The 115,343-nt window shown below is 42.7% G+C and carries 97 protein-coding genes and 4 tRNA genes (1 of these 101 running past the window's edge); 46 read left to right on the top strand and 55 right to left on the bottom strand.

What is annotated here, in order from left to right; all coding sequences use genetic code 11:
• The 3 genes in view from AACT23_RS01150 to rlmM are tightly spaced (each overlapping or abutting the next) and all read left to right on the top strand, a layout consistent with a single transcriptional unit that may run on beyond the window.
• Nucleotides 1–193, top strand: the final stretch of a protein-coding gene (locus tag AACT23_RS01150; protein ID WP_026027676.1) for a transcriptional regulator GcvA. It extends 719 nt beyond the left edge of the window; only the last 193 of its 912 coding nucleotides appear in the window; its start codon lies off the left edge, out of view; the stop codon is at nucleotides 191–193.
• Nucleotides 183–581: a DUF423 domain-containing protein gene (locus tag AACT23_RS01145; protein WP_013857395.1), complete on the top strand. Its 399-nt coding sequence runs from the start codon at nucleotides 183–185 to the stop codon at nucleotides 579–581. Before AACT23_RS01150 ends, AACT23_RS01145 begins: the two co-directional genes overlap by 11 nt.
• A complete protein-coding gene (gene rlmM, locus AACT23_RS01140) occupies nucleotides 578–1,669 on the top strand; it encodes a 23S rRNA (cytidine(2498)-2'-O)-methyltransferase RlmM (RefSeq protein WP_017045575.1) in 1,092 nt (363 codons plus the stop codon). Before AACT23_RS01145 ends, rlmM begins: the two co-directional genes overlap by 4 nt.
• Nucleotides 1,670–1,713: 44 nt before the next feature.
• On the opposite strand, the gene xni is transcribed toward rlmM, so the two are convergent.
• The 5 genes from xni to queF form a co-directional block, all read right to left on the bottom strand.
• The gene (gene xni / locus AACT23_RS01135; RefSeq protein ID WP_094127354.1) at nucleotides 1,714–2,499 is read right to left on the bottom strand and encodes a flap endonuclease Xni; all 786 of its coding nucleotides are present in this window, start codon (nucleotides 2,497–2,499) and stop codon (nucleotides 1,714–1,716) included.
• Nucleotides 2,500–2,617: 118 nt separating this feature from the next.
• Nucleotides 2,618–3,985, bottom strand: a complete 1,368-nt coding sequence (ppnN, locus tag AACT23_RS01130) for a nucleotide 5'-monophosphate nucleosidase PpnN (protein ID WP_019282950.1) — start codon at nucleotides 3,983–3,985, stop codon at nucleotides 2,618–2,620.
• Nucleotides 3,986–4,286: 301 nt separating this feature from the next.
• A complete protein-coding gene (locus AACT23_RS01125) occupies nucleotides 4,287–5,843 on the bottom strand; it encodes a GGDEF domain-containing protein (RefSeq protein WP_094127352.1) in 1,557 nt (518 codons plus the stop codon).
• Between the two features lie 109 nt (nucleotides 5,844–5,952).
• Nucleotides 5,953–8,220 carry a tetratricopeptide repeat protein gene (locus AACT23_RS01120; RefSeq protein WP_094127350.1) on the bottom strand — a complete coding sequence of 756 codons (2,268 nt, stop codon included), beginning with the start codon at nucleotides 8,218–8,220 and terminating at the stop codon, nucleotides 5,953–5,955.
• 14 nt (nucleotides 8,221–8,234) lie between these two features.
• Nucleotides 8,235–9,080: an NADPH-dependent 7-cyano-7-deazaguanine reductase QueF gene (gene queF / locus AACT23_RS01115; protein WP_017045570.1), complete on the bottom strand. Its 846-nt coding sequence runs from the start codon at nucleotides 9,078–9,080 to the stop codon at nucleotides 8,235–8,237.
• A gap of 98 nt (nucleotides 9,081–9,178) precedes the next feature.
• Here queF and syd point away from each other — a divergent pair, with 98 nt between their 5' ends.
• Both syd and AACT23_RS01105 read left to right on the top strand, forming a co-directional pair.
• Nucleotides 9,179–9,724, top strand: a complete 546-nt coding sequence (gene syd, locus AACT23_RS01110; protein ID WP_176428630.1) for a SecY-interacting protein — start codon at nucleotides 9,179–9,181, stop codon at nucleotides 9,722–9,724.
• A gap of 2 nt (nucleotides 9,725–9,726) precedes the next feature.
• A complete protein-coding gene (locus AACT23_RS01105; protein ID WP_088732010.1) occupies nucleotides 9,727–10,503 on the top strand; it encodes a Zn-ribbon-containing protein in 777 nt (258 codons plus the stop codon).
• Nucleotides 10,504–10,597: 94 nt separating this feature from the next.
• Here AACT23_RS01105 and AACT23_RS01100 read toward each other — a convergent pair whose 3' ends face one another.
• The 3 genes from AACT23_RS01100 to metN are packed head-to-tail and all read right to left on the bottom strand — an operon-like array spanning nucleotide 10,598 to nucleotide 13,158.
• Complete coding sequence (locus tag AACT23_RS01100) at nucleotides 10,598–11,407, bottom strand: MetQ/NlpA family lipoprotein (RefSeq protein ID WP_013857385.1); 810 nt, start codon at nucleotides 11,405–11,407, stop codon at nucleotides 10,598–10,600.
• Nucleotides 11,408–11,456: 49 nt separating this feature from the next.
• A complete protein-coding gene (locus tag AACT23_RS01095; RefSeq protein WP_017044205.1) occupies nucleotides 11,457–12,134 on the bottom strand; it encodes a methionine ABC transporter permease in 678 nt (225 codons plus the stop codon).
• Nucleotides 12,124–13,158: a methionine ABC transporter ATP-binding protein MetN gene (gene metN / locus AACT23_RS01090; protein ID WP_013857383.1), complete on the bottom strand. Its 1,035-nt coding sequence runs from the start codon at nucleotides 13,156–13,158 to the stop codon at nucleotides 12,124–12,126. The genes AACT23_RS01095 and metN overlap by 11 nt, the downstream gene beginning before the upstream one ends.
• A 197-nt stretch (nucleotides 13,159–13,355) precedes the next feature.
• Between metN and gmhB the strand changes: the two genes are divergently transcribed.
• The 9 genes from gmhB to AACT23_RS01045 all read left to right on the top strand — a co-directional run bounded on the left by gmhB (nucleotide 13,356) and on the right by AACT23_RS01045 (nucleotide 22,334).
• Nucleotides 13,356–13,907 (top strand): D-glycero-beta-D-manno-heptose 1,7-bisphosphate 7-phosphatase, encoded by a 552-nt coding sequence (gmhB, locus tag AACT23_RS01085; protein ID WP_013857382.1) that lies wholly within the window; start codon nucleotides 13,356–13,358, stop codon nucleotides 13,905–13,907.
• A 27-nt stretch (nucleotides 13,908–13,934) separates the two neighbouring features.
• Nucleotides 13,935–14,276 carry an MliC family protein gene (locus AACT23_RS01080; protein WP_094127346.1) on the top strand — a complete coding sequence of 114 codons (342 nt, stop codon included), beginning with the start codon at nucleotides 13,935–13,937 and terminating at the stop codon, nucleotides 14,274–14,276.
• A 55-nt stretch (nucleotides 14,277–14,331) separates the two neighbouring features.
• A complete protein-coding gene (gene treR / locus AACT23_RS01075; RefSeq protein ID WP_013857380.1) occupies nucleotides 14,332–15,279 on the top strand; it encodes a trehalose operon repressor TreR in 948 nt (315 codons plus the stop codon).
• A 167-nt stretch (nucleotides 15,280–15,446) separates the two neighbouring features.
• The gene (treB, locus tag AACT23_RS01070) at nucleotides 15,447–16,871 is read left to right on the top strand and encodes a PTS trehalose transporter subunit IIBC (RefSeq protein WP_094127344.1); all 1,425 of its coding nucleotides are present in this window, start codon (nucleotides 15,447–15,449) and stop codon (nucleotides 16,869–16,871) included.
• Between the two features lie 61 nt (nucleotides 16,872–16,932).
• On the top strand, nucleotides 16,933–18,624 hold the full coding sequence (gene treC / locus AACT23_RS01065; RefSeq protein WP_094127342.1) for an alpha,alpha-phosphotrehalase: 1,692 nt from the start codon (nucleotides 16,933–16,935) through the stop codon (nucleotides 18,622–18,624).
• 259 nt (nucleotides 18,625–18,883) lie between these two features.
• Nucleotides 18,884–19,606, top strand: coding sequence for a winged helix-turn-helix domain-containing protein (locus tag AACT23_RS01060; protein ID WP_017045565.1), 723 nt, complete (start codon nucleotides 18,884–18,886; stop codon nucleotides 19,604–19,606).
• Entirely contained in the window at nucleotides 19,597–21,231 is a 1,635-nt protein-coding gene (locus AACT23_RS01055; protein WP_094127340.1) for an ATP-binding protein, read from the top strand. The genes AACT23_RS01060 and AACT23_RS01055 overlap by 10 nt, the downstream gene beginning before the upstream one ends.
• A gap of 76 nt (nucleotides 21,232–21,307) precedes the next feature.
• A complete protein-coding gene (locus AACT23_RS01050; protein WP_047688867.1) occupies nucleotides 21,308–21,544 on the top strand; it encodes a hypothetical protein in 237 nt (78 codons plus the stop codon).
• Nucleotides 21,545–21,566: 22 nt separating this feature from the next.
• On the top strand, nucleotides 21,567–22,334 hold the full coding sequence (locus AACT23_RS01045) for a PKD domain-containing protein (RefSeq protein WP_094127338.1): 768 nt from the start codon (nucleotides 21,567–21,569) through the stop codon (nucleotides 22,332–22,334).
• A 99-nt stretch (nucleotides 22,335–22,433) separates the two neighbouring features.
• Here the strand turns inward: AACT23_RS01045 and AACT23_RS01040 are convergent.
• The 4 genes from AACT23_RS01040 to AACT23_RS01025 all read right to left on the bottom strand — a co-directional run bounded on the left by AACT23_RS01040 (nucleotide 22,434) and on the right by AACT23_RS01025 (nucleotide 23,010).
• Nucleotides 22,434–22,518, bottom strand: a tRNA-Tyr gene (locus AACT23_RS01040).
• Nucleotides 22,519–22,597: 79 nt separating this feature from the next.
• Nucleotides 22,598–22,682 (bottom strand) — tRNA-Tyr (locus tag AACT23_RS01035).
• A 79-nt stretch (nucleotides 22,683–22,761) separates the two neighbouring features.
• Nucleotides 22,762–22,846: transfer RNA gene (locus tag AACT23_RS01030), tRNA-Tyr, on the bottom strand.
• Between the two features lie 79 nt (nucleotides 22,847–22,925).
• A tRNA-Tyr gene (locus AACT23_RS01025) sits at nucleotides 22,926–23,010 on the bottom strand.
• 482 nt (nucleotides 23,011–23,492) lie between these two features.
• On the opposite strand from AACT23_RS01025, the gene AACT23_RS01020 reads away from it, so the two are divergent.
• From AACT23_RS01020 to AACT23_RS00945, 16 genes are all read left to right on the top strand, one after another.
• On the top strand, nucleotides 23,493–24,545 hold the full coding sequence (locus AACT23_RS01020; RefSeq protein ID WP_094127336.1) for an efflux RND transporter periplasmic adaptor subunit: 1,053 nt from the start codon (nucleotides 23,493–23,495) through the stop codon (nucleotides 24,543–24,545).
• Nucleotides 24,545–27,655, top strand: a complete 3,111-nt coding sequence (gene vexH / locus AACT23_RS01015; protein ID WP_094127334.1) for a vibriobactin export RND transporter permease subunit VexH — start codon at nucleotides 24,545–24,547, stop codon at nucleotides 27,653–27,655. The genes AACT23_RS01020 and vexH overlap by 1 nt, the downstream gene beginning before the upstream one ends.
• A 305-nt stretch (nucleotides 27,656–27,960) precedes the next feature.
• Nucleotides 27,961–28,488 carry a low molecular weight protein-tyrosine-phosphatase gene (locus AACT23_RS01010; RefSeq protein WP_013857370.1) on the top strand — a complete coding sequence of 176 codons (528 nt, stop codon included), beginning with the start codon at nucleotides 27,961–27,963 and terminating at the stop codon, nucleotides 28,486–28,488.
• A 299-nt stretch (nucleotides 28,489–28,787) separates the two neighbouring features.
• Nucleotides 28,788–29,906 (top strand): non-hydrolyzing UDP-N-acetylglucosamine 2-epimerase, encoded by a 1,119-nt coding sequence (wecB, locus tag AACT23_RS01005; protein ID WP_094127332.1) that lies wholly within the window; start codon nucleotides 28,788–28,790, stop codon nucleotides 29,904–29,906.
• 17 nt (nucleotides 29,907–29,923) lie between these two features.
• Nucleotides 29,924–31,162, top strand: coding sequence for a UDP-N-acetyl-D-mannosamine dehydrogenase VpsB (gene vpsB, locus AACT23_RS01000; protein ID WP_064624711.1), 1,239 nt, complete (start codon nucleotides 29,924–29,926; stop codon nucleotides 31,160–31,162).
• Nucleotides 31,163–31,173: 11 nt separating this feature from the next.
• Entirely contained in the window at nucleotides 31,174–32,505 is a 1,332-nt protein-coding gene (locus AACT23_RS00995; RefSeq protein WP_013857366.1) for a UDP-glucose dehydrogenase family protein, read from the top strand.
• A gap of 45 nt (nucleotides 32,506–32,550) precedes the next feature.
• The gene (locus AACT23_RS00990; RefSeq protein WP_013857365.1) at nucleotides 32,551–33,471 is read left to right on the top strand and encodes a glycosyltransferase family 2 protein; all 921 of its coding nucleotides are present in this window, start codon (nucleotides 32,551–32,553) and stop codon (nucleotides 33,469–33,471) included.
• Entirely contained in the window at nucleotides 33,461–34,690 is a 1,230-nt protein-coding gene (locus AACT23_RS00985; RefSeq protein ID WP_094127330.1) for a lipopolysaccharide biosynthesis protein, read from the top strand. Before AACT23_RS00990 ends, AACT23_RS00985 begins: the two co-directional genes overlap by 11 nt.
• On the top strand, nucleotides 34,680–35,879 hold the full coding sequence (locus tag AACT23_RS00980) for an O-antigen ligase family protein (protein ID WP_019280860.1): 1,200 nt from the start codon (nucleotides 34,680–34,682) through the stop codon (nucleotides 35,877–35,879). The genes AACT23_RS00985 and AACT23_RS00980 overlap by 11 nt, the downstream gene beginning before the upstream one ends.
• On the top strand, nucleotides 35,872–37,023 hold the full coding sequence (locus AACT23_RS00975) for a glycosyltransferase family 4 protein (protein ID WP_088728707.1): 1,152 nt from the start codon (nucleotides 35,872–35,874) through the stop codon (nucleotides 37,021–37,023). The genes AACT23_RS00980 and AACT23_RS00975 overlap by 8 nt, the downstream gene beginning before the upstream one ends.
• The gene (locus AACT23_RS00970; protein ID WP_094127328.1) at nucleotides 37,016–38,338 is read left to right on the top strand and encodes a phenylacetate--CoA ligase family protein; all 1,323 of its coding nucleotides are present in this window, start codon (nucleotides 37,016–37,018) and stop codon (nucleotides 38,336–38,338) included. Before AACT23_RS00975 ends, AACT23_RS00970 begins: the two co-directional genes overlap by 8 nt.
• 1 nt (nucleotide 38,339) lies before the next feature.
• On the top strand, nucleotides 38,340–39,833 hold the full coding sequence (locus AACT23_RS00965; RefSeq protein WP_019280861.1) for a hypothetical protein: 1,494 nt from the start codon (nucleotides 38,340–38,342) through the stop codon (nucleotides 39,831–39,833).
• A complete protein-coding gene (locus AACT23_RS00960) occupies nucleotides 39,833–40,285 on the top strand; it encodes a serine O-acetyltransferase (RefSeq protein WP_094127326.1) in 453 nt (150 codons plus the stop codon). Before AACT23_RS00965 ends, AACT23_RS00960 begins: the two co-directional genes overlap by 1 nt.
• A complete protein-coding gene (locus AACT23_RS00955) occupies nucleotides 40,282–41,454 on the top strand; it encodes a hypothetical protein (protein ID WP_064624729.1) in 1,173 nt (390 codons plus the stop codon). Before AACT23_RS00960 ends, AACT23_RS00955 begins: the two co-directional genes overlap by 4 nt.
• Nucleotides 41,455–41,491: 37 nt before the next feature.
• Nucleotides 41,492–42,220, top strand: coding sequence for a WecB/TagA/CpsF family glycosyltransferase (locus AACT23_RS00950; protein ID WP_013857356.1), 729 nt, complete (start codon nucleotides 41,492–41,494; stop codon nucleotides 42,218–42,220).
• A gap of 336 nt (nucleotides 42,221–42,556) precedes the next feature.
• A complete protein-coding gene (locus AACT23_RS00945) occupies nucleotides 42,557–45,427 on the top strand; it encodes a beta-prism lectin domain-containing protein (protein ID WP_094127324.1) in 2,871 nt (956 codons plus the stop codon).
• Nucleotides 45,428–45,578: 151 nt separating this feature from the next.
• On the opposite strand, the gene AACT23_RS00940 is transcribed toward AACT23_RS00945, so the two are convergent.
• The 8 genes from AACT23_RS00940 to AACT23_RS00905 form a co-directional block, all read right to left on the bottom strand.
• Nucleotides 45,579–46,895, bottom strand: coding sequence for an O-antigen ligase family protein (locus tag AACT23_RS00940; RefSeq protein WP_094127322.1), 1,317 nt, complete (start codon nucleotides 46,893–46,895; stop codon nucleotides 45,579–45,581).
• 71 nt (nucleotides 46,896–46,966) lie between these two features.
• On the bottom strand, nucleotides 46,967–47,581 hold the full coding sequence (locus tag AACT23_RS00935) for a hypothetical protein (protein WP_013857353.1): 615 nt from the start codon (nucleotides 47,579–47,581) through the stop codon (nucleotides 46,967–46,969).
• Nucleotides 47,582–48,132: 551 nt separating this feature from the next.
• Nucleotides 48,133–48,834: a VpsP family polysaccharide biosynthesis protein gene (locus tag AACT23_RS00930; RefSeq protein ID WP_088728713.1), complete on the bottom strand. Its 702-nt coding sequence runs from the start codon at nucleotides 48,832–48,834 to the stop codon at nucleotides 48,133–48,135.
• A gap of 2 nt (nucleotides 48,835–48,836) precedes the next feature.
• Nucleotides 48,837–51,041, bottom strand: coding sequence for an exopolysaccharide regulatory tyrosine autokinase VpsO (vpsO, locus tag AACT23_RS00925; RefSeq protein WP_088721035.1), 2,205 nt, complete (start codon nucleotides 51,039–51,041; stop codon nucleotides 48,837–48,839).
• A 13-nt stretch (nucleotides 51,042–51,054) separates the two neighbouring features.
• Nucleotides 51,055–51,573: an exopolysaccharide export protein VpsN gene (vpsN, locus tag AACT23_RS00920; RefSeq protein ID WP_088732057.1), complete on the bottom strand. Its 519-nt coding sequence runs from the start codon at nucleotides 51,571–51,573 to the stop codon at nucleotides 51,055–51,057.
• Nucleotides 51,574–51,579: 6 nt separating this feature from the next.
• Nucleotides 51,580–52,770: an outer membrane beta-barrel protein gene (locus AACT23_RS00915; RefSeq protein WP_013857349.1), complete on the bottom strand. Its 1,191-nt coding sequence runs from the start codon at nucleotides 52,768–52,770 to the stop codon at nucleotides 51,580–51,582.
• 20 nt (nucleotides 52,771–52,790) lie between these two features.
• The gene (gene vpsL, locus AACT23_RS00910; RefSeq protein ID WP_094127320.1) at nucleotides 52,791–54,185 is read right to left on the bottom strand and encodes an exopolysaccharide biosynthesis glycosyltransferase VpsL; all 1,395 of its coding nucleotides are present in this window, start codon (nucleotides 54,183–54,185) and stop codon (nucleotides 52,791–52,793) included.
• A 373-nt stretch (nucleotides 54,186–54,558) separates the two neighbouring features.
• Nucleotides 54,559–55,158, bottom strand: coding sequence for a YitT family protein (locus tag AACT23_RS00905; protein ID WP_013857347.1), 600 nt, complete (start codon nucleotides 55,156–55,158; stop codon nucleotides 54,559–54,561).
• A gap of 346 nt (nucleotides 55,159–55,504) precedes the next feature.
• Here AACT23_RS00905 and glyA point away from each other — a divergent pair, with 346 nt between their 5' ends.
• Nucleotides 55,505–56,755, top strand: a complete 1,251-nt coding sequence (gene glyA, locus AACT23_RS00900) for a serine hydroxymethyltransferase (RefSeq protein ID WP_013857345.1) — start codon at nucleotides 55,505–55,507, stop codon at nucleotides 56,753–56,755.
• Nucleotides 56,756–56,875: 120 nt separating this feature from the next.
• Here the strand turns inward: glyA and AACT23_RS00895 are convergent, their stop codons facing one another.
• The 13 genes from AACT23_RS00895 to leuS form a co-directional block, all read right to left on the bottom strand.
• Complete coding sequence (locus tag AACT23_RS00895; protein WP_013857344.1) at nucleotides 56,876–57,202, bottom strand: hypothetical protein; 327 nt, start codon at nucleotides 57,200–57,202, stop codon at nucleotides 56,876–56,878.
• Nucleotides 57,203–57,348: 146 nt separating this feature from the next.
• Nucleotides 57,349–58,317: a lipoyl synthase gene (lipA, locus tag AACT23_RS00890; protein WP_013857343.1), complete on the bottom strand. Its 969-nt coding sequence runs from the start codon at nucleotides 58,315–58,317 to the stop codon at nucleotides 57,349–57,351.
• 5 nt (nucleotides 58,318–58,322) lie between these two features.
• Complete coding sequence (gene lipB / locus AACT23_RS00885; protein WP_094127318.1) at nucleotides 58,323–58,976, bottom strand: lipoyl(octanoyl) transferase LipB; 654 nt, start codon at nucleotides 58,974–58,976, stop codon at nucleotides 58,323–58,325.
• A gap of 213 nt (nucleotides 58,977–59,189) precedes the next feature.
• Complete coding sequence (gene ybeD, locus AACT23_RS00880; protein ID WP_010317329.1) at nucleotides 59,190–59,468, bottom strand: DUF493 family protein YbeD; 279 nt, start codon at nucleotides 59,466–59,468, stop codon at nucleotides 59,190–59,192.
• A 119-nt stretch (nucleotides 59,469–59,587) separates the two neighbouring features.
• Nucleotides 59,588–60,766: a serine hydrolase gene (locus tag AACT23_RS00875; protein WP_094127316.1), complete on the bottom strand. Its 1,179-nt coding sequence runs from the start codon at nucleotides 60,764–60,766 to the stop codon at nucleotides 59,588–59,590.
• Nucleotides 60,767–60,858: 92 nt separating this feature from the next.
• Nucleotides 60,859–61,641, bottom strand: coding sequence for a septal ring lytic transglycosylase RlpA family protein (locus AACT23_RS00870; protein WP_094127314.1), 783 nt, complete (start codon nucleotides 61,639–61,641; stop codon nucleotides 60,859–60,861).
• Between the two features lie 2 nt (nucleotides 61,642–61,643).
• Nucleotides 61,644–62,765 (bottom strand): rod shape-determining protein RodA, encoded by a 1,122-nt coding sequence (rodA, locus tag AACT23_RS00865; RefSeq protein WP_094127312.1) that lies wholly within the window; start codon nucleotides 62,763–62,765, stop codon nucleotides 61,644–61,646.
• Nucleotides 62,765–64,645 (bottom strand): penicillin-binding protein 2, encoded by a 1,881-nt coding sequence (gene mrdA, locus AACT23_RS00860; RefSeq protein WP_013857337.1) that lies wholly within the window; start codon nucleotides 64,643–64,645, stop codon nucleotides 62,765–62,767. The genes rodA and mrdA overlap by 1 nt, the downstream gene beginning before the upstream one ends.
• Before the next feature lie 6 nt (nucleotides 64,646–64,651).
• The gene (gene rlmH, locus AACT23_RS00855) at nucleotides 64,652–65,122 is read right to left on the bottom strand and encodes a 23S rRNA (pseudouridine(1915)-N(3))-methyltransferase RlmH (protein ID WP_013857336.1); all 471 of its coding nucleotides are present in this window, start codon (nucleotides 65,120–65,122) and stop codon (nucleotides 64,652–64,654) included.
• A gap of 3 nt (nucleotides 65,123–65,125) precedes the next feature.
• A complete protein-coding gene (gene rsfS / locus AACT23_RS00850; protein ID WP_094123708.1) occupies nucleotides 65,126–65,443 on the bottom strand; it encodes a ribosome silencing factor in 318 nt (105 codons plus the stop codon).
• A gap of 62 nt (nucleotides 65,444–65,505) precedes the next feature.
• A complete protein-coding gene (holA, locus tag AACT23_RS00845) occupies nucleotides 65,506–66,531 on the bottom strand; it encodes a DNA polymerase III subunit delta (RefSeq protein ID WP_013857334.1) in 1,026 nt (341 codons plus the stop codon).
• Nucleotides 66,532–66,540: 9 nt separating this feature from the next.
• The gene (locus AACT23_RS00840; RefSeq protein ID WP_064624756.1) at nucleotides 66,541–67,167 is read right to left on the bottom strand and encodes an LPS-assembly lipoprotein LptE; all 627 of its coding nucleotides are present in this window, start codon (nucleotides 67,165–67,167) and stop codon (nucleotides 66,541–66,543) included.
• Nucleotides 67,168–67,303: 136 nt separating this feature from the next.
• Nucleotides 67,304–69,877, bottom strand: coding sequence for a leucine--tRNA ligase (gene leuS / locus AACT23_RS00835; RefSeq protein WP_094127310.1), 2,574 nt, complete (start codon nucleotides 69,875–69,877; stop codon nucleotides 67,304–67,306).
• A gap of 122 nt (nucleotides 69,878–69,999) precedes the next feature.
• On the opposite strand from leuS, the gene AACT23_RS00830 reads away from it, so the two are divergent.
• Complete coding sequence (locus tag AACT23_RS00830) at nucleotides 70,000–70,470, top strand: zinc ribbon-containing protein (protein WP_176428629.1); 471 nt, start codon at nucleotides 70,000–70,002, stop codon at nucleotides 70,468–70,470.
• Nucleotides 70,471–70,521: 51 nt separating this feature from the next.
• Here the strand turns inward: AACT23_RS00830 and lnt are convergent, their stop codons facing one another.
• The 5 genes from lnt to miaB all read right to left on the bottom strand — a co-directional run bounded on the left by lnt (nucleotide 70,522) and on the right by miaB (nucleotide 76,096).
• Complete coding sequence (gene lnt, locus AACT23_RS00825) at nucleotides 70,522–72,042, bottom strand: apolipoprotein N-acyltransferase (RefSeq protein WP_094127306.1); 1,521 nt, start codon at nucleotides 72,040–72,042, stop codon at nucleotides 70,522–70,524.
• Between the two features lie 33 nt (nucleotides 72,043–72,075).
• Entirely contained in the window at nucleotides 72,076–72,951 is an 876-nt protein-coding gene (gene corC / locus AACT23_RS00820; RefSeq protein ID WP_010317353.1) for a CNNM family magnesium/cobalt transport protein CorC, read from the bottom strand.
• Between the two features lie 85 nt (nucleotides 72,952–73,036).
• Entirely contained in the window at nucleotides 73,037–73,501 is a 465-nt protein-coding gene (gene ybeY / locus AACT23_RS00815; RefSeq protein WP_094127304.1) for an rRNA maturation RNase YbeY, read from the bottom strand.
• On the bottom strand, nucleotides 73,501–74,601 hold the full coding sequence (locus AACT23_RS00810) for a PhoH family protein (RefSeq protein ID WP_094127302.1): 1,101 nt from the start codon (nucleotides 74,599–74,601) through the stop codon (nucleotides 73,501–73,503). The genes ybeY and AACT23_RS00810 overlap by 1 nt, the downstream gene beginning before the upstream one ends.
• 70 nt (nucleotides 74,602–74,671) lie before the next feature.
• Nucleotides 74,672–76,096, bottom strand: coding sequence for a tRNA (N6-isopentenyl adenosine(37)-C2)-methylthiotransferase MiaB (gene miaB / locus AACT23_RS00805; RefSeq protein WP_017048014.1), 1,425 nt, complete (start codon nucleotides 76,094–76,096; stop codon nucleotides 74,672–74,674).
• 257 nt (nucleotides 76,097–76,353) lie between these two features.
• Here miaB and AACT23_RS00800 point away from each other — a divergent pair, with 257 nt between their 5' ends.
• A complete protein-coding gene (locus AACT23_RS00800) occupies nucleotides 76,354–77,505 on the top strand; it encodes a 2-octaprenyl-3-methyl-6-methoxy-1,4-benzoquinol hydroxylase (protein WP_013857326.1) in 1,152 nt (383 codons plus the stop codon).
• A 79-nt stretch (nucleotides 77,506–77,584) separates the two neighbouring features.
• On the opposite strand, the gene crr is transcribed toward AACT23_RS00800, so the two are convergent.
• The 5 genes from crr to cysZ all read right to left on the bottom strand — a co-directional run bounded on the left by crr (nucleotide 77,585) and on the right by cysZ (nucleotide 82,498).
• Nucleotides 77,585–78,094, bottom strand: a complete 510-nt coding sequence (gene crr / locus AACT23_RS00795) for a PTS glucose transporter subunit IIA (RefSeq protein ID WP_010317358.1) — start codon at nucleotides 78,092–78,094, stop codon at nucleotides 77,585–77,587.
• A 106-nt stretch (nucleotides 78,095–78,200) separates the two neighbouring features.
• A complete protein-coding gene (ptsI, locus tag AACT23_RS00790) occupies nucleotides 78,201–79,925 on the bottom strand; it encodes a phosphoenolpyruvate-protein phosphotransferase PtsI (RefSeq protein WP_013857325.1) in 1,725 nt (574 codons plus the stop codon).
• 138 nt (nucleotides 79,926–80,063) lie between these two features.
• Entirely contained in the window at nucleotides 80,064–80,321 is a 258-nt protein-coding gene (locus AACT23_RS00785; protein WP_026027491.1) for an HPr family phosphocarrier protein, read from the bottom strand.
• Between the two features lie 298 nt (nucleotides 80,322–80,619).
• Nucleotides 80,620–81,588, bottom strand: coding sequence for a cysteine synthase A (gene cysK / locus AACT23_RS00780; RefSeq protein ID WP_013857323.1), 969 nt, complete (start codon nucleotides 81,586–81,588; stop codon nucleotides 80,620–80,622).
• 157 nt (nucleotides 81,589–81,745) lie between these two features.
• Entirely contained in the window at nucleotides 81,746–82,498 is a 753-nt protein-coding gene (cysZ, locus tag AACT23_RS00775) for a sulfate transporter CysZ (RefSeq protein ID WP_013857322.1), read from the bottom strand.
• 230 nt (nucleotides 82,499–82,728) lie between these two features.
• On the opposite strand from cysZ, the gene zipA reads away from it, so the two are divergent.
• The 5 genes from zipA (at nucleotide 82,729) to cueR (ending at nucleotide 88,639) form a co-directional block, all read left to right on the top strand.
• Nucleotides 82,729–83,553, top strand: coding sequence for a cell division protein ZipA (gene zipA, locus AACT23_RS00770; RefSeq protein ID WP_094127300.1), 825 nt, complete (start codon nucleotides 82,729–82,731; stop codon nucleotides 83,551–83,553).
• 60 nt (nucleotides 83,554–83,613) lie between these two features.
• On the top strand, nucleotides 83,614–85,629 hold the full coding sequence (ligA, locus tag AACT23_RS00765; RefSeq protein WP_094127298.1) for an NAD-dependent DNA ligase LigA: 2,016 nt from the start codon (nucleotides 83,614–83,616) through the stop codon (nucleotides 85,627–85,629).
• A 505-nt stretch (nucleotides 85,630–86,134) separates the two neighbouring features.
• A complete protein-coding gene (locus AACT23_RS00760) occupies nucleotides 86,135–87,247 on the top strand; it encodes a porin (protein WP_013857319.1) in 1,113 nt (370 codons plus the stop codon).
• Between the two features lie 62 nt (nucleotides 87,248–87,309).
• A complete protein-coding gene (locus tag AACT23_RS00755) occupies nucleotides 87,310–88,107 on the top strand; it encodes a YccT family protein (RefSeq protein WP_013857318.1) in 798 nt (265 codons plus the stop codon).
• Between the two features lie 112 nt (nucleotides 88,108–88,219).
• Nucleotides 88,220–88,639 (top strand): Cu(I)-responsive transcriptional regulator, encoded by a 420-nt coding sequence (gene cueR, locus AACT23_RS00750; protein ID WP_019280864.1) that lies wholly within the window; start codon nucleotides 88,220–88,222, stop codon nucleotides 88,637–88,639.
• A gap of 121 nt (nucleotides 88,640–88,760) precedes the next feature.
• Here cueR and AACT23_RS00745 read toward each other — a convergent pair whose 3' ends face one another.
• The 4 genes from AACT23_RS00745 to AACT23_RS00730 all read right to left on the bottom strand — a co-directional run bounded on the left by AACT23_RS00745 (nucleotide 88,761) and on the right by AACT23_RS00730 (nucleotide 92,657).
• Nucleotides 88,761–89,228: an NfeD family protein gene (locus AACT23_RS00745; RefSeq protein ID WP_013857315.1), complete on the bottom strand. Its 468-nt coding sequence runs from the start codon at nucleotides 89,226–89,228 to the stop codon at nucleotides 88,761–88,763.
• A 7-nt stretch (nucleotides 89,229–89,235) separates the two neighbouring features.
• Nucleotides 89,236–90,159, bottom strand: coding sequence for an SPFH domain-containing protein (locus AACT23_RS00740; protein WP_013857314.1), 924 nt, complete (start codon nucleotides 90,157–90,159; stop codon nucleotides 89,236–89,238).
• A gap of 308 nt (nucleotides 90,160–90,467) precedes the next feature.
• Complete coding sequence (locus tag AACT23_RS00735; RefSeq protein WP_013857313.1) at nucleotides 90,468–91,322, bottom strand: thioredoxin family protein; 855 nt, start codon at nucleotides 91,320–91,322, stop codon at nucleotides 90,468–90,470.
• Nucleotides 91,323–91,742: 420 nt separating this feature from the next.
• On the bottom strand, nucleotides 91,743–92,657 hold the full coding sequence (locus tag AACT23_RS00730; protein WP_013857312.1) for a TIGR01777 family oxidoreductase: 915 nt from the start codon (nucleotides 92,655–92,657) through the stop codon (nucleotides 91,743–91,745).
• A 228-nt stretch (nucleotides 92,658–92,885) separates the two neighbouring features.
• On the opposite strand from AACT23_RS00730, the gene yfcE reads away from it, so the two are divergent.
• Nucleotides 92,886–93,443: a phosphodiesterase gene (gene yfcE, locus AACT23_RS00725; protein WP_029189749.1), complete on the top strand. Its 558-nt coding sequence runs from the start codon at nucleotides 92,886–92,888 to the stop codon at nucleotides 93,441–93,443.
• Between the two features lie 17 nt (nucleotides 93,444–93,460).
• On the opposite strand, the gene AACT23_RS00720 is transcribed toward yfcE, so the two are convergent.
• The 3 genes from AACT23_RS00720 to AACT23_RS00710 all read right to left on the bottom strand — a co-directional run bounded on the left by AACT23_RS00720 (nucleotide 93,461) and on the right by AACT23_RS00710 (nucleotide 95,216).
• Entirely contained in the window at nucleotides 93,461–93,739 is a 279-nt protein-coding gene (locus AACT23_RS00720; protein WP_017045494.1) for a SelT/SelW/SelH family protein, read from the bottom strand.
• Nucleotides 93,740–93,823: 84 nt separating this feature from the next.
• The gene (locus AACT23_RS00715) at nucleotides 93,824–94,339 is read right to left on the bottom strand and encodes a regulatory protein ToxS (RefSeq protein WP_026027495.1); all 516 of its coding nucleotides are present in this window, start codon (nucleotides 94,337–94,339) and stop codon (nucleotides 93,824–93,826) included.
• Between the two features lie 10 nt (nucleotides 94,340–94,349).
• Nucleotides 94,350–95,216: a winged helix-turn-helix domain-containing protein gene (locus AACT23_RS00710; protein WP_013857308.1), complete on the bottom strand. Its 867-nt coding sequence runs from the start codon at nucleotides 95,214–95,216 to the stop codon at nucleotides 94,350–94,352.
• A gap of 258 nt (nucleotides 95,217–95,474) precedes the next feature.
• Between AACT23_RS00710 and htpG the strand changes: the two genes are divergently transcribed.
• From htpG to hemH, 3 genes are all read left to right on the top strand, one after another.
• Nucleotides 95,475–97,382 carry a molecular chaperone HtpG gene (htpG, locus tag AACT23_RS00705; RefSeq protein WP_013857307.1) on the top strand — a complete coding sequence of 636 codons (1,908 nt, stop codon included), beginning with the start codon at nucleotides 95,475–95,477 and terminating at the stop codon, nucleotides 97,380–97,382.
• A gap of 318 nt (nucleotides 97,383–97,700) precedes the next feature.
• A complete protein-coding gene (adk, locus tag AACT23_RS00700; RefSeq protein ID WP_013857306.1) occupies nucleotides 97,701–98,345 on the top strand; it encodes an adenylate kinase in 645 nt (214 codons plus the stop codon).
• Nucleotides 98,346–98,460: 115 nt separating this feature from the next.
• A complete protein-coding gene (gene hemH, locus AACT23_RS00695; RefSeq protein WP_019280865.1) occupies nucleotides 98,461–99,426 on the top strand; it encodes a ferrochelatase in 966 nt (321 codons plus the stop codon).
• Between the two features lie 91 nt (nucleotides 99,427–99,517).
• On the opposite strand, the gene AACT23_RS00690 is transcribed toward hemH, so the two are convergent.
• Nucleotides 99,518–100,906: a peptide MFS transporter gene (locus tag AACT23_RS00690; protein WP_094127296.1), complete on the bottom strand. Its 1,389-nt coding sequence runs from the start codon at nucleotides 100,904–100,906 to the stop codon at nucleotides 99,518–99,520.
• A gap of 307 nt (nucleotides 100,907–101,213) precedes the next feature.
• On the opposite strand from AACT23_RS00690, the gene rfaH reads away from it, so the two are divergent.
• On the top strand, nucleotides 101,214–101,714 hold the full coding sequence (gene rfaH, locus AACT23_RS00685; RefSeq protein ID WP_013857303.1) for a transcription/translation regulatory transformer protein RfaH: 501 nt from the start codon (nucleotides 101,214–101,216) through the stop codon (nucleotides 101,712–101,714).
• 81 nt (nucleotides 101,715–101,795) lie between these two features.
• Here the strand turns inward: rfaH and asnB are convergent, their stop codons facing one another.
• From asnB to nagA, 4 genes are all read right to left on the bottom strand, one after another.
• A complete protein-coding gene (gene asnB, locus AACT23_RS00680) occupies nucleotides 101,796–103,460 on the bottom strand; it encodes an asparagine synthase B (RefSeq protein ID WP_017045499.1) in 1,665 nt (554 codons plus the stop codon).
• Nucleotides 103,461–103,732: 272 nt separating this feature from the next.
• Nucleotides 103,733–105,319 carry a cation:proton antiporter family protein gene (locus AACT23_RS00675; RefSeq protein WP_017045500.1) on the bottom strand — a complete coding sequence of 529 codons (1,587 nt, stop codon included), beginning with the start codon at nucleotides 105,317–105,319 and terminating at the stop codon, nucleotides 103,733–103,735.
• A gap of 99 nt (nucleotides 105,320–105,418) precedes the next feature.
• A complete protein-coding gene (gene nagC / locus AACT23_RS00670) occupies nucleotides 105,419–106,633 on the bottom strand; it encodes a DNA-binding transcriptional regulator NagC (RefSeq protein ID WP_026028126.1) in 1,215 nt (404 codons plus the stop codon).
• Nucleotides 106,634–106,635: 2 nt separating this feature from the next.
• A complete protein-coding gene (gene nagA, locus AACT23_RS00665; RefSeq protein WP_026028127.1) occupies nucleotides 106,636–107,772 on the bottom strand; it encodes an N-acetylglucosamine-6-phosphate deacetylase in 1,137 nt (378 codons plus the stop codon).
• A 489-nt stretch (nucleotides 107,773–108,261) separates the two neighbouring features.
• Here nagA and nagE point away from each other — a divergent pair, with 489 nt between their 5' ends.
• The 3 genes from nagE to AACT23_RS00650 form a co-directional block, all read left to right on the top strand.
• On the top strand, nucleotides 108,262–109,749 hold the full coding sequence (nagE, locus tag AACT23_RS00660) for an N-acetylglucosamine-specific PTS transporter subunit IIBC (RefSeq protein WP_013857296.1): 1,488 nt from the start codon (nucleotides 108,262–108,264) through the stop codon (nucleotides 109,747–109,749).
• Between the two features lie 328 nt (nucleotides 109,750–110,077).
• The gene (glnS, locus tag AACT23_RS00655; protein ID WP_017048027.1) at nucleotides 110,078–111,748 is read left to right on the top strand and encodes a glutamine--tRNA ligase; all 1,671 of its coding nucleotides are present in this window, start codon (nucleotides 110,078–110,080) and stop codon (nucleotides 111,746–111,748) included.
• Nucleotides 111,749–111,974: 226 nt separating this feature from the next.
• The coding region (locus tag AACT23_RS00650; RefSeq protein WP_094127294.1) for a FimV/HubP family polar landmark protein at nucleotides 111,975–115,343 on the top strand (3,369 nt) is incomplete at its 3' end.

Genomic DNA, 115,343 nt, shown 5'->3' with positions numbered 1-115,343 from the left:
TAACGTGTTAGCTCAGCCAGAGCTGGAAGCGGGTCGCTTGATTGCGCCTTTTGACGAAGTGTTGATGACTAAAAATGCTTTCTATGTGGTCTGTCACGAGAAGCAGGCCGATATGGGGCGTATCGCCACTTTCCGTGATTGGATGCTCAAAAAAGCCAGAAGGGAACAAGAGGTATTGTTAGATGAAGAGTAAGTTATTGCTCACTATCGCGGCTTTTATGGCGGGCGTTGGTGTCGCTCTAGGAGCTTTTGCGGCGCACGGCCTAAAAGCGTATTTAACCCCTTACTTGCTTTCGGTGTTTGAAACGGGAGTGCAGTACCAATCGATTCACGCTTTAGCCATATTAGCGTGTGGTATTTTGCTGCGTTGTCGTTTGGGATCGAAAGCACAAAAATATTTTTTCATTGCGGCAATTTGCTTTATCATCGGCGTCCTTTGTTTTAGCGGCAGTCTTTACGCTTTAGCACTCACGGGCATCAAGTGGTTTGGCCCGATCACGCCATTTGGTGGCGTGTTCTTTATGCTAGGGTGGGGAGTGTTTGGCTATGCAGCACTTAATATTCAAGAGGTGGACCAGTGAAACACGTAATGCTCTATTGTCGTGCAGGCTTTGAAAAAGAGTGTGCCGGAGAGATCCAAGATAAAGCGACTAAGCTAGAGGTTTTTGGTTTTCCTCGTTTGAAAAACAATACGGGTTACGTTTTGTTTGAGTGCTATCAGGCCGGTGATGCTGATAAGCTGATTAAAGAGATCGATTTCCAATCGCTTATTTTTGCTCGTCAGATGTTTGCGGTAGCGGCGGAATTTAGCGATTTACCTAAAGATGATCGTATTTCGCCTATCTTATCTGAACTCGCCGAACTTGAGGGTTTTCCGCGTTGTGGTGACATTCGCATTGAAACGCCAGATACCAATGAAGCGAAAGAGTTGCTCAAATTTTGTCGTAAGTTTACCGTGCCATTGCGTCAAGCGTTACGTGGCAAGGGGATTCTGTCTAACAAAGAGTCGGCGAAGAGACCTGTGCTACATGTCTGCTTTATTCAACCCGGACACTGCTTCGTTGGGTATTCGTACACCAACAATAACTCGCCTTTTTTCATGGGTATTCCTCGTTTGAAATTCCCAGCCGATGCGCCAAGTCGTTCCACTCTGAAGTTGGAAGAGGCTTTCCATGTGTTTATTCCTCGTGAAGAGTGGGACGAACGTTTGGCTCCGGGAATGTGGGCGGTAGACTTGGGTGCATGCCCGGGGGGCTGGACTTACCAACTGGTGAAGCGTTCGATGTTTGTTCATGCTATCGACAACGGTCTAATGGCTGAAAGTTTGATGGACACAGGACAAGTGAAACACCATGCCGAGGATGGTTTTAAATTTGAGCCGCCACGCAAGAACGTGACTTGGATTGTGTGTGACATGATTGAAAAGCCAGCTCGTGTTGCGCATTTAATGGGGCAGTGGATCCTCAAGGGTTGGGCGAAAGAAGCCATCTTTAACTTAAAGCTGCCAATGAAAGGGCGCTATGATGAAGTTTTACAAGATATTGAAAATCTGAAAGTTTTTCTGATTAAAAATGATGTAAAGTTCCGCATGCAGGCAAAGCATTTGTATCATGATCGTGAAGAGATCACAGTGCATGTCCAATGCTTGTCGAACATCTCTCCGCACTAATGCTCCAATAGGTTAATTTAACGCTCCTTTCTAGGAGCGTTTTGCTATTCTGGATGGGATACTTGCGCTGAAAAGCGAATGTCTTGCAAATTAAAACCGAGCTCTATATCGGTCTTTAGTGTGGCAATGTGTTTGCAGACTCGCGCCATATCGATCTGCTCATCAAATTTTTTACGGTATTTCTTAGCCAAATCAGCACTGGTGTAGGCCGCTTCTATGTCGGGAAATTGCGTTAATATCTCTTTTGCTGCTTTTGGACCAATGCCGGCAATGCCGGGAACTTGGCTTGAACTGATGCCCGTTAATCCCCAAAAATCGGTTAATTGGCTCGGCTTTACACCAAATTCCTGTTCAATAAAGGGTTGATCTAACCAACGATGTTGAAAGTAGTCACGAATTTGTAAAGTGGGGGAGAGCAGTTGGCAGTAGCCTTTATCGGTTGAAATGATCGTTACTTTTTCACCGTGGCTTGCCACTTTCGTGGCTAAGGTGGCCACCAAATCATCGGCTTCATCACCTTCCGAGAGCAGTGAATCAATCCCTAATTCCCACCATGCTTGCTGAATGGCGTCTAAGCCAAGTTGCAGTGCTTCTGGCATCGGCTTCCGGTTCTGCTTATAAGTCGGTAGAAGTTGTGCTCTCCAGCCCCGGTCTTGTAAGTGATGATCAAACACGGCGATGATGTGGGTCGGTTGAGCTTCATTGATGATACGGTGCAAGGTGCGCGAGGTTGTCTCTATGGTTCTTGCCATATCGTTAGGATCGGGTTGTGCGGAGTGCACCCGACGGATCAAATTCAAAGCATCAATGATGACAAGGTGTAAAGACATAACGACCAAAAAATAAGGGCTTAATAAGCCCTTATTGTAATGATCTCACTTAATATTGCCACTCATCCCCGGCATAAGTTATTTTTGCCTTTAATGGTTAATGGTTAATGGTTAATGGTTAATGGTTATTGGTTGCAATTTTATAGCAAGGTTCATAAGCACTGCCGCCGGGCAACTTCATTCGGTGTTGTGCAACGAAGTCTTTTAGCAATAGATCCATTTTTTTCATCAATTGGGCATCGCCATCAATGATGAATGGGCCGTGACGTTCAATTTCTCGAATGCCTTCCGCTTTCACATTACCAGCGACAATGCCAGAGAAGGCGCGACGCAAGTTAGCAGCGAGTACTTCTGGTTTTTGGTTTAGGTGTAAATCCAAGTTGGCCATACTGTCGTGAGTCGGTTCAAAAGGCAGTTGGAACTCAGGCTCGATTTTGAGGGACCAGTTGAAACTATAAGCATCACCACTATCTTTACGATGCTGACGAACCAGCGGCATCGCTTGACTCATGATACGCGCCGCTTTTTCTGGATCATCAATGACGATTTGATAATGCTGGCGTGCTTTTTCACCTAATGTTTCGGCAATGAATGTGTCGATTGAACGGAAGTAGGCTTCGCTCTCTTTTGGACCAGTCAGTACAATTGGCATTGGTTGGCTTGCGTTATCTGGGTGCATCATGATACCCAAAATGTACAGCAGTTCTTCCGCTGTTCCTGCTCCACCGGGGAAAATAATGATGCCGTGCGCCATTCGCACAAAAGCTTCTAGGCGTTTTTCAATATCCGGCATAATCACCAATTCGTTCACAATCGGATTCGGTGGCTCGGCGGCAATGATCGATGGTTCGGTTAAGCCAAGATAGCGTTGTGCGGTATAGCGCTGTTTAGCGTGTCCAATAGCGGCTCCTTTCATTGGCCCTTCCATAGCGCCTGGTCCGCAGCCTGTACAAATGTTCAGTTCACGCAAGCCCAGTTCATGGCCCACTTCCCGCGTATATTGGTACTCAGTAGGGTTGATAGAGTGTCCACCCCAACAAACCACTAAGTTAGGTTCAAGACCGGGAACCAAGGCACCGGCATTACGCAAAATACCAAACACTAAGTTGGTGATGTGAATGGCATTGGTGAGATTTAGGCGCTGATTATCCGCCAGATGCATGTTGACATAAACGATATCGCGCAGGACCGAAAACAGATGTTCTTGAATTCCTTTAATGATCTGCCCATCAACAAAGGCATGTTCTGGTGGATTCGTCAGCTCTAGCTTGATACCGCGTTCACGGCGCATGACAGTGACATCAAAAGATTTATATTTTTCAAGAAGTTCTTTTGAGTTATCCGTATGGCTACCAGAGTTAAGTACCGCCAAAGTGCAGTTACGATACAGTTGATATAGATCGCTCGACGCGGTCTTTTTTAGACGCTCAACTTCAAGTTGAGAAAGCAGATCCATGCTGCCTGTAGGGCTGATATGAGTAATCATACTGGCCTCCTTAGTTGAGAAGTAAGGAAAATGTCCACGCTACGACTAAAGTTGGTTTTTATATATACCCGCTTAGTATGGAGTATAGGTCATGGTTCGTTTAGTGGCGGATGTGCGATAGGACGATATAACTGATTGAAATTACAGTATCAATCTAGTTCTTTTCTCGATTGTTAGGAAATGTTTATGCAAGCAGAGTGTGATGTTCAGCACGCTTTAGTTTGGTTTTGTTCAAATAGCGACCAGTTAAGGCCGCGATTTGAATGGGTTTCTTTTGTCTACATCCGATCTGGACTTGTGTTTATTTCCAAACTACTTGGTTAGGACCGAAACTCTTGGCTTCTAGTAACGAGCGGCGTAAACGTTCAAGTACTTCCTCTGGCGTATCGGAGTCTTTAAAACAGGTACTCGCGGCTGAAAGTGTAATCGTAATACTCTTGTCTCTGAACTTGAAAGGGAGCCTCGATACATGACGTTGAATGTTTTTTACCACCTTGAAACAGTGATTATCTTCTTGATCGGGAAGTAAAATAATAAATTCTTCACCAGAGAAACGTGCCACGGTATCCGTATCGGATGCTTCTTTGGATATGGTGCGGGCAATAATTTTAAGGGCTTTATCACCTGCCGTATAGCCAAAGCTATCGTTGATAGTTTTGAACTTATCAATATCAAAGATTACGATTCGGAAAGTGTGTTGAGCTCTTATCCAGCGCCGATATTCCAGCTCAAGGTGGTCATTAAAGGCCGTGCGATTATAGACTTTTGTCAGTGGATCAAGCAGCAAGCGCTGAGACTGATCTTCCAATCGACGGCGATAATCTTGAGTGAGCTCAAACAGAGCTTCCATTTGATTTTTGCCATAATTTAAGCGTTCAATTAGTGCCTGCTCGCGTTGCTCTGCATGACTTAAGCGTTCAGAAAGTGACGCCATTTCGCATAATATAGGTGAAACGGAGAGCTTAAGATCGTCAATCGCCACAGAATCTTTGATTAGAGTTTGGCTTTGGGTAATCAAAGCGGCGAGTTCAGCATTCATCTCTTGGCGATGTTCAAAGTAACTCTGGCTTTGGTCTGCGTTGTGAGTGCTACTTTTAATGTGTTTTGTGAGTGATGAGTTGACCTGTTCTAAAAACTTCTCAGATGTTTTGCGCTCACTGTTGGTGCCATCAATCACCAGTTTTAGAATCTCTAACGTCAACTCTAAGAGCGTTGATGTCGATACGCCAATCAACAGCTTGGCACGAATATCTACCAGTAGTTCCCCTGATTCACCTTCAAAATCCAATTCAGTGATCAGGTGTTGCAGTTCATCGGATAGCTTGGTCAATAGCTCTCTATCCGCGACATGCAGCTCGCTGATGGCCGTATTCGGGTTCGCTGTTATTATTTTGATTGCACGTTCATAAATCCCAAGCAGTTGAATCGCTTGTTCGGCTTTAGGCTGAGCTTCTGAAAAACTGAGCAGATCACGCAAATCACGCTTAAGTTTGGCGGGTAGGCCAGCAACGCGAAGTAATGTTTCCCCACAATGTTTGATTTGAGAGTCCAAATGAGAGTTTTCTTTTTCCATAACCAAAGTTTGTTGCTTCAACATGCGATCCAATACGGCTAAGCGAGGTATGAGCGTGCTTACGTCTTTTTGTTGCTCTAGAGCTTCACGAAGATCTGATAAATTAATATTTAGCTGATGATCATTGCCCTGACACGCCAAGCTTAATGATGCGACGATCCGTTTTAGGACAGTATGTTCTCGTTTAAATTTGAACGAAGTGTCCCTGTGTGTCAAACGAACCTGTTCCAACTGAGTTTTCAGCTGCTGTAACTGTGTTTGAATATCCTGTTCGAGAGCGCCCATGTACAACTAAACTAAACTGCGAGGATCGTTATGATCCTATTAATTGATTTATCGATAATAACAAATTAATTGCCCACGTCACTGCTTTAACACATTGAATGCCGAGTAATTACCCATCTTTTAGGAGTTTTTTGATGCTCTCCTCATTCTTATAAGAAGAATGCACTTTTATCAACCCTTGATTGATGGCGTGCTTGCATGATTTGCGAATATTGTTGGAGGCAAAACTAGCGGCTGGAGCGTTATCGATCGCTTTTAAGTAGACCCAATGGCTTGCTCCTTCTCTCATACTTAGCTCACGAGCCGTGTTGGTTGCCATCAGCAGAATATCGAGCAGCTCTTTATCATTAATCGCCATATAAGCTCTTGGCAAAAACGGGTAGTCGGCGATGCCCATCCGTATTGTACGGTTTAAGCGACGTTCAGGTTGAAATTCATCTATCCATTGCTGAATTTGATCGAATGCGATTTCAGGCGGTGTATTGCGATCGGCATTCGGTTCGATATAGAGCAGATTGGAATCTGAAAAGTGATAAATCCGATTCGGTTCTTTGATTTTCGATTTTAAAAACTGACCAAATTGATGCTCCAATTCTAAGCCAGCTGAATAGCCATGTTCTAAGTACATGTTGCGCAGAAAGGGAATATCAATCATCACAAAGCGGAGGCGATCACTCAGTGGCTCGTGGATGAGTTCACCAATATACCACGGCTCAAAATGACGGCTGCTTTTTTGCATCGCTGAAGGAAGCTTAGCATTGAGCATGCGCAAGTTACGCAAGCGAGAGCGAGAATGGGTAAAGAGCGTGCTGTTGAGTTCATCGATTTCTTCATTTTGCAACTGGATAAGGTAGCCTCTACGCAGTAGCAGTAAAAATAAAATGATGGAGATGATAAACAGAATAAAGGCGATCTTTTTGAATTTATTATACTCTTCTTGAGTTTTGAGCAGCGCTTTTTCTTGCCCAACCAGATGTAGGGTTTGTTCTACAAACTCTTTTTGCTGACGAAAAGCATCTTCACTGATTTGGTTGAGTTTTTCTTGGCGTATTTGCGATAGTGCATTGCTGCGTTTTATATTCTCTAAGGCCTGTGCGTACTGACTGTTTTGCTCATAACCCAAGGCCAGTAACCGATAGGCATGCTCTTCAATCTCTTCATCTTGCATCGTTTTAGCAACGCTTAAGGCGTGTTGAGCGTTGCTGATGACCACATCGGCTTGCTTTTGGTGAAAGGCTAATCCTGAATGCAGTAAGTAAGCCTGTGCCTTTAAACGAGGATAATCTTTCAGCTCAAGCAAGTCTTCAGCGCGAGTGAGATATTGGTCAGTTAGTGGGTAGTTATAGAGATTAAGGTAGGTCGCCGCTAAGCTAATACGCACTTCAATGACTTTTTCCAGATCATTGCGGCTCGTTTCGTGATCGATCACGTTGAAGTAGTGAACGAGCGCTAGATTGTATTTACCTTGCTGGTAATAGACATCGCCCATACGTTGCAATACATCAGCTAAGGCTGTCGACTTGTTATAGCCGTCATAAAAATCGGCGGCTTGAGACAAATGCTCTAAAGCCTTATCGAGCACTTTTCTTTCAAAAAAAAGCTGAGCCAGTAAGGTATTAGTTTTAGCGAGTAGGGCGCTTGAGTTGTTTTCAATCGCGCCCCAATAGGCAACTAGCAACTCAGATAAAGCACGATTGTAAAAGCCATGAGTGAGAAAATGTTGACCAATAACAATCTGATATTCAATCACGGTTTTCGGTGAGGAGATCGAATCAATGTAAGGCTTTAGGTCAGCAAAAAGCTTATTGGCCAGTTCGATATCATTGGCTTTTGAGGCAATTTCTGCTTTGAGCAGGGTAATTTTATAATCGAGACCTTTTGCCACTTGATCCGCATTTTTGATGGCATCATATTGAATGCTGATCGCGCGTAGCGCCTGCCGAGCGGCGCTTGCATCATTATTATTGAGCCAAATTAGACGAGTTTTGAGTATTTGTACATCCGTGGCTAAATAAGGCAATTGATAGTGTTGCGTGAGCTCTTCAGCAAGTTTTAACGCGGCCAGTGCGGCATCCATGTTGTGCAACTGGAACTCTGCTTTGGCTAAAATCTTTAACGCATCAACGCTGCTGCCCGGTGTTCGAATCCGACTGTCGCTTTCATCGCGCGCCATCACTGATGATGATTTTTCTGATTTTTCGGCCAACTTGCGCTGAGTTAGATACTCAGTGGCTAGGGTTTTGGCTTGATTCGGTGAGATATCAATCAACCCATTGGCTTCATTTAACATTGGCGACGAGTAGATAGTGGCTTGTGAAGCCAATGAAAACAGAGCCAGAGTTAAACTGAGCAAAAGTGTCCAGCGCACGTTGATCATCCTAATGCTAATCCTTATTGACGGGCCATACGTTGGTTATGTGTTGGCCGTTCTTGTTCGGTTGAGCGAAATGGGTTGATATCCAAACCGCCGCGGCGAGTGTATCGAGCGTATACCGTTAACTGTGTCGGTTGGCAGTATTGCATAATGTCGGTGAAGATGCGCTCTACACACTGTTCGTGGAACTCATTATGTTCACGAAATGAGACGAGATAACGTAACAGTGCTTCTCGATCAATTTGTTGACCTTGATAATGAATTTCGACGCTGCCCCAGTCGGGTTGATTGGTGATTAAACAGTTCGATTTCAGTAAATGGCTGTGCAGTGTTTCATTGACTTGCTCACCACGCGCGGCACTTTTCAGTAAGCTGGCATCAAATTGGTAACTTTCAATCTCAATATCTTGTCCATCAATGCATTCACCCTGCATAGTTACAATCGCTTGGCCAGTGTAATCGGTCACCGGGTTGAGAGTGACACTGACTGGCGCGCCGGCACAGGCCGATAAATCGTTGGTTAAGCGCTGCGTTACTTCATCCCAACTGGCTACTTTGCTTTGGTTATAGCTATTGAGGTAGAGCTTAAAGGATTTAGATTCAATCAAACTAGCACTTGTCGCAGGGATAGAAACCTCGCCAATTGCCACTTGTGGTAACCCTTTTTCATTGAGCCAAGAGAGCTCGTACAAAGTCCAAATGTCACAGCCTTTAAACGGTAAGCTATCCCCCAAATGCAGATCATCACGGTTTAAGCTACGAGGGACAGGTTGCAGTAAGCTTGGATCGTATTGTTTGGCGTAGTCGGTTTTTTTACCAAGGGTTAACCCTGCCAGCGCTTTGGCATCGGAATATTTGCTCATACTTTCACGTCAATTCGATTAGAATAAGCAGAATTTTACGCAATCCTAGGGTTGCTGTCATCACACAAGGCAGCGACTCATCAATTTTGGAGCACTTCATGGCACAAACTGCCGAGCAAGCCTTACTTTCATTTACTCAACGTTATCTTGACGCTTACCAAACAAAGCATGGCGAGTCTCCTCGTAATGATGAGTTGGCTGAGTTGGATTCCCCTTGCGCAGTGATGAACGACCAAGACAGTGTGCTGTGGAAGCCCGTCGTCAGATCGGTTGCAGCTGATTTTTCTAACGTAGAATCAGCGATTGAATTGACTCTACATTCTGATATTAAAGCCTTTTATGGCGTACAGTTTTGTGCGGACATGCCCGCTAAATGGCAAGGCAACGAGCTCGCTCTATTGCAAGTGTGGAGTGAGGATGATTTTGTTCGTTTGCAGGAAAATATCCTCGGTCATTTGGTGACTCAGCGCCGACTAAAACTCAAACCAACCGTGTTTATTGGTGCAACCGATGCGGAGATGGATGTAATTTCGATCTGTAACCTTTCTGGCCATGTGTTATTAGAACGTTTAGGTACCGATAAACGCGACGTGCTGGCCGAAAGTGTGGCCGAGTTTTTCGCTAATTTAGAACCTGTGGTGTAACGATGTACGTGGTTGAATTGCAGTTTGAGTGTTTTGATAACACGACTATTTCGGCGGTAGATAAAGCGATTAATGGCCTAATGGATGCTTTACGCTATAACGGTCAAGTGCTTGGGCGTGAATTCCCCATCGTGATGGGAGAGGGCGAGTTCTTTGTGCGGGTGGTTTGCCCAGAGCAAGAAAGCTTACACCCTAAGTATCATTCTGATTTTGTTAGGATGTGCCTGAATCGCTTGACGGAGGCTAGCTTGCTGGCTCCGAAAGCCCGTTTGTTGGGGCGCGATCTTAATTCCGAGCAAGCCGCTGATGATGTTTTGCCTAGCTGGCAGATACTTTACACCACTTATGTACACACTTGTTCTCCGCTGCGCAGTGGTGACACATTGCTGCCGATCCCTTTATATCGTAATTCTGCGACCTTAAATGGCGATCATAAAGCAGTGATCAAATGGCAAACCGAGTGGCAGGCGTGTGATGAACTTCAGATGGCGGGTGGTTGCCGAGCAGAACACGCTGCATTGCACGAGATTTGCGATGTGGACAGTGTGCTGTTTATTAGAGGATGGGATTTACGAGGACGAATTGAGTTTTTGACCCACATCCCTACTTATTACTACCAGTATCGAGTTGGCGGCCAGAGCCTAGCGGACGAACAAGCCAGAAAATGCCCGAAATGTGGGGGAGAGTGGCTACTCAATGAACCGCTGCACGACATTTTCCATTTTAAGTGCGACCCGTGCCGTATTGTGTCCAATATGTCTTGGGATCATATTAAGTAAGCAGGTGCGTGTTGTTGATACGAAAAAGCCGATACATCGCGTATCGGCTTTTCTGTTTTTATAGGCTTTTTTGCACAGGTAATAGGTTTATTAATTACCAGCCTTTTACTGCACCACCGTCAAAAATTTTCGAAGCGGCTTGGTACACTTCTTCTGTTTGGTAGGCTTTAACAAAGTTAGTCACGTTTTCAGCATTCAGATTTTCTGCACGAGAAACAATGATATTGACATAAGGTGACTCTTTATCTTCAACGAACACACCATCTTTTTCAGGCGTTAGATTGATTGAGCTGGCGTAGGTCGTGTTGATGATCGAGAGCGTAACGTCGTCAAGTGAACGAGGCAGTTGCGCGGCATCTAACTCAACAATAGTGATGTTTTTTGGGTTGGCGACCACATCACGTACCGTTGCCAGTAGGCCTGCTCCGTCACGTAGAGTAATAAGGCCTTGCTGTTCTAGCAGCAGTAAAGAGCGACCAAGGTTGGTTGGATCGTTAGGTACCGCAATACGAGAGCCATCTTGAATCTCATCAACCGATTTCACTTGTTTTGAATAGCCAGCAATCGGGTAAACAAAGGTGTTACCTGCAATCGCTAATTTGTAACCGCGGTCAGCAATCTGTTGATCAAGGTATGGCTTGTGTTGGAATGCATTGATATCAATCGAACCATCATCCAGTGCCGCATTAGGGGTAACATAGTCGGTAAACGTCACGAGTTCTACATCTAGGTTGTATTTTTCTTTTGCAATTTTTGCTGCAACTTCAGCAACTTGTGCTTCAGCACCGGCAATGACACCCACTTTGATTTTATTGTTGTCGACCGCTTTTTCACCACAGCCTGCCAGCACGAGTGCTGAAGCGCTAACGGCTAGGGTAAGTAGAGCTTTAAGGCTAAATTTCATGATTAACTCCTTGTTATAAAACGAATCTGTGTTTTAACTTTATTGTGATTTAACGGTGGTCGACACGGCGGACAAACTTATCGCCAATCGATTGAATAATTTGTACTAAGACAATCAACATCACCACGGTGACCGTCATGATGCCTAAGTCGTAGCGATGAAAGCCGTAACGAATAGCGACATCGCCCAAGCCACCGCCGCCAACGGTTCCGGCCATGGCAGAGTAACTTACTAGAGTGACCATAGTGATGGTGACTGAGTTGACAATCGTTGGTAGCGCTTCAGGAAGCAACACTTTACGAATAATTTGGATCGGCGTAGCCCCCATTGACTGCGCAGCTTCGACCAAACCAGTGGGCACTTCCAGCAATGCACTTTCAATTAAACGAGCGACAAATGGAATTGCGCCAATCGTCAGCGGAACAATAGCCGCAGTGGTACCAATAAACGTACCGACAAGCAGTTTTGTCACCGGAATAATGGCCACCATGAGCACCAAAAATGGCACAGAGCGACCAATGTTGACGATGGCACCAAGAATGCGGTTCAGCTGAGTGTTTTCGAGAAGGCCGCCTTTTTTGGTGGTATGTAAAATAACCCCCAGTGGAATACCAACCACGAAACCGACGATGCCCGCGACAGCGACCATGTAGAGTGTTTGCCAGGTTGCCATCAGTAGAAGATCGCCATTCAGGTTTAACCAAGCGGTGATGGTGTTAAAGGACATAACCAAGTACCTCTACTTTTACGTTGTTTTCGCGAAGAAATTCAAGAGCGGCCGTATCGTCCGACTCATTACCAAACAGTTCAGCGACCATCATGCCGAATTTAACGCCACCAGCGTAATCAAGGTCAGAACTTAATATACTGACATCAATATTAAATTTACGGGCAATTTGTGTCATCAAGGGAGCATCAACCGTTGCGCCTGTAAACTCTAATCGCACCAGCGGGTAGCTACCTTTTACGCGAGTGGCTTGCAGGCGAGCTTGGTAATCTTCCGGAATTGATAAATCGAGCGTTGAGCGAATAAATTGATGAGCCAAGGCGGTTTTAGGGTGAGCAAAAATCTCGCCAACTGTGCCTTTTTCAACCAGTTCACCGTCGCCAATAATGGCCACTTCGTGGCAAATACTTTTTACCACATCCATTTCGTGAGTAATTAGCAAAATGGTGATATTGAGTGTGCGGTTGATCTCTTTCAATAGCTCTAAAATCGATTGAGTCGTTGCAGGATCAAGCGCACTGGTGGCTTCGTCACACAGCAATACTTTGGGATCAGAGGCGAGTGCTCGCGCTATTGCAACACGTTGCTTTTGACCACCACTCAGATTTGCAGGATAAGTTTCGCGCTTATCCGTCAGGCCGACCAGTTGCAACAGCTCTGACACTTTCTTTTCAATGCTATTTTTTTCGACACCAGCCAGCTCAAGTGGCAGAGCAACGTTGTCAAATACCGTACGTGATGAAAGCAAATTGAAGTGTTGAAAGATCATGCCAATGTTGCGACGAGCTTGGCTGAGTTCTGATTTGCTCAGTTGAGTTAAATCAACGCCATCAACCACAACCGAACCTGTTGTTGGAGCTTCTAGCATGTTGACACAGCGAATCAGTGTACTTTTCCCTGCACCTGACGAGCCAATTACACCAAAAATAGTGCCTTGCTTAATGTGAAGATTAATCTCTTTCAAAGCATGAATTTCCTTATTGCCTTGATAGAAAACTTTATTTACTTGATTAATTTGAATCATCGGAAAACCTGTGCAGGGATAACAGAATAAAATGTTGAACTCTCTCTCACTTGTTGGACGATGCTATGGCTTAACTTGATTTAAGTCAATAGATATTTTTACGTCTAGACGTCTAAACGCTTTGGTGAATTAGGTAGTGATGAAAAAAATAAAGCGTGTAATAATCATCATATCTGGCGTGATATGAGAGAGTTATTTTGGCTAAACCTGCAGTGTTTTTAGATCGCGATGGCGTGATCAACGTTGATCATGGCTATGTTCATGATGAGCATGATTTTGAGTTTATCGATGGTGTATTTGAAGCTACTAAGAAGTTTCAAGACATGGGGTATTTGCTGGTTTTGGTGACCAACCAATCAGGTATCGCTCGTGGGAAATTTAGTGAAGAGCGCTTTTTATCTTTAACGCAATGGATGGACTGGAATTTTGCCGATCACGGTGTCGAGTTTGATGGTATTTATTACTGCCCGCACCATGCTGAGCACGGTGAAGGTAAGTATAAAGAAGAGTGTGATTGCCGCAAACCCAAGCCTGGTATGTTTATCTCCGCACGGGACTTTCTTGATATCGATATGGAAAAATCCGTGATGATAGGTGATAAAGCTGAAGATATGATGGCTGCACAAGCCGCAGGTGTTGGTACTCGTGTGTTAGTGCGTACCGGTAAACCCGTTACTGAGCAGGGTGAATTACTCGCCACCGTGGTACTTGATAGTATTCGCGATGTCCCTGCTTTTCTTGCACCGTAAAAATTCCCCCCCTTTGTGGAAGGCAATATGAATAAATCATTTCTCTTTGTTGGATTTGTTGGTTTTTTAGCAGCATGCTCACCACATTACGCGAATGATTCGCGCGTTGAAAGTGAGAACCTGTTCCAGCATTATCAATGTCGTTCTGGTGAGCATTTTGATGTTGCGTATATTGAGCAACAGTCAGCCGTTCTCCGTATTGCCGATCGCGAATATACATTAATACAAATTCCAGCCGCCTCTGGCGCAAAGTATGTGATCGACGATAGCGAGCAAACTCAGCCTCAAACCGTGCTTTTACATACGAAAGGCGATGAGGCTTTGCTCGAAGTGGGATCAACGACTTATCAAGGCTGTACCACTCAATAATTCATTTAAGATAAGCGCATGCTATCTTCCATTTTTATTTACGCTATAGGTTCGCATGAGCAGAAAACTGACTATCTTGGATATTGCAAAACTGTCTGGTGTTGGTAAATCGACGGTTTCTCGTGTATTGACGAACGACCCAAAAGTGAAGCCTGAAACACGAGCAAAAGTGGAACGCGTTATCCAAGATTCTGGGTATGTGCCACTGAAATCGGCTCAGTTAATGCGTGGTGGCAGTGAAAAAGTGATTGGCGTGATTATCTCACGCCTTGAGTCACCGTCTGAAAACCGTGCCGTGGGGCGAATGCTACAGGTGTTGTATCAAAATGGGTACGATGTGGTGATTATGGAAAGCCAGTTTGATCGCACTAAAACGAACGAGCACCTTGAGGTTTTACATAAGCGTAATGTGGATGGTGTAATTGTATTTGGTTTTACCGATCTCGATATCACACAACTCAACCTATGGGCATCGCGAGCGGTTGTGATTGCGATGGATGCCGATAAAGTCTCATCGATTAACTATGACAATTATGGTGTTATTCAAGGCGCGCTTGCTCATTTGACTTCGAAAAATCGAGTTCATATTTCCTACATTGGGGTCGATCCTAGCGATAAAACGACAGGTAAATTACGTTTAGATTCGTACTTAGATTGGTGCAAACAAAGTGGATGCACTCCCAATTATCGCACTGGGCGTTTGCATCATGAAAGTGCCTACCAACTGGTTGATGAAGTGCTGAATGATCAGACTCAAGCTATCGTGTGCGCCAGTGACACTCTGGCACTTGGCGTGATTAAACGTCTCCAAGAATTGGGCCGAGATGATATCGCCGTCACTGGTGTAGGTGGTAATGAGCTGCTCTCTTTTCTTTTCCCTAATATTTACAGTATTGATCCTGGCTATGCTCAAGCGGGAGAAAAAGCAGCTAATTTATTGATTTTACAGCTTAATAATGAAATGAACCCTGCACACATCACTCAACAACCGCTAACAAGCTAACTCCTTATTTCTTAAAGTGAATTACAATTAGTCTGTGATCTTATTCAATTAATGGGATTGTTCCCATTTTTACCTTTTATTATTTATGTCAATATTGCACTTGTAGGTGGGAATGTTCCCATTAAAAAGAAAAACAGACAGTATTCCAATATAGGGTGGGCAAAAGTATGGCCAAGATAGCGAAGCAAGACGTGATACGTCTTATCGAGCTGGTAGGTGGTAAAGAGAACATCGCCAGTGTGAGTCACTGTTTGACTCGTTTACGCTTTGTTTTAAATGATACCGACAAGGCGGATAAAAAAGGACTAGAACAGCTGAGCATGGTTAAAGGGTGTTTTACCAATGCTGGGCAGTTTCAAGTTGTGATTGGTACTGAGGTGGACGAAGTTTACGCCATCTTAATCGGGCTTTCAGGCAAAGAAGCCGTTTCTAAAGATGAAGCGAAGAAAGCCGCTCGCCAAAACATGAACTTTTTAGAACGTGGCATTTCGCATCTTGCGGAAATCTTTGTTCCTTTGCTGCCAGCGATCATCACCGGCGGTTTAATCCTCGGTTTTCGTAATGTCATTGGCGACATTCGCATGTTCGATGGAAAAACTTTGGTTGAAATTAGCCAATTTTGGGCCACGGTTCATTCTTTCTTATGGTTAATTGGCGAGGCTATTTTCTTCTTCCTACCGGTTGGTGTTTGTTGGTCAACGGTGAAAAAGTTAGGTGGAACACCGATACTGGGTATTACTTTGGGTGTGACTCTGGTTTCGCCTCAATTAATGAATGCTTATCTGATCGGTAAGCAGATGCCCGAAGTGTGGGATTTTGGCTTGTTTGTGATAGAGAAAGTCGGCTATCAAGCTCAGGTGATTCCTGCGATGTTGGCGGGTGTTGCTCTGGCGTTTATTGAGACAAACTTAAAGCGCATCATCCCTTCTTATCTTTACCTCGTTGTTGTGCCGTTTATCTCTATCATATTGTCCGTTATTTTGGCCCACGCTTTAATTGGTCCATTTGGTCGCGTATTGGGCGATGGCGTCGCATTTGCGGCTAAAGCTGCAATGACTGGTGATTTTGCGGTTATCGGTTCAATGGTGTTCGGTTTCTTGTATGCGCCACTGGTCATTACCGGAATTCACCACACCACCAACGCGGTGGATCTGCAATTGATGCAAGAAATGGGTGGTACGCCAATTTGGCCACTGATTGCACTGTCAAATATTGCTCAAGCGTCTGCGGTCGTCGGTATCATCTTTATCAGTAAAAAACACGGTGAGCGAGACATCTCTGTTCCTGCGGCTATTTCGGCTTATTTGGGTGTGACAGAGCCAGCGATGTATGGTGTCAACTTAAAGTACAAGTTCCCAATGCTAAGCGCCATGATTGGTAGTGCTATTGCAGCCGCAATTTGTGGTAGTGCAGGGGTGATGGCGAATGGCATCGGTGTGGGTGGTTTACCCGGTATTCTTTCGATTCAACCACAATACTGGGGTATTTACGGCATCGCGATGCTGGTGGCGATGGCCGTCCCAATTCTGCTTACTCTGTTTTTATACAAACGAGCTCAAGCTAAAGGCGAGCTAGAGTCAGCAAGTGCATAACCTTTCATTCGAGTGGTGAGTTTTCACCACTCATTTTCATTTTGGTAAGTGAGTTGTCAATATGGTTATAACCAAGAGTGATAGTCAGTGGTGGAAAACTGCGACCATCTATCAGATTTATCCCAAAAGTTTTTGTGATAGCGGCAATAAAGGAACGGGAGATATCAAAGGGATCATCTCTAAACTGGATTACTTGCACCGCTTGGGAATTGATGCCATTTGGCTGACACCCATTTATTCATCTCCGATGGTTGATAACGGTTATGACATTTCGGATTATTACAGTGTCAATCCTCAATTCGGTAGCATGCAAGATTTTGATGAACTGCTGACTCAAGCTCATCAAAGAGGTATCCGTATTATTATGGATATTGTGGTTAACCACACCTCAACCGAGCACGCTTGGTTTCAGTCGGCGTTGGGTGATAAATCAAGCCCGTATCGTGACTATTATATTTGGCAAGACCCGATTAATGGTCAGGCTCCAAATAATTGGCAGTCAAAGTTTGGTGGTAGTGCATGGGCGTTAGATGACGCAACAGGGCAATATTATCTGCACCTATTTGCCAAAGAGCAGGCGGATCTAAATTGGGAAAATCCTCAAGTTCGTGAGGAAGTGAAGCAAGTGATTCGTTTTTGGGCCGAAAAAGGGGTGGATGGTTTTCGTCTTGATGTGATCAATTTAATCTCAAAAGCGCAGGATTTCAGTGATGATCACCAAGGTGATGGACGCCGTTTTTATACCGATGGCCCGCGCGTGCATGAATTTTTACAAGAGATCAGCCAAGCTGTTTTTCAACAATACGGCAGCGTCACTGTGGGGGAAATGTCTTCAACAACGCTTGAACATTGCCAACAATATTCACGCTTGGACGGCAAAGAGCTGTCGATGGTGTTTAACTTCCACCATTTAAAAGTGGATTATCCGAATGGTGATAAATGGACGAAAGCGCCATTTGATTTCTTGCAATTGAAGCAGATTTTCAACCATTGGCAAACGGGTTTAAATGGTAAAGGGTGGGGAGCACTTTTTTGGTGTAACCATGATCAACCTCGTATCGTGAGCCGTTTAGGGGATGATCAACGTTATCGCGTTGAGTCGGCAAAAATGTTGGCCGCATCGATTCATATGATGCAAGGCACGCCTTATGTTTATCAAGGTGAAGAAATTGGCATGACCAATCCCGGCTACACCGCTATTGAACAGTACCGAGATGTGGAAAGTACTAACATTTACGACATCATGGTGAACCAGCAAGGGGTAAGTCATGAAGCGATGATGGCCATTCTTGCACAAAAATCCCGTGACAATTCTCGCACGCCAATGCAATGGAATGCAGAGCGCTTTGCTGGTTTTAGCCAAGGTCAGCCTTGGCTAGACATTGCAGAAAACTATCAAGAATTGAATGCGCAACGGGCGTTAGCTGATGAGCAATCGGTGTTCTATTTCTACCAAGAGTTGATAGCGCTGCGCAAAAAAATCGGTGTAATTACCGATGGTGATTACACCGATTTACTACCCGATCATAAAGAGATTTTTGCCTACCAGCGACGCAACGCGAAACAGGTGCTGATCTGTATCAATAACTATTATGGCGTTGACACCGAATGCGTGCTGCCAAAAGAGTTACCGATTGAGAAAGCAAAATACCTGTTAGGCAACTATACAGATATAAAACCACTCAAAGTTTTGGAACATCAAGTGCTTCGTCCGTATGAAACACGCGTAATTTTGTTCGATTTAGTATCCTGATTGAGTCCTACCCCTATAGATTCAGTCATTTTTCAGCCCCGAATTTTCGGGGCTTTTTTATCGACTCTGTTTATGAGTCACGGCTCAATGGTACTTTCTTCGTGCTCTTATTGATTCAACGCGGTAGGTTCGGCTGTTGATGGTTTGTTTAATATTTTAACAACACCACAACTTTGTTGCTTGGTCACAATTAGTCACACAAAGATGAAACACAATCCGCTATAGTTTGCGTTCTTAGCAAACGGATGTGTGAAACACAATGAACAGTACTCTCTCCCCCTCTTATCGAGTGGTTCTCGTTGAAGACGATTTAGAACTCTCGGAACTGATCAAAGACTTTCTCAACCACTATGAGTTTTGTGTCTCAACGGTTGCGGATGGGATTCAAGCCGTCGATCGGATTTTGGATGAGCAACCTGATTTAGTCATTCTGGATATTATGCTACCAGGGCAAAGTGGTATGGATGTCTGCCGCGCTGTCCGAGATCAATACCACGGTATGATCTTAATGCAAACGGCGTTGGACGACGATATTGATCAGGTGATGGGGCTGGAATTGGGTGCCGATGACTATGTTGTTAAGCAGGTTAAGCCCCGTTTGTTGCTGTCACGTATTCGAGCTTTACTCCGGAGGCAAGCAAGAGGAAGTCAAAGTGACAAATACGAATTGTGCATAGGTAGCTTGTGGATGAATTTGCAACATCGAGCGGTATTGCTTGATCAGCAGCCCATAAAACTCACGACCAGCGAGTTTGAGCTTTTGTATCTACTCGCCCAACATGTCGGCACCATTGTCACGAGAGATGATATCGCTCAGTATGTGCGTGGTTTTGAATATGATGGTTTAGATCGCTCAATTGATCGTCGTATATCACGCTTGCGGCGTGCGCTCGGAGATGATCCTAATGAACCTAAGTTGATAAAAACGGTTCGAGGTAAAGGATATCAGCTCTGCGCTGTATCGGAAGGGAAGTGGTCATGATTCGATCTTTTTGGGTACTCTGGGTAGCTGTGTTTCTGCCGATCTTATTACTCAGTATTCCCACGCAATTTAATCCGATCCCATATCTTAGCCGCAGTATCTCTGAAGAATTTTATAAGCCTGTCTATCAGAGTAACTTTACGTTTCTATCTGAAAAATTACGTCAAGCGCCTCAAGCTGAGTGGACAACGATTATTGACGGCTATGCTAAGCATTTCAGTTACCCACTTCGATTAGAGGCATTAGACAGTTACCACGTCTCCCCAGAAGTTTATCAAGCGTTGCAAAAAGGCGAGATCATTTTTCAAGATGGTGATCCTATGGCACTTTTGCAAAGAGTGTTGAACAGTGACAAAGTGCTCTATTTCGCGATCAATGAACCGAGAGAACCCGCAGCGCTTAACCAGTCCAGAGGTACATTATACCTCGCGGTAGAAGATCTCCGTAGCCAACCTCGTACTCAATGGCAAACCAGTATTGCTGAGCAAAATAGCCGAATACCTTTAGAGTTGAGTCTATTGCAAGAGCAAGATTTGTCACCTATCGAGCGAAGTAAATTGTTGGCTGATGAAGAGCAGATGACCAGTTATATCAATCAACAAGGCAGCATGATCTTATTGGCTGCGGTGGATGAGAATACGTGGTTACGCGTCGAGGACAATATTTCCTACCAAACCCAATTAAAGCTCACCACGGCTATCGGCGGTTTCTTTTTTTTAGCCATTTCTGTGGCCTTAGTTATGTGGATTTATCCTTTATGGCGAGATCTGAAACGTCTGGTAAAAACGGCGAATGAATTTGGCCAAGGAGTATTATCTCGTAGAGCGACGACATCTCGGCTGTCCGTCGTCTCTCAGCTCAGTCATTCTTTCAATAACATGGCAAATAACATCGAAAAGCTGATTGCCAGCCAAAGAACCTTAACCAACGCCGTGGCGCATGATTTACGAACACCGCTCTACCGTTTACGCTTTGCATTTGAAATGCTTGAGGATGAAGATATTGCCTTAAGCCAGAAAGAAAAATACCGCCAAGTGATTCACTCCAGTATTGAAGATCTCGATCATTTGATTAACCAGACACTTGTTTTGTCGCGCTATAACCGCATCACGGATATTCGCCATTTTTCTTATTGCCACTTTGCCGACAATTTGGTTGCAGAAGCGGAGCATTTCCAGCTTGAAAACCCGCAACTCACATTGCGTGTCAGCGTGTTGGATTCGTTGCGACAGCAAACGATATTTGTCGATAATCGAGCTTTATTGCGGGCCGTTAAAAACTTGCTGAGTAATGCCGCGCGATTTGCGCAGCAAGAGATCCATCTCTCGTTGAACGAATCTGATGGGCAACTTTTTTTGGTGGTCGAAGACGATGGCCCCGGTATTGCGCCAGATGATATTGAACGTATTTTTGAGCCCTTTACTCAAGTGAATAATCAAGAGCGTAATAGTGAAAAAGGTCATGGTCTTGGGCTGGCGATTGTTAAACAGATCACTCGTTGGCATCAAGGCAAGGTTAGAGTAAAAGTAAATGGTTCAGCATTAGGGGGCGCATGTTTTGAACTGCAATGGCCGAAACAGATTTCTTTACCTAATGTGACCAAACTGGATACAAATGGTCAATAAACTGCTGACGATTTATTTGTATTGAGAATGCTACCTTGAATGGGTCGGTGAATCAGACCGCTCACAAGGAGTAAGCATGAATACCAAACTATTAGCGCTGTTTTTAAGCGGCGTATTTTTCTCATCCACCAGTGCCACTAAACCGATGGAATGGATCTCAGCCTTCAGCGATGGGGTCCGCTTAAATGACCAGCTCAGCCAAACCAATACGCAATCGAATGTGATGATGGATTACGCGCAACAAGATGCTGCAATGTATTTGGACGGTAGTGAAGTCGCCTTTCTTTCCACCAGTACCAGTTACCTCTTCTAATGCTTAATCACAGGAAAATATTATGTTTAAGTTAAACCAGTTGTTCGTGATCCTGAGTGTGCTCGCACTTATCGTGGGATGTAAAGCCGATGATTTGAAAGATGCGGATAAGCTGACTAAGCCTACGGTTAATGCTGGTGCTGATCAGATGTTAATACTGCCAGTAAATAGTATTACGTTGAGCGGAACGGCGAAATCTGAGTTATCAATATATGAAATTAAAACGAAGTCTTGGCGTCAAGTTTCTGGGCCTCAATCGCTTACCTTGATCAATGCAGATTCTCTGAAAGCAACGGCGTTTTATCCTACGATTGCTGGCACGTATGTTTTTGAATTATCAGTTAAAGACAGTGGTGGAAGAAGCAACAGTGACCAAATGCAGGTGATCATTCAGGCGGCCGCGCAAAGCATGCAGCGAGCCTATATGCAGCAGGTTGATATCGTTGCTTGGCAGTATGCTGATAGGAACCAAGGCATGCTGATCTTTAGTGATTTAGATTCGGTTTCTTTAACCGAATTGGACACTCAATTAGAGCATGCGCTGACCTCACTCAATAGCGCTGCTGAGTTTGAGCTACATTTTGCCGCCAATGCTGGGGGAAATATACAAACGGCTTTGTTGTTATTAAATGCCCTTTCTGCTCAAGGAGTTCCGATTTGTTTAAGTGAAAGTTCATCTTGCCACTCTTTGGAACAAGGGTTTTTATTGCAGACTGAACTGCCAGAGAGTATCAATTGCAGTGATGCACAAAGCTGTGTTACCGCTCTACTTCAGTATATTGAGGGTTAACTAGACTACTTAGTGACGTCAGTTTATAGAGCTATGATGTAAAGAAACGAAAAAGCCAGCTCGAAAGCTGGCTTTTTATCGTTCTCAATCGAGAAAATATGGTGGAGGGGGACGGATTCGAACCATCGAAGGCGGAGCCGGCAGATTTACAGTCTGCTCCCTTTGGCCACTCGGGAACCCCTCCGGGTGTTTTCCTATTCTAAAAATAGGCTTGAATGATGTTTTCCCAACGTATCAATCAAGGTTTCTCTTACGAGAGAATATGGTGGAGGGGGACGGATTCGAACCATCGAAGGCGGAGCCGGCAGATTTACAGTCTGCTCCCTTTGGCCACTCGGGAACCCCTCCGGGTATTTTCCTATTCTAAAAATAGGCTTGAATGATGTTTTCCCAACATATCAGTCAAGGTTTCTCTTACGAGAGAATATGGTGGAGGGGGACGGATTCGAACCATCGAAGGCGGAGCCGGCAGATTTACAGTCTGCTCCCTTTGGCCACTCGGGAACCCCTCCGGGTGTTTTCCTATTCTAAAAATAGGCTTGAATGATGTTTTCCCAACGTATCAATCAAGGTTTCTCTTGCGAGAGAATATGGTGGAGGGGGACGGATTCGAACCATCGAAGGCGGAGCCGGCAGATTTACAGTCTGCTCCCTTTGGCCACTCGGGAACCCCTCCAGAGGGTTTTCATACAATGTGATTTATAGTGTTTATAACGACACTATTGGCTCACAGTATGCTTAAACAACGTTTTCCCAACGCATTGCTCAAGTGCGGAGCGCATGATAGCAAACTCGCTCTCTCTGTAAAGCCTTTTTCTTATGATTTTGAATTGAATGCTGCCTTTTTGGGCAAAGGGGGGAGGAATGGATAGTTTTGCTCTATTTATACCCTTCCCAGTTGAAGCTCCAGCGGTGTTGGCTACGTTCGCTCACCCCAATCACATAGTTTATCTATGCTCATGGGGATGAATTTACTTGCCGCCTACCTGCAACTTCAGGTTGTTTGGGTATAGCCTGTGTGTGACGCCTAAAAAGCTGCCGGAGGAGGCTAAGTTATGACGCACGTACAGATATTTAATAAGATTTACACTCCTTGACGTTCGAGCGTCGTATAAGCAGTTACAATTCAATCAGTCTATTTATTGTTGAATAAAAACTATGAAAAACACGTCTATTCTTTCGTTAATGATGGTTACTTTGCTTACCACACCGTTAAGTGCGTTCGCTGCGCAAGCACCACAAGCCGTTGCGGTGGTCGCAGAGCGTGTGGCAACTCATCAAGTGTCTCAGTCTCTTTCACTGATTGGTAAATTAGAAGCTGAACGAGCAGTGGAGATCTCATCTGAAGTTTCGGGAAAGGTCAGCCATATTGCGATTAAAGCCAATCAAGAGGTCAAGAAAGGTCAGCTCTTAATTCAGCTTAATGATGATAAAGCCAAAGCCGCACTTTCAGAGGCTCAAGCCTATTTGAACGATGAACAGCGTAAGTTGAAAGAGTTTGAACGTTTGGTCAAACGGAACGCCATTACCCAAACGGAAATCGATGCGCAAAAAGCGAGTGTTGATATTGCTCAAGCACGTTTAGATGCAGCAAACGCAAATTTAAACGATCTGCGCATTAGCGCGCCATTTAATGGCACCGTTGGTTTTATTGATTTTAGTTTGGGCAAAATGGTCAGTGCAGGGACGGAATTGCTGACTTTAGATGACCTATCGGTGATGCAACTCGATATCCAAGTGCCAGAGCGTTACCTTTCGTTAATCAGTAAAGGTATGACGGTGACGGCGAAGAGTAATGCTTGGGCAAAAAACGAGTTTACCGGCAAAGTTGTGGGTATTGATTCACGCATTAACCGTGAAACCTTGAATTTGCGTGTCCGTATTCATTTCGATAACCAAGATGGCAAGCTAAAACCCGGGATGTTGCTTTCTACTAAGTTGAATTTCCCAGCGATTGAAGCGCCCATTATCCCCGTTCAAGCACTCGAATATTCAGGCACTAAACGCTATGTCTATGTGATTGATAGCAATAATAAAGTAATACGCACGGAAGTTTGGCTTGGCGCGCGGATCGACAATCAAGTGGTGATTGATAAAGGTTTAGCCATTGGCGATAAGATTGTGGTGCAAGGCATCGTGAATATGAGAAACGGCATTGTCGTTACTGAAGTCAATGTGGATGGTTCACCGATACAAAAGGATGACAAATAATGTGGTTATCCGATGTTTCAGTGAAGCGCCCTGTGGCGGCGGTGGTATTAAGCTTACTGTTGTGCGTTTTTGGTCTAGTGTCATTTTCTAAGCTTTCGGTCCGGGAAATGCCCGATATTGAAAGCCCGGTGGTTTCAATCAGTACTCGCTATGCAGGGGCTTCAGCTACCATCATTGAAAGCCAAATCACTTCTGTATTGGAAGATCAACTGGCGGGCATTAGCGGGATTGATGAAATTGAATCCACCACGCGCAATGGCATGTCACGGATTACCGTTACATTTGAACTGGGTTACGATCTCAATACTGGTGTGAGCGATATCCGCGACGCCGTTGCGAGAGCGCAGCGCTCATTACCGGATGAAGCAGATGATCCAACCGTATTCAAAAATAATGGCTCTGGTGAAGCTTCTTTGTACATTAATCTCAGTTCTTCAGAGATGGATCGAACCCAACTGACCGATTATATCGAACGAGCTTTGATTGACCGTTTTAGTTTAATCTCTGGCGTCAGTTCTGTGGATGTGTCTGGTGGTCTTTATAAGGTGATGTATGTCAAGCTCAAGCCGAATCTGATGGCTGGGCGTGGTGTCACGACTTCTGATATATCAAGTGCATTGCGCAGTGAAAATATTGAAAGCCCGGGCGGGGAAGTGCGTAACGATTCGACAGTAATGTCGGTGCGTACCGACCGAGCGTACAAAACGGCTCAAGATTTTGACTATTTGGTGGTTAAGCGCGCAAGTGACAATTCGCCGATTTACTTAAAAGATGTCGCGGATGTCTTCATCGGCGCTGAGAACGAAAACTCAACCTTCAAAAGCGACGGTGTGGTTAATGTGAGCATGGGCATTGTGCCACAGTCAGATGCTAACCCCTTGGATGTGGCGCAGCGTGTCCATCAAGAAGTCGATAATATTCAGCAGTTTCTACCCAAAGGAACGCGCTTGGCCATTGACTACGACTCGACCGTTTTTATTGATCGCTCAATTTCGGAAGTGTATAGCACACTGTTTATCACGGGTGGTTTAGTGATTTTGGTACTGTACATTTTTATCGGCCAAGTTCGGGCAACGCTAATCCCAGCCGTTACTGTGCCAGTATCATTGATCTCTTCTTTTATTGCCGCTTACTATTTCGGATTCTCCATTAACCTTATCACCTTGATGGCGCTGATTCTTTCCATCGGTTTGGTTGTTGATGACGCGATTGTGGTGGTGGAAAATATATTTCATCACATAGAACAGGGAGAGAAGCCACTGCTGGCGGCTTATAAAGGGACGCGCGAAGTCGGCTTTGCCGTGATTGCCACCACATTGGTATTAGTGATGGTCTTTTTACCGATCTCTTTTATGGACGGCATGGTCGGCCTGTTGTTCACCGAGTTCTCTGTACTTTTGGCCATGTCGGTTCTCTTTTCATCGCTAATAGCGTTAACTTTAACACCCGTTCTCGGTAGTAAGATTTTAAAGGTCAATGTCAAACCAAACCGTTTTAATCGTTTTGTTGATCGTGTTTTTGGCCGTTTAGAAGCGGGTTACAAATCCTCTTTACGTTTTGCTATCAGTTGGAAATGGGCTGCACCGCTCGTCATCCTTGCATGCGTTGGTGGCAGTTATTTTCTGATGCAGAAAGTGCCTTCTCAGCTTACGCCTTCAGAAGATCGCGGCGTTATTTTTGCCTTTGTGCGCGGAGCGGATGCGACCAGTTATAACCGGATGTCGGCCAATATGGATCTTGTTGAGCAGCGGTTAATGCCCTTGGTTGGCAAAGGTTTTCTCAAGTCGTTTAGTATTCAATCGCCTGCGTTCGGTGGGCAAGCGGGTGATCAGACGGGTTTTGTTATCATGATTTTGGATGACTGGAACGAACGAAGCATCACCGCTCAACAAGCATTAGGGCAGGTAAAAAAAGCGCTAACGGGAATTCCCGATGTACGAGTTATGCCCTTTATGCCCGGCTTTCGTGGTGGCTCTAACGAGCCTGTTCAGTTTGTGTTAGGTGGGTCAGACTATCCTGAACTCAAAAAATGGGCTGAATTGTTAAAAACGGAAGCTGAAAATTCCCCCTTTATGGAAGGTGCTGACACCAATTATTCCGAAAAGACACCTGAACTGGTGGTGACGATTGATAGGCAGCGTGCCGCGGAATTGGGGATCAGTGTCGCGGATATTTCAGATACGTTAGAAGTGATGCTCGGCGGGAAGAGTGAAACCAGCTTTGTTGAGCGTGGCGAAGAGTATGATGTTTATCTCCGTGGGGACGAAAATAGCTTCAATAACGCCTCCGATTTAAGCCAGATCTACATGAGAACCGCATCCGGTGAGCTTGTTACACTGGATGCACTTGCGAAAGTGGAAGAAGTGGCATCATCAATCCGCTTGTCTCATTACAATAAGCAAAAGGCGATCACGGTTACTGCAAATTTATCGGCTGGTTACACGTTGGGCGAAGCGCTTGATTTTCTAGATCAAAAAGCCATTGAAACGCTACCTAGTGATATTTCCATTAGTTACTCAGGTGAGTCAAAAGATTTTAAAGAAAACCAATCGAGCGTAGCCATTGTATTTGCGTTAGCGCTGCTTGTCGCTTATTTGGTACTAGCCGCCCAATTTGAAAGTTTTATCAACCCGTTAGTAGTGATGTTGACGGTGCCGATGGGTGTGTTTGGCGGCTTTCTTGGTCTATCAATTATGGGACAAGGTATCAACATCTATAGCCAAATTGGGATGATTATGCTGATCGGTATGGTGACCAAAAATGGCATTTTGATCGTTGAATTTGCCAACCAGCTGCGTGACCGGGGGGTTAAGTTTGAAAAAGCAATTATTGATGCTTCAGCAAGGCGCTTACGGCCAATCATGATGACCGCCTTTACTACTTTAGCTGGTTCCATCCCATTAATTATCTCGACAGGAGCAGGCTATGAAAGCCGAGTTGCGGTGGGTACGGTGATTTTCTTCGGTATGGGTTTTGCCACTTTAGTCACTCTGTTTGTTATCCCTGCTATGTATCGTTTGGTCTCGGCATCAACACGCTCTCCAGGTCATGTTGAAGCTGAACTTAATCAAGAACTGCTGCATGATGTTAAAACCAGAAGTGTTCACTGATTAACGTATCAAGAGCCTGCGCCCTGCAGGCTCTTCTTTGTTCACCGTTCACACCTATTCCATTCACCGTTATCTATGCCCATTAGATGAAATCACATGCGGCCGGCTTATCACATCAAGTTATTTGAACATACAAGCGAGATATCAAATGGTTAATGCCATTTTCGATAATCCATCAAAATAGCCAGTTCATTTTTCCTATTTAAATCTTAGGTATTAATTATAGATAGACTCAATTTTGAGACACCCATTGCAATGCGCCTTGCGATACTCTATCCACCTCTTTAATACAGAGACAAAATGAAGTGAATGCATCAGTAATGGCCATGGAAAATAAAAAACTCTCTATCCTCATCGTATGCATGGGAAATATATGCCGTTCACCGCTTTCTGAAGCTGTTTTGAGCCAAAAAGCGCAACAACATGGAATTAATTTATTTGTTGAAAGCGCTGGTACTGTGAATTATCAAGTGGGCCGAAAACCAGATCCCAAAGCAATATCTGTCGCTGAGCAGCGTGGCTATTCAATGTCAAATTTAAGAGCAAGGCAGGTTTGTTCTGAGGATTTCGAAAAATTTGATCTTATTTTTGCCTTAGATAAAGCCAACTTAGCGGATCTGATTGACATTTGTCCTGCTAAACATAAAGAGAAACTTTCACTGTTTCTATCGCATAGTCACATCGGTGTCACGGAAGTCCCTGATCCTTACAAAGGAAATATTCATATGTTTGAACGGGTTTTGGAACTGATAGAGAGCGGGGCCCAAGGGATCATCGAACATATATCTAAACAATATCAATTAAAGGAAAGTGCAATGAAACTTTGTGTGTAACACATAGAAAGTTTTATATGACTTTTTGATTACCCACCCCAAAAAACAAAGCAACAGTTTGGCAATTAATTTCTACTCATAGTTTGTAGGTAGGTGATTAAATGTGGGTGGTTAATAAGTTTTCTCTTATATACATAAAGCAAAAAAATGTGAAGAAAATGCGCATTCTAGAGGCGACATCTAGTGGCGGTAGCGTATTTAACCGTTGCTATTCACCATTTTTATCTACTTTTTGAAGAAATAGCGTTGAACAGTTTGTTCTTAACAGTCGTTTAGTTTAGCCCAAGGAAATAAATAAAGTGAAAAAAATACTCATTGCGTTTGGTACACGACCTGAAGCAATTAAAATGGCGCCTCTAGTTCATCAGCTTAAACAAGATAACCGCTTCGACACAAAAGTATGCGTCACTGGCCAGCACAGGGAAATGCTTGACCAGGTTTTAGAGTTGTTTGAAGTGGTGCCTGATTTTGATCTTAATATCATGGAACCAGGGCAAACACTGACGACAGTAACGACTAAAATCTTGAACGGTATGGAAACGGTTCTAAAAGACTTTCAACCAAACATTGTCTTAGTTCATGGCGATACCGCTACAACGTTTGCGACTTCACTTGCTTGTTATTATCAGCAAATTGCAGTCGGCCACGTTGAGGCTGGATTACGCACCGGCAATATTTATTCCCCTTGGCCTGAAGAAGCGAACCGCAAGCTTACGGGTGCATTGACTCACTATCATTTCGCACCAACGGCAACATCTCAACAAAATTTATTGGATGAAAATTATTGCCTCGAGAACATCCATATTACTGGGAATACCGTCATTGACGCCTTGTTTATGATCCGTAACAAGATTCACAACGAGCAAGATCTCAATGCTGCGCTGGCACACCAGTTTCCGATGCTTGATAATAATAAAAAACTCATTCTTGTTACAGGCCACCGTCGTGAAAGTTTTGGTGATGGATTTGAGCGTATTTGTGAAGCCTTATCCATCACAGCAAAGCGTCACCCTGACTGTCAAATTCTTTATCCGGTACATCTTAATCCGAATGTTCAAGAGCCCGTCAATCGTCTTTTAAAAGGCATTGAAAACATTTTCTTAGTGGATCCACAACAGTATTTGCCCTTTGTCTATTTGATGGACAGAGCACACATCATTTTAACCGATTCCGGTGGTATTCAAGAAGAGGCACCGTCGCTAGGGAAGCCTGTATTAGTGATGAGAGACACCACCGAACGACCTGAAGCGGTAAGCGCGGGTACGGTCAAACTAGTTGGGACTAACACACAACTGATTTGTGAAGAGTTAGACCGGTTGCTTAGTGATGAGCGCGCTTACCAACTCATGAGTCAAGCACACAATCCATACGGTGATGGCAAAGCCTGTCAACGTATCGCCGACATTCTAGCAAGATAAGATTTAAGGAAAATAAGATGTTTAATAAAGTTTCTGTGATTGGTTTAGGGTATATCGGCCTGCCAACGGCTGCCGTTATTGCTTCGCGTGGTATTGAAGTGATTGGCGTAGATGTCAATCAACACGCTGTCGATACAATCAACAAAGGTGAAATTCACATTGTCGAACCGGATTTAGATATCGTAGTTCGAAGTGCAGTGATGACTGGCAAACTAAAAGCAACTGTGACAGCTGAACCAGCTGATGCTTTCTTAGTGGCGGTACCCACACCATTTAAAGGTGATAATCACGAGCCTGATCTTAGCTATATAGAAGCCGCAGCCAAAGCGATTGCGCCAGTTCTGGAAAAAGGCAACTTGGTAGTGTTGGAAAGTACTTCCCCAGTCGGTGCGACAGAAAAGCTTTCCGCATGGCTAGCAGAGGCTCGTCCTGATTTAACTTTCCCACAGCATAAAGGTGACACGGCTGACATTAAGGTAGCGCATTGCCCAGAGCGAGTTTTACCGGGTTATGTACTACAAGAATTGGTCAGCAATGACCGAGTGATTGGTGGCATGAGTAAATCGTGTAGCGAGAAAGCGATGGCTCTGTATAAAACCTTTGTTAAAGGCGAATGCATCATCAGCAACTCTCGTACGGCGGAGATGGCGAAATTAACAGAAAACTCCTTTCGCGACGTCAATATTGCATTCGCGAACGAACTTTCCCTTATTTGTGAGAAATTAAAAATCAATGTTTGGGAATTAATTAAATTGGCCAACCGCCACCCTCGGGTCAACATATTAAATCCAGGACCAGGTGTTGGCGGGCACTGTATTGCAGTTGATCCTTGGTTTATTGTTAACAGCTGCCCAGAAGAAGCAAAACTGATTGCTGCTGCTCGTCATGTTAATGATGGTAAACCACACTGGGTCGTTGATCAGGTAAAACAAGCCGCAGATCAGTTCAAAAAGCCTGTTATTGCCTGCTTAGGTTTGGCCTTTAAAGCCGATATTGATGATTTACGTGAAAGCCCAGCTTTAGACATCACTTTGCATTTAGCACAAGACAATATTGGACAAATTCTAGCGGTAGAGCCAAATATCCACCAATTACCGGGTAAGTTAACAGAACATGATGTTGAGCTAGTCTCGCTAGAGCGTGCTTTAGAGTTAGCCAATATCGTTGTGGTGCTGGTTGATCACCGAGATTTTAAAGAAGCAGATAAAACGGCGTTTGCCAAGAAAGTAGTGATTGATACTCGTGGTGTTGTATAAAAGGAATTAAGATGAAAGTAACATTTTACGGTATTGGATATGTAGGCTTGGTGCAAGCGGCTGTCCTTGCCGATGCTGGCCATGACATTTGCTGCGTTGATATAGACGAAAGCCGCGTTGAAAATCTTAAAAAGGGCATTATTCCTATTTACGAGCCAGGTTTAACCGCATTGGTTGAGAAAAACTACCAAGAGGGACGCCTTAGCTTTACGACCGATCCCAAAGTTGGCGTGGATTTTGGCGATTTGCAGTTTATTGCGGTTGGCACTCCTCCAGATGAAGATGGCTCTGCGGATTTAAAGTATGTCCTTAAAGTCGCTGAAACGATTGCGACATATATGCAATCACCAAAAATTATTATTGATAAGTCAACCGTGCCAGTAGGCACTGCAGATAAAGTTAGGAATACTATCCAAGCTATACTGGATAATAAAGGGTCTAAATTAACGTTCTCCGTCGTCTCTAATCCAGAGTTTTTAAAAGAAGGTGCTGCGGTTGATGATTGTAAGCGTCCTGACCGAATAGTGATTGGTACAGACTCAAGAGAAGCCGAAGAGTTAATGCGAGAGCTTTATGCTCCTTTTAATAGAAATCATGAAAAAGTTATTGTGATGGATATTAAAAGTGCTGAACTTACTAAATATGCTGCGAATTGTATGCTTGCCACAAAAATTAGTTTCATGAATGAAATGGCAAATATTGCTGAGCGGGTGGGTGCAAACATAGAGCAAGTTCGTCAAGGGATCGGTTCTGATTCCAGAATTGGTTTTCAATTTATTTATCCTGGCTGTGGCTATGGCGGATCGTGTTTTCCTAAAGATGTACAAGCGCTAGTTCGCACTGCCGATGAAATAGGATATGAGTCTCAAATTCTCAAAGCCGTAGAAGCGGTGAATTATGCGCAGAAACATAAACTATTTGAATATATTACAAAAGAGTTTGGCCCTGATCTGTCGGGAAAAACATTCGCCATTTGGGGATTAAGTTTTAAACCAAATACGGATGATATGCGTGAAGCACCGAGTCGAGTATTGATGCAGCAGTTATGGGAGGCAGGAGCAAGAGTACAAGCCTATGACCCAAAATCGATGGAGGAAACTCAGCGCATTTATGGGAGCCGAGAGGATTTAATGCTTATGGGCACAAAAGAAGCTGCACTAACAAACGCCGATGCATTGATTATTTGTACTGAATGGCAAAGCTTTAAAGCTCCAGATTTTGTCAAAATTAAAGAGCAATTAAAACAAGCCGTATTGTTCGATGGCCGAAATCTATTTGATCCGATACGGATGACCAAAAAAGGTTTTGTTTACTATAGTATCGGTAGGAATAAGTTGTCATAAATACAACTTAAAAACCTTCTCGAACAGAGATTTTAGGTCATAGGAATGACAAATAATAAAAAAAAGGTAACGATAGGGATCTGTACCTATCGTCGCCCTGAACAATTAAAGGAATTATTGGTTTCAATATTTGAAGCAAATGATACCAGTGAATTTATCTTAACTATAGCCATAGTTGATAATGATGAAAACCGAAGTGCAAATGAAGTTGCAAGTCTATTTTATAATGAAAATATAAATGTAATTTATCATTGTGAGTTTTCAAGGAATATATCTGATGTGCGTAATAAATGCATTGGAATCGCAAATGATAATGAATCAGACTACATTCTTTTTTTAGATGATGATGAAACTATCTCACCTAATTACTTCATTAGTTTAGCCAAGATGCTTAATCAGTATGATACAGATGTTGTGATTGGTCCTGTGATAACTTGCTATTATCCACAGACATCTCAATGGGTAATTGTTTCTAAACTCTTTGAAAGAGTTAGAAAAAAAACAGGTACTATACTTTCTACTGGTAATACAGGGAATGCTCTTGTATCTATGGCATTAATAGAAAAAGTCGGACTATTCAATAGAGCATTTGGACAGTCTGGAGGAGAGGATTCTGAGTTTTTCTATCGGTGTAAACAACATGGGGCAAAACTGACTTGGTGCGATGAAACTGAAGTCTTCGAATATTTGTCTCTTGATAGAGCTAATTTACAGTATGCTATAAAAAGAGGCAGGAGGGGAGGGCAAACCTTTTCTAAAATAAGAAAAAATCATTATTCTCTAGATAAAAAAGCAATTATAATTACCACTAGATCAATAGTTGGACTATTTGGGGTGTTAGCTTCACTTCCACTTATTGCTTTCACTGGGAAAAGAAAGGGAACTATTTTATTGGTAAATTCCATTGCTAGGCTCGGTCAAATTGAGGGATTGTTTGGCAGAGAGACTAAAATGTATGGTGAGTAAATTAATAAAATTATTTTATCAATTGTGTGGCGTGATTGATGTAGCAACAATAAGTGCGGCTAATTTTTTAATATCTTTTTTTATTATTAGAGAGTTAGGACCTAAAGACTATGCAGTATACATGAATTTTTTTTCAGGATTAATGCTGATCTCTACGCTTCAAAATGCATTTTTCCATACAACCTTATCCGTAAAATATGCAAAAATCTCTGAATATGAAATAAAAATCAGGAAGAGTAATGCACTGTGTGTATTTGCTAATATTATTCATATGGCTCTTATTGTACCTGCATTCTTTTTGGTCAAATATTTTGAATTTGAAAATTCATTGTTTTTTTTGGTGTACTGCTCTTTTTTTCTATATTTAAGTAGAGATTTGTATCGAGTATATAACTATGTATTCGAGCTTCGTGGCACGATAGTGTTGTCTGCTATTGTTTCACTTTTTACTACTATGTTAGGTTTATTGTATTTGTTCTTTAATGAAAGTGATGTGACTCTTAATTATATATATTTAGTGTCTATAATATCGGGTGTTATATCAATAGTAATTATTACTTATAAACTTAAATTTAGGCTACCAACAATAAGTGAAATGAAAGTATCTTATTATGACTTATGGAGTGTAGGCCGTTGGTCTTCTGTTGGTTCGTTAGCGACTTGGGCACAAAATAATAGTTATACCTATTTAGCTACACTCATTATTGGCGTTGAAGCAACAGCGGTTTTAGCTATAGCTCGATTAATTGTTATGCCAATAAATCTAGTAGCTTCTGGTATCTATATGTCTGAAAAGCCTAGATGGGCTAAATTATATAAAAATGACAAAAATACACTTAAAAATGTCAGTGTAAAGATTATATTATCAATGTTTCTATTTATAACTGTTTATTCGATATTGGTATTAAGTAATTTTAACTATATAGAAATGATATTTGAAACTAAAGTTAGATTTGATCTATTATGCTGTTGGCTTTCTGTCTGCATGGTCCAAGTCTTTAAATTTTCAAACAGTAATATATTAAATGTAGCTGAGGAATTTAAATATTTAGCGGTTATGGGTGTTATTGTTTCTACTTTAGGCGTAGCCGCTTCAACAATATTCGGAACATATTATGGAGCCATTGGAATTATTGTTGGATACTTAATAGGTGAGCTTCTTCATTTCTGTTGTTCACAATATAAAATTATAAGTAAAAGGCTATTCTATGCAAATTAGCTATAAGAATTTCATATCTGGTCTGCTATTCGTATTCTTATTAAATTCTGCAGGAGTGTTTTCTCCATCATTGGCTGTTCGTGACAGTGATTTTGTGTCTGAAATTGAAATATCATCTAATATGGTTAATAGACTTATTATGTTGTCTTCATTCATGATTTCTATTGTTTTTTTGTTTAAAAATAATAAGGATTTTTTTAAAATTATTATTATAAAAGCTTGGCCTCTGTGGATATTGGTTCTGTATTCAATTATATCATGCCTTTGGTCTGAAATACCTTTGACTTCATTTACTAGATTATTACAACAAATATTTTTAATCACATTCATTTTGATGGTGATAAGATATTTAGATTTTAATGATATCTTCAATGTGCTAAAGTTTTTTGCTATCGCTATTGTTATTATTGGAGTGTTAAGTATTCCATTCTCTTTTGCTTGGCAAGATATTGGATTTAGAGCGATACATGGACACAAAAATACTGCAGGGTATATTTATGCTCTATCTTTATTGATAGTTATGTATGATATTTTCATTAATAAAAATAAGAATAAATTAAATTTATATTTGTTATTTACTGTTTTTGTTTTGCTTATAATATCAAAATCCAAGACATCGTTAGCGCTAGTGATATCATCTTCAATCTTCATATATATGCTGATTAATTACCAGTGGTTAAAAGCTAAAAATGTCATTTTATCTATATTTTTTACTTCTGGTTTTGTTTTTTTAGCCCTCCTTTTAGTTGATACGAGTATATTGTCTGATTATGGGCTTGATTTTACTGGTAGAGCTATAATATGGGACTTTGTGATATTCGAGATGAATGATTATAAATGGCTAGGTTTTGGTTATCGTTCTTTTTGGGGAGTTGGTGATGCTGGACTTAGCGTGTTATATGGTGGGGATTTTGATTTCTTTATTACAAAGTTAAATCAATCACATAATACTTACTTAGATATTTGGATAATGTTAGGTTATATTGGTGTGCCAATATTTATTGCATTTGTCATTCATTCCATATTTGAAATAACTCGTTCTAATTATTTATTCATAGCAATATTGTTTTTTTTGATCATTCATTCTTTTATGGAAACAGATTTCTTTAGAAGTAATAATTTATTATGGGTGCTTTATGTTCTTATCTATCTTTCTTCAATATGCCATAGGAAAATAATTAATGAATAGAAATGTTTTGTTTTTATCAAAAGATGCAAGTTGGCAAAGATATAGAAATGAAGTTCTCACTAAATTAACGCTTAACTATTACTGTAAAATTGATGTAATAACTGACGGTGAAATTAAAGATTATATAAAGCCATGTGCAAACTTAAACTATATATGCAGCACAGATATATTAAAATGGTCTAAACGTATTAATCTATTGCCTTATGCTTATAAATATATAATCCAATATAAACCGGATGTGATTCTAGCTCTTCCTAATAGTTCAAACCTAACCGAGCTAAGCTTATCTCTATTTTGTAAAATAACAAAAACAAAGCTTGTTTATTGGACGCATGGATACGACCATTGCCGCAGACCAGATAGTGGATTAAATGGTTTTTTAAATAAGATTAGAGTCTCTGTGATAAATAAATGTTTAAAGCAAGCAAATGCCATTATCGTGTTTTCTGAACCAGGGAAAGAATACCTTGTCGATAAAGGAATTGATAAGGAAAAGATATTTGTTGCTCCAAATACGCTTAATACAGAAAAGTTAATCAATAGCTATCTTCCTATAAAAGAAGAAGACATTAATAAATTCAAATCGGACAATAACATAGAAAATAAAACTGTATATCTTTTTTCAGGTCGTTTTAGATCTGGCAAACGGTTAGAAAACTTTATTAATGCTTTGGGAAAAGCAAAGAATAAAGATTCAGTAGCACTGGTTGTTGTCGGTGATGGAGAGATGAGAGAAAGCTGGCAAGAATTATGTAAATGTTTTGGTATACATGCATTGTTTTTAGGTGAGATTTTTGATGAAGATCGGCTTGCAATAATATTTAAAAGTGCTGATTGGTTTGTAATGCCTGGTTATGTAGGATTAGCCATTGTACATGCATTTAGCGCTGGTTTACCACTACTAAGTGAGGACATTTCGTTCCACAGTCCTGAAATAAATTTTTTGAAGCAAAATGTTAATGGAGTATTATTCAAAGAGAAAGATTTAAGTGCTTGGACTGCGTTTATTGAAGAGAAAGGGAATGATTTTCAGCTTAAAAATAGAATGTCTAAAGAGGCGTTAAATACAGTTCATAATGAAGCTAGTATAAATAATCAGATTCTTGCAATGTCTTTAGCCTTAGGTTTAGATAGAAATGTATAAAAGCTCACTTTATAAAAAGTCACCTATTTTTCTGCAAGAACTGATGATTAACATTAAATCGATTATATTTAAATTATTGAGAGAAAATTGGTTGTTTAAAAAAAGAATAAAAGAATTACATAATAACCAATATATCTCTAGAGAGAAATTGCTTGAGCAACAAAGAAGCCTATTAAAGATAACATTAGATCAGGCTAAGGAACACGTTTCCTTTTATAAAAATGTAAAATCATCTAATATTGATGATTTTCCGCTCATTGGTAAGGAAGATATTCGTATCGCTCCCTGTGCATTTCTAAATGATTCTAAAAAATTTTCTTATACTTTTAAGTCTCAGACTGGAGGTACGACAGGTAAGCCACTAAACCTCTATTCCGGATTATCCGCGATTATAGAAGATCATGCTCAAAGTCATCGACAATTGACATGGGCTGGTTATCTTCCAGGTGATAAGCGAGTCTGGTTACGAGCTGATCTTATTGTTCCTCTAGAGCAAAATACCTCACCTTATTGGCGTCACAACAGGATTGATAAAATGTTAATGATGTCTGTATATCATCTGAGCGAGGAAACAGTTCGACAATATTTAGAGCAATTACATAATTATAAACCAAAAATAATTCAAGCTTATCCATCTGCAATATTTCTGTTTGCTAATTTAATTGAGTCATTAGGGTTAGCAGTAAACCTAAAAATTAAAGGGATTGTCCTTTCATCGGAATCTTGTTCTGATAATCAGAAACTAGTAATCGAACGCGTTTTTAATTGTAAGGTTTTTAGTTGGTATGGATTGAGTGAAAGGGTGGCAACGGCAGGTACGTGTAAATACGGTAAGATGCATTTAATTGAAGACTATGGCTATTATGAGTTTTCTGATGATAAATTAATTGCGACGGGATTCCATAACTCTAAAATGCCATTAATTAGGTATAACACAGAAGACATATTCTCTGGTGTTAGTTCCGAATTCAATCAATGTGAATGTGGTCTTCCATTTTTAACAATTAAAAGTATTCAAGGTAGAGAAGGTGAGTTTCTACTGTCAACTTCAGGGCGTAAGGTGCTTATTTTTAACCATATCCCAAAAAATGTGTGTGGTTTGGTTGAGCTTCAGCTTAAGCAAAAAAGAATAGATGAAATAATAGCTTTAGTTGTTGTTGATCGTCGATATGATCAACAATCAGAAAAAATTCTAGAAAAAAATATTAAAACATATTTTGGAGAAGATATGCGTGTTCTTGTTAAGAAAGTTTCATCCATTCCAAGAACAAAAAATGGAAAATTTAGGCAAGCGATTTTAGAGTTGGAACCTTAAAATGTTTAAAAGACAAATTCTTGTAAGTGACGCATCGAATGTTGAAGTTTCTGTCCCCAGTACATTCAGATGTATTGATTTTACTAAGTATTCAATTTATTTTGATAGTCATAATAAAGTATACCAGTACATAGGTAGATTTTTCTCCCTATTAATTGTAGGTGAGATAGTACATCCACAGTTTGATTCATTTGACTTAAGGATTATTGTTAATGAACTTGACAATTCAGATATAAGTTTTCCAATCATCAATAAATCTCTATCGAGGTGCTGTGGAAGATACTATTTATTTTATAGTGATAGTAAAGTTGATATGTTAAGAGCTGATGCAACATCACTTGCGCAAATTAATTTTTCTAGTAGTTACGGTTTGATAGCGACAGACATTAGTCTCTTGCAATATCAAAGTATTAAGCTTACACATAATGAAGAAGCCTATAAATTTTATAAGGAAGTCTTTCCAAAAAAAGGAAATGGTAATGCTTGGATCGGGCATGAAACTATCTTTAATGAGATAGAAAAAGTACTTCCTAACCATGCTTTAAGTATTAGAGATATGAAAGTTGTTCGTTATTGGCCTCAAGTTGAATTTAAGTACCATGATATTAATCAGGTTGTGACAGAAGTTGCAGAAGAACTTAAAGCCATTTTAAAAGCTTTTTCTGAAGTATCACCATTATCAATCGCTGTTACAGCAGGTAATGATTCTAGGGTGATGGCCGCTGCTACAAAAGAAATTAAACATAGATGCTATTACTTTATTGATAAGTTGAAAAATTTAAATGACGATCATCCGGATATTGTCATCGGTAAGAGGATTTGTGATACACTTGGAGTGAAATATACGATCCATACTGATTTTTTAGATGTGGATAAAATACCTGATTCATTTAAAAATGAATATTCCAATTCTGTTTTTTACGCTACTGAAAAACGGCTCCCAGAAGTCTATAACTATTCTATAATCTTGCCTGAACATATCAACGTTTGCGGCGTCGGGGAATTTGGTCGATCTGTATATGGTACACCTAAAGAAAATATCGAAAGTAATTATTTGTGTTTTAAATATCAGTGTGTAAATTCACGCTTCTCCAATTTTCAGACAAATTTATGGTTAGCTGGTTGTAAAGAACATTTATATGCTAGCTCTTATCCCAAGAACTCATTATATTACATTGAACAAAAACTAGGTAACTGGGGGGCAGTTGGTAATTCTGAGTCAGATATAGCATTTGAGGAAGTCAATCCATTTGCTACACACTACATTATTGAACGTATGATTTGCTTGCCATACAAATATACAAAATACTATAACAATATTTTATTTAAAGAAATCATTCACTATCTAGCACCAGAAATTAGTTGTATACCAATAAATCCTCCTAGAAACTTTAAAGGGAAAATTGTTGATTATATAAAATCAGGATTGTTATTTAATATTATTGAACGATATAGGTATATAACGAAGAATATTATTGGGAATAAGGTGGCGTGATGAATTTGATATGTTTTTATCGTATATCTCACTGGGCATACGTGAATCGAATTCCATTGATCCCAAATGTTATAAAAATTATTTCTTTTTTACTATTTAATTCCGTTGTCCCAGCTTCTGTGAAAATAGGGAAAAATTCCCGTTTTATGTATGGAGGGATAGGATGTGTCATTCATAAAAAATCGATTATTGGTAATAATGTTTGCTTAGGCCAGGGTATTACAATAGGAAGAAAGCTAAAAGAGTCATGTCCAGAGATAGGAAATGATGTATATATTGGTGCTGGCGCAAGGATTTTGGGTGACATAAAAGTTGGAAATAATATAATAATTGGAGCAAACGCTGTTGTTATTAATAGCATTCCAGATAACTCAATAGTTGCGGGTTCTCCGGCTAAGGTTGTGAAGATGATTGAACATTCTATTTGGCAAGAATTAGGTGACCTACTTTGATTAGTGTGGAAGATATCGTCTCTTCTTTATTAAGAGATGCAAAAATTAATGATTATGCTGGAAAGGATCCTTTTGATGGGTTAAATAGTAAATTTTTTTATTTTTTTCCTAGAGCCAAAACGGGCTTACTTGGTTTATTTTGGACTCAACTTCATAAGCGCTCTGCCATTAATTTTAGAACAGTATTCTTTGTTCCTGACAAGCGAAATCCTAAAGGGATTGGGTTATTTATTTTAGGCTTATTAGAAAACTATCAGTCAACAAATGAGCAGAGTTACCTAGATGAAGCGGTAGAGTTGGCTAATTGGTTGTTAACACAGCAGAGTGATAGAACTTTGTGGGGGCACAGCTGCTGGGGTTATCATTTTGATTGGAATGCACGCGCATTCTTTGTGCCAAAAGGTAAACCTAATGTAATCACGACTGTCTATGTTGCACAAGCACTTTGGGCGTTGGGGGAGATTATTAATAGTGATAAATATCGTGAGCCAGCAATTGATTCTGCGAATTTTATAGTTAAACATCTCTACACAGAACTAGATGGTGAATGTTTTTTCTCTTACATCCCAGGAGAGACCGCACTAGTATACAACGCCAGTTTATGGGGTGCCGCTTGGGTCGCAAAAATTGCTAGTATTACAGGTAATAGCCAGTATAAGAAATTGTCCTTAGCTGTTGCAAGACAATCAGTTTTAGCTCAAAGTTATGACGGTTCTTGGGTCTATGGTACAAGACACCACCATCAGTTTATCGACTCTTTCCATACGGGGTACAACTTAGAAGCCCTAACTCTATTGGCTGATTCTTTAAGTACGGATGAGTTTAAATCAAGTATTGAACTTGGCTTTAAATTTTATAAAACCCAATTTTTTGAAGCAGATGGTACTGCTAAGTATTACCATAATAACCGCTATCCTCTTGATATGCATAGCGTATCTCAGGCTGTGCTTACTCTGCTTAAAGTTGGTGGTACGGCTGATGACTTAATTATGGCCGATAGAATAATAAGTAATGCTATTGAAATATTATACTTAAAGAATAAGCGGAGATTTGTTTATCAGAAGAATCAATATTATACAAATAAAATTGATTATATTCGCTGGACAAAAGCATGGGTTTATTATTCGTTCTCATATTATCAACGTTATATTTTTTTGAATAAAAATTGAATTGATAATTTTATTACACATGGCGGTCATTAATTAGATGAAACGTATAGAATTTTTGGGATCTCCTATGGATATTGCTACAATGTCCGAGACAGTATCATTCATTGAGAATAAGATAAGCGAAGGTGTTTTTTTACAACATGTTGTAGTTAATGTGGCTAAGCTAGTAAATATGCAGACCGATCCTACGTTATCTGATTCAGTCAAGGGATGCGACTTAATTAATATTGATGGAATGGGAGTCGTTTTTGGTGCTCGATTTATGGGGCATAATGTTCCTGAGCGAGTAGCTGGTGTTGATCTATTTTACAATTTATTAGAAATGAGTGCTGGACGAGACTTCCCAGTGTTTTTACTTGGAGCAACATCTGACGTGGTCACTCAGACTGCGGATAAGGTTAAAAGACTTTATCCAGAATTGATTATTGCTGGTTACCATGACGGATATTTTTGGGATAATGAAGAGTTTGTTGTAAATAAAGTTAAGGAATCGGGAGCTAAGCTTTTATTCGTAGCAATTACTTCACCAAAAAAGGAAAATTTTATTAATAAATGGAAAGATGAACTAGGTGTTAACTTCGTTATGGGAGTCGGTGGGACATTTGATGTTGTTGCTGGCAAAGTAAATCGAGCCCCAGTTTGGATGCAAAATTCTGGTTTGGAATGGTTATACCGTATCATTCAAGAGCCTAGAAGAATGTGGAAGAGATATCTTGTTACTAATAGCAAATTTTTATTTTTATTATTGAAAGAAAAATTTTTATAGGATGAATTTGTATTTGTTTCTATTTTAACTATGGTTGATTTTTGTAAAGTTTTTTACTAGCGCTTTTCTAGTTGTGACTAATAGAGTGGCTAGAGTGGCATTTCTTAAAATGAAATTTTATAAGAGAAATTTGTCTCATATTTGATTCGTCTCATATTTGAGTCTGTATCTCATCGAAGTGTCGTTGTAATAAGATGCACGTCTACTGATAATTATGTCACCTTATCCATGTTCGCAAGGTATCTGCATTATGCTGGCCTTGCTAACCGTACTTTTAGCCTATCGAACGCAGTTTGGTTGGGAAGGTATGCATATTTAGTAGAGGGAAACTTTTTCATGACAATAAAATATTTGGTTTTCGCTGTAGGAATGATCTCATTGGGTGGCTCAATGGTTCAAGCTGCAGATCAGGAAGGTTGCATTATTAGCCGGAAAACCGGAGATAAGTACTGCCTAAATATAGGGCAGCGTTCAGAATATTCGCTACCATCTTGGATTTATAATCATCAAGTTGATGTTTTAGCACCTAGTGGTGTTTCAGTGATGCTCAGTGACTGGGATAATTTATCTTACAATCGCTTGGCAGTTTTTGACCATTATACTGATAACAGTGAGTTAAAAAATGTTAAAGCATTGAACGGGCAGGCTCTAGATTTTTCTCATCCTCGTTCCATGCGTGTCCTTGCATCGGAACTTTATCCTGAAGCTTGTATCGTGAGCCGTGAAAATGGTGAGCGTTTTTGTCTTAAAGAAGGTGAGCGTTCTGGTTATTCGCTCCCTTCCTATATCTATGGACATGCTGTCGATATAGTCGCTCCAGAAGGTCTTGGAGTGATACTTAGTGATTGGGATAATTTGTCCTATAACCGTTTAGCTGTTTTCGGTGGTAATACATCTAATGCACAACTGAAATCAGTGAAAGCTTACAATGGTGAACTCCTTGATTTTTCACACCCTCGTTCTATGCGAGTTGTGTCATTTGATGTACCTTCTGACACCATTAGCACGCAGTTGAAATGGTCATGGCAAGGCGGTGGCTTTAAGCCATTATCGAATCAAGTGATGGCGACTCCAGTTGTTGCTCAACTGAATGATGATAATGGCGATGGTAATATTGATGAAAAAGACATTGCTGACCTTATCGTTGTGACGTTTGAAGGGAGCAAGTATGTTAACGGAGGCCTAGTTCGAGCTTTAAGCGGTGTTGATGGCTCGGAGTTGTGGTCTTATGAGCAAGGTGAAGCCATTGCTGACGCAAGATATTCACCAGCTGTCGCTGATTTAGATGGTGATGGTGTAGTTGAAATCGTTACAACCAATACATCTAGCCCCTATTTAAATATTTTGGATAACAACGGTCATGTAAAGAAACAGATTCTCAAAGCACAAACTGGAGGCCGTTCAGTTGGCTCTATAACCCTCGCAGATCTTGATGGGGACGGTAGTGTCGAGATTCTATCTTCAGATGGCGTTTATAATTACGAGTCAGGTCTTGTATTTAGTCATCCTTGGGCCCCATCTTCTATTAATGTGGATATCGATGGCGATAATTCGCAAGAGGTCTTTTCTGGTGGTGTAATGTACCAAAACAGTGGTGCCGTCAATTGGCAGTATCTAGCCAATGATATGGTGTGGTTTTCATCGCTCGTTAATTTGGATAACGATGAGCGTCCAGAAATTGTGGCTTCGGTCCCGGCAGCTTTCGCAACAGGCGAAAATGCACGATTTGCTGTTTTAGAACACGACGGTACCGTAAAGTGGGAAGTGAATAACAGTACAAATCCAGGTGGTGGCGTACAAGCTGTTTCTAATTTCTTAGGTAAAGCCAAAGTTATCGAAAACAATGAATGGTCAAAAGTCTATGGATATCGTTCTCATACTAATCCATCGACGATTACTATCACATCGGATGCTAAATTATCAGTACGCTCTGGTTTAGCGATTGATGCTGTGGGGAGCTCAGCTCAATCACTTATTGGTGGCCGTGGTGGTAACCTTAGCCAACCAGTCAATATCAAAGACGTCAAATCTGTTGATGTTACTTGGGGTAAGTATTATTGGGGTGGTTATCATGTCGTTGCGCTCGATTTCAGAATGAGTAATAGCAGTATTATTAGGATGGGGTCGAAAAAGTACGCGTATTCTAAGCAGACCGAGAGTTTTAATGTGCCAGCCGATAGCCAAATTAAGAGTATCAAAGTGTGGACTGAGGGGTGGCTAGTTGATGGTTTGCAATTTGAATTGGCTTCTCGTAGTGGCTCTAATGATATTGATGTGAAAGGCATTGTTTACGCTGGATATACTGCTGTGGATATGTACAACAGTAAAGGTGATCGCGTCTGGTCTGCTGCTAACGATGATACTGGCAGTGGTAAAATTGGTGTTTCTGCTTACGATTTTGATGGCGATGGTATTGATGAAGTTATTGTTCAGGATCATGCCAGAGTGCGAATTCTTGATGGACGAACGGGCCAGGAAAGAGCCTCTTTCGCGCATTCGACCTCAACCTTGTGGGAGTACCCGATTGTTGTTGATCTTGCGGGGGATAACAACGCAGAGCTGATTGTTGTTGCGAATGATTTTGATAAAAACTATGTCGTTAACCATGGTGTGTTTGTTTATGAATCTGCGGACAGTGCAAAACCTTGGAAGAATGCAACTCGCATCTGGAACCAGCATGCTTTCCATCTGACGAATGTTACTCAAGATGGTGTAGTGCCTACAAATGCGACACCAAGTTGGTTGAGCCATAATACATACCGTTCGAGTACATTACGTGCAACGGTGGGTGGTGAGTCTCCAATTTTTGGTTACTCAAATACTCAGCAATCACAACGTGTAGTGACGGCGGATAACCAGATGTATCTGCGTTCTGGTTTTGCGATCGATGCGATCGGCACGACGGCCAATAACTTGGTGGGCGGCCCGGTACAAGGTACTAACGGTGGTGTGCTAAGAGCACCGATTGCTCTTGATCAATTGCAATCCGTGGAAGTTACCTCTGGTCTTTATAACTGGGGTGGTTACCACATAGTGGCGATTAAGTTCACGATGAAGGATGGCTCTAGCGTGTTATTGGGTTCAAGCCACTATGCGAGCAACAAAAAAGTTGAAACGTACACTGTGCCGCAAGGTAAACGCATCAAGCAGATCAATGTTTGGACTGGTGGCTGGTTAGTTGAAGGCTTGCAGTTTGTATTCGATTAATTGATATCGTTTTAATTCAATAATTGAAAATCCCTCGAGACAATCGAGGGATTTTTATTAACCAGATATGGAGTAGGAATTGTTTTGGACGTATACCATTCGCGGTGTTGGATACATTCGTTTACCTGCAACTTAAAGTCGTTTTTATATATCAGGAATATTTTGAACGAGTGACCAGACTCGGCATTGAATTTGACCAGTGTCCCATCAATAAACACAGCAAGAAATAAAGTGTTGTTGCGGGAGCTTGAAGTGGGAAATCAACACTCATGTGTATCAACATACCAATAATAGCCATCATGGATGATAAACCGATCCCTTTCATCAATTTATTTCTGCGGTTTTTAAACGCATAAAATGCGCGTTGGGCGGCGACTAAGATCATTACACCCAATATCGAAACCATGGCAAGGCCTGATTCTAAGGCGAATTGGATGTAGTCATTATGGGCATGATCGTAAAACAGTTTTACTTTTCCTTGATTGTAGGAAGGAAAAGTGGAGTAGAAAGTACCAGCCCCAAAGCCAGTCAGAGGCCTTTCTTGTATTGCAACTAGGGAATATCTGACAACATCATCTCTTGATTCACTTTCCAAGCTAGTTTCAATAAGACGTTGTTTGACTTTCTCCAATCCAAACCATTGGCTCACGATGAACGTATCAATGATGAATAAACTGATTATAAGCACATAAACACTTTTGGGTTTCGGTTTGTAAAACAATAGCAACAGCACACAACCTACGGTTAAGGCGATAAAGAAAGCCATATTTCCCATTCTTGAGCGTGTTAAGACTAATGCAATCACCATGATCACGAGCCCTAAACGTACAAAGGCTTTATCAGACAGCAACACGGCTAAAAACTGTTTAGTGATATTTCTAAATCCGGTTTTGTGTGAGCTATCGAGTTTTGCAATTAATAAGCCAAATCCAATGCAGAGATTCAGCATCAAGAAGTTTGCCAGATGATTATGATAGACAAAGCTTCCGGAGGCTCTATTTCCTAGTGGCAGCTTGAAAATTATCGAATGATCTAGGTTGAGTAGCAAAATCACGCCAGCGTAAAAGCCTTGGCAAATTCCACTGCTAACCATGACTACTGCGAGAAGTTTTAATTTTTTAGGTGTATCGATGAGGACAAGAGCAATAAGACAAAACTGGAAATAGTGGAGCGATTTGATTGCAGAGACAAAGACTAAACTAGGATCCTGAGTTATACCAAGTTGTGGAATACTTTGGATGAATGACCAGCAAGTGATAAGTGCGATGGGAATGATGACTAATTTTCCCCTTATCAGACAGTTTTTCCAATGCTCAAAAGAGTAGTTGAATAAACAGGCAATAAGCAGCAATGCAATCCAGATTTCATTGAATGACCATGCTAATGGGCGATTACTACCTAAAGGTATGGGCAGCCAAAATACAAAAATGAGAAATATTGGGAAAATGGATTTTTCTATTAGACGCATACTATTAATATCAATTAAGAAGGGCAGGAATATACCTGCCCTAAACTGGATGAAAGCATCGAATTAAACGATCAGTTTGGTGAAGCGGTACCACCACCACTGCCATTGCCGGTTCCAAGTGTAGTGGTGTTACCTGGCACCGTTGCGACTGGAGGTAAGCCACCAGGTAAAGCCGATGGAGTACCTGCCGCTGTCGGTTCAGTAATGGTCGCTGGGTCAGCGCCACCGGAGATTGCAGCAACAATCACATCAGTTGAGTCCATTAAATCCATTGCAATAACAGCATCAACGATAGCTTGAGCTGACTCTGGTGATTTAGTGACAGCAAGCTGAATGACTTCAGAACGCATCTCTTGAGGTGCATTTTTAACGAGTATTGCAGTCAAAGCTGCGACTTGGTCACTCGATATATGGTCAAATACCGTATTGAAGATATCGAGTGCTAGTTGTGGGTGTAGAGTAGACGCTAGGTCCGCCATTTCTAGTGCCATGCTTGGGCATAGTTTCATTAAAGCTTGCAGAGAAATAATGGCATCGTCTGCTTGTTCTAGGCTGGCTCTTATTGTGTCTGTGGCCACTTTATGGTTTTTATAAAGTGAACAAGTAATTTCTGTTTCGGCATATAACCTTGAACTAGCCAGCAAAGCTGAAATAGCAATCCAAAATATCCATAGTGATTTTTTCATTGGTAAGTCCTAAAAGCCTACGATTTACTGTTGCGATGATTATAAGTGAAGTAGTACATCCAGTGATATCGTACTTCTGTTAATAAGGGTTCGATTCTCATTCTTAAGGCGTTTTTATGCGCGAGGTTGTCTTAGTTTGGAGCATAAGTTTGAAGATTGAAGTCTGCTAGTAACGTAATAGATTATTGAGGCCATTGTTATACCAAGTAAGCTTGCCCCTAAATCGAGCAAAGAGAATGATCGTGAACGCGATAACATTTGTAAACTTTCATCAATTACGCAACAGGTCGAGACGATAACTATGGCGAGAAAGATGCTCTGTATAGGGGGAAGAGTGGCGGAAATTACTCGGATAAAAACCAAGGTAATGAATAGCGCAAGTGTAAAGTGGAGATAAATATCACCGCCGAGTGACTTTTCCAAAAATATCGGTATTTCAGCATGAATATTCAGTGTTTTTGCCAGTGATAGCGAAGCCGTACCAAGAGAAAGCAAGGCTAACATGAACAAGGCGATAGGCCGGTTTATTGAATAATGTTTTATCATCGAGATCACTCTAGCGCTCTCTTGCAGAGATTATTTTTCTCAGTATAACGTTGAGGGTTATAAATAATAGCTGCACAGGTAAATTTTAAGAGACCGTTTGATTTTAGATACTGGTAGGCTTCTCCTCGGCTTTGAGGATGAGCTAATGCTCTTGCGGCGTGATCAATAATGATAGTTCGCTGCGGCGCTGAAAAAATAGACCAATGGTTAAGGCCAATCTGGGAAAGTGTGTTGTTCACTTTGGGTGTAAAAGGCCCATATCTGTCGGCTTGCGCAAAATAGAGATCAATATTTTCCCCTTTCAACTGAGTTTCAATCACCAATAAATCAGCCCATGTATCTGACCAAGTGGGTCTCAATAATGCACTTTCCAAGTAGGCCTTTTTTGCATTGAGCAAGCGGCTCTCTTTATCTACATCATCGCCCAAATAGGCTTCCCACTCATAGACCTTACCCAGTAAATTGTGGTAATGAGGATGGTCTCTGTGGTGTTGTAGGGCCTTTAGTATCATGAGTTTTGTCTCATTCACTTGCTCTAAAGTTACACCATCACTGTGCTTTGTCCAGTAGTCGATATTTCTTTCTGTTGCTAGCGCGTAAATGGACGCCGTCAAAAAATGAAATGCAAAATAGAGAGTAACGAGTGCAGTTAGCCCAATGCTCAAACGCAAAGCATGGGCTAAAAAAGGGTGATTCACGACCTTCATGGTTATTTTTCTGGGCCGTAATAGGATTGATATTGATGATAACCGCTATAATTAGAGGCTTTTTTGGTGTTCAGTTTGTTCAATATGACACCATCAATTCTCGCTCCTTGCTGCGTTAAGCGTCCAACCACATCTCTAGCTACTTTAGTGCGTGTGTGTGGAGCATTGATCACGAGTATGGTCGAGTCCACGTACTGCGACAGCATAAATGCATCACTCACGGCTAAACATGGAGGTGTATCAATCACAATTCTGCTATAGCGTGTCTTTAGCTCTTCGAGTAGTGAGGCAAACTTAGGCGAGGAGATAAGTTCAAGAGGATTGTCTGTCACGACTCCTGCAGCCAAAACATCAAGCCCTGATTCTTCATCGGTATAGAGACACTCTTCTATGGTATGCGTACCTATGAGCAAGTTGCTCATTCCTGGCTGTGAACCAGAGATGCCAAAACGGTGTGCAACCGACGGTTTTCTCAAATCGCAGTCAATCAGCAGTGTTTTTTCCATTTGTGCCAGTGAAAAAGCCAAATTGATACTCGAGGTTGTTTTTCCTTCCTCAGGTAGTGAAGAAGTAACCATTACCACATGATGATCTTTGTTGGTGTTGGCAAGTAAATAACCAGTCCGAACGGTTCTAATCGCTTCTGTTAGCTCTCGGTGTTTCGAATCAAAATAGGTTTTGAGCGTCAGGGGACCTCGAGTTTTAATTGCCGGTATAATACCGAGTAAGCTTAGTGATAACTGTTTTTCGACCTGTTTTACATCGAGGAATGTATCATTTACCGCATCAGCAATGAAAGCAACAACACACGCCAAACCAAACGAAGCGACAAACGCTAACAATACAATCAGTTTACGATTCGGTTTACTTGGGGCGAGGGGCGGATTGGCAAAATCGGTAAAACGAGCAATCGTAGCATTAAAGTCGCTCGATGCACTGGTCTCTTTTTGACGACTTAAAAAGAGATCAAACAGCTCTCGGTTTGTTTGGACTTCGCGCTTTAGCTCTGAATATCGTGCATTTTTTACGGAAAGGCTTTGAAACTCTGATTTGCGTTTCTCAAGTTCCCGGTGTAAAGAACTCTCTGCTTGCTTAGCAGCCTGTAACTCATTGTTGATCCCGTTTAGTAGTTGTTTTAGTTCGGAATTTAAATTGCGTTTAACAGAGGCTAGTTCGGCTTGAGCTGATTTTAGCTTTGGGTGTTTGTCACCATAACGTTTTGATAGTTCCGAGACTTTCTTTTCAGCTTGCACTTCAGCCAATTTGACATCTCGTATCGTCGGGTGGTTAGAGATCTCTGGGATAGATGCAAGGGCAGAGAGGTCACCATCTTGACGGCTGTACGTTTGAGCGACCAAATAAAGAGTCTCAGCTGCAACGCGTCTGTCTCTCGTTTTATTCAATTGAGAGGTCAGTTCTTCAAGTTCTTGAGATGCTAGGCTTTCAACGCCTTGGATATCAACTAGTCCTTCAGATTTTAAAAATGTTTGTAGTTGAGCTTCTGACTTTTTTAGTTGTTCGCGCAAATCACCCATGCGGTTGTTGAGCCAGCTATTCGCCTTCAGTTCAACTTGAAGTTTGTCTTCGATATGACTATCCATAAAGACGTTACCAATCTCATTGGCAATTTGAGCCGATAATTTAGGGTCTTTACTGGTGTAGAAAATATTCACTAGTTGAGTTTTTCTTATTGGGCTAACTTCTAGCCCACGCTTAAACTTAGCCAGAACCAATCGGCTAGTCCGATAGTTTTGGTCTTCCTGTGATATTTCCGCTGGCTCTTTCTTGAACGATTTTAGAACAGGAAACCATTCCAATACATCGAATTTAAACCCAGTTTTTTGATTATTTTCTACAGTAGGGTCAAATTCTGGGTGGCTGGCAAGGTTAAGGCGTTTAATGACTTCCTCTGCGACTCGGTCTGATTTCAAGATCTCTATTTGAGTCAAATAGTATTCTTGGCTTTTGGTATCTAAACCATAGATGTCTTCAATCGAAACAGCTTTTGCTTGCTTTGATTCGATGATCAGTGAGGCGCGAGCGGTATATTGCGAAGGGATTGACAATGCAATCAATACGGCGATGGCGGTAACCATTGTAGAAAAAAGTAGAATACGCCATTTATAGTTGAGAAGAACATGAAAATACTGACGAATATCAATAACTTCATCTGAGTTCAAGTGATTTTTAATTAAAGAGTTTTCCATACAACTAAGTTACCTAAAAAAAGCTTTCTTCTACGGTGAGAATGTCACCAGGCTGAATTTTATGAAGCAATGTTACTTTTACTGGCTTGGCCTCAGGAGCATCACTTGATGATATATAGATCTTAGTTTTAGACGCTCGCTCAGTGAATCCACCCGCAATCGTAATGGCTTTGTTTACGGTTAACCCCGGATGATACGGGTAACTCCCGGATATTTTCACTTGTCCGTTGATAAAATAGGGACGATATTCGACTATGCTGACAAAAACATTGGGATTAACCAGATACCCATCGATTAAACCATTGTGGATAACAGTTTTTACTTCCTCAATCGTTTTTCCTTTCAGTTTAATTCGTCCCAAAAAAGGGTAATCAATGTTACCACTGTCACCCACACGCGTTTCAATAGATAACTCTGGTTCATCATAAACTTGAATCCGAATTTGATCCCCAACGCCTAACTTATAAAAACTCTCATTGGCCAATGTTGACCAGGAAAGACAACTCAATAGAATGACTAAGAAGTACTTCATCGTAAGTTACATCACACCTTCAATAGCAAAGTAATAAACATTTTGATCGTAGCTTAACGAACTGATGCTGGAATCTCTCGATTCAAGTTGGTAGCCGACTTTGAATGTTAGCCAACGACGAAAATCGTAGCTTAATGAAAGTGTTACCTTACTGGTGTCATCGTCGCGAGCAGTGCTGGTGTAATTCTCGCTTAATAGAGAATAATCGACGTTAGAAGAGATGATGTCACTCCAATTGTGTGTCCAATTTGCGTTATACACTTTGGTATCGATTGAATCACCTGTACCGTCAGTATCGGTTGATTTACGATTTGTTTTCAACTGCACTGCAGAGTATGTGCGGATGAGATAAGTGACATCAATATCCCATGAAAAAGAGTCGAAATCTTCCCTAGAAGAGGATTCAAAATCTTTATGTTGCATACCGACCTTGGCATTTCCCTGCAGTTTCCCTGTTGCGTCCCACGAGGTACCAACATATCCCATATAATGGGTGCTGTCTTTGAGAGTTGAGCCTGGGGCTATATCACTATAATGCCTATCATTAACGATAATTTGGAAAACCAACGATGTTTTTGGCAGCGCTTTATAGTATAGAGAGCTGTTGAATCGTAATTCATCCCAATTTTGGTATTGAGTAATATTTTGGTTGTTTTTATAGTCCAAATTGCCCCAGCCAAGGTTGGTTTCTATTCGACCTTTGGCGTCTTCACCACCAAAACCGTAACCGAGGTTGAAGTTATTGGTGTTGTATTCGTTGTACGACAAATTGAGTGTCGTATCGTTATCACCACGCTGTTCATGAGTTAATGCAAGAGCATAGCTGAAGTCAACTCGATGCTTGGAATTGAGCTCCCAGTCACTGGCTAAATCAAAGAAATGGTCAGTGTAGTTATCTTTGCTAGAGCTGAAAAAATCGCCTCTTTGTAGTCGATAACCTACGCGATGTTTCTGGCCACTTGTCGGCTCTATTGCTAAACCGATACCTGGTTCGAACACTGAATATTGGGAATGTTCGAGATCTTGTGACGCTTTTGCTAAGTTGTCGTTATAACCCGTTGATAAGTTTAAAAACGGTACAATAGCAATCCCTGACTCAGTCATGATTGGGTTAGGTTGCGGTTTTGCTTGTACGGCTGATAACGCAAAAAAAGCCAAACCAAAGGACGCGATTCTATTTAAATTAGTTGTTTTCATATGAGTATGCTTTATCCATTCTAGTAAGCATTCTTGCCTACAAATCCTTTAAATACGGTGAGAAATACGATTTTGATGTCGAACCACAACGACCATCTGTGTATATAGTCCAAATCAAATTGGACTCGTTTTTCCATTTTATCTAGCGTATCGGTTTCACCACGCCAGCCATTAATTTGTGCCCAGCCAGTAATTCCTGGTTTTACTTTATGTCTCAGCATGTAGCGGTTAACGATCGTTCGATACTCTTCGTTGTGCGCTACGGCATGAGGGCGAGGGCCGACAATAGACATTCGACCTTGTAGCACATTAATAAACTGTGGTAGCTCATCTAGTGATGTCTTCCGAATAAACGCACCAAAAGGAGTCACTCGGGGATCATTTTTTGTTGCTTGTGTTACTTTGTTCCCATTGTCCATGGCACGCATGCTTCTGAATTTCCATACTTTGATAGACTTTCCATCCAGCCCATAACGCATCTGTTTGAAAATAATAGGGCCGGGCGAGCTGAGTTTCACGCCTACTGCAACTGCAATAAGGACAGGACTGATTAAAATCAAGATAAGACTACTTAAGACTAAATCTTCAAAACGTTTTAGCCACGTACCTAACCCATTGAACGGTGTATCAAAAATACTAAAAGCATTAACATCGCCGATGGTATACCAACGCGAATGCAGTAAATTGAAGGTGAAAAAATCCGGCACAATATAGGTATTCACGGTGCTATCCGAAAAGGCCTCTAGAATCTTGCTGATTCGATGCTGGGCTTGCATTGGTAGTGCTATGTACACACTTTTTACTTCACCGTTTTTGGCAAGTGTTAATGCATCATTAACTTTACCGAGCACTGGAATATCACTTGCGATACGTTCATCACCCCTATCATCGTAAAAGCCAGTCAGTTTAATACCTAACTCAGGGTTATTGATGAGATTTTTCGATAGTTCTAGGCCCTGCGGTGTCATGCCGATAATGACAGCTTTAGTGGTGTGATAACCTTTTTTATGTAGATAGTAAATGACTGTAAATGCGACGAAGCGCCAAAGCAGTAATAAAATAAATGATCCGACAAACCAAAAACCTAAAATTAAACGTGAGAAATCGCTTCCAGTTTTTGTGAAATAACCAACTAAAGTTAAGCAGCCAACAGTTGAAGCCCAACAAAAAGCAGTGTGTAGAGTTAAAACTCTAAGTTTTGTGGTTCGCCAACCGCTGTATATATCAAGGCTTTCAGCAATAAATGAATAAAAAACAACCCCTAAAAGTCCCACAGATATATAAGACATCGTAACGATATGTGAGTGAAACTTTAGTGTAATATACATTGTGATCAGTATTACTAAGCAATCTATCAGGCGGTAGAAAAATTTACCTTGATAGTTAGAAATACGGATCCTTCCTCTTTCACCCATTGTAGAAGCTCCTAACCGCTCAATTATTAAGGTAACGAATAATAATTATTTTTTAGCAGTGCATTCTCATATTAAGCTCCGACGACTTCAACTGATCAGGTGCATCAAAAATAAGACGCGATGTGTGATATATGGAATGGGTGACTGTATTTTGGGTTTTTCAATTTGAGATAGAGTACGGAGAGTCGGATAAGGTGGTGTAATCACTTGCTATTACTGCATTAACTTAATGTGGTCACCTTGTTAGAGGACCTTTATATAAGAGCTAGCTAATGTTTAAATAAAAATAATGGAGGGTATTTACGGTGTAAGAATTAAGGCTAAATTTGGTTGTGTTTTTGTCTCTTCTTAATCTTATGGGTATTGCGACAGCTTAAGGGTAAGTCACGCTATATCGTGTGGGTTTATGATTCATTGCTAACACAAGGTTAAGTGAGACAGCCCCGAGCACAGACAGTGTGGCAATGGAAAACGAAACAAAAAAGGCAGAAGCAGCTAAAATTGAGCAATCTATAACCAACTGACTTTTGCCAACAGGGATCCCAAATTTATCTTGAATAAACAAACACAAGACATTAAAACCACCCAAGCTGGAACGGTGACGAAAGAGAATTAACATGCCAAGACCCATTAATAATCCCCCGGCAATGGCGCAGTAAATTTCATTGACCATTTCCAAAGAAATTACCAAATAAAGATGGTCTGCAAAAATAGAGACTAATGCGCCGGATAGCGCGCTGTTGATGGCAAAGCGATGACCAAATCGTTTCCAAGCCAAAATGTAAAAAGGGGTGTTAGCCAAAAAATAAATGCTACCAAATGAGGCTGGGACTAACTGGCTGATCAGCAATGCTAAACCAGCGGTTCCACCTGTCAGTAAATGAGCGGACTGGAGAAAGAAGACGCCTTGTGCGACCAAAAAGGTTCCCGTTAAAATGGCAACCCAATCTTCTTTACGTGTGTGTGTTCGCATCGATAAATAATTTTAATAGCTAAGAATGGCGAGCATAGTAAAGAAAAAGTAATATTTTCGGTAGATAGAGAGTGAAAATTGAGGTAAACCTATGTAATTGCAGCTTTACAAGGTGTAAAGCAGAATGGTTGACATACTAACTCATCATTATCCAACTTACTGTTTAGCATGAGTTACCTCACTATCCATTATGAAAAAACTGCATGATAATTTCTGTAATTTGTTCTTTATGACCCAGATCAAATTATGTAGAATGTGCGCCATATTACGGTGACGAAAACGTTTGCTTTTGGTCGTTGTGTGGTTTTTTTGAAACTTTCAGTAAAATCTGAGTCAGGAGATACAGATGCTTAAGCGTGATATGAACATCGCAGATTACGATGCGGACCTGTTCGCAGCTATTCAAGAAGAGACTCTTCGTCAGGAAGAACACATTGAACTTATCGCTTCGGAAAACTACACAAGTCCACGTGTAATGGAAGCGCAAGGTTCACAGCTCACCAATAAATACGCTGAAGGTTACCCAGGTAAACGCTATTACGGTGGTTGTGAGTTTGTCGATAAAGTAGAAACACTGGCGATTGAACGTGCGTGTGAACTGTTTGGTGCAGACTATGCGAACGTGCAGCCGCATTCAGGCTCACAAGCAAACAACGCGGTTTATATGGCTTTGCTTAACGCAGGTGATACCGTATTAGGAATGAGCTTGGCACACGGTGGCCATTTGACTCACGGTTCTCCTGTCAACTTTTCTGGTAAGCTGTACAACATCATTCCTTATGGCATTGATGCAAAAGGTCAAATTAACTACGAAGAGATGGAAGCATTAGCGGTTGAGCATCAGCCAAAAATGATCATCGGTGGCTTCTCTGCTTATTCACAAGTTTGCGACTGGAAAAGAATGCGTGAAATTGCTGATAAAGTGGGCGCTTACTTGTTCGTTGATATGGCGCATGTAGCTGGTTTGATTGCGGCGGGTGTTTACCCTAACCCAGTTCCTCATGCCCACGTAGTGACGACCACTACCCACAAAACACTGGCAGGTCCTCGTGGTGGGCTTATTCTTTCGAATGCAGGTGAAGACTTATATAAGAAGCTTAACTCAGCCGTATTCCCTGGTGGTCAAGGTGGTCCTTTAATGCACGTTATCGCAGGTAAAGCGGTTGCGTTCAAAGAAGCTCTAGAACCAGAGTTCAAAGAGTATCAAAAACGCGTAGTCGCCAATGCGAAAGCGATGGTGGCCGAGTTTTTGGCTCGTGGTTACAACATTGTTTCAGGTTCCACAGAAAATCACCTGTTCCTTGTCGATTTGATCGATAAAAATATTACAGGTAAAGATGCTGATGCGGCATTGGGTGCGGCTAACATTACAGTGAACAAAAACTCTGTACCGAATGATCCGCGTAGCCCATTTGTCACCTCTGGCATCCGCGTGGGTTCTCCATCAATTACTCGCCGTGGTTTTACTGAAGCTGATGCGAAAGCACTAGCTGGATGGATGTGTGATATTTTGGACAACATGGGTGATGAATCTGTGATTCAAGCAACGAAGGCAAAAGTGTTAGAAATTTGTAAGCGTTTGCCTGTATACGCGTAGTTTTACGCACAATAAAATAAAAGCTCCTAATATTCAGGAGCTTTTTTATTTGGTCATTATTTATTTTATTGAGCACCAATAAGAAGAGTGGCCTCTCGCTGTTGAATGTGCTCTGCAGAACTATTTTGCAATGCTGAGCAATGTGCCTGACTTACATTGAAAAGAGTAATATTTAGTGCTCTCGTTAAATTTGCCTAAACCTTCACCATCACAATACTCAATATTAATATTGCGCATAGTATCAAGTGTCTTTTCGCTATTTAAGGCAAACTTAGAGCCGTCAGCGCAGACAATACGAACGCGGCCATCATCACTCACAGAGTAAATGTTGACTTCAGTATTACAAAGCTCAAAGGAGGCTTCACGATAGTTATCTTGCTGAGTATTAGACGCACAACCGGCCATTAAAGTGGCTGTAACAAGTGCTAATGTACTGATCGTTTTCATATTAATAAATCCCTAGCTTTGTTATCTATTTTCTATGTCGTTAGCCTATAGAACATAGAATCAATATTCAAGCTTCAATCATTAACCGAGCAGAGTCTCAAAAACCGATGAGTGAACATCGGCTTGATTGAACTTGTTCTGTGTGGTTATTTCACTTCTAGCCCTTTGGCTTGCATATCCGCATGATAGGAGGAACGTACGAACGGACCACAGGCGGCGTGAGTAAATCCAAGCTCTAGTGCGATCTCTTTAAGTTCGTCAAATTCAGACGGTGGAACGTAGCGTTCAACTGGCAGGTGATGGCGACTCGGTGCTAAATATTGGCCAAGAGTAAGCATTGTGACGTCGTGAGCTCGAAGATCTTTCAATACTTCCACGATCTCTTCTTTTGTTTCACCAAGCCCCATCATGATGCCTGATTTGGTAGGGATACTTGGATGTTGTTGCTTGAATTTCTTCAACAGTTCCAGTGACCATTTATAGTTTGCCCCAGGACGCGCCTTACGATATAGGCGTGGCGCGGTTTCTAAGTTGTGGTTAAACACATCCGGTGGGTTATCTTTGAGTAGTTCAAGGGCGATATCCATTCGGCCACGAAAATCCGGTACTAACGTTTCGATACGGATCTCTGGGTTTAATGCTCGAATTTCACGGTTACAGTCGGCAAAATGTTGGGCACCACCATCACGTAGGTCATCACGGTCAACTGAGGTGATAACCACGTATTTCAACTTCATATCCTTAATGGTTTGCGCCAGTTTTTGTGGTTCGTTTGTCTCTGGGGCATTTGGCCGTCCATGAGCAACGTCACAAAATGGGCACCGTCTTGTACAGATGGCGCCTAAAATCATAAAGGTGGCGGTTCCGTGGTTAAAGCATTCTGCTAGGTTAGGGCAAGACGCTTCTTCACACACCGAATGGAGATTATTTTTACGCATTGCCGATTTGATCTCTTGGATGCGTTGGCTATCACTCGGCAGCTTAATTTTCATCCACTCGGGCTTACGCAAAACTTCTTTTTGTTCGGCGGCTGGCATATTTTTTACAGGAATTAATGCCATCTTATCAGCGTCGCGGTATTTAACGCCTTTTTCCATTTGGATCGGTTTGCTCATGCTTTTTACCTTTGAAGAGGTGCTTCTGTGCTGAATTCTACTTGCTCGTAAGCCAATATGTTAACGAGTTCTATTATAAGTTCTTTTTCTACGGTTTGTAGTTCTGTCGGGCCGCCCAGTTCACTGACTTGGGCCATTTCTAAACCCTGATAGCCACAAGGGTTAATGCGTAGGAAAGGGGAGAGATCCATGTTGACGTTTAGCGCTAAACCATGAAACGAACAACCTTTACGGATCCGTAACCCAAGAGAGCAGATTTTTTTCCCTTTGACATAGACACCAGGGGCATCCGGTCTTGCGGCTGAGTCAATACGGTATGCTTGCAAGGTATTGATCACGATCTGTTCAATTTTGGTCACTAACTCTCTTACACCTAATTTTTTGCGGCGCAAATCGATCAAGAAATAAGCCACCAGTTGGCCTGGACCATGGTAGGTAACTTGGCCGCCTCGGTCACTTTGTACCACTGGAATATCGCCAGTATTGAGAAGATGCTCAGCTTTACCTGCTTGGCCTTGGGTAAAAACTGGTTGATGTTCGACAAGCCAAATCTGATCCGGTGTGCTTTCGGTTCTTGTATCGGTAAATTCATGCATAGCTTCCCATACAGGAAGGTATTCTTGGCGCCCCAGACGTTTTACAACAAGCGAATTTAACATCAGCGTGACTCATCTACCGTATAAATAAAGTTTTTGGATTATAAACTTCTTCCAGCGAATGGACTACTAATGAGGACGATAAATTTGTCCTTAGTGTGATGGGGTATATGCTAGCTATATGATTTATATTAAAAAAGCAGCCTAAGCTGCTTTCAAAAAAAATTGAATAAATCAAAAAATGAGAGGCTAGGCATCTCAATCACGGTTTTTGGACTACAGAACCATACGTACGATATCGATCTCGCCTAGCTCTTTGTACAGTATTTCAACTTGTTCGATAGAGGTGGCGGTAATGTTAATCGATAAGGAGTGGTAAGTCCCTTTTGCACTGGGTTTAACTCGTGGGCTGTAATCACCTGGAGCGTGACGTTGGATAACTTCAAGAACCTTCTCTGGAAGTTCGGGCTTTGCGTGGCCCATCACCTTGTAGGTAAATGAACAAGGAAACTCGAGTAAGTCTTTGAGTTTTGCATCAGAGTTGATAGTCAGCATAATGGAAACTCCCGTTGATAATTCGATTAGCGGTGGAGAATACTACAGCGAATGTTGATGGAACTCAATAATCACAAAGCCGCGGTAAGGCGGCTTTGTTTTATCTTCTACAAGGGATATCAGAATAACCCTTTGAAAAGTAATATAATGTAGTCCCAAAGACGGCTAAATATGCTGCCTTCATCAACATTCTCTAATGCCAAAAGAGGGTATTCAGCCACGTCTTTGCCATCAAGCTGGTAGTAAAGCTTACCGACCACATCACCTTGGCTTATTGGCGCTCTGAGCTCTTTTTCAAGAACAAAGCTTGCGCTGAGATCCTTCACTTGACCGCGAGGGAGTGTAACGTAAGTATCTTCATTGACACCAAGCGCCACTTTATCCTTGTCACCCATCCAGATTTTTTCTTCGACGAATGTTTCACCTGCTTTGTGTGGCGCAACGGTTTCGAAGAATCTAAAGCCATAGCTCAGAAGTTTTTTACTTTCTGATTTACGAGCATTTTCATCTTTGGTACCCATAACCACAGCAACGAGGCGCATTTTCCCTTCCGTTGCAGAGCTAACTAAACTGTACCCAGCATTACTCGTATGACCGGTTTTAATACCATCTACGTTCATACTTTTATCCCACAGCAAACCATTTCGGTTGTACTGGGTAATCCCGTTATAGGTATATTTCTGCTCTGAATAAATACGGTACTCGTTTGGTACATCACGAATCAACGCTTGACCTAGTAGCGCCATGTCATATGGAGTTGAATAGAGATTTGGGTTATCTAGACCGTGTACGTTAGCAAAGTGCGTATTGCTCATTTTTAGTGAACTTGCCCACGCATTCATTAGGTCAACAAAAGCGTCTTCTGAGCCAGCAATGTGTTCAGCCATCGCCACGCAAGCGTCATTACCAGACTGAATGATGATACCTTTGTTCAGTTCTTCTACGGTAACGGTGGTGCCGACTTCAATAAACATTTTAGAAGAGTCAGGGAAGTTTTTAGCCCACGCATTTTTACTGACCACCACTTTATCTTGTGGAGAGATATTGCCACGTTTAAGTTCTTGGCCAATCACGTAGCTGGTCATCATTTTCGTCAAACTTGCAGGTGAAAGTTTGGTGTTCATCTCTTTTTCTGCCAGCACTTTACCTGAATGGTAGTCCATCAACACATAGCCTTTAGCGGCAATTTGAGGAGCATCAGGTATCACGATAGGCGCAGAAAATACTGAGCTAGTAAAGGTTGCAGAAAGCGCAATAGAAGACGCTAGAATCGGTTTTAAGAATGTGTGTTTTTTCATGAGGAATGCAAATTATCTTATTAACTGTCCATATCTTAACAGAAACGACCTATCAAACCAGAGCTTGAATCAAGATCACTGGATTTGATAAGTCACTGAGTGACGGGTTGCGCTTTGATGAAGGCGGTCTCGTAACCGAGTAATTTAACTTTTTCTAGCGTTTGTTGAGTCAGGGCATCGTCATTAAATGGCCCTAAAAATACGCGATGACTGCCATTCACACTGTCTACAAAGCTTTCAACCGTCAATGTTTGACTCAATTGTTCGGATAAAGTTCGTATTCTTTGCTCTGATTTTGCAGAGGCAACTTGGATGAGATATTGAACCTTCTTTTTCTGTGGTGACGTCATGATGGGTTTATCGATGGTGATGACTTCGATAGCCACATTCGCAGTCCCGGTTTGAACTACACCTAATTTGTAAGCGGCAGCGTAGCTTAAATCAATAATTCGTCCCTCATGAAAGGGACCGCGATCGTTTACCCGAACGATCGCGGTTTTTTTGTTATCTAAATTCGTTACTTTAACGTAGCTGGGTAACGGCAACGTTTTATGGGCGGCCGTCATCGAATACATGTCGTAGATTTCACCGTTGGATGTCAGATGTCCATGAAACTTTTTTCCATACCACGAGGCTTGGCCTTTCTCTGTAAATCCTTTGGCCTCTTTGACAATGGTGTAGTTTATGCCTCTCAAAGTGTAATTCTTGTTGCCGCCCAAACTATAGGGTTCGTATTGCGGATGTGCATCTTCAATATGCTCAACCGAGAGTGGCGTGTTAGGGGCCACGTCGTCTGTTATTGAATAGCGGCTTGAAGAGCTACAACCGATGAGAAATAGACTCGTTAATATAAAGATAAATAGGGAGTTTCTCATGCTTAGGTTGCCTTAGAAAATGCTTTTCGGTGAGTGTGGATAGACATCAGTATGCCAAAGCCAGCCATGAGAGTGACCATGGATGTGCCACCATAGCTGATGAGAGCCAAGGGAACACCAACCACGGGTAAAATACCACTGACCATACCTATATTTACAAAAACGTACACAAAGAAGCTGAGTACAATACTTCCAGCCATCATTCGGCCGAAAGCCGTTTGTGCGTTGCTCGCGAGGTATAGACCACGTCCGATGATAAAAAGATAAATAGTGAGTAAACACAAGATGCCAATCATGCCCCACTCTTCAGCAATGACGGCAAAAATGAAGTCGGTGTGCCGCTCAGGTAAGAATTCAAGTTGCGACTGTGTGCCGTGTAGCCATCCTTTTCCTGACAACCCTCCAGACCCAATGGCTATTTTACTCTGAATGATATGATAACCTGCACCGAGAGGATCGGATTCCGGATTGAAAAGTGTTCTGACTCGGGTTTTTTGATATTCACGCATCAGAAAGAACCAAAGCACAGGTATGAAGCCACCCAAAGCCACGGCGGCAGAAAAAATGATTCGCCAGCTTATTCCAGATAAGAAAATGACAAAAATGCCGGAGGCTGCAATCAATATTGAAGTGCCAAGATCGGGCTGCTTCGCGATTAGTACGGTAGGGATAAACACCATTAACAGCGAAACGACTAGGGTTTTAAAGGTGGGTGGAAGAGAACGTTTCCCTATGTAGCGAGCGACCATGAGAGGCACTGCGAGTTTAAGCAATTCTGAGGGCTGAAAACGAACAAAGCCTAAATTTAACCAGCGCTGAGCTCCCTTGGACGATTCGCCAAAAAACAGCACGCCGAGCAACAACAGTACGCCACAGAAAAACATAAAGGGTGCAAGAGACTCATAAGTTCTTGGGGAAATTTGAGCAAGAAAGATCATCACACCGAGAGCCAGTACCATGCGCATGGCTTGGCGATCCATCATAGTTAAGCTCTGACCGCTGGCGCTGTACATCACGACCAGCCCAAACCCCATCAATAACAAAATACCCAGCAGTAATGGCAAGTCGATGTGCAAGCGCTCAAAAAGCGCTCGATTTTGTCCTGTTGAAGGATCCAGTTCCATTATTTTTCAGCCTCTTTACCTAGAATGGCGCGGTCAAATATTTTCCTAACAACGGGTCCACCATTGCCAGAACCTCCCCCTGCGTTTTCGAGTACCAGAGTGACAATGAGCTGCGGGTCATCTACAGGCGCAAAGCCTGTGAATAGGGCATGGTCACGGAGGTGTTCGGCTAATTCATCGGCCTTATACACTTGGTTTTCTGCCAAGCCAAACACTTGCGCAGTTCCAGATTTTCCAGCGCTGACATATTTCATATTGGTAAATGAGCGCCGTGCGGTTCCTTTTTTGCCGTGGTTTACAAGACGCATGCCATTGATTGCGATGTCCCAATAGCGTTTCGGCACCCCTTCGATCGGTGGCGAAGTTTCTAATTCTGAAAGCTCTTGCCTGCTAAACTCTTCACCATTTTTGAGCGTCGAACGCAATAAATGCGGCGCAATCACTTTGCCGTGATTAACCAGCACGGAAGTCGCTTTGGCAATTTGCATCGGTGTTGATGTCCAATACCCTTGGCCAATGCCGACCGGAATCGTATCACCTTGATACCAAGGGGTTCGGTGACGTGCCATTTTCCACTCACGCGTTGGCATGTTCGCTTTGCCTTCTTCGTAAATGTCTAAACCTGTATAGTCACCAAAGCCAAATTTCATCATCCAACTAGAGAGACGATCAATACCCAAGTCGTAGGCGATTTGGTAAAAGAAAGTATCGACAGACTCTTCGAGCGCCTTATTAATGTCCACTCGACCATGCCCCCAGCGCAACCAGTCTCGGAAGGGCCGCGTTTTGGAGTTTGGTATCACCCAATAACCAGGATCATTACGTGTTGTTGTTGGGGTTATAACCCCTTCTTGAAGTGCAGCGACGGCAATAAAAGGTTTAATCGTTGAGCCGGGAGGGTAAATACCAAGTGTCGCTCGATTGACTAACGGGCGGTCTGGGTCATTGAGAAGTTCGTTGTAGGCGGCGCTAGAAATACCATGTACGAATGGGTTTGGATCGTAGCTTGGACTTGATGCCATGGTAAGGACACCGTTATCTTTTGGATCGAGCACTACAATTGAACCTCGACGGCCATCCAACAACTTGTGCACATAAAGCTGCAGATCAATGTCCAAGCTTAATACAATGTCTTTCCCTGCCACGGGAGGGACGTATTTTAAGGTGCGAATGATGCGTCCTCGGCTATTGACCTCAACTTCTTGGTAGCCAGCCGTACCGTGCAGCACATCCTCATAAAAGCGTTCAATCCCCAGTTTGCCAATATCACGAGTGGCTTGGTAATTGGCTGAGCGCTCTTCGCGTTCTAGACGTTCCATATCTCGGTCATTGATTCTGGATACATAACCGATAACATGAGTGAGAACTTCACCATAGGGGTAGTAGCGCTTTAAGCTTGCGCTTACTGATACACCGGGAAACTTGTGCTGATTGACCGAAAAAATGGCCACTTCTTCTGGTGTTAACTGTGTCAAAAGCGGCACTGAATTAAACCGGCGTGTCTGACGACGCTCTTTTTCAAAGGTGGCAATTTTTTCTGGTGAGATGGTCAGGTATTGCTGTAAGCGCGTGATCGTATCATCCATATCGCGCACTTGCTCAGGTGTGATCTCTAAGTTGAATACTGGGCGGTTTTCCGCTAGTAGCACACCATTGCGGTCATAAATTAACCCTCGATTAGGCGCAATCGGGACGATTTTGATTCGGTTATCGTTGGATCGCGTTTTGTAATCTTGATATTGGTTAATTTGAATATGGTACAAATTGGTAAGCAGAACGCCCACCAGCATGATGATCGCAATAAAAGAGACAATTGCTCGGTTGCGAAACAGCCGAGCTTCTGATTGGTAGTCACGAATTTGGCTACGCTTACGTAACATGAATAGTTATTCTCGGTGATAAGGGTGATTAGCCGTAATACTCCAAGCGCGGTACAAACTCTCTGCCATGACCACTCGAACCAAAGGGTGAGGAAGTGTCAACGGCGAAAGCGACCAGCTCTGCTCTGCGGCGGCTTTGCATGCAGGAGAAAGCCCTTCAGGGCCACCAATTAAAATTGATACATCACGGGCATCGAGCTTCCAACTTTCAAGTTGTTCCGCTAGTTGTTCGGTATCCCAACGCTTACCTGGAATATCGAGAGTAACAATTCGATTGCTTTTTGGCACGGCCGCGAGCATAGCTTCGCCTTCTTTTTGCAAAATTCTTGCAATATCCGCATTTTTGCCACGTTTGCCCGCTTGTATCTCCACTAATTCAAGCGGCATATCGTGTGGAAAACGTCGGCGGTACTCTTGAAAGCCTTCTTCTACCCATTTCGGCATTTTGGTACCAACGGCAATCAACTGAATTTTCAAAACTTAACTCCAAAGTTTTTCAAGCTGGTACAGATCACGGTGCTCTTCTTGCATAACATGCAACATGCTGCTGCCCATGTCTAGCACGACCCATTCACCTTCACTTTCGCCATCCATACCCAGTGGTTCCATGCCCACTTTTTTGACTTCAGTTGCGACATGTTCGGCAATCGAGGCTACATGTCGTTTTGATGTGCCTGTGCAAATGATCATGTAATCGGTGATGCTAGATTTTCCCTTAACATCTAAGGTTTTGATATCAATGGCTTTCATATCGTCGGCTTTATCGGCAAGAAAGTCTTTCAATTCGTTGTGTAGCAAGCGTCATCTCCTTTTAAAATTGGTCTGGTTACTGACAAAATGGCGCGGAGTATAACACGCCTTCAAGCCAACTTTGATACAACGGACTGTGGCAAGCAAAATTCAACACTGATTTGCTGCAATATTGGCCAAGTTGAGGTTTCATACTGAGTTTTAGTTACTCTTTCGGCTTGGGTGAGTAATGCAATCAGCTGTTTGAGTTTATCTCTCGATAGTCTTTTTAAGCTTGCCGCGTACCAAGGCCGCTTGGATTGCCAAATTCGGTACTTATCAAAGATTGAACCAATCGGCATCTGGGTTAAATCTTGATGCATTTGCAGCAGCAGTAGCAGCTCTTTTTGTAGGCTACGTATCAGAATCACAGGCTCAGTGCCTTCGGTAATGAGCTGGCGTAAAATACGTTGTGACCGATTCGCTTGCCCTTCGAGCAGCGCATCGACCCAGTGAAAGACGGTGAAGTGGTTATGTCGGCTTAATGACTCTTCTAAGCGGATCAGCGTCAGTAAGCCATCTGGATAGAGTAGCGCGAGTTTTTCTAAGCTTTGAGATAGTGCGAACAGATTGCCTTCATGCCATTGCGCCAGCATCTGCACTGCTTCTTGATCAGGTTTTAGCCCCAATGCGCGGCAGCGCATCATGACAAATTGTGGCAGTTTGCTGATATCCGGGGTTAAGCAACTCACCCAACATCCTAGGCTTGAGAGTGTCTTAAACCATTTAGTGCTTTCTTGTGCTTTGGTCAATTTCTCACCGATGATCACAAGTAGTACGTCAGGATGAAGCGATTGACCTAGGGCGACGAGCTCTTTTGCTGTTGCCGCATTTGCACCCGTTTCAGGTAATTCAATTTCAATGATTTTTTTGCTGGAAAATAAACTTAAAGCTTGGCAGCAGTCATAGACTTGATCCCAGTTTAAATGGGCATCGGCACTGAAACGATGGCGTTCTTCAAATCCTTGTTCTAATGCTTTTTTCTCTATCGCCACGCGTGATTCTTGCAGCAATAGCGGTTCGTTGCCAAACAGTAAGTAAAGCCCCATCAAGGGCTTGTTTAAGTGATCGGCCAGCTTGTCAGCAAATATTCTCATTACTCGCCTTTAGTTTGTCGCAGGAGCCGTGAATTGTGACGGTTCACTTTCCACGGTGTTTATCTCATAGGCCTGCTGGTCTGTTCGCTGCTGTTCATTTTCTTGTTGTTCAAGTTGATGTTCATTCGCTGCAATATCGGCTTTTAGACGTGCCATTTGGCGTAAAATTTGAGTTGCGGCTAGTTTGCGCATCTCATCTTCAATCATGTCTCGCTCTACCGATTTAGCGAGAGCAGTTAATGGGTTATCAAGATAGCTACGAGTCACACTGGTTGAAAACGTTTTTATCCCCACTTCAGGTAGGGTGACGCTATAGGAGGCGTTGAACGTCAATTCCAATTCAGCAGCACGAGTATTTTGATAAAGCGAAAGCGTCCGTTCACCAACACTCTCGCTTATTAGATAGATGTTTGGCACCGTCTCTGAGGGGGAAACAATCTCAATGTCACTCATTCGTAATTGATTTTTTACCATACGAGTGAAGGTACTGTATTGGTCGTAGCTGGTGACAGAGACTCGATTGAGCTCTTCAGGAACGGAGTAATCGCCACGAAGATGAAAGCCGCAAGCGGAGAGTAGGCTGCTCATAATAACAATTAACGATAATTTCAGAGAGTAAGACGAAATTTGGCGCATTGGGGTTAAGTTCTCATATATTTAGGTGACTTATCTTAGCGCTCTATAGCTCTGTGGGTAAGAACGCTAAGATAAATCAACAGGGCAGCGAGCTACCCTGTTGATAAACCAGTTATTACGACATTAGGCTGCGATATTAGTTCGCAACGATGTTCAGTAACTTACCTGGTACATAGATAACTTTACGAACGGTTAAGCCATCCGTAAATTTCATGACGTTCTCGTCCGCTAAACCGAGTGCTTCAACCTGATCTTTACTTGCATCAGCGGCTACGGTCAGCTTACCACGAAGTTTTCCGTTAACTTGTAGGACGATCAGTTTTTCATCTTCCACTAGGGCGGATTCGTCGTAGGTCGGCCACACGGTATTATCTACATCACTCTCACCCAGTGCATTCCACAGTTCAAAGCTGATATGAGGAGTGATTGGGTAAAGCATGCTGACAACCGCTTTTAAAGCCTCGTCGAGAATGGCCCGATCTTGCACGGATTCTTGTGACGCTTTAGTGAGTTTATTCATCAACTCCATAATCGCAGCAATGGCGGTATTGAACGTCTGGCGGCGTGCAATATCGTCAGTCACTTTGGCGATGGTTTTATGCACATCACGACGCAGCGCTTTTTGTTCACCAGTCAGAGAGGCGCTATCTACCGCTTCAGCCACACCTTTAGCGCTATGTTCTGCAACCAGTTTCCAGACGCGCTTTAGGAAGCGGTTAGCACCTTCTACACCAGACTCTTGCCATTCAAGCGTCATGTCAGCCGGAGAGGCAAACATCATGAATAGACGAACCGTATCGGCGCCATACTTATCAACCATCTCTTGCGGGTCGATACCGTTGTTTTTCGACTTAGACATTTTGATCATGCCTGAGTGCTCAACGTTGCGGCCTTGGTTGTCTACGGCTTGAGTGATGCGGCCTTTACCGTCGCGTTCCACTTTTACGTCAGTTGGCGCTATCCACTCTTTGGTGCCTTTCTCGTTCGTGTGGTAGAACGCATCTGCCAATACCATGCCTTGGCAAAGTAGTTGTTTGAAAGGTTCATCAGAAGTGACATAGCCAGCATCACGCAATAGCTTATGGAAGAAGCGTGAGTAGAGCAGGTGCATACAAGCATGCTCAATACCACCGATGTATTGGTCTACTGGTAACCAGTAGTTTGCCTTCGCTGGGTCTAAAATATCGTCCGCTTGTGGTGAACAGTAACGAGCGTAATACCAAGACGACTCCATAAACGTATCGAAGGTATCGGTTTCACGTAGTGCAGGCTCGCCATTAAAGGTGGTTTTGGCCCACTCTTTGTCGGCTTTGATTGGGCTAGTTACACCATCCATCACAACATCTTCTGGTAGAATGACGGGCAGTTGATCAATTGGCACTGGGTGAACTTGGCCATCTTCAGTGGTCACCATAGGAATCGGCGCGCCCCAGTAACGTTGGCGAGAAACCCCCCAGTCACGTAGACGGAAATTAACGGTTTTCTTGCCTTTACCTTCAGCCTCCAGCTTGGCTGCAATAGCATCAAATGCTGCTTGGAAGGCTAAACCATCAAATTCGCCAGAACCAAACAGGACTCCTTTTTCAGTGTACGCAGCGCTAGACACATCGACTTCAGAGCCATCTTCTGGTTTGATGACTGGAATGATGTCTAGGCCATATTTGGTGGCGAACTCAAAATCACGTTGGTCATGAGCAGGTACGGCCATCACCGCGCCTGTACCGTAATCCATCAGCACAAAGTTGGCGATATAAATAGGCACTTCACGACCATTTAAAGGATGAATGGCCGTTAAGCCTGTATCCATGCCTTTCTTTTCCATGGTCGCCAGTTCAGCTTCTGCAACTTTAGTGTTCTTACATTCGTCAATAAAAGAAGCTAAAGCAGGGTTATTTTGCGCTGCAATGGTCGCTAATGGATGACCAGCCGCAATGCCCACATAAGTGACACCCATCAAGGTATCAGGGCGAGTGGTATAGACGTCGAGATCTGAATGACCGTTGACACCAAACTTGAGCTCTACGCCTTCTGAGCGACCAATCCAGTTACGCTGCATGGTTTTGACCATTTCAGGCCAACCCTCTAAGTTCTCTAAATCGTCCAACAGTTCTTGTGCGTACGCGGTGATCTTAATAAACCATTGTGGGATCTCTTTTTGTTCTACTGGTGTATCACAACGCCAGCAGCAGCCATCTTCAACTTGCTCGTTAGCGAGAACGGTTTGGTCGTTTGGACACCAGTTAACGGAAGAGGTTTTCTTGTAGACTAAGCCTTTTTGATACAGCTTAGTGAAGAACTCTTGTTCCCAGCGGTAATATTCTGGCGTGCAAGTGGCGAATTCACGGCTCCAATCGTAGCCAAAACCCAGCAGTTTTAACTGGTTTTTCATGTACTGAATGTTTTCGTAGGTCCAAGGCGCTGGTGCCGTTTTGTTTTTTACAGCCGCATTTTCAGCGGGTAGGCCAAATGCGTCCCAACCAATGGGTTGCATGACGTTCTTGCCTTGCAGACGTTGAAAACGAGAGACTACATCACCGATAGTATAGTTACGCACGTGACCCATGTGCAGTCGGCCACTTGGGTATGGGAACATAGAAAGACAGTAGAATTTTTCTTTATTTGGGTCTTCACTTACAACAAAGGTCTTGTTGTCATCCCAGTGCTGTTGAACTTTTTGTTCAATATCTTGCGGGTTATATTGCTCTTGCATCGATGATATCCGGTTATCTTGGAATTTGTGAGTTCGGTTAGAACAGAGTCTAATAGATCGACATAGAATACCTAAAGCAGGGGTACACAACAATAGCCAATCTGGTTTGATGGAGGTGGGTGATGCCAAAACGTAAAACAAGTTACGAAGAGATTGTGGATGACGTGATTGAAACGCTCAAACATAGTCCTGATGAAATGTCCCAAGTTTTGCAGACATCAGGTAAGGTTGTTGATGCTGCCAATAATCTCACCAAAGATGAATTGGCGCTTATTTCTGCCTATGTAAAAGCGGATCTCAAAGAATTCGCGGATAGTTTTGAAGAGAGTAGAAGCAGCACATTTTCATTGATGATTACCAATTCAATTTGGCAGGGGCTTTTTGACATCACCGATAAAACAAAAGTGGAATGGGTGGAATTGTTTCAAGATTTAGAACGACAAGGTTTGTATCAAGCGGGGGAGATGATAGGCCTTGGGATGTTAGTGTGTGACCATTGTGGGCATAAAACCCAGTATAATCATCCAACTGAAATTATGCCTTGTATTCAATGTGGGCAAACGGCTTTTACTCGTCAGCCATTAAAACCTTAAGTGTTGCTGATAGAAAACCTCAAAAAGGCGCTGAAATGCGCCTTCTTGAGGTTAAGAATGAGGTGAGTGAGGTCTTGTCCATCCGACGATCAAACTGAGTAGCACCCAGATGTAGAGCGGCCAAGTGCCGACAGCGTGATACGGCGTCTCTCCTTTGGTCGACGTGATGGTTGCTTTCAATACGGCCGTTTCAAATTGTGGGATCTGCTGCGTTATTTTACCTTTGTGATCCGTCACGGCGGTGACACCATTGTTGGTTGAACGAATGAGCGGTTTACCCAGCTCTAAAGCTCTCATCCGAGCAATCTCCATATGTTGCAATGGGCCATTTGAATGCCCAAACCACGCATCGTTAGAGAGGGTTAAGATAAAATCTGTTTCATCGGTGACATTCGCTCTGACTTGTTCATTGAAGATGATTTCATAGCACAGTGCCGCGGCTAGGTGTCTACCCTTGGCAATCAGATTCGGTTGAATATAGTCACCACGGCTAAATGAAGACATCGGCAAGTTGAAAAAGGGTGCGATGGGCCTGAGCCAATCTTCAAATGGCACAAACTCACCAAATGGCAATAAATGATGCTTATGGTAGCGAGCGTCAGAGTCATAACGGTAGTCGCCATAAGGGTTGGTGCCAAGTACCAGAATGCTGTTGTAAAAAGAGCGCTCTGGGCTTTGGTTGAGCACGCCTGTGACAATCGCACTGTCGTTCATTTTTGCCGCAGAATCTAAGTTACTCAAATAGGAAGGGATCTCGAATTCAAATGCGGGAATCGCTGCCTCTGGCCATACGATAATATCTGCGTCCCAGTTTTCTCGACTGAGATCGGTGTAGGCCATGATGGTTGGCCAGCGCTGATTGGGAAGCCATTTTTCCGCTTGCTTAATATTACCTTGAATCAGTGCGACGCGAGTTTGTGTGCTGGGATCGGGAGTGACCCAATCGAAATTGCGTAGTCCAAACCCCGTCGCCAATATGGTCAGAGGAATGAGCACGAGTATCCAAGAGCGCTTAAGCCACGTCATTGCTAGAGCGCTAGAACAGAGGAGCGTGAAGAAGGTGACCAGCTCAACGCCTCCCAGTGGTGCGAAACTGGCAAGCGGGCTATCAATTTGACTATAACCAAGCCATAACCAAGGAAAGCCGGTCATTACCCAGCCTCGAAGCCAATCGGTAATTAGCCAAAGCGCAGGGGTGGCTAATAAAAAATGGCTGATGGTGTTATGACGGAAAAAACGGTTGAGTAAGCCAGCGAAAAGCCCAGAATAAAGGGCTAAATAACCGACCAGTAATGACATCAGGAACAGGCTGGCAATTTTGGGCATACCACCAAAGGTATCAATACTGACGTGCACCCAACTGATGCCAAAAGCAAAAAAACCTAAGCCCCAGCAGTAACCGATCCACGCTGCTTTTTTAGCTGGTTGCTGATTAATGAGCAACAATAGCAACATGGGGGTGAGTATGGCCAGCGGCCAAAACTGATAAGGAGCAAAAGCGAGTGGGGTTAATGCGCCAACAAAAGCGGCCGCAAGCGGCCGCATTAGGCGATGAAAAAGTGCTTTAATCATCTATCTCATTCTGCTGATGTGAATGGGGTTATGTCACTCTTCTGCTATCACTGGAAGTGATTCAAGATCAGGAATAGTGACTTGCAGTTGAACCACTCGGCGGTTGTCTGCTGCGGTGACTTTAAAGCTGTATTTGTCGATCTCTACAACTTCGCCACGGCTTGGCAGGTGGCCAAAGGCCGTCATCACCAATCCCCCTACGGTATCCACTTCTTCATCGCTGAACTTAGTACCAAAGGTTTCGTTAAACTCTTCGATGGTGGTCAGCGCTTTAACTGCAAAAGTATGTTTGCTGAGCTTACGGATATCCAATTGTTCTTCATCATCGAACTCGTCTTCAATGTCGCCAACGATCTCTTCCAAAATATCTTCAATGGTCACTAAGCCAGACACGCCACCGAATTCATCCACGACGATCGCCATGTGGTAACGCTCCTCTCGGAACTCCTTCAATAAGCGATCAACCCGTTTACTTTCTGGTACCACGACTGCCGGTCGGATCACTTCTAAAATGTTAAAAGGTGCACTGTCTGAACCTAAATATTTGAGTAAGTCCTTCGCTAGTAGAATGCCTTCAACATGGTCTTTATCTTCACTGATCACTGGATAACGTGAGTGCTGAGCATCGGTGATCAGCGCAATTAAGGTATCCAAGTCATCGTTTTTATCGATAGTGACCATCTGTGAGCGTGGGATCATAATATCACGCACGCGCATCTCAGAAATCTCCATCACACCTTCAAGCATATCTCTTGTGTCATGGTCGATAAGGTCATTGATTTCAGAGTCGCGGATCACATCCACAAGCTCTTGGCGATCTCTCGGATCACCTTGAAATAATTGGCCTAGGCGTTCAAAGAAGGACTTTCTACTCGGACCTTCAGAATTCTGGGGGTTATCTTCGTTCATTGTTTCTCTAATTTTCCTCGCTATCAGATGTGTGATAGCACACATATCGTACCGACTTTAGCGGTACTAGCTTCATTGTCTGGAGCTATTCCTTCTCGGCAATATACGGGTCTTCAAAGCCCATTTTTTGCAGAATTTCAGTTTCAAGAGATTCCATCTCTTCGGCTTCATCATCATCGATATGATCATAACCTAGCAGATGTAGACTGCCGTGTACAACCATATGAGCCCAGTGTGCCATCAACGGTTTTTGTTGCTCATCGGCTTCTTGTTCCACCACTTGACGGCAAATGACAAGGTCACCGAGTAGATCCAACTCTATGCCCGGAGGCATCTCAAAAGGGAAGGATAGCACGTTGGTCGGCTTATCTTTTCCTCGATAATCGCGATTGAGCTGTTGACTCTCTTCGGAATCAACAATTCGCACAGTGACTTCCGCTTGTTCCTGAAATGGGGTCAGCGCGTGAGTTAACCAATGGCTGATATCATCAAAAGTAGGTAACCCTTGCTCATTTTTGACCGCTAATTGTAAATCTAGTTCGATACTCATTATTCACCAACGTTTTTTGTTGCGGTTACTGTATTCACTTCAGTATAAACATCCACAGGCTTGACTTCTCGCTCTTCACGACGACGTTGCTCTTGAGCTTTACGCTCTTTTTGGTCCTGAGCTTCCCATTTTTCGTAAGCGTTGACGATACGAGCAACCACTGGATGACGTACGACATCATCAGACAAAAAGAAGTTGAAGCTGATTTCGTCAACTTCATTGAGCACTTCAATGGCGTGGCGAAGACCTGAACGAGCGCCACGCGGCAAATCGATTTGTGTCACATCACCCGTAATAACGGCTCTTGAATTAAACCCAATCCGTGTCAGGAACATTTTCATTTGTTCAACGGTAGTGTTTTGACTTTCATCTAAAATAATAAAAGCATCGTTGAGCGTACGTCCGCGCATGTAAGCGAGTGGCGCAACTTCAATCACATTGCGTTCAATGAGCTTTTCTACTCGCTCAAAGCCAAGCATTTCAAACAACGCGTCATAAAGCGGTCGTAGGTACGGGTCGACTTTTTGGCTTAAATCACCGGGTAGGAAGCCCAATTTTTCACCTGCTTCAACCGCCGGGCGTGTTAACAAAATTCGACGAACTTCTTGGCGCTCTAGCGCATCAACTGCAGCGGCAACGGCTAAGTAGGTTTTACCTGTCCCTGCTGGGCCAATACCAAAGCTGATGTCGTGCGTCACCATGTTAACGAGATACTGAGCTTGGTTAGGCGTACGCGGCTTTATCAGCCCTTTCTTGGTCTTAATGAAGACTTCTTTGCCATGTTGAATACTTGATTCAGACGGCTGCTCAAGGATCCCTGAATCTTTGATGGCTAGATGAATTTGCTCTGGTTCGATATCGGGAATTTGACCACGTATGGGTGAGGTATTAACGTACAAAGATTTGATAATATCCAACGCAGCCGCGGCAGTGTGTGGTTTACCGACTATGGTGAAAAACTGGCTGCGGTGATTAATTTCAACACCAAGACGGCGTTCTAATTGTTTGATGTTGTCATCGAATGGACCGCACAGGCTAGCAAGACGGCGGTTGTCTGAAGGTTCTAGATCTATCTCTAGCGTAACAATTTTATTGCTCAATGTTGCCTCTCAGTTTGCCATGGTACAGTGCCCGATTATGATCGAGCACTGTATGACATTATGCTTAAACCTAAGGTGTAAAAGTGGCTACCCCTAGCTCATTTTCTCGACGTGTTTTCGCCATCATTTGCGTTGGTGAAATCACGGTGCGAAGATCCATCGCTTGTTCAGTGCGAACAAGTTCACCACGCAGTGAGTTGGCAAACACATCGACAATTTTTACATCGACAAATTGGCCAATCAGATCGGCGGAGCCTTCAAAGTTAACGACACGGTTATTTTCGGTACGGGCGCGAAGCTCCATTAGATTTTTCTTAGATGGGCCTTCGACTAATACGCGTTGTTCTGTACCTAACATCAAACGTGAGTAACGCATCGCTTGTGCGTTGATTGTTTGCTGCAGTTCATATAAACGCTCTTTTTTGGCGTCTTCTGATAAATCACATGGGTAATCAGCGGCTGGCGTACCCGGGCGAGGGGAGAAGATAAAGCTGAAGCTCATATCAAAATCAACGTCTTTAATCAGCTTCATTGTATCTTGAAAGTCTTTATCTGTTTCACCGGGGAAACCGACAATAAAGTCAGAACTAATTTGGATCTCTGGGCGCGCCTTACGCAGTTTGCGAATAATGGATTTGTACTCAATCGCGGTGTGTGGGCGCTTCATCATGGTTAAGATTCGGTCTGAACCACTTTGTACCGGAAGATGCAGAAAACTCACCAGTTCAGGTGTGTCTTCATAAACGGCAATAATATCGTCGGTAAATTCGAGTGGGTGGCTGGTGGTGAATCGAATGCGATCAATACCATCAATGGAGGCGACTAAACGTAGCAGATTAGCAAATGAACAGATTTCACCATCGTGCATAGGGCCACGGTATGCGTTAACGTTTTGTCCTAAAAGATTGACTTCGCGTACACCTTGCGCCGCGAGTTGCGCGATTTCATACAACACATCATCCATCGGGCGACTGACTTCTTCACCGCGAGTGTAAGGTACTACGCAGTAAGTGCAGTATTTTGAACACCCTTCCATAATAGAGACGAATGCAGTTGCGCCGTCTGCTTTTGGTTCTGGTAAACGGTCGAATTTTTCAATCTCTGGGAACGAAATGTCCATGACTGGCGCATCGTTGGTTTGCGATTGTTTTATCATTTCTGGCAAGCGGTGTAGGGTTTGCGGGCCAAAAATAACATCGACAAAGGGAGCGCGTTCACGAATGTGATCACCTTCTTGGGTTGCAACACAACCGCCAACGCCAATCACGACGCCTGGTTTTTTATCTTTCAATGTTTTCCAACGACCCAGTTGGTGAAAGACTTTCTCTTGTGCTTTTTCTCGGATCGAACAGGTGTTAAGTAATAATACATCTGCTTCCTCTGGCTCTTCCGTTAGCTCGTAGCCGTTTGCAGCGTTAAGCAGGTCGGCCATTTTTGATGAATCGTATTCGTTCATCTGGCAGCCCCAGGTTTTAATTAGCAGTTTCTTACTCATCTCACTTTCGCTCGTCTTATTGGTCTAAATTGGTTGAACTAATGCTCAAATTGTAGCCGCCATCTCGGCGGTAAGCCGCGTATTGTACTGCTTTAAAAAGTCACTGACTAGTCATCCAATAAAATCTCTCGCATGTTCCGTCATCTCTAGATTTTCACCATAGAAAGTGCAGGGTTTTTGTGTAAAAAAATTCGCAAAAAAGAGCTGAAAACGTACAATGAAAATCGACTCAAAACTCAGACGATTAAGTGTAAACAATGAACAATTTTGACGTGGTGGTGATTGGCGGTGGCATGGTTGGGGCGGCAGTGGCTATAGGCTTTGCTAAGCAAGGTCGCACGGTTGCTATGGTCGAAGGTATAGAGCCTGAAGCATTTACAATAGACCAAGCAATGGATCTGCGCGTTTCTGCCATTTCGCAAACTTCGGTTCAGTTACTTACTGACTTAGGCGCATGGGATGAAATTATGCAAATGCGTGTTTGCCCTTATCGCCGCCTAGAAACCTGGGAGCACCCAGAGTGCCGTACTCGTTTTCATAGCGATGCACTGGGTCTCCCTCAGCTGGGTTATATGGTCGAAAATCGTCTTATTCAGATCGGATTGTGGGGGCAATTTGTGCACTATCCGAATTTGCAGGTTTTTTGTCCTGATAAGCTCAAGCACATTGTGTTTGGCCAACAAAATAGCGTGCTTTTAGAGTCAGGCGCAACTCTTACTGCAACTTGGGTGATTGGTGCGGATGGTGCAAATTCTCTTGTGCGGCAGCTGGCGGGAATTGGTATTACCGCGTGGGATTATCGACACCATTGCATGTTGATCAATGTCGAAACTCATCAACCTCAGCAAGATATTACTTGGCAGCAATTTTTTCCATCCGGCCCGCGCTCGTTTCTTCCTTTGCCGGGTAATCAAGCTTCTTTGGTATGGTATGACTCACCAAAACGAATTCGCCAATTGTGTGCGATGAACAAGCAGCAGTTAAGGGAGCAAGTGTTGGCCTCTTTTCCTGAGGAACTAGGCGATATTAACGTGTTGCAGTGTGGGGCATTTCCCCTCACTCGTCGTCATGCTCAGACGTATGCGAAACGGCAATGTGTTTTGGTTGGCGATTCAGCACACACGATTAACCCTCTGGCTGGGCAAGGGGTGAATTTAGGGTTTAAAGATGTAAAAGCGTTATTAGCTGTGACACAAAATCAAGAAGCTTTAACACAAGCGCAATTACGGAATTATGAAACACGCAGAAGGCCGGATAACTTAGTGATGCAATCAGGAATGGATCTGTTTTATAAAACGTTCAGCAACGAGGTTTTGCCTGCAAAGTTGGTGCGCAACGCGGTATTGAAGTTGGCCGAACATTCAGGCCCAGTGAAGGAAAAACTGTTGCAATACGCGTTAGGTTTGTAGTGCGATTTGAGCTGTTTTTGTAGAAACAAAAAACGCTGCAAATCAGCAGCGTTTTTTACGTAATAAAAATTTTAACGAATTACTTAGTTACACGTAGAACCGGTGTTTCACCAACAACGACGGTGCCAGAAAGCTTGTTCAGCTCTTTGATTTCGTCCATGTTAGAGATAACAACAGGTGTTAGTGTTGATTTTGCTTTCTCTTCAAGAAGCGCTAGGTCGAATTCGATAACAGTATCGCCTGCTTTAACCGCTTGGCCTTCTTGAGCGATACGAGTGAAACCTTCACCTTTTAGCTCAACTGTGTCGATACCAAAGTGAACGAATAACTCAACACCGTCATCAGACTCGATTGAAAACGCATGGTTAGTTTCGAAAATCTTACCGATAGTGCCGTTAACTGGAGCTACCATTTTGTTGCCTGATGGTTTAATCGCAATACCATCACCAACAATTTTCTCAGCGAAAACAACATCTGGCACATCTTCGATATTGACGATTTCACCAGAAAGAGGGGCAATAATTTCAATCGCACCTGCATCTGAGCTGTCGTCAGATACTAGCTTCTTAAGTTTATCAAACAGACCCATTGTGTCATGCTCCTAACGTTTAATTTTATTCTGTCGAATTATAGTATACCAATCGCCAACAATAGACGACCTATTTTTAGTCGTCTATCTCATTGGTATTAGCGAATTATTGCGTTTTCTCTGCGATGAATTTTTCCACACAAGCTTCGATTTCAGCTGCCGTTGGGAAAGAGAGTGCTTCTTCTGCCATCGCTTTAACTTCGGCGAAGTTTGAGTTACGGATCACTTTCTTCACTTTAGGGATAGAGATACCACTCATAGAGAATTCATCGAGTCCCATACCAAGTAGAAGTAGCGTTGCACGTTCATCACCCGCTAACTCGCCACACATACCCGTCCATTTACCTTCAGCGTGTGAAGCATCAATCACTTGCTTGATCACGGTTAAAACTGCTGGAGAAAGTGGGTTATACAGGTGTGAAATCATTTCGTTACCACGGTCAACCGCAAGAGTGTATTGGGTTAAATCATTGGTACCGATAGAGAAAAATGACACTTCTTTTGCCAAGTGGTGCGCAATTGCCGCTGCCGCAGGTGTTTCAACCATAACGCCGATTTCGATATTTTCATCGAACGCTAAGCCTTCAGTGCGAAGTTCTTCTTTGTATTCTTCAATGGCGTTTTTAAGCTCACGAATTTCTTCTACAGAGATGATCATCGGGAACATGATACGCAGTTTACCATGCGCAGACGCACGCAGAATGCCACGAAGCTGATCTCGTAAGATGTCACGACGGTCTAAGCTGATGCGAATCGCGCGCCAGCCCAAAAATGGGTTCATCTCTTTTGGTAGATCCATGTACGGGAGATCTTTATCACCACCGATATCCATGGTACGGATAATCACCGCTTCACCACTCATCGCTTCTGCAACTTCTTTATAAGCTTGGTATTGCTCATCTTCAGTTGGTAGCGCGCTGCGGTCCATGAATAAAAACTCAGTACGATATAAGCCAACGCCTTCACCACCGTTGCGTAAAATACCATCGCAGTCTTTTACTGTGCCGATGTTACCGCATACTTCAACTTGGTGGCCATCGAGTGTGATAGCAGGTAGGTCTTTTAGTTTTGCGAGCTCTTCTTTTTCCGCAGCAAAATCATCACGAATTTTTTTCGCTTCTTCAAGCTGTGCTTCTGAAGGATTAATGATGATTTTGTTGTTCATGGCGTCAAGAATAAGCATGTCGCCATTCTTTACTTTCTTAGTGATGTCGTTAGTACCAACAATCGCTGGAAGCTCAAGTGAACGTGCCATGATTGAAGTATGAGATGTACGACCACCGATATCACAAGCAAAACCCAGCACGTAATCAAGATTGATTTGTGCAGTTTCAGAAGGTGTTAAATCGTAAGCAACAAGAATCACCCGTTCGTTAATATCACTCAGTGAAACGATATTAATGCCGAGTGCATTTTTAACAAAGCGCGTACCGATATCGCGGATGTCTGTCGCGCGTTCTTTGAGATATTCATCATCAAGAGATTCTAGGGCAGCAGCCTGCTCTTCGATCACGGTATAGATCGCGTTGTCTGCATGCATTTTGTCATTTTTGATGAGTGCTAAAATTTCCTCTTCTAGCTCTTCATCTTCAAGCAACATGATGTGGCCTTCAAAGATGGCTTCTTTTTCTTCACCGAATGTTTCAAGTGCTTTTTGTTTGATCACTTCTAGCTGAGCAGAAGATTTGTTACGAGCGTCATAAAAACACTGAACTTCTGCTTCTACTTGGTCATCTGAAATAGAGTGAGTATTTAGGACAATTTCATCTTCTTGAAGTAGCAGTGCTTTACCAAAAGCAATGCCTGGAGATGCTAGGATGCCTGAAATCATAGCGTTACCTTAAATTGGTCAACTGTAAACGGGAGAATGTGGACTATTGCGCTAACGGTAATTAGTAGCTCAAAATGTAGACTATTTCCAACAAAGCCATTTTGTTTTCACAAAATGGCTTTGAAATAGTGGACCGGATTAATGTAGTTGGTCCATGAGAGCAACTAGGTGATCTACCGCTTGCTTAGCTTGAGGGCCTTCAGCAGAAATAGTCACAACGGTACCTTTTACTAGGCCAAGAGTTTGAAGTTTGAATAGGCTCTTAGCACTTGCGCTTTTGCCGTTAGAAGTCACTGTGATGTCTGCATCGAATACTTTTGCTTCTTTAACGAACTGCGCAGCAGGACGAGTGTGAAGGCCGTTTTCTGCAGTGATTTCTACTTGCTTCTCGTACATGTTATATACCCCAATTGATTTATTTTTTGTTAGTTTCTTCACCAGAACAGCTTAACTGCTAATCAACGGTTCTGCTAGCAGAGTAACGCTGTTTTAGTGTCATAGCTGATACTGATTTAAATTTCATAATCACGATTTCAATCTATGTTGTCATTCGTCATTATAGTTAATACGTTTCTGACTTCTTTATTTCGAAGCTTAAAATAAAACGAGGTGATATTACCAAAGGTGAGGCAAGGATCAACAAAAAAGCCCCTGTATGGGGCTTTTTTAAACGAAAATTTGATTTAACCACCTATTACTGTTGGTTCTCTTTCTCGGTAAATAGGCCAGAAAATAGTGCGGTGCTCAGATAACGCTCACCTGAGCTTGGTAGTACCGCTACAATTGTTTTTCCTTCAAATTCAGGTAGTTCTGCTAATCTATTCGCTGCTACAATCGCTGCGCCTGATGAAATTCCAGCCAAAATCCCTTCCTCTTCCATGAGGCGTCTTGCCATTTCAATCGCTTCTTCTGAAGTGACGGCTTCAACACGGTCAATGAGGGATAAATCGAGGTTGCCAGGAATAAATCCTGCTCCTATACCTTGGATTTTGTGTGGCGCAGGTTTGATTTCATCTCCAGCAAGTGCTTGAGCAATGACTGGCGACTCCGCAGGTTCAACCGCAACTGAGATGATAGCCTTGCCTTTTTGGCCCTTAATGTAGCGACTTGTGCCCGTTAAAGTACCACCGGTTCCGACACCTGCAACGAACACGTCAATCTCACCATCAGTTGCATCCCATATTTCCGGCCCGGTTGTTTTTTCGTGGATTTGTGGGTTGGCTGGGTTATTGAATTGCTGCAGCAACAAGTATTTTTCAGGGTTGCTGGCAACAATTTCTTCTGCTTTAGCAATTGCGCCTTTCATGCCTTTCGCCGCTTCGGTGAGTTCAAGGTTGGCTCCTAAAGCTTTAAGCAGTTTACGGCGCTCTAAACTCATTGATTCAGGCATAGTAAGCGTCAACTTATAGCCACGAGCTGCTGCAACAAACGCAAGAGCAACACCGGTGTTACCGCTGGTTGGCTCTACAAGTTCAACGCCAGGTTTCAGTGTGCCAGCTTTTTCTGCTTCCCAAATCATGTTGGCACCGATACGGCACTTCACGCTAAAGCTTGGGTTGCGCGCTTCAATTTTCGCCAGTACCTTACCTTTGCTGACTTTGTTTAAGCGAACAAGAGGAGTGTTACCAATAGTCAGAGAGTTGTCTTCGTAAATTTTGCTCATTGCGATATTCCTTTATTACACACGTTATATGTGCCTGGCGGTCTGATAAGACACGTGAGTGGATACAGATGCAGAATAGGTGTTAACCTTAAAACGTAAAAGGATTAAAAAGTTATAACTTATAGAGGGATATGCAGGTTGAATCTCCCTCGCACCATCACTGCAGTTTGTTTTTAAATTCACCAACCCACATGGCTGTTGCCCCGCATACAGCAACCGGCATGACGATTAAGTTAACAATGGGTATGGTGGTAAAAATCGACACTAAAACACCAAAGCTATACGCCTTGGTCTGTTTTTGTTTCAAATTGTGTCTCATCTGGTTAAAGCTCACTTTGTGGTTGTCAAATGGGTAGTCACAGTATTGGATGGCTAACATCCATGCAGTGAAAATGAACCACAGCAAAGGGCCTAAGGTTTGTCCTAAGGCAGGAATTAGGAGCAATAAGAACAAACCGATTGCTTTGGGTAAGGTATAGATTAATTTTCGCCACTCTCTTGCGAGGATACGTGGGATGTCTTTGACCATAGACCAGATGCCATCGCTGTTGATTGGAGCGCCAATTAATCTTTCTTCCACTTTTTCTGCGAGTAGCCCATTAAATGGTGCAGCGACGAAGTTAGCCAGCGTACTGAAGAAATAGGAGAACGTGGCTAAGATAGTGATCGCGAGCAATGGCCATAAAACGTAACTTAGCCAAGATAAAAAATCAGGGATTTGACCAATAAACTGTTCTATCCACGTATTGAGATGATTGAATAAGTAAAAAAGAGCGCTGCCGACGAGAATGATGTTGATGAGTAATGGCAGAATCACAAAGCGTCGAATGCCGGGGGTCAGTGCTAGCTCTAGACCAAAAAAGAAGTATCCAAAACCTGAACGTTGCTTAAGTGTCATACCGTTATCCATGTGAATATCTGTTAATCAATACTAAAAAGCTATTCTACTCAACCTGCCGAAGAAGAAAAGCGTGGTGAAAATCACATCATGTATTGAACTTCTCACATTAAGTTGTTCTAAATCGGTACAAACTTTTGGTAAAGTACCCCGATAGACCGATATAACCCACGTTGGTGACACGTTCAATTCAAGCTGGTAAAGCTGAGAATAACCATGCATCGAGAAACTGAGAGTGAAACATGCAGGAATTGCGATTCGTACTCATAATTGTTGGCGCGCTAGCGATAGCCGCGTTGCTATTTCATGGTCTTTGGACCAGTAAGAAAGAAGGGAAGTCCAAGTTTGAGGATAAGCCTCTTGGTAAAATTGATGTTGATCACGATGATACACAATCTGCGACCCAGCGTTCATTTGCTCCGGAAGATGATTTCGAAATTATTCGCAAAGTACGTAAAGAGCCAGATTTTAGTGAAGCGGTTGACCCTCTCATTGACGGTTATTCACCAAGCTTTGAACCTGAAAATGTGCTTGATGAACTCGATGATGTGCCCTCAATATCGATGAAAACCGAATCCTCAAGTCTCAGTGAACAAGATAATGTCGTTGCTGACGATAATCAAAAATCCGACGTTCAAGAAGCCGAAATGGAAGTTATTGTGCTGAATGTGCATTGTGCGGGAAATGATCCCTTTGTCGGCACTAAGCTTTTTGACAGTATGCAGCAAAACGGCCTTCTTTATGGTGAGATGGATATTTTCCACCGGCATGCCGATCTGTCAGGTACTGGGAAAGTGCTGTTTAGTGTTGCTAACATGATGCAACCCGGTACATTGGCACATCATGATCCTGCGGAGTTTACTACTCGCGGTATCTCATTCTTCATGACACTGCCTTGCTACGGCGAGCCTGATCAAAATTTCAAATTAATGCTTAAAACCGCTCAGCAAATCGCCGATGATTTAGGTGGTAATGTATTGGATGATGCGCGTAATTTAATGACGCCAGATCGATTGGCTGCCTACCGACGCCAAATCCAAGAGTTTAAAAACGCACGCAACGCGTAGAATAAACATCGACCATTAAGGGCTCCTAGTCGGAGCCTTTTTTCATGATCCGAGAGAATTATGATGCAAACAATAGAACACAAATTAAGCCAACTTCGTGAGACGCTGCATTATCATGCTGTACGTTATTATGTAGAAGATAACCCTGAAATTCCTGACGCTGAGTATGATCGTTTGATGCGTGAGCTGCTTGAGTTGGAGTCGCAGTATCCGGAGTTAGTCACAGCGGATTCACCCAGCTTGCGTGTTGGAGGTAAGCCTTTAGAGGGTTTTGCTCAGGTAACTCATGAAATTCCAATGCTCTCTTTAGATAATGTGTTTGATGAGAAAGAGCTTGATGCCTTTCACAAGCGGATGCAAGACCGGATACCGAGTGCCCACTTTAACGCTTTTTGCTGCGAACCTAAGCTTGATGGTTTAGCCGTGAGTTTGCTTTACGAAAATGGTGTGTTAGTACAAGCCGCCACGCGTGGGGATGGCGCGGTCGGTGAAAATATTACGGAAAACGTACGAACGATCAGTGCTATTCCACTGAAGTTACAGGGAAAAGGGTGGCCCGTTCGTTTAGAAGTTCGTGGTGAAGTGTTCATGCCTAAAGCCGGTTTTGAGCGATTGAACCAACAAGCACTCAAAAAAGGTGAAAAAACCTTTGTTAACCCAAGAAATGCGGCCGCAGGGAGCTTGAGACAGCTCGACTCAAAAATCACAGCTCAAAGGCCGTTGAATTTTTATGCTTACAGTGTTGGTGTGATTGAAGGCGCTGAGTTAGCAAGCAGTCATTATCAGCGCTTTTTGCAGTTAAAAGGGTGGGGGCTGCCGATGTGCCCTGAAACACGTCTAGTCTCTTCAATGGATGAAGTGAAAGAGTACTACCAAAGTATCTTAACTCGTCGCGCTCAACTAGCGTATGAGATTGATGGTGTGGTAATTAAAGTTGATGATATTGAACTGCAACAAAAGCTCGGTTTTGTCGCGCGGGCGCCTCGCTGGGCGATTGCTTATAAATTTCCTGCCCAAGAAGAAATAACGCTCCTGAACGATGTTGAATTTCAAGTGGGCCGTACCGGGGCTATTACACCTGTTGCGAAGTTAGAACCTGTATTTGTGGGGGGAGTCACCGTCAGCAATGCGACATTACACAACGCTGATGAAATTGAGCGCCTAGGCGTGAAAATTGGTGATAGCGTTATTATTCGTCGAGCAGGCGACGTTATCCCACAGATTGTTTCTGTGTTGTTAGACAGACGCTCTGATGCAGTGGTCGATATTGTTTTCCCGCAGTACTGCCCGGTGTGCAACTCTGACATTGAGCGTGTTGAAGGTGAAGCTGTCGCCCGTTGTACAGGGGGGTTAGTGTGTCAAGCTCAGCGCAAAGAAGCATTAAAGCACTTTGTCTCTCGCAAAGCGCTAGACGTGGATGGTTTAGGCGAAAAAGTGATTGAGCAGCTTGTTGATAAAGAGATGGTGAGCACGCCCGCAGACCTCTTCCGTCTAAAAGCAGGGCAGCTAACGGTGTTAGAGCGTATGGGACCAAGATCAGCACAAAATATCGTTAATGCACTGAATGCCGCCAAAATGACCACATTACCCCGTTTTTTGTATTCATTGGGCATACGTGAAGTCGGGGAAGCGACGGCGGCGAATCTTGCGCTCCATTTCGGGTCATTAGACAAAATTCGCCAAGCGACCCATAAAGAACTACTTGAAGTTCAAGATGTTGGAGTTATTGTTGCGAGTCATATCACATCTTTTTTTGAGCAAGATAAAAACCAACGGGTGATTAATGAATTGATCGAACTTGGTATCCAGTGGCCTAATATCGAAAAGCCGAGCCAAGATGCGATTCTCCCTTTACTTGGTAAAGTGGTGGTTTTGACGGGGAGCTTGTCGAAACTCTCTAGAAGTGATGCGAAAGCGGCGCTACAAGAGCTTGGCGCAAAAGTAACGGGAAGCGTCTCTAAAAACACCGATATACTATTTGCCGGAGAAGCGGCCGGTTCAAAATTAGTAAAAGCGCAAGAACTAGGGATCGAAATTCGCAGCGAACAAGATTTGCTTGAGTTAATGAAAAGCTAATTTTTTAAGCATCCCTTCCTTCATAAAGCCTCAAAATTAATTTTGAGGCTTTATTTTTATCTCAAACCGCCACATTAAAATGTCCAGTAATTAGAAAAAAAGCCCTCATTTTCTTCGATGCCAATCAAGAAGAACTTTACTCTCTTTCAATTTATTATTGCGATGCACTTCAAGCTATTAGTGTAATTGTTTTTTTATCATTTTGAAAATTAATGAGTTTTTTGTTTTTATATTTTGTTTTATGACTTATTAGATCTTGATCACTTACTTGGTCAAAGTTTGCCGTAGCTCATATTTTTTTAGATAAAAATTAAGTTCTCATTGATGTTTTCTGTTGCGAAGTTAGTCTAGTGAACATGGATACACGATGTGTATGCAGGAAAAGAGAAAATCAGAAAATTAATGACTAATTTAGGTTTTCAACATAGGAAATGATTTCTCCCTTCGGCGGCCAACTTAAGGGGGAAGTAAAAAACAGCTATATCTATTTTTTAGGAGTTTTTCCATGGACAAAATGTTTAAACGTACTCTTTTAGGCGCTGCAGTTGCTATGGCTGCAGTTGGTGTTCAAGCTGCTCAACTAACGGACAATGTCCAGTTGTACGGTCAAGCTGCTGGTAACCTTTACTTTGAAAGTAAAGGTGATAGCGCGAAAGATGATACTGTTGGTGTGGAAATTGAATCACGTGTCGGGCTTCGTGGCACTCAATCATTCAATAATTTTGGCCCTGATTTTGTGTGGCAAATTGAAACATCTAACGCATTTAATGGTGATACTGGTGGTCAATTTGGTGGTCGTGATACCTATCTTGGTTTAGCATTTGATGATGTAGGTACAGTCAAAGTCGGGCGTCAACTTGTTTCTATCTACGATTATGTAGACTGGCCACACTCAAACCCAGGTTTAGGTAATGTATTTGACTGGCACAATGCAATTGGTGCAGGTTACCAAGACCGTGCAGACCACGTGATCCGTTTCGACTCTGTAGACTACAGTGGTTTCAAATACTCTCTATCTGCCAGCAAAATGGAAAGCTCTACTGATAACGCAGTAGTGAGCTTTGCGTTAGCTTATAACGCAGAACGTTTTGGTATCCACGGTGGTGCTTATCTTGGTTCGAAAGAGAAAACTGTAACTGCAGCTAAAGATGGCTACTATGAATTTGACAGTTCTAACGGTGAGAAAAAATGGGTTGATGCAACGGCTGCTAAGACAGATGAAGCCCAAGCTGCTTATTACTTAGTTGGTGGTAACGTATCTATTACTGACAAGTTGAGCTTGACAGCTGCTTGGAAACATATGACTAACGAAGTAAATAATGTTGAGAAAAAACAGGATGCTTACTCTGCAACACTAGCTTACTGGGCAACATCTGAGTGGTTATTTAAAGCAGGTTATTCTGCTACGACTAAAGCGAAATTTGGCGGTGAAACACAAGCAGAAAGTAGCAGTCGTGCAATTACAGCACGCGCATTGTATGTACTTGACCCATCTGCAGTACTCTACTTTGACGTGCGTAATTACGATATGATGACCCCTGCTGACGGTGATGGCAAAGGCAATGCTGATGCCAATGACCAAACTCGTTTCTTGATGGGTGTAGAATACTACTTCTAATCATATAGATTAAAAGTGTAAATCGAGGCGAGCGATAGCTCGCCTTTTAACTGGAGGTAATAATGAACAAACTTATGATTAGCGCGTTATTAGGAATGGTTATTTCTGCTAGCTCCTACGCTGATGTGGTGGTGAATATAGATCGAAACCTCCAGATTCTAGCCGTGAATGGCGTTGAACCTGAAATATCGTTTGGCCATACCAATGAAATTACTCTACCTGATGGCGCAAACCAGCTTTTGGTACGTTTTGACAAAGTAATTCACTTTGGTGGTAATCAAAATAAATATAAATCACCGGCGATCGTGGTGAGTTTTAATCAAAGCAATAGTAAGGTGCTGCTTAAACCGGCATCGATGGTCAAAGATGAAACCACTGCCAAAGCATTTGATAAGAACCCTGCGGTTGTCTTGACTAATGCAGCTAAGCAGTCAGTGGAGTTTCAACAAGACGTTTTAGTCACACAAGGTTTTTCACTGATCCGAGATTATGAAAAAGAGCTCTATCAATATAATTCGCAAGCGAAAGTCGCCTCAATCAGTGCACTGAATCAGGTCGGATTTAATCAAAAACGTGGTCAAGCAGCTCCAATGCCTGCTCAAGCTAGTGAGACAGTAATCAGTGCAGAGCCGGTAACGACTGCCGTGCCAACTAGTTTCACAATGGTGCAGTATCTCTATGGCGAAGCAACTAGCGCGGAGCAACAAGAATTTGCCAATTGGGCCTTTGCTAACCGTGCCGCTGTTAATCAGCCGCTAGTGAGCGAAAATAAGCTAGTGACCATGATGGCCGATTGGTACCAGAAAACTGACAAAGCCGATAAAGCAGCGATTCTAGCGTGGCTGATTAGCCAAGAGTAAAGGCTATTTTTCTTGCATAAATGGCATTTCATTGTATTTTTAGCACTAACAAGGCATGGTTAACTCCCATGCCTTTTGTGTTTTTGTCTTTGTATTTCTCAATGGTTAGCCTATGAATATTAGCCAAGTTTCTCAGTTAACAGCACTTACCGCTAAGTCCATTCGTCTTTATGAAGAGAAGGGGCTGATATCGGCGCCCCTTCGTTCAGAGAATGGTTACCGTCATTATCAACAAGCGCATATTGATGATCTTTTACTTATTGCGCGATGCAAGCGCGTTGGTTTTAGTTTAGAGGAATGTAAATCCTTACTCGCCCTTGCCAACGATCCGTCCCGGACCAGTTTTGCAGTCAAAGAGAAAGCGCAAGAGAAGTTGAAACAAGTATCACAGAAGCTGGCAGAGCTTTCATTGATTAAGTTGCAACTAGAAGAGTGGATTACCGAATGTCCAGGCGACGGTGGTAGTGAATGCCCAATCATAGATAATTTGAAGGGGCAGTGTTGCCATAACGACTTGAACAAGTCAGTGTGAAAATGAGCTCATTAGCTAATGAGCTGTCGAGGCACACACTACAATTTGGCTGCCCATAAATGAAAAAACCAAAAGCAATTCATCACTTTTGGTTTTTATGTACTTTCTTACTGATGTTTACTCAATGAGGCTGGCTCTCTTTAGGCTCAACAATCAACACAATTCCTTCGACATCTACGACTTTAACCACAACATCAGCTTCTAGGTTTTGCTGGCATTTTGCTGTCCACGTCGTATCGCCGAGCTGCAATCGAAAAGTTGCCCCTTCTTGAACGCTCTCTTTAAGACGAGCTGTTTGTCCGATCAGCTGTTTCTGTTTCTGGTTCAGATCACGAGTCTCGTCACCATCGTGGTCTGATTTAAATTGTTTACGCCACCATAACCAAGTCGTGACGAGTGATAAACTTGCAAAAGCCATCCACTGCAGTTGCCAACTGATGGGGAGCATCGCAAAGATAAGGCCAACGATGAGTGCGGAAATACCTAACCAAAGAAAATACCCAGCAGTTCCAAGCAGTTCCAATGCAACAAGCACTAAGCCTAATGCGAGCCAGTGCCAATAATTCATTTGTTGTATTAGCTCTATCACGTTAGGCCTACTTATCTTGTGAGGATTTCAGGTTGAACATTTCAGCAATGCCAGCAACCGAACCCATCAACCCAGTTGCTTCTAATGGCAGCATGATGATTTTGCTGTTCTCTGCTTGACCAATGGCTTTAAGTGCTTCGGTATATCCTTGAGCGATAAAGTAGTTAACCGCTTGCATGTCACCTTGCGCAATCGCATTCGAAACCATCTCTGTCGCTTTAGCTTCCGCTTCGGCAGCGCGTTCACGTGCTTCTGCTTGAAGAATAGCCGCCTGCTTTTCACCTTCAGCTTTAAGTATTTCAGACTGTTTTTGGCCTTCGGCGCGTAAAATTTGTGCTTGACGTACGCCTTCGGCTTCTAACACTTCAGCACGTTTATTTCTCTCCGCTTTCATTTGCGCATTCATCGCTGCGGTTAAATCCGCTGGTGGTTGTACATCTTTAATTTCGATACGAGTGACTTTTACACCCCAAGGGTTAGTCGCCTGATCGACTATCGATAACAATTTAGTGTTGATCATGTCACGCTGGCTGAGCATTTCATCCAGTTCCATCGAGCCCAGTACGGTACGCATATTGGTTAGAGTTAAGTTGCGAATGGCGTGTTGTAGTTCGCTAACTTCATAGGCGGCTTTCGCAGCATCAATCACTTGCACGAAGCAAACTGCGTCGATAACAACATTGGCGTTATCTTTGGATATCACTTCTTGTGCTGGGATATCAAGCACCTGTTCCATCATATTAATTTTTTGTCCGACGCGATCAATGAATGGAATAATGATATTTAAACCGGGGCGTAGGGTGTGTGTGTAACGTCCAAAACGCTCTACTGTCCAATTGCTCCCTTGTGAAACGGTTTTCACTGCAGAAAAGATAAATGAAATAACGACGAATACAAATATGCCAACGGCGACGAGTGAATCAATAGCCATAACGGTTCCTTTTAAGTATTAAATAATCCTAATGTTGATGTTCCTTTCTCTATTGAAACGGCCGCTGTGTTAGCTAAGTTCGTTCACCCCAATCATAGAGTTTATTGTGCTCATGGGGATGAACTCACTTGCCGACTGCCGGTATCTCCAAGTCATTTGGATATAGGAGCGATTCTCATCAACGTTTGAGCTTTGCTATTGATCATTCTCTATCAGTTATCGATATGGAACAAATGAAATAATGAGATTTGATACTGGTTTTTTAAACAATCAAAGCAGAACGTTTCCAGTTTAATTGCTTGATATTATTAATATAATAATGAATACAGCTTTCTGCGATAAAGATTTGCCACACTATTTCCTTGTCCAAGAGCACTTAAAATGTCCATAAACACTTTTTTGAGCCCGCCATCGAGGCAATTAAGGTCGCTTTGTAAAAATGACCATAACAGCTCGAGAGCTTCTTCATTACGGTTAACTTGATGATATTGAAGCGCTAACTCACTTGCTATGTGAGCGTTGTTTGGCTCAGCGGAAAAAATCTCTTCTAATGCTTGAATCTCTGGGCTGTCAGCGGCTTGCTTGTGCAGCTCCAGTTTGGCGATTAAGCCTTTGTAGTAACCATCTTGATACTCTAGTGGGATGCGTTCCAGTTCTGTTTCTGCCGCTTCATACTGCTGAGTTTCCAGAAACACATCAGCGAGGGCCAGTTTGACCTCTGCTTTTGCTTTCATATCGTCAGGTAGACTTAGTAGCAAAGGTAGTGCTTGCGAATGTTGTGTTTGCTCTATCAGCGTTAAGGCTTGCTGTAGCGAAACTTCATCGTGGCTTGGCAAATGTTTGTTTAACATTGTATTCACTGTTTCTATGGTCTGAGCACCTGCTAAACCGTCGACCGCTTGACCATTAATAAACAGAGCGATTGTTGGCAGGGCTTGAACACCAAATTGTGCTGCCACTTGCTGTTCTTGTTGGCAGTTGAGAATAGCCAAGGTGAATGCGCCACTGTGTTGTTGCGCTACGCTTTGTAATTCAGGAATGAGTTGTACGCTCTCTTGATTCATGGGTGCCCAAAAATAAAAGAGAATAGGAGTCTCAACTGAGCGTTCGAACACCTCTCGAAAGTTGTGCTGATTGACCTCAACGATGTAAGGTGATTGCATGATATTTTCCTTGCGATAATCAAGTTTATAGTCTTAGAAATAGGGGTGAAAATTGGAATATCAAGGGCAAATGAAAAACGCTACCGTTAAAGTAGCGTTTTTTATCTCTCAAAGAGAGGGCAAGCAAAGGTGTCGAGAGGGCAAGTAAAGGTGTCTATAATATTAAAAATAGTGTCAGCGCAACACCGACACTGAGCCAATTTAATTGGTGTAATGTCATATTCGTCGTACCACATGTAACGCTTTATATTGGATTAACTGGGATATCCAGAGTTGTATCATGTCACATGAATGTTACGAATTAATGACAATTAAGTTGGTTGTGCTACTTTATGCAACCGTCGGTTTATCCACTGATAAGTATCGCTTTTGTCATTATCGTATACCTTGCTATTCACAAAAAATATAGGCCAGTTTTGGTTAAGCACGATGTTGTAATATATTTTTCAACGCAGGTTCTAGGTGTGAAAACTGGAAGTGAAATCCTAGCTCGGTTAGCTTTTTAGGTTTTGCTCTAATACTGTCAAACAGTAAAACAGCCGCTTCACCCATTGCAAGGTTTAGAACCCATTTGGGAGTGAATAGTATGTGTGGTCGACGTAATGTTTTCGCCAATAGCTGGCTAAAATGCTTATTAGGTACGGGATGTGGAGCACAGAGGTTAAAAGCACCTTGTGCATGTGGCGTGTCTAATAAATAGGCTATCGCTCGTGCCATATCTAATAAGTGGATCCATGGCATATACTGCTCACCCTTACCAAGAGGGCCGCCCAAGCCTAAACGGTAAGGTGGCAGCATTTTCTTTAAAGCACCACCATCGCTAGCGAGCACGATCCCCGTACGCAATAGGCACACTCTAGTTTTTTCTGATTGCGCTTGGAGGGCGATGCGCTCCCATTTTTCGCAAACGTGATGAGGAAAACTTTGTTGGTGCACATGTAATGTTTCATCAAACGGATGAGACTGTTGGTCACCATAATAGCCGACGGCCGAGCCACTGATGAAAACGGAGGGTGGTTCAGTACTGGCATGGATGAGTTCAACTAACCGCTCTGTTATTTCCCATCGACTAGCGCAAATGATCGCTTTTTGCTGTTTGCTCCAACGTTTGTCGGCGATCGGTTCTCCTGCAAGATTGATAATGGCGTCAAATTGATTCGCGTCTTTTAAACTCGCTAGGGAGGTCAGGTAGGTGATACTACCTTTGTCTACATGGGCGAGCTGCTGCTTAGCTCGCTCTATATCGCGCGTGAGGAGGTAGATATTGTGCGTGAAAATCTGTTTCATCAGCTCTTTACCGATAAAGCCAGTCCCTCCCGTTAATAGTATTTTCATGTTTCTACCTCATTGGTCTGTGCGATATCACCTAAATGGTGGTGATGAGAACGATAGCCATGTTGGTTAAGTGGCGATGCTTGTTTGCCATCTAACCTAATATAGGAAACTTATTTAGCATACGTGAATTGTTCGTGGTGATAAATGACAATGTTTATCCATAACTAAAGATGACGAAGTGTGCTGAAATTCGTACAATCTGTAGCTCCAAAATACGGAGATAAAAGTATGAAGTTGTTTTTTGCTTCGGATTTACACGGTTCACTGCCTGCTACTGAAAAAGTACTCAGTCTATTTGAACAGTCAGGTGCAGACACTTTAGTACTGCTAGGAGACCTTTTAAATCATGGTCCGCGTAATCCTATACCTGATGGGTATAATCCGACCGCAGTTGCGGAGTGCTTGAATCGATGGGCGCCGCATATTGTGGCGGTCAGAGGCAATTGTGATAGCGAAGTCGACCAAATGCTGCTCGACTTTCCGATGATGATGGATTTTTGTTGGGTAGTTTTGGAGTCAGGAACTCGTTTTTTCTTAACGCATGGCCATCAATATAATGCTCAAAATAGGCCACCATTAAAAAAAGGTGATGTTTTGATCCATGGCCACTCGCACATCCCTATGGCGCAAGGTCAAGATGATGTCATTATTGTCAACCCGGGGTCCGCGACCTTTCCACGTAGTGAATTTCCCCCAAGCTACGCTATTTATACGGATGGATTATTTCAAGTAATGGGGCTAGAGGGGCAACGACTGGCACAATATCGTTTAGCGACTAGCTCTTAAACTGGTCGCTATCTGATTTACCTGTTGTCTGAATGACCCAGATCTCGCTCTGGGTCAATGATATCTCGGACTCGTTGCTTAAGAACTTTTGCTTCAGGGAAACCACCATCATGTTTACGTTCCCAAATACGTTGTCCATTGCACATGATTTCAAATCGTCCCCCTGTATCAGGGTAGAGACGCACAGATTCAATTTCTTCACTAAAAGTATGCAGTAACTCTTGGCTTAGCCAAGTGGCTCGAAGCATCCAATTACACTGGCGGCAATAGTAGATCTCAATATTGGCTTTTTCCATGGTATACCTTTTGTGAAGAAGTAAGGGCCATACGCAACAAAGGATCTTTTCGACCCTTCATTGAAGTTACAGATTACTCGATGGCTAATTGATAAACAGTACTGTCGAACCATGGCTTAGGCTGGTGAGCAATAATGTTTTTTCATTGACGACATCAATACGTCGGCTTTGTTGAGCATCCATCTTGAAAAATTGAGTAATCAGTTCTAATTGCTCAGGGGTAAAGTCCTTACTTTGACTAGAACTAATGTTTTTAAATTCGCTAGGCGATATCAATAAGTAGCTATCACTGATATCCCAGGTGCCGGTTTCTGAGATATTAATGAAACTTTCACTTTCACCACCCACGGCGAATAACTTCACATTTGACATTCTAATATAAGTACCGTTAGGTAAATATTTTACATTCGAATTGACATCAACCCGACGGATTGGCCCAACAGAATCATTCTGTTGACTGCGTTTTACCACAGTGACCATTTTAGATTGCCATTCTTGCGCCGTTAGGATTTGTTCTATTTTTAAATCACTGCCCCAGTATAACCAACTACTGAATAGTGCAGAGATAGCTAAGATGAGGGTTGCCACTTTTGGATTCATATTTATGCCCTTATTTACACACGTTGGCCAAATCATCTTGGTTAGCTAAAATTCGTAAAGTGACATTTTCACCCGAGAACTCAGAACTATGGATGTAATTCAATACGAGCTGATTATTTTGACCACCAGTCGCAATCACCTGCTTAGGTGCCAGTTCTCCAGTATGTGATTCATTGTATTTTTTTACGCATTTTTCAATAGAAGGTAACCATTTGTTTAGGTCTGGATGATTGATGGGCGTATTCACAACTATATTGTTATAAACCGCAATCTGTTTAAATTTTGATTGTGCAGGGCTAGTCAATAGAAGAGCCAGAATAGGTAAGAAAAGAGCCACAACCAACATCAATTTGCTTTGCAGTGTTAACTTTTCTTTCCCTATTTTTACTTTCGCGAGTGGATCTGTCGTCACGGTTTGGGATGTTGTCTCTTCGGGTAGCGAAGTGGTATCCGCATCAATGTCTTGGATAGACTCACTGGCCAGTAACGGTTCCTCTTCAGGCTCGTTGGTGGTTTTTTTTTGTGAGTAGGGGGTTGCTCGAGTCACCGAGGCGATCATTTGATAACCTCGTTTCGGCACGGTTTTGACGAATTCTGGTGATTTGGTTTGATCTTTCAACATCTTACGAAGTGTTGAAATCGCTTGAGTTAAGCTTGAGTCATCAACTTCAAAACCTTGTTCACGCCACACAAACTCATGCAGTTCATGGCGTGTAATGACTTCATTTGGGCGTTCACAAAGTAGAAGTAAAATTCGACTTTCGTTACTACCAAGGCGAACAGCCTCTTGTTCGTTTTCTTGTTCAAGCAAAGAGTTACTATTGGGATCAAACGTGAATCGGTTAGCAAGGATGAATTTTGTGCCTATGTTACTCATGATAATCTTCTTATTGTTGGCATGTTTAACCGTCCATCAACCTAGCCTGCTTGGGGAAGCAATTGATGAAACATTATGCTAGTTTTTATTTTCTTTGATAAAAATTACGGCAAGCATAATCAAAATAAATGAAAAAAACAGTGTTTTTATGATTATTGACCTTGAATTTACAATTGCCAGCCTCATCTTACTAGCAAATCATCCTTGGTTGCACACTCTGTGTGTGAATGAAAATAACTCAGATGTTATGGAGCTAGTATGAGCGAAACGGCTACTACCAATAAAGAAACTCGTGGTTTTCAATCTGAAGTCAAACAGTTACTTCATCTTATGATTCACTCTCTTTATTCCAATAAAGAGATCTTCCTTCGCGAATTAATTTCAAATGCCTCTGATGCTGCGGATAAACTTCGTTTTCAAGCGTTGTCTAATGCCGATTTATATCAAGGTGATGCCAACTTAGGCGTTAAATTATCGTTTGATACCCAAGCGAATACGCTGACCATTTCAGATAACGGTATTGGTATGAGCCGCGAAGATGTCATTGAACATCTCGGTACGATTGCAAAATCCGGCACAGCGGAGTTTTTCTCTAAACTATCCCAAGATCAATCTAAAGACTCTCAGCTTATCGGTCAGTTTGGGGTGGGTTTTTACTCGGCCTTCATCGTCGCTGATGCGGTCACTGTAAGAACTCGCGCTGCGGGTTTACCTGCTAACGAAGCAGTTCAATGGTATTCACAAGGTGAAGGTGAATATACAGTAGAAAGCATTAATAAAGAGTCTCGTGGAACCGATATCATTTTGCACATGCGAGAGGAAGGCAAAGAGTTCCTTTCTGAATGGCGTCTGCGTGATGTGATTTCTAAATATTCAGACCACATTGGAATTCCAGTTTCTATCCAAACCAAGGTTCGTGATGACGAAGGTAATGAGACTGAAGAGACCCAGTGGGAACAAATCAACAAAGCACAGGCGTTGTGGACGCGTTCTAAGTCAGAAATCAGTGATGAAGAGTATCAAGAGTTCTATAAGCACGTTTCCCATGATTATGCTGACCCACTGGTGTGGAGCCATAACCGTGTAGAAGGTAAAAACGATTATACCAGCCTACTTTATATTCCAGCGAAAGCACCTTGGGATATGATGAATCGTGATCATAAATCAGGCTTGAAACTTTATGTTCAGCGTGTATTTATCATGGATGATGCTGCGCAATTTATGCCGTCCTACTTGCGCTTTGTACGTGGCTTAATCGACTCAAACGATTTACCGCTTAATGTTTCACGCGAGATTTTACAAGATAACAAGGTGACTCAATCATTGCGTAATGCTTGTACCAAGCGTGTATTGACCATGCTTGAACGTATGGCGAGCAATGATGCTGATAAATATCAAACCTTCTGGAAAGAGTTTGGTTTGGTACTCAAAGAGGGGCCTGCAGAAGATTTTGCTAATAAAGAGAAGATCGCCAGCCTATTGCGCTTCGCCTCGACCGAGGTTGACTCAGCAGAGCAAACGGTTAGTTTAGCGGCTTATGTTGAACGGATGAAAGAGGGGCAGGATAAAATCTACTACCTCACCGCCGATAGCTATGCAGCGGCCAAAAATAGCCCACACCTAGAGCAGTTTAAAGCCAAAGGTATCGAAGTTATTTTAATGTTTGATCGCATTGATGAGTGGTTGATGAACTACCTCACTGAGTTTGATGGAAAAATGTTCCAATCCATCACCAAAGCAGGGCTAGATCTGAGCCAGTTCGAAGATGAAGCGGAAAAAGAGAAGCATAAAGAGACTGAAGAAGAGTTTAAATCGGTGGTTGAACGTACGAAGCAGTACCTTGGCGATCGTGTCAAAGAGGTTCGAACTACCTTTAAACTGGCAAGTACTCCAGCGGTTGTTGTGACCGACGATTATGAGATGGGTACGCAGATGGCAAAATTGCTTGCTGCGGCTGGTCAACCGGTACCAGAGGTGAAGTATATTTTGGAACTTAACCCTGAACATGCGTTAGTGAAACGGATGGCCGATGAAGCGGATGAGCAAGTATTTGGTCGCTGGGTTGAAGTTTTATTAGGTCAAGCGACGCTCGCTGAGCGTGGTTCGATGGAAGATCCGTCACAATTCTTAACCGCAATTAATCAGCTTTTGACTAAGGTTGAATAGCTAACTGGCTAACCAAAAGCTCGCAACTGCGAGCTTTTTGCTTTGAATAGCGATTCTCTGCTGAGAACGAGCGATATTTTAGGCAAACTTGCAGCGAACATCCGGCCAAGATTATATTCTTTAGTCTTAATCTGGTTAGTCGCTTAAATTTGTATGTTAGAATGCATCGCTTGAATGCGATCGGTAAGCTGTGTATGTTGCTCGCCGAATTATTATTCACTCATCTCATTACCGTTATACCGAAACTTACCGTTGGTTTTAAGTCTCATCTGGTTGTGAGCTTCGGTATAAATCATAATTTTCTAAAGAGGATTAAACATGCGCATCATTCTTCTAGGTGCTCCCGGTGCAGGTAAAGGCACTCAAGCTCAATTCATCATGGAGAAGTACGGTATTCCACAAATCTCTACTGGTGATATGTTACGTGCTGCGATTAAAGCAGGTACTGAACTTGGCAAAAAAGCGAAATCAGTGATTGATGCTGGTCAACTTGTTTCTGATGAAATCATCCTTGGCTTAATCAAAGAACGCATCACCCAAGCTGATTGTGAAAAGGGCTTTTTACTCGATGGTTTTCCTCGCACGATTCCTCAAGCTGATGGCTTAAAAGCAATGGGTATTAATGTTGACTATGTGATTGAGTTTGATGTTGCCGATGACGTTATTGTTGAGCGTATGGCGGGACGTCGTGCTCACTTGGCTTCTGGTCGTACCTACCACGCCATTTACAACCCGCCAAAAGTGGAAGGTAAAGATGACGTAACAGGTGAAGATCTTGTCGTTCGTGATGATGACAAAGAAGAAACCGTTCGTGCTCGTTTAGGTGTTTACCACGAGCAAACAGCGCCACTGATCACTTACTACGGTAAAGAAGCACAAATGGGTAATACGAAATACCTAAAATTTGATGGCACTAAGCCAGTTGCTCAAGTTAGCGCTGATATTGAGAAAGCATTAGCATAATTGGCTCAGTATAGGCTTGTTAACTTTGTTATAGTGGAAGCGACCTAAAGGTCGCTTTTTTTATGAACTTTCCTGCCGCGAATTCGTACTCAATAATTAACAATGAAATGGATGAATGGAAGTAATGCAAAATAATCAAAAACAGGGTGTGCTATTGGTTAACTTGGGAACGCCGAGTGAACCGACGGCATCGGCAGTAAAACGATTTTTAAGCCAATTTTTACATGACCAACGTGTGGTTGATATGAGTCGTTGGATCTGGTGTCCATTATTACATGGTGTGATTCTTCCGCTGCGAGCCCCCAAGGTTGCTAAGTTATATCAATCTGTTTGGATGGAAGAAGGTTCTCCTTTGATGGTGTACTCTAAACGCCAAGTGCAAGCGTTAGAACAGTATCTCGGTACACCAGTGGAACTTGGTATGACCTATGGTTCACCAAGCCTTTTAGAGGGTATCAACACATTATTGGAGCGTGGTGTTGAAGAGATTGTGGTGCTGCCTCTGTACCCTCAATATTCTGGTACTACTACGGCTGCCGTGTTTGATGGCCTTGCCAAAGCGATGAAACGTATCCCTGTGACGCCCAATTTACGTTTTATTCGTGATTATCATAATCACCCTGCTTATATACGATCTTTGGCGAGTAAAGTCCGTGACTCTTGGCAACGTAACGGGCAAGGTGACTATTTGCTTTGTTCCTACCACGGTATCCCTAAGCGATACGCCGATAACGGTGATATCTACCCACAGCACTGCCAAAAAACCACAGAACTTTTGGCACAAGAACTTGGTTTGAATGCTGACCAAATCGGCATGACCTACCAGTCTATTTTTGGACGTGAAGAGTGGCTACAGCCTTATACGGATAAAACATTAGAGGCTCTGCCAAGCCGCGGTATTAAAAAGTTGGATATCATCACACCCGCCTTCTCGGTGGATTGTTTAGAAACCCTAGAAGAGATAGCTGAGCAAGGTAAAGAAACTTTTATTCACGCTGGTGGAGAATTGTTTACCTACATTGAGTGCCTAAATGATTCGGCAATGCATATAGAAATGATGGCTTCCTTAGTTAAGCGCTGATGAGTTGAATTCTTTTCTGGTACAAAAACGGTCACTATAGCGTGACCGTTTGTCATTATTATTCTTGAATTACCACTAGGTGTATTTGAAGCTAAACCAACTGAGCTTGTTGCTCCTCAATTTCTTCAGCGTAGCTTGTGGTTCTTTCTGCACCGTGCATCCAACGAACGAGCGTGTTAGAGCACAACAGTAAAATGACGCCGCCAATGCTTGCTGTTACTGCAATACCGCTGAAGATAGCCATCGCACCAAGCTCTCCCACATGAGAACCTACATGGCCTGCTACATAATTCGCGATTGCGTTACAACCGAACCATGCTCCCATCATTAATGAAGCAAGGCGTAGTGGGGCTAGTTTAGTGACAAGCGATAGACCAATTGGTGATAGACACAGTTCGCCCAAGGTATGGAAGAAGAAGGCACCGACAAGCCATAGCATTGATGTTTTTACGGTAGTGTCACCACCTTGCTCCATAACCGCACCAACCATGCATAGGAAGCCTAGGGCTAAGAAGAACATCGCTAATGCAAACTTCATTGGCGAGTTTGGTTCACGCTTACCTAATTTTACCCATAATACGGCTAATACAGGGGCAAGAGTAATAATGAAAAATGGATTTAACGATTGGAACCAAGCCGCAGGTATCTCAAAACCGCCCATCATACGATCAGTGTATTGCTGCGTGTAAATGTTCATTAAACCACCAGCTTGTTCGAAACCCGCCCAGAAAACAATAGTAAACAAACTCATCACAAGGATAACTTTGATACGATCTACTTCTGCTTTCGTTAGTGGTTCTTTATTTGCTGATTTTTTCAGTTTTAGATCGCGCTTAGCTGCTGGTTCGCGGCCAATATTACCAAGCCATGATTGAGCCATTGCCATTTGCATCACAAGGCTGATCAGCATACCAATACCAGCGGCCACAAAACCGGCTTTCCAACCAAATGAGTTAGTAACTGAACCAGAGATCACACCAGCAAGTAGCGCACCTAAATTGATCCCCATGTAGAAGATGGTGAACGCGCCATCACGACGGTTATCACCTTCATTATATAGGTCACCAACCATTGTTGAGATATTGGGCTTAAATAGACCGTTACCACAGATAAGCAGTGCAAGGCCTAAATAGAAAGTGTGTAGAGAGCCAATGCCTAGCACATCTGCAGGCAGTGCCAGCGTAAATTGGCCAATGGCCATTAACGCTCCACCCAATAAAATAGAACGGCGTTGCCCAAGGTAGTTGTCTGCAAGGTAACCACCAATAAGCGGTGTGATGTAGACTAGCCCTGTATAGGTGCCGTAAAGATCGAGAGCATCTTTAGTCGACCAACCTAGACCGCCATTCATCGTTGCGTCTGTAAGATAAAGTACCAAAATGGCGCGCATCGCATAATACGAAAAACGCTCCCATAGCTCTGTGCCAAAAAGTAAAAATAGGCCCCTTGGGTGCCCAAAGTATTGATGTTGGTTTGTCATAAGAATTATTAGTATTTGAGATGAGAAAAATTGTGCTTTAGATATACATGGGCTTTTAGCGTATCGCAATGAGTAAAATCAGTATTTTATTCTGGCATTATTAACTAACTCATTGTTTTTAAAATGCATGTCTATCAATGCTCAAAGTTTTGTTGCGTTATGAAAACTTATCTTTCATTACTGATTATTTGAATTTGCCTTGTTCGGACATTAAGGGTTTATTTTTGTGTTCAGTTTATTAGCCGTTTATTGAGGAGGAGGATGGTGTTAGGATTCAAGAAAAAGAAAAGCAGTAGCTAGGAATAAAATGAAACGTTGGTATTTGTTGTATTGTAAACGTGGCGATCAGAGGCGTGCTAAAGCACACCTTGAAAACCAAGGTGTCGAATGTTTCTACCCAGAAATTGAACTAGAGAGAATTCTTCGGGGTAAGCGGCAAGTTGTCAAAGAGCCACTTTTTCCCTCCTATATGTTCATTTACTTTGATTTTGAAATTGGCCCAACCTTTACTAGTGTGCGCTCTACTCGCGGTGTGGTTGATTTCATCCGATTTGGTTCACATCCGAAGGAGTTGGACAGTGATTTGATCGAGGAATTGAAGTTACTCGACCAGTTAAAATTACCGGTAGCATCGTTCAATATTCCAGAAAAAGGGCAGGTAGTTCGACTTAAGGGTGGGCAGTTCTCAGGAATTGATGCCATTTACCAAGAGCCCGATGGTGAGACGCGATCGATTATGCTGGTTAAAATGATCAGCCAAGTGATACCGATGAGCATTGATAATAAGCATTTAGAATTAGATTCGTGATTGACTCTCTACAGTAAGCTCTTTAGACACATAAAAGGCGCATTTTGCGCCTTTTATTTACTTTATTAGCCAGCGTTTTGGTTAGTACGCTTCATTATGCACCGCTTTGACAGCTCGGCCTGACGGGTCAATACAATTTTTAAAGGATTCATCCCACTCTATTGCTTTGGCGGAAGAACAAGCTACAGAAGGACCTCCAGGAACGCATTGTGCAGCAGACTCTAACGGGAACAGCTCTTCGAAGATCTCGCGGTAAACATACCCTTCTTTTGTCGCTGGAGTATTATATGGGAAGCGGTATTTTGCTGTTTCCATCTGTTGATCGGTAACTTTTTCTTCAGCAACACTCTTTAGGGTGTCAATCCAGCTATAGCCCACACCATCGGAAAATTGCTCTTTTTGACGCCAAGCAATCGAGGCTGGCAGATAATCTTCAAAGCACTCACGTAGAATGTGTTTTTCCATCTTGCCATTGCCACACATTTTGTCAGCAGGGTTAAGCCTCATTGCAACATCAATAAACTCTTTGTCTAGGAAAGGAACGCGTCCTTCCACTCCCCAAGCCGCTAAAGATTTATTAGCGCGAGCACAGTCAAACAAGTTCAACGCCAGCAGTTTACGCACCGTTTCTTCGTGGAATTCTTGCGCGTTTGGTGCTTTGTGGAAGTATAAGTAACCACCGAAGATCTCATCCGCTCCTTCGCCGGAAAGTACCATTTTGATACCCATAGCTTTGATTTTCCGCCCCATCAAATACATCGGAGTAGAGGCTCGAATTGTCGTCACGTCATACGTTTCAATATGGTAAATAACATCACGAATAGCATCTAAACCCTCTTGGATGGTATACGTCATTTCGTGGTGTACAGTGCCAATTTTTTCAGCCACTTCACGAGCCGCTTTAAGGTCTGGAGCACCGTCTAAACCCACCGCAAAAGAGTGAAGCTGTGGCCACCATGCTTCTGATTGTTCATCATCTTCAATTCGCATTGCGGCGTAACGTTTCGCAATGGCTGACGTAATTGAAGAGTCCAATCCTCCAGAAAGCAAAACCCCATAAGGTACATCTGTCATCAGTTGGCGCTTAACGGCCGCTTCTAATGCTTGTTTTAGCTCTTCTTTACTGCTGCTATTGCCTTGGACTGCCGCATATTCATTCCAATCTCGAATATAGTAGCGTTGTGCACCTGCCTCTTTCGAGCTGTAGTAACTACCAGGAGGAAATTCACTGATAGTTTTGCAAATGCTTACCAAAGCTTTCATTTCGGATGCAATGTAATAGTTACCGTGTTCGTCATGGCCTTGGTAAAGAGGAATGATACCAATATGGTCACGCCCGATGAGGTACTCATCTTTTTCTTCATCATAGAGCACAAAGGCAAAGATACCGTTGAGTTCTTCAAGCAGCGCGGCACCCATGTCTGCATAAAGCGCTAATATCACTTCACAGTCAGAGTCGGTTTGAAAATCGTATTTGCCTTGGTAACGAGCACGAATTTCTTTGTGGTTATAAATCTCACCATTGACCGCTAATATGTGCTTTTTATTTGGGCTGTAAAGTGGTTGTGCGCCGCTGTTTAAACCGACAATAGAAAGGCGCTCATGAGCCAAGATTGCTTTTTCTGAAGCATAGATGCCAGACCAATCAGGGCCGCGGTGACGCATTTTTTTAGACATCTCTAGCGCTATTGGGCGTAACGCTGTTGCATCACTTTTAATATCAAGAATGCCAAATATAGAACACATACAACTTCCTTTTGATGATTTTTAATCTGTTGGACCTAATTTGCCATTCTGGTTAAAAAAAGCAACCATATGGTGTCGTTAATATCACATAAGATGCATCTTGGTGAATTTTATTTAAGTAATGGGTGCTTTATATGGATTTTTTCTATTTGTTTTCTATTTTTGAGCGATGGTGGGTAAATTATGCCCAACTAAGCTCTGGGGCCGTATTGAGTTGGGCATAGAAATGACAATGTTTTACCTAAAAATTGCGATGGCTTACCTAGACATTATTACGGTTTAGTAAAATTAGGTTGGAGTTGTTTACATACGTGACGGGCAAAACCGCTACCCGCTTCGCTATAGATGTTGAATGCCGCATCAACACCACTTTCCAATAGTGATTCCAATTGGTCTGGGTATTCGGCGATGGCTGCGATTTGTCCTTTAAAATTACGGTGTTGTAACTGCGATAGCGCGATTTGGTTACCCTGATGATGCGGCATAGCAAGTAGTACGAGTTTTACATTACCAGTGTCTAGAATACGCTCCCAAAAATCAGGGTCGGTTGCATCACCAGCAATAACATTGCGCCCTTGTGAGCGGTGATCATGAGCAACCTCTTCTCGGACTTCTATGCCTAAACTTATTTTGCCATAACGAGAGCGCAACTCATCATATGCACCGGTACCGATGCGGCCCATCCCTAATATGAGTACCTGAGCATGGCCTGGATTAATTAATTGATCTTTGGTGTTGAGTTTTTCAGCGGCATGTTCTTTGAGCCATTGCCGTGAATGTTGATAGAGTTCATGGCCTTTACGGCTTATTGGGGCTGCGATTACAAATGAAATGGATACCGCAATGGCCAGTGCGACCAATATATCACCCGACATCCATCCCATTTTGAAAGCAAGCCCCCCCACAATCAGTCCGAATTCACTGAAATTGAATAAAGACAAGGTGGCTAACAGTGAGGTTCTCACTCGGAATTTAAAGCGGTTGAGTACCCAAAAATAGAGGATACCTTTGATGGGAAGCAGCAGTAAGAGCAACAATGCGAGCGCAAACCCAGTCATTGTGGGCTGTTCTGATAGTCCAATATTGAGGAAAAAGCAGACGAGAAACAGCTCTTTTAGATTAAAGAGTGATTTTGACAGCTCAGATGCTTTGCGATGGCCTGCTAGCAGCATGCCTAAAATCAGAGCACCAAGATCGGGTTTCATCCCAACCAATTCAAATGATCCTGCTCCGACCACTAAGGCAAAAAATATACCAAACAGAACAAGCATTTCACCGTGACCAACCCAGTCGAGCAGTTTGTAAAATAGTGGCCGCATAAAGGGTAGGATCAATAAAGTGGCAGCGTACCAATGAGGAAGTTTTCCTGTCGAGACGGTTAAAAATATGACAGCAAAGATATCTTGCATCACAAGAATACCGATGGCGATAGTGGCGTATGTCGCGTTCATTTCTCCTTTCTCTTGCAGTGATTTCACCGCAAAAACAGTACTGGAGAATGACAAAGCAAAACCAAGCAGAACTAATTGTTCAATTGACATGGAGGCCAGAGAGCTAACCCCTAAATATTTGAATATCAATAAAGCAATGCTGAAAATCCCTGTCGAAAGGAGGTTATGAACCGTGGCACCAGCCCAAATCTCTCTCGCAAGTAAGGTTTTAATCTCTAGCTTAAGTCCAATTGTGAACAGCAATAAGGTAACCCCTAGATCGGCTAGGGTCAGAATGGTATCGCTGCTGTGGTAGCCAGCAGCATTAAGGCCAAACCCAGCAACTAAAAAGCCAACCAACGGAGGTAAATTGCATTTCAAGGCAATAAACCCTGCGAAAAAAGCCGTTGAAATTAGGATAAGTTCCATAAATTCCTTTAGTAATGCTTTGGTTTAAAAATAATGTTTTGGTTGTAAAAAAGGCTGTGTCATGACGACACAGCCTTTTATTATAATTCAATCGGTTGCTTAATCGCCAAGTAATTTTTGAAGTAAAACACCATTTAACATTGCCCGTTTAATCATAGCAAATGCACCTATGGTTGGTTGTTTATCAATCTGCGACGCGACTATGGGTAAATTGGTGTGGAAAGTTTTGAGTGATTGATTCTCTACATTTCGTTGAATCGCGGGGAATACGATCTCTTGAGCGGCTGTAATTTGACCTGCAATTACCACTTTTTGTGGGTTGAACAAGTTAATGGTCATCGCAATGGCTTTACCGAGTTGATTACCCACTCGAATTAAGCTCTGTTTTGCTAGCTCATCACCGAGATTGGCGTGCTCACATACATCATTGATGGTAATGCTCTCTATATTCGCTAGGCTAGATTCATAGCCCTGAGCAATCAGTTTTTTAACACGAGATATAATAGCCGGGTTTGCGGCTACCGTTTCTAAACAGCCGAAATTTCCGCATTGACACTGTTCGCCGAGTGGGTCGATTTGGATATGACCAATTTCACCTACGTTACGGTTATAGCCTAGGAATACTTGACCATTGACGATAATGCCAGCCCCAGTTCCTCGGTGAACGCTGACTAGGATAGAGTCTTGACAGTCTTTGCTGGCACCAAAATAATGTTCGGCAAGCGCCATACCGCGCACGTCGTTGCCAACAAAACATTCAACATGAAAATTATCACGAATGATGTCACCTAAAGCGAGTGCATCAATAGCAATGTTGGGCATGTATTCTACGACACCCGTTTCTGGGTTGACTAAGCCGGGTAGGGCAATACCAATGGCAATGAACTGTTCGATTCGCTCTTGCTGTTGTTTGATAAAGGTATTGAGGTGGAAAAGGAGTCCCTCAATTAATTGTGTTTGGTGAGAATAGTGAAACTCGTGATAGTCCGACGCGAGTTCTTTGCCCCCTAAATTATACAGGCTGAGCTGAATGTAATCTCGGCCTAAACGTACGGCGACAGAGTGAAAAGGGGCTACTTCGGTTGTTAAGGAGATGGCTCTACGTCCGCCAGTAGAGGCTTGTTGTGCGACCTCTTTAATGAGGCCGCGTTCTAGAAGTTGGCGGGTTATTTTTGTAACACTTGCTGGAGCAAGTTGGCTCACATCGGCAACTTGAATACGAGATATCGGACCTTGTAGGTCGATCAATCGGTACACTGCTGCGCTGTTGAGTTGTTTGACTAAATCTACGTTACCTATTTGTCCGCCATTCATTATCAATTGTGCTCGTATTGTCCGTTAACAACCGTCGCCTGAACATTGAAGTCTCTATCAAATGCAGTGAGGTTCGCCACCATGCCTTTTTTTACTCGGCCTAGTTTGTGATCCACACCAATTGCTTTTGCCGGATACAGAGTTGCCATCCGCAGAGCTTCGTCCAATGCGATACCAACGTGCTCAACAGTGTTTTGCACTGCCTCAATCATAGTGAGTGCTGAGCCGCCCAGTGTGCCGTTTTCATCAACACACTTACCATCACGGTAATATACTTTCTTACCGACAAAAATAAAGTAATCCATGTTAGCGCCTGCAGGAGCTGTGGCATCGGTCACTAATACAAGCTTTTCGCCTTTGATTTTGTGAGCAATTCTGATGTTAGCATAATCAACATGAAAGCCATCAGCAATAATGCCAGCATAAACTTCTGGGGTGTCATAAATTGCACCAACGACACCGGGTTCACGTCCAACCATCGGCGTCATGGCATTAAATAAGTGTGTGGCAAAGGTGATGCCTGATTCAAAGCTTTTACGTGCTTCAGTATAAGTTGCGTTAGTGTGACCAATCGATACCACAATGCCAGCTTTCACCAGACGTTCAATGTGTTCTGGATTGTTGTGCTCTGGCGCCAATGTCACTTTAGCAATCACATCGCTATTTTCACACATAGTGGCGATCATGTTGTCATCTGAAGGGCGGATGAAATCCACACTGTGAATGCCCTTTTTCATCACATTAAGATATGGCCCTTCAAGGTGTAAACCCAGTGATTGGTTTTTATATTGAGAGTGATATTCACGTGCGGCAGAAATCGCTTTGCGCATGTCTTCGTCTGAAGAGGTGATTAACGTTGGCAAAAAGCTTGTGCATCCTGATTTTAGGTTGGCTTTATGCATGATCTGCATCGTAGTCGCGGTTACTTCATCATTCAGCATCACACCGCCACAACCATTCAATTGCAGGTCGATAAAGCCTGGGCTTAGGTTTGCACCATTTAAATCTTGTGTCGCTATATCTTGTGGTAAATCCGCAATAGGACAGACCGCTTCAATCAACTCGTTGTTGATAATCACAGCATGGTCAACTAGCACATCACTGCCAGTGTAGATTTTACAGTTAGTTAGTGCGTACATAATCATCAAATCCTTATCTATCAATATTTTATAAATTTGGCGAGGCGACGAAATGAAAGGTGGAATGTGCCAGTACGGTGCTTTCTTTTCTTACTTCAATTAGGTCGCGAATTATCTTGCTAGCAAACAGCCAATGCTGGATGACATTAAAATTAAGTGCTCGTTTTGACTGGGTTATTTGATAGTTATAGTTTGCATTTTATACGAAAAAAGCCAGTCGGGGTTGTTTAGCTTACATGCTATTCGACGATGAAACAGGCAAATATTATCGCCTAATTTCCATTTTTTTTAATTGTAAAATAAGTTTTATGATCTCGCTAGCAAAAACCTTGGTATTTGGCAGATTGTGGTGATTATGATCACAAATGATAAGGTTTTAATTTGCGGAGCAAAATTAATATCATAAACTGAGTTTGACTAAATTGAGCGACTAAAATAAGTGGCTCAACCAAATACAAAAAATCCTAAATCCTATAGGGGGAACTTAAGGTGAATATTCTTGGATACTTTCAAAAAGTAGGCAAGGCGTTGATGGTACCAGTTGCCACATTGCCAGCTGCCGCGATACTAATGGGTATTGGTTATTGGATCGACCCAAATGGGTGGGGTTCAAACAGTGCCTTGGCTGCATTCCTGATTAAAGCAGGTGCTGCAATCATTGATAACATGTCTGTACTGTTTGCTGTTGGTGTGGCTTACGGTATGTCTAAAGATAAAGACGGTGCTGCTGCATTGTCGGGTTTTGTTGGTTTCTTAGTCGTGACGACTTTGCTTTCTCCAGGAGCCGTTGCACAGATCCAAGGTATTGATCCAAGCGCAGTTCCTGCTGCTTTTGGTAAAATCAACAACCAGTTTGTTGGTATTTTAGTAGGTATTGTTTCTGCTGAAATCTACAATCGCTTCTCTACTGTAGAACTGCATAAAGCATTAGCCTTCTTCTCTGGCAAACGCCTAGTACCTATTTTGACGTCGTTTGCTGGTATTTTTATCGCCTTCGTTCTGATGTATGTATGGCCGCATGTTTATGGTGGTCTAGTATCGTTTGGTGAATCGATTCAAGGTCTAGGTTCTGCGGGTGCAGGTATCTATGCGTTCTTTAACCGCTTGCTAATCCCTGTTGGTCTTCATCACGCACTGAACTCAGTATTCTGGTTTGACGTTGCGGGTATTAACGACATTCCTAACTTCTTAGGTGGTGCAAAATCTATCGCTGAGGGTACTGGTATCCCAGGTGTAACGGGTATGTACCAAGCAGGCTTCTTCCCTATTATGATGTTCGGTCTACCTGGTGCGGCATTGGCTATTTACCACACATCTACAGCGAAGAATAAAGAGAAAGTTGCTTCTATTATGATTGCAGCTGGTTTTGCTTCATTCTTTACCGGTGTAACTGAACCTCTAGAATTCTCGTTCATGTTCCTTGCTCCTGCACTATATGTACTGCATGCAGCATTGACGGGTCTATCAGTATTCATTGCTGCTTCAATGCAGTGGATTGCGGGTTTCGGTTTCTCTGCAGGCCTTGTGGATATGGTATTGTCATCACGTAACCCACTGGCGGTTAATTGGTACATGCTAATAGTTCAAGGTATTGTGTTCTTTGCTCTCTACTATGTGATTTTCCGTACCGTTATTTTGAAATTTGGCCTTAAAACACCAGGTCGCGAAGATGACGACAGCGATAGCAAAGTATCAGGCGCGAAAGAGTCTTCTGAGCTCGCTAAACAATACCTTAAAGCTCTAGGCGGTCACAGCAACCTATCTAACATCGATGCTTGTATCACTCGCTTACGTTTATCTGTCAATGACATGAGTATTATCGACGAGAAAACATTAAAAGCATTGGGTGCCATGGGTGTGGTGAAACTGGGTACTAATAACCTACAAGTTATCTTAGGCCCTCTTGCTGAAATCGTTGCTGGTGAGATGAAGTCTATCAATGCAAACGAAGATCTTTCTAGCGTGAAACTTCCTTAGTCTTAATCGCAACGGATGATTAGGTTATTTTAAAGCCTCTGCTTTATGCAGAGGTTTTTCTTATTCATCAAATGAGCGCTATTCAAATTTAAGGCTGCCCACAACGGTAGCTTTTGCCTATTTCTTACGCCCTTTACCTGAAATTTTGCTTAGCCTAGCCAGACAAAAGGCAATGTCTTGAAATAATCGCAGGAAATGCCCACTTTTTATTGTGCAAGAGCGGATAATTGTGGATCATTAGCGACAAACTTTCTGTTTCTGCAAGCATTGCTGCTCTTACATACAGAAAAATCTTCTGACGATACTAAATAATTTTGAGGTGCTATAGATGAGTGAAGCTGAGGCTCGTCCATCGAATTTTATTCGCCAAATCATTGATAAAGATTTAGCGGATGGCAAACACACAAGTGTGCATACTCGTTTTCCGCCCGAGCCAAATGGTTACCTGCACATCGGTCATGCTAAATCTATCTGCTTAAACTTTGGTATTGCTCAGGACTATCAGGGACAGTGTAATTTACGTTTTGACGATACAAACCCTGAAAAAGAAGATATGGAGTACGTTGAGTCAATCAAAGCCGACGTGAAATGGCTCGGCTTCCAATGGTCTGGTGATGTTTGTTATTCGTCAGATTATTTTGACAAACTATACCAATACGCGGTTGAGTTGATCCAAAAAGGTCTGGCTTATGTTGAAGAGCTCAGTCCAGAAGAGATCCGTGAATATCGAGGTACATTGACTCAAGCAGGTAAGCCAAGTCCGTACCGCGATCGCAGCATTGAAGAAAACCTAGCCCTATTTGAGAAAATGCGCGCTGGTGGTTTCGAAGAAGGCAAAGCGTGTTTACGTGCCAAGATTGACATGGCGTCATCCTTTATGGTGATGCGCGATCCTGTGCTTTACCGTGTTCGTTTCGCTGAGCATCACCAAACGGGTAACAAATGGTGCATTTATCCAATGTACGATTTTACCCACTGTATCTCGGATGCCTTGGAAGGAATCACGCACTCAATTTGTACCCTAGAGTTTCAAGATAACCGCCGTCTGTACGATTGGGTGTTGGAAAATATCACGATTGACTGTCGACCACATCAGTATGAGTTTAGCCGTTTAAACCTTGAATACACGGTAATGTCTAAGCGTAAACTAAACCAGCTGGTTACGGAAAAATTAGTGGATGGTTGGGATGACCCACGTATGCCGACGATTTCAGGTTTACGCCGCCGTGGATTCACACCAGCATCGATTCGTGAGTTTTGCAAACGCATAGGTGTGACAAAACAGGAAAATATGATCGAATTCAGTTCGTTAGAGTCTTGTATCCGTGAAGACTTAAACGAACATGCGCCTCGCGCCATGGCGGTTCTTGACCCTGTAAAAGTGGTGATAGAAAACTTTGAGGCGGGTAAAGTCGAGACGTTAACGCTGGCAAATCATCCAAACAAGCCTGAAATGGGCGAACGTGAAGTTCCATTTACTCGCGAATTGTGGATTGAACGTGAAGATTTCCGTGAAGAAGGCAACAAGAAATACAAACGTTTAGTTTTAGGCAAAGAAGTTCGCTTACGCGGCGCTTACGTAATAAAAGCAGAGCGCATTGAAAAAGATGCACAAGGCAATATTACGACAATATTCTGCACTTACGATATGGATACTCTGGGTAAAAACCCGGCTGATGGACGCAAAGTAAAAGGTGTTATTCATTGGGTATCCGCCGATAAAGCCTTGCCAGCTGAAATTCGTTTGTATGATCGCCTATTTACCGTTCCCAACCCGGCGGCGGCTGACAACTTTGCCGAAACTATTAACCCAGATTCATTGGTTAAAATTAATGGTTTTGTTGAGCCTAGTTTAGTGTCGGCACACGCGGAGCAAGGTTATCAGTTTGAGCGCATGGGTTATTTCTGTGCTGACTCGAAAGATTCTAAACCAGAAGCGTTGGTTTTTAACCGCACAGTGGGTCTACGTGACACTTGGGCAAAAATAGACGCAGAGTAAGCTTAAGTACTATTTAAAAAGGTCAGCCAATGCTGGCCTTTCTTTTTATTATGGTACTGTTTTTGTCTGAGCAAGCTCACTTAGCGGGGAAAAATGTGTGAGATTCCTGCGATTATCGTAGTCGTGACACATTTTTTACCTTGCGTCCTATAGTTTTGCTAGCGTTATCCGATATATTAAACAGATCATCGTATTTATTTATTCCAAGCACATAGCTGAGCCTTATATGCGTCAAATTTTTCAGCGTCTACTGTTGCCGATAGCAATGGTTGCCGTGACTCAGACTTCTATCGTTAGTGCCGAGAGCATTCGCCTGGTTGGGCCGAATGGTGAGATCCAGTCTTCTCCTCAATTTTCAGAAAATCTCACTCAAACTCGTAATCTTCAGCAGGCTAATAGCCAACCATCGACGTTTTTTGGGCCAACCTTAGACAGCGACACTTTGTGGTCTATTGCCACTCGACTACGCCCATCGAATAACGTCACTGTACAACAAACCCTACTGGCCATTTATCGGCTAAACCCTCAGGCGTTCGAAAATCAAAATATTCACAGTTTGATTCCGGGTAGCAACTTACGTGTTCCATCATTGGCACAGGTAAATAGTGCGCCCACACAAGAAGCGGTCAATATCATGGCCGCGCATCAAGCCAAATTGAATGCTAATACGGCGCAGCCAACAGCGCCTGTTACTGCTGCTTCTACAGCTTTGCCTGAAAAAACAATTGCCTCTATTGCCGCTCAACCAGTTGTTGAAAAGACGAAGAGTGAACCTGTGCTAAAAGATATTGGCACACAAGTTGCGAAATCTGATACTGAATTACTGGCGCTTGAAGAGAAAAATCATAAGTTACGTTTGATGCTGGCAGATGTTCAATCTGAAGTCGATGCACTCAAAGGAGAACTCGGTGACGAAAACCGCATTCGCTCTGAAGTTGAAAAGCTACTTGATGAAGAACGTCGAAAAGCACTAGAGGCGCAAAAGCTTGCACCAAGTGCACTTGATCAACTGCTTTCCAACTCTTGGTTGGTCGCCGCTCTCGCCCTTATTCCTGGTCTGTTAATTGGTTTACTGGTTGTGATGTTGCTTGGCCGCCGATCCAAGCCAACGGAGCAGCCTGTTGTCACTCAAGGTAATCAAGAGCCCATAACGCCAATGGCTGCTGGCAGCCTTGAAGATATTGACGATGATTTAATGCTGGATGATGACTTGTTTGGTGAGTCTGATGATAGTGAGAAGTTATTTGGTGACGACATCACACAGGATGATGAAATCGATGACAATGCTGAGCAAGAATCGGACATTTTTGCCGATTTAGACGATACAGATTTAGACTTCAACCTCGAAGGTGAAGATGGCGAAGACCCATTTGCGAGTATCGGCGATGATGGTGATCTTGCTGCGGATTTAGAAGATTTGACCGCTAGCAGTAACGGCATCAGTGTTGGTGCTGACGAAAAAGCTGTCGGTCTCGATGAGATGGCGCGAGCTTTAGACGAAGCGTTATTAGATGAAGATGACGGCGAAACAGAATTTGATTTATCCGATGATGATGATTCCATCTCTGAAGACGACATTGACGCGTTATTGGCTGGAGATGATAAAGCTGAAGATCTCGGAAGCGATACTTTAGATCAATCGCTACTTGACGATTTGTTTGCCGCCAATAGTGATGACGATCATCATGATAGTTTTGACTTTGATTCATTATTGGATGAGTCCGAAGATGATTTCAACTTGGATTCAGAAGAGCCTGAGCTAGCAAAAACCGGCGGTAACTTCGATTTAAAAGAAGCAGAGCTAGCGTCGGATAGTGAACTTGATGATCTATTCGCAACGATTGAAGCGCAATCTGACCTCACCTCAATAGAAACTGATTCCTCCACTGAAACAGCGCTGCTGGATGAATTATTAGAAGAGCAAGATGAAGACGTCCTAGCAATTGATAGTGACAGTGTCGAACTGCTCGATGAGCTACTCGGTGATGATGAAGAGAACGAGACAGACTTATCGGAAAGCACCGACTTACTTGAAGAACTTGTGCAGCCCGATAAAGACATCGCTTCGAGCGAAGAAGATATTGATGATGTTGACTTCACTGGTGATCAAACTCTGTATGAGTTATTGGGTGAAGAAACTACGGAATCCGACATTGAAACCGAGCTGGATGAGAATAGTACAGAGCTATTGGACGAACTATTTACTGACAATGGTTCTGAATCACTTGAGTTTGAAAAGGCAGACCAAGAGCAAGAAGGTGCTGAAGATAAGGATAGTCTCGCTGAAGAAGATGGTACGGCATTATTTGAAGAGTTGCTGGAAATCGAGCAGCATGCTCAGAATATCGAAGAGGCCGAACAGCAAAATAGCGAGTTGTTGGATAATGAAAACGATAGCGTTGAAGATTCCGAGTTTAACAGCGACATCTTCATTGACGATCTGCTAAGTGCCGCTCCTGAAAAAGATCCTCTACTGGATGATGAACAGATGGGAGTGGTTGATGGCGACATTGATGAAGAATTTATCGACGACTCATTTGATTTTAACCCAGAAATTGAAGGGGCAAGTTATCCGGATCTGAAGCCGAATGAGGAGCAACCTCTAAGCAGCTCGACATCCCCGGAAAAAATAGAACCCGCACAGGTTAGCAAACCAGAAGTCAGCCCTAACGAATTTGGAGTTCCACAAGATGAAGACTGGGACATTGGTGAGCTAGAAGACGAAGAACCAAGCCAAGCTGATGTTGAGCCGCTTCAAACTAATTCAGCAGAATCATCGGCAAAGGACCATGTTGAGGAGCTCCACGATGACAAGTTAGTGGAGTTCGAAGAAGAAGATCTCCTTGCTTCCTTTAATGAGCCATCGCTAGAAGAACAGTCACAGAGCGAGCTTTCCGAAGTCCAACTGCCAGAGCAGTCAGAAGAAGACGCGCTGGCGGATGCGATAGCCGAGCCTCAAGAGGCGGCGTCAGAGCCTGTTGCTCAAGAAAGTTTTGAAGCGATTGACGAGCAAGCCTTGCCTGAATTCAGTGAAGAAGATGCACTTGCTTCAATTAACGAGCCTCCTCTAGAAGAAGAAAAGGAAGACGAGAGCGATCTTACGGATCTTGAGCTGCCAGAGTACACAGAAGAAGACGCGCTGGCGGATGCGATAGCTGAGCCTCAAGAGGCGGAGTCAGAGCCTGTTGCTCAAGAAAGTTTTGAAGCGATTGATGAAGAGGCGTTGCCTGAGTTCAGCGAAGAAGATGCGCTTGCTTCAATTAACGAGCCTCCTCTAGAAGAAGAAAAGGAAGACGAGAGCGACCTTACGGATCTTGAGCTTCCAGAGTACACAGAAGAAGACGCGCTGGCGGATGCGATAGCCGAGCCTCAAGATGCGGCGTCAGAGCCTGTTGCTCAAGAAAGTTTTGAAGCGATTGATGAAGAGGCGTTGCCTGAGTTCAGCGAAGAAGATGCACTTGCTTCAATTAACGAGCCTCCTCTAGAAGAAGAAAAGGAAGACGAGAGCAACCTTACGGATCTTGAGCTTCCAGAGTACACAGAAGAAGACGCGCTGGCGGATGCGATAGCCGAGCCTCAAGAGGCGGCGTCAGAG

Origin of the sequence: Vibrio sp. V09_P4A23P171 (assembly GCF_963875615.1) — a bacterium.
In the GTDB taxonomy this organism is placed as follows: Bacteria; Pseudomonadota; Gammaproteobacteria; order Enterobacterales; family Vibrionaceae; genus Vibrio; species Vibrio anguillarum.
The sequence above is the reverse complement of the archived record's forward strand: the minus strand, read 5'-3'. Positions and strand labels throughout refer to the sequence as shown.

What these genes read in the sequence shown, in the direction of transcription:
- AACT23_RS01145 (WP_013857395.1), top strand. Translation starts at nt 183, where the DNA reads ATGAAGAGTAAGTTATTGCTCACTATCGCGGCTTTTATGGCGGGCGTT.
- xni (WP_094127354.1), bottom strand. Translation starts at nt 2,499, where the DNA reads ATGTCTTTACACCTTGTCATCATTGATGCTTTGAATTTGATCCGTCGG.
- ppnN (WP_019282950.1), bottom strand. Translation starts at nt 3,985, where the DNA reads ATGATTACTCATATCAGCCCTACAGGCAGCATGGATCTGCTTTCTCAA.
- AACT23_RS01125 (WP_094127352.1), bottom strand. Translation starts at nt 5,843, where the DNA reads ATGGGCGCTCTCGAACAGGATATTCAAACACAGTTACAGCAGCTGAAA.
- AACT23_RS01120 (WP_094127350.1), bottom strand. Translation starts at nt 8,220, where the DNA reads ATGATCAACGTGCGCTGGACACTTTTGCTCAGTTTAACTCTGGCTCTG.
- queF (WP_017045570.1), bottom strand. Translation starts at nt 9,080, where the DNA reads ATGAGCAAATATTCCGATGCCAAAGCGCTGGCAGGGTTAACCCTTGGT.
- syd (WP_176428630.1), top strand. Translation starts at nt 9,179, where the DNA reads ATGGCACAAACTGCCGAGCAAGCCTTACTTTCATTTACTCAACGTTAT.
- AACT23_RS01105 (WP_088732010.1), top strand. Translation starts at nt 9,727, where the DNA reads ATGTACGTGGTTGAATTGCAGTTTGAGTGTTTTGATAACACGACTATT.
- AACT23_RS01100 (WP_013857385.1), bottom strand. Translation starts at nt 11,407, where the DNA reads ATGAAATTTAGCCTTAAAGCTCTACTTACCCTAGCCGTTAGCGCTTCA.
- AACT23_RS01095 (WP_017044205.1), bottom strand. Translation starts at nt 12,134, where the DNA reads ATGTCCTTTAACACCATCACCGCTTGGTTAAACCTGAATGGCGATCTT.
- metN (WP_013857383.1), bottom strand. Translation starts at nt 13,158, where the DNA reads ATGATTCAAATTAATCAAGTAAATAAAGTTTTCTATCAAGGCAATAAG.
- AACT23_RS01080 (WP_094127346.1), top strand. Translation starts at nt 13,935, where the DNA reads ATGAATAAATCATTTCTCTTTGTTGGATTTGTTGGTTTTTTAGCAGCA.
- treR (WP_013857380.1), top strand. Translation starts at nt 14,332, where the DNA reads ATGAGCAGAAAACTGACTATCTTGGATATTGCAAAACTGTCTGGTGTT.
- treB (WP_094127344.1), top strand. Translation starts at nt 15,447, where the DNA reads ATGGCCAAGATAGCGAAGCAAGACGTGATACGTCTTATCGAGCTGGTA.
- treC (WP_094127342.1), top strand. Translation starts at nt 16,933, where the DNA reads ATGGTTATAACCAAGAGTGATAGTCAGTGGTGGAAAACTGCGACCATC.
- AACT23_RS01060 (WP_017045565.1), top strand. Translation starts at nt 18,884, where the DNA reads ATGAACAGTACTCTCTCCCCCTCTTATCGAGTGGTTCTCGTTGAAGAC.
- AACT23_RS01050 (WP_047688867.1), top strand. Translation starts at nt 21,308, where the DNA reads ATGAATACCAAACTATTAGCGCTGTTTTTAAGCGGCGTATTTTTCTCA.
- AACT23_RS01045 (WP_094127338.1), top strand. Translation starts at nt 21,567, where the DNA reads ATGTTTAAGTTAAACCAGTTGTTCGTGATCCTGAGTGTGCTCGCACTT.
- AACT23_RS01020 (WP_094127336.1), top strand. Translation starts at nt 23,493, where the DNA reads ATGAAAAACACGTCTATTCTTTCGTTAATGATGGTTACTTTGCTTACC.
- vexH (WP_094127334.1), top strand. Translation starts at nt 24,545, where the DNA reads ATGTGGTTATCCGATGTTTCAGTGAAGCGCCCTGTGGCGGCGGTGGTA.
- vpsB (WP_064624711.1), top strand. Translation starts at nt 29,924, where the DNA reads ATGTTTAATAAAGTTTCTGTGATTGGTTTAGGGTATATCGGCCTGCCA.
- AACT23_RS00995 (WP_013857366.1), top strand. Translation starts at nt 31,174, where the DNA reads ATGAAAGTAACATTTTACGGTATTGGATATGTAGGCTTGGTGCAAGCG.
- AACT23_RS00990 (WP_013857365.1), top strand. Translation starts at nt 32,551, where the DNA reads ATGACAAATAATAAAAAAAAGGTAACGATAGGGATCTGTACCTATCGT.
- AACT23_RS00985 (WP_094127330.1), top strand. Translation starts at nt 33,461, where the DNA reads ATGGTGAGTAAATTAATAAAATTATTTTATCAATTGTGTGGCGTGATT.
- AACT23_RS00980 (WP_019280860.1), top strand. Translation starts at nt 34,680, where the DNA reads ATGCAAATTAGCTATAAGAATTTCATATCTGGTCTGCTATTCGTATTC.
- AACT23_RS00975 (WP_088728707.1), top strand. Translation starts at nt 35,872, where the DNA reads ATGAATAGAAATGTTTTGTTTTTATCAAAAGATGCAAGTTGGCAAAGA.
- AACT23_RS00970 (WP_094127328.1), top strand. Translation starts at nt 37,016, where the DNA reads ATGTATAAAAGCTCACTTTATAAAAAGTCACCTATTTTTCTGCAAGAA.
- AACT23_RS00965 (WP_019280861.1), top strand. Translation starts at nt 38,340, where the DNA reads ATGTTTAAAAGACAAATTCTTGTAAGTGACGCATCGAATGTTGAAGTT.
- AACT23_RS00960 (WP_094127326.1), top strand. Translation starts at nt 39,833, where the DNA reads ATGAATTTGATATGTTTTTATCGTATATCTCACTGGGCATACGTGAAT.
- AACT23_RS00950 (WP_013857356.1), top strand. Translation starts at nt 41,492, where the DNA reads ATGAAACGTATAGAATTTTTGGGATCTCCTATGGATATTGCTACAATG.
- AACT23_RS00945 (WP_094127324.1), top strand. Translation starts at nt 42,557, where the DNA reads ATGACAATAAAATATTTGGTTTTCGCTGTAGGAATGATCTCATTGGGT.
- AACT23_RS00940 (WP_094127322.1), bottom strand. Translation starts at nt 46,895, where the DNA reads ATGCGTCTAATAGAAAAATCCATTTTCCCAATATTTCTCATTTTTGTA.
- AACT23_RS00935 (WP_013857353.1), bottom strand. Translation starts at nt 47,581, where the DNA reads ATGAAAAAATCACTATGGATATTTTGGATTGCTATTTCAGCTTTGCTG.
- AACT23_RS00930 (WP_088728713.1), bottom strand. Translation starts at nt 48,834, where the DNA reads ATGAAGGTCGTGAATCACCCTTTTTTAGCCCATGCTTTGCGTTTGAGC.
- vpsO (WP_088721035.1), bottom strand. Translation starts at nt 51,041, where the DNA reads ATGGAAAACTCTTTAATTAAAAATCACTTGAACTCAGATGAAGTTATT.
- vpsN (WP_088732057.1), bottom strand. Translation starts at nt 51,573, where the DNA reads ATGAAGTACTTCTTAGTCATTCTATTGAGTTGTCTTTCCTGGTCAACA.
- AACT23_RS00915 (WP_013857349.1), bottom strand. Translation starts at nt 52,770, where the DNA reads ATGAAAACAACTAATTTAAATAGAATCGCGTCCTTTGGTTTGGCTTTT.
- vpsL (WP_094127320.1), bottom strand. Translation starts at nt 54,185, where the DNA reads ATGGGTGAAAGAGGAAGGATCCGTATTTCTAACTATCAAGGTAAATTT.
- AACT23_RS00905 (WP_013857347.1), bottom strand. Translation starts at nt 55,158, where the DNA reads ATGCGAACACACACACGTAAAGAAGATTGGGTTGCCATTTTAACGGGA.
- glyA (WP_013857345.1), top strand. Translation starts at nt 55,505, where the DNA reads ATGCTTAAGCGTGATATGAACATCGCAGATTACGATGCGGACCTGTTC.
- AACT23_RS00895 (WP_013857344.1), bottom strand. Translation starts at nt 57,202, where the DNA reads ATGAAAACGATCAGTACATTAGCACTTGTTACAGCCACTTTAATGGCC.
- lipA (WP_013857343.1), bottom strand. Translation starts at nt 58,317, where the DNA reads ATGAGCAAACCGATCCAAATGGAAAAAGGCGTTAAATACCGCGACGCT.
- lipB (WP_094127318.1), bottom strand. Translation starts at nt 58,976, where the DNA reads ATGTTAAATTCGCTTGTTGTAAAACGTCTGGGGCGCCAAGAATACCTT.
- ybeD (WP_010317329.1), bottom strand. Translation starts at nt 59,468, where the DNA reads ATGCTGACTATCAACTCTGATGCAAAACTCAAAGACTTACTCGAGTTT.
- AACT23_RS00875 (WP_094127316.1), bottom strand. Translation starts at nt 60,766, where the DNA reads ATGAAAAAACACACATTCTTAAAACCGATTCTAGCGTCTTCTATTGCG.
- AACT23_RS00870 (WP_094127314.1), bottom strand. Translation starts at nt 61,641, where the DNA reads ATGAGAAACTCCCTATTTATCTTTATATTAACGAGTCTATTTCTCATC.
- rodA (WP_094127312.1), bottom strand. Translation starts at nt 62,765, where the DNA reads ATGGAACTGGATCCTTCAACAGGACAAAATCGAGCGCTTTTTGAGCGC.
- mrdA (WP_013857337.1), bottom strand. Translation starts at nt 64,645, where the DNA reads ATGTTACGTAAGCGTAGCCAAATTCGTGACTACCAATCAGAAGCTCGG.
- holA (WP_013857334.1), bottom strand. Translation starts at nt 66,531, where the DNA reads ATGAGAATATTTGCTGACAAGCTGGCCGATCACTTAAACAAGCCCTTG.
- AACT23_RS00840 (WP_064624756.1), bottom strand. Translation starts at nt 67,167, where the DNA reads ATGCGCCAAATTTCGTCTTACTCTCTGAAATTATCGTTAATTGTTATT.
- leuS (WP_094127310.1), bottom strand. Translation starts at nt 69,877, where the DNA reads ATGCAAGAGCAATATAACCCGCAAGATATTGAACAAAAAGTTCAACAG.
- AACT23_RS00830 (WP_176428629.1), top strand. Translation starts at nt 70,000, where the DNA reads ATGCCAAAACGTAAAACAAGTTACGAAGAGATTGTGGATGACGTGATT.
- lnt (WP_094127306.1), bottom strand. Translation starts at nt 72,042, where the DNA reads ATGATTAAAGCACTTTTTCATCGCCTAATGCGGCCGCTTGCGGCCGCT.
- corC (WP_010317353.1), bottom strand. Translation starts at nt 72,951, where the DNA reads ATGAACGAAGATAACCCCCAGAATTCTGAAGGTCCGAGTAGAAAGTCC.
- ybeY (WP_094127304.1), bottom strand. Translation starts at nt 73,501, where the DNA reads ATGAGTATCGAACTAGATTTACAATTAGCGGTCAAAAATGAGCAAGGG.
- miaB (WP_017048014.1), bottom strand. Translation starts at nt 76,096, where the DNA reads ATGAGTAAGAAACTGCTAATTAAAACCTGGGGCTGCCAGATGAACGAA.
- AACT23_RS00800 (WP_013857326.1), top strand. Translation starts at nt 76,354, where the DNA reads ATGAACAATTTTGACGTGGTGGTGATTGGCGGTGGCATGGTTGGGGCG.
- crr (WP_010317358.1), bottom strand. Translation starts at nt 78,094, where the DNA reads ATGGGTCTGTTTGATAAACTTAAGAAGCTAGTATCTGACGACAGCTCA.
- ptsI (WP_013857325.1), bottom strand. Translation starts at nt 79,925, where the DNA reads ATGATTTCAGGCATCCTAGCATCTCCAGGCATTGCTTTTGGTAAAGCA.
- AACT23_RS00785 (WP_026027491.1), bottom strand. Translation starts at nt 80,321, where the DNA reads ATGTACGAGAAGCAAGTAGAAATCACTGCAGAAAACGGCCTTCACACT.
- cysK (WP_013857323.1), bottom strand. Translation starts at nt 81,588, where the DNA reads ATGAGCAAAATTTACGAAGACAACTCTCTGACTATTGGTAACACTCCT.
- cysZ (WP_013857322.1), bottom strand. Translation starts at nt 82,498, where the DNA reads ATGGATAACGGTATGACACTTAAGCAACGTTCAGGTTTTGGATACTTC.
- zipA (WP_094127300.1), top strand. Translation starts at nt 82,729, where the DNA reads ATGCAGGAATTGCGATTCGTACTCATAATTGTTGGCGCGCTAGCGATA.
- ligA (WP_094127298.1), top strand. Translation starts at nt 83,614, where the DNA reads ATGATGCAAACAATAGAACACAAATTAAGCCAACTTCGTGAGACGCTG.
- AACT23_RS00760 (WP_013857319.1), top strand. Translation starts at nt 86,135, where the DNA reads ATGGACAAAATGTTTAAACGTACTCTTTTAGGCGCTGCAGTTGCTATG.
- AACT23_RS00755 (WP_013857318.1), top strand. Translation starts at nt 87,310, where the DNA reads ATGAACAAACTTATGATTAGCGCGTTATTAGGAATGGTTATTTCTGCT.
- cueR (WP_019280864.1), top strand. Translation starts at nt 88,220, where the DNA reads ATGAATATTAGCCAAGTTTCTCAGTTAACAGCACTTACCGCTAAGTCC.
- AACT23_RS00740 (WP_013857314.1), bottom strand. Translation starts at nt 90,159, where the DNA reads ATGGCTATTGATTCACTCGTCGCCGTTGGCATATTTGTATTCGTCGTT.
- AACT23_RS00735 (WP_013857313.1), bottom strand. Translation starts at nt 91,322, where the DNA reads ATGCAATCACCTTACATCGTTGAGGTCAATCAGCACAACTTTCGAGAG.
- AACT23_RS00730 (WP_013857312.1), bottom strand. Translation starts at nt 92,657, where the DNA reads ATGAAAATACTATTAACGGGAGGGACTGGCTTTATCGGTAAAGAGCTG.
- yfcE (WP_029189749.1), top strand. Translation starts at nt 92,886, where the DNA reads ATGAAGTTGTTTTTTGCTTCGGATTTACACGGTTCACTGCCTGCTACT.
- AACT23_RS00720 (WP_017045494.1), bottom strand. Translation starts at nt 93,739, where the DNA reads ATGGAAAAAGCCAATATTGAGATCTACTATTGCCGCCAGTGTAATTGG.
- AACT23_RS00715 (WP_026027495.1), bottom strand. Translation starts at nt 94,339, where the DNA reads ATGAATCCAAAAGTGGCAACCCTCATCTTAGCTATCTCTGCACTATTC.
- AACT23_RS00710 (WP_013857308.1), bottom strand. Translation starts at nt 95,216, where the DNA reads ATGAGTAACATAGGCACAAAATTCATCCTTGCTAACCGATTCACGTTT.
- htpG (WP_013857307.1), top strand. Translation starts at nt 95,475, where the DNA reads ATGAGCGAAACGGCTACTACCAATAAAGAAACTCGTGGTTTTCAATCT.
- adk (WP_013857306.1), top strand. Translation starts at nt 97,701, where the DNA reads ATGCGCATCATTCTTCTAGGTGCTCCCGGTGCAGGTAAAGGCACTCAA.
- hemH (WP_019280865.1), top strand. Translation starts at nt 98,461, where the DNA reads ATGGAAGTAATGCAAAATAATCAAAAACAGGGTGTGCTATTGGTTAAC.
- AACT23_RS00690 (WP_094127296.1), bottom strand. Translation starts at nt 100,906, where the DNA reads ATGACAAACCAACATCAATACTTTGGGCACCCAAGGGGCCTATTTTTA.
- rfaH (WP_013857303.1), top strand. Translation starts at nt 101,214, where the DNA reads ATGAAACGTTGGTATTTGTTGTATTGTAAACGTGGCGATCAGAGGCGT.
- asnB (WP_017045499.1), bottom strand. Translation starts at nt 103,460, where the DNA reads ATGTGTTCTATATTTGGCATTCTTGATATTAAAAGTGATGCAACAGCG.
- AACT23_RS00675 (WP_017045500.1), bottom strand. Translation starts at nt 105,319, where the DNA reads ATGGAACTTATCCTAATTTCAACGGCTTTTTTCGCAGGGTTTATTGCC.
- nagC (WP_026028126.1), bottom strand. Translation starts at nt 106,633, where the DNA reads ATGAATGGCGGACAAATAGGTAACGTAGATTTAGTCAAACAACTCAAC.
- nagA (WP_026028127.1), bottom strand. Translation starts at nt 107,772, where the DNA reads ATGTACGCACTAACTAACTGTAAAATCTACACTGGCAGTGATGTGCTA.
- glnS (WP_017048027.1), top strand. Translation starts at nt 110,078, where the DNA reads ATGAGTGAAGCTGAGGCTCGTCCATCGAATTTTATTCGCCAAATCATT.